This is a genomic window from Flavobacterium sp. GQ95, assembly GCF_059758655.1.
In genome coordinates this window covers 401,336-482,436 of record NZ_JCAXEB010000003.1, presented here as the reverse complement: position 1 = coordinate 482,436, position 81,101 = coordinate 401,336, and the positions used below count along the sequence as shown (strand labels likewise).

83 protein-coding genes, 1 tRNA gene and 1 pseudogene (1 of these 85 cut by a window edge) are annotated in these 81,101 nt (G+C 33.1%); 56 read left to right on the top strand and 29 right to left on the bottom strand.

Annotated features, from left to right (window positions below; genetic code table 11):
• Positions 1-1,013: 1,013 nt before the first annotated feature.
• Positions 1,014-1,349, bottom strand: coding sequence for a superinfection immunity protein (locus AC6CH4_RS09490; protein WP_498102336.1), 336 nt, complete (start codon positions 1,347-1,349; stop codon positions 1,014-1,016).
• Positions 1,350-1,364: 15 nt separating this feature from the next.
• Positions 1,365-1,472, bottom strand: a pseudogene (locus AC6CH4_RS09485) (superinfection immunity protein); the annotation flags it as partial.
• Positions 1,473-2,076: 604 nt separating this feature from the next.
• Here AC6CH4_RS09485 and AC6CH4_RS09480 point away from each other — a divergent pair.
• The 3 genes from AC6CH4_RS09480 (at position 2,077) to AC6CH4_RS09470 (ending at position 3,063) form a co-directional block, all read left to right on the top strand.
• Positions 2,077-2,331: a GIY-YIG nuclease family protein gene (locus AC6CH4_RS09480; protein WP_498102334.1), complete on the top strand. Its 255-nt coding sequence runs from the start codon at positions 2,077-2,079 to the stop codon at positions 2,329-2,331.
• Between the two features lie 110 nt (positions 2,332-2,441).
• The gene (locus AC6CH4_RS09475; protein ID WP_498102332.1) at positions 2,442-2,696 is read left to right on the top strand and encodes a GIY-YIG nuclease family protein; all 255 of its coding nucleotides are present in this window, start codon (positions 2,442-2,444) and stop codon (positions 2,694-2,696) included.
• Positions 2,697-2,808: 112 nt separating this feature from the next.
• The gene (locus AC6CH4_RS09470) at positions 2,809-3,063 is read left to right on the top strand and encodes a GIY-YIG nuclease family protein (protein ID WP_498102330.1); all 255 of its coding nucleotides are present in this window, start codon (positions 2,809-2,811) and stop codon (positions 3,061-3,063) included.
• A 123-nt stretch (positions 3,064-3,186) separates the two neighbouring features.
• On the opposite strand, the gene AC6CH4_RS09465 is transcribed toward AC6CH4_RS09470, so the two are convergent.
• The 3 genes from AC6CH4_RS09465 to AC6CH4_RS09455 are packed head-to-tail and all read right to left on the bottom strand — an operon-like array spanning position 3,187 to position 5,091.
• Positions 3,187-3,807, bottom strand: coding sequence for an alpha/beta hydrolase (locus tag AC6CH4_RS09465; RefSeq protein ID WP_498102328.1), 621 nt, complete (start codon positions 3,805-3,807; stop codon positions 3,187-3,189).
• Between the two features lie 16 nt (positions 3,808-3,823).
• Complete coding sequence (locus AC6CH4_RS09460) at positions 3,824-4,114, bottom strand: GNAT family N-acetyltransferase (protein ID WP_498102326.1); 291 nt, start codon at positions 4,112-4,114, stop codon at positions 3,824-3,826.
• A gap of 38 nt (positions 4,115-4,152) precedes the next feature.
• Positions 4,153-5,091 carry a ring-cleaving dioxygenase gene (locus AC6CH4_RS09455; protein ID WP_498102324.1) on the bottom strand — a complete coding sequence of 313 codons (939 nt, stop codon included), beginning with the start codon at positions 5,089-5,091 and terminating at the stop codon, positions 4,153-4,155.
• 316 nt (positions 5,092-5,407) lie between these two features.
• Here AC6CH4_RS09455 and AC6CH4_RS09450 point away from each other — a divergent pair, with 316 nt between their 5' ends.
• The 5 genes from AC6CH4_RS09450 (at position 5,408) to AC6CH4_RS09430 (ending at position 8,848) form a co-directional block, all read left to right on the top strand.
• The gene (locus AC6CH4_RS09450) at positions 5,408-5,665 is read left to right on the top strand and encodes a hypothetical protein (protein WP_192187260.1); all 258 of its coding nucleotides are present in this window, start codon (positions 5,408-5,410) and stop codon (positions 5,663-5,665) included.
• 85 nt (positions 5,666-5,750) lie between these two features.
• Complete coding sequence (locus AC6CH4_RS09445) at positions 5,751-6,971, top strand: DUF763 domain-containing protein (RefSeq protein ID WP_498102322.1); 1,221 nt, start codon at positions 5,751-5,753, stop codon at positions 6,969-6,971.
• A gap of 113 nt (positions 6,972-7,084) precedes the next feature.
• On the top strand, positions 7,085-7,447 hold the full coding sequence (locus AC6CH4_RS09440; RefSeq protein ID WP_498102320.1) for a nuclear transport factor 2 family protein: 363 nt from the start codon (positions 7,085-7,087) through the stop codon (positions 7,445-7,447).
• Positions 7,448-7,463: 16 nt separating this feature from the next.
• The gene (map, locus tag AC6CH4_RS09435) at positions 7,464-8,228 is read left to right on the top strand and encodes a type I methionyl aminopeptidase (RefSeq protein ID WP_498102318.1); all 765 of its coding nucleotides are present in this window, start codon (positions 7,464-7,466) and stop codon (positions 8,226-8,228) included.
• Between the two features lie 152 nt (positions 8,229-8,380).
• On the top strand, positions 8,381-8,848 hold the full coding sequence (locus AC6CH4_RS09430; protein WP_498102316.1) for a hypothetical protein: 468 nt from the start codon (positions 8,381-8,383) through the stop codon (positions 8,846-8,848).
• A 51-nt stretch (positions 8,849-8,899) separates the two neighbouring features.
• Here the strand turns inward: AC6CH4_RS09430 and AC6CH4_RS09425 are convergent, their stop codons facing one another.
• Positions 8,900-9,673, bottom strand: coding sequence for a TIGR03915 family putative DNA repair protein (locus AC6CH4_RS09425; protein ID WP_498102314.1), 774 nt, complete (start codon positions 9,671-9,673; stop codon positions 8,900-8,902).
• A gap of 5 nt (positions 9,674-9,678) precedes the next feature.
• On the bottom strand, positions 9,679-10,938 hold the full coding sequence (locus AC6CH4_RS09420) for a putative DNA modification/repair radical SAM protein (protein WP_498102312.1): 1,260 nt from the start codon (positions 10,936-10,938) through the stop codon (positions 9,679-9,681).
• A 297-nt stretch (positions 10,939-11,235) separates the two neighbouring features.
• Between AC6CH4_RS09420 and AC6CH4_RS09415 the strand changes: the two genes are divergently transcribed.
• The 5 genes from AC6CH4_RS09415 to AC6CH4_RS09395 all read left to right on the top strand — a co-directional run bounded on the left by AC6CH4_RS09415 (position 11,236) and on the right by AC6CH4_RS09395 (position 14,064).
• Positions 11,236-11,799: a DUF6642 family protein gene (locus AC6CH4_RS09415; RefSeq protein WP_074659533.1), complete on the top strand. Its 564-nt coding sequence runs from the start codon at positions 11,236-11,238 to the stop codon at positions 11,797-11,799.
• Positions 11,800-11,844: 45 nt separating this feature from the next.
• Positions 11,845-12,252, top strand: a complete 408-nt coding sequence (locus AC6CH4_RS09410) for a hypothetical protein (protein ID WP_498102310.1) — start codon at positions 11,845-11,847, stop codon at positions 12,250-12,252.
• A 9-nt stretch (positions 12,253-12,261) separates the two neighbouring features.
• Positions 12,262-13,182: a helix-turn-helix domain-containing protein gene (locus tag AC6CH4_RS09405; protein WP_498102308.1), complete on the top strand. Its 921-nt coding sequence runs from the start codon at positions 12,262-12,264 to the stop codon at positions 13,180-13,182.
• 70 nt (positions 13,183-13,252) lie between these two features.
• Positions 13,253-13,453 carry a hypothetical protein gene (locus tag AC6CH4_RS09400; RefSeq protein ID WP_498102306.1) on the top strand — a complete coding sequence of 67 codons (201 nt, stop codon included), beginning with the start codon at positions 13,253-13,255 and terminating at the stop codon, positions 13,451-13,453.
• Between the two features lie 38 nt (positions 13,454-13,491).
• Positions 13,492-14,064, top strand: coding sequence for a pentapeptide repeat-containing protein (locus tag AC6CH4_RS09395; RefSeq protein ID WP_498102304.1), 573 nt, complete (start codon positions 13,492-13,494; stop codon positions 14,062-14,064).
• Positions 14,065-14,200: 136 nt separating this feature from the next.
• On the opposite strand, the gene AC6CH4_RS09390 is transcribed toward AC6CH4_RS09395, so the two are convergent.
• From AC6CH4_RS09390 to AC6CH4_RS09375, 4 genes are all read right to left on the bottom strand, one after another.
• The gene (locus AC6CH4_RS09390) at positions 14,201-15,769 is read right to left on the bottom strand and encodes a DUF5123 domain-containing protein (protein ID WP_498102302.1); all 1,569 of its coding nucleotides are present in this window, start codon (positions 15,767-15,769) and stop codon (positions 14,201-14,203) included.
• A gap of 32 nt (positions 15,770-15,801) precedes the next feature.
• The gene (locus AC6CH4_RS09385) at positions 15,802-17,592 is read right to left on the bottom strand and encodes a RagB/SusD family nutrient uptake outer membrane protein (protein ID WP_498102300.1); all 1,791 of its coding nucleotides are present in this window, start codon (positions 17,590-17,592) and stop codon (positions 15,802-15,804) included.
• Positions 17,593-17,608: 16 nt separating this feature from the next.
• Positions 17,609-20,758, bottom strand: coding sequence for a SusC/RagA family TonB-linked outer membrane protein (locus AC6CH4_RS09380; protein ID WP_498102298.1), 3,150 nt, complete (start codon positions 20,756-20,758; stop codon positions 17,609-17,611).
• A gap of 654 nt (positions 20,759-21,412) precedes the next feature.
• Positions 21,413-22,579, bottom strand: a complete 1,167-nt coding sequence (locus AC6CH4_RS09375) for an MFS transporter (RefSeq protein ID WP_498102296.1) — start codon at positions 22,577-22,579, stop codon at positions 21,413-21,415.
• 102 nt (positions 22,580-22,681) lie between these two features.
• On the opposite strand from AC6CH4_RS09375, the gene AC6CH4_RS09370 reads away from it, so the two are divergent.
• From AC6CH4_RS09370 to AC6CH4_RS09335, 8 genes are all read left to right on the top strand, one after another.
• Positions 22,682-23,515 carry an AraC family transcriptional regulator gene (locus AC6CH4_RS09370; RefSeq protein WP_498102294.1) on the top strand — a complete coding sequence of 278 codons (834 nt, stop codon included), beginning with the start codon at positions 22,682-22,684 and terminating at the stop codon, positions 23,513-23,515.
• A 69-nt stretch (positions 23,516-23,584) separates the two neighbouring features.
• The gene (locus AC6CH4_RS09365) at positions 23,585-23,971 is read left to right on the top strand and encodes a hypothetical protein (protein WP_498102293.1); all 387 of its coding nucleotides are present in this window, start codon (positions 23,585-23,587) and stop codon (positions 23,969-23,971) included.
• A 115-nt stretch (positions 23,972-24,086) separates the two neighbouring features.
• Positions 24,087-24,614: a DUF3347 domain-containing protein gene (locus tag AC6CH4_RS09360; RefSeq protein WP_498102291.1), complete on the top strand. Its 528-nt coding sequence runs from the start codon at positions 24,087-24,089 to the stop codon at positions 24,612-24,614.
• Positions 24,615-24,616: 2 nt separating this feature from the next.
• Positions 24,617-25,177 (top strand): helix-turn-helix domain-containing protein, encoded by a 561-nt coding sequence (locus tag AC6CH4_RS09355; protein WP_498102289.1) that lies wholly within the window; start codon positions 24,617-24,619, stop codon positions 25,175-25,177.
• A gap of 218 nt (positions 25,178-25,395) precedes the next feature.
• A complete protein-coding gene (locus tag AC6CH4_RS09350; protein WP_498102287.1) occupies positions 25,396-26,109 on the top strand; it encodes a heavy-metal-associated domain-containing protein in 714 nt (237 codons plus the stop codon).
• Positions 26,109-28,358: a multicopper oxidase family protein gene (locus AC6CH4_RS09345; RefSeq protein WP_498102285.1), complete on the top strand. Its 2,250-nt coding sequence runs from the start codon at positions 26,109-26,111 to the stop codon at positions 28,356-28,358. Before AC6CH4_RS09350 ends, AC6CH4_RS09345 begins: the two co-directional genes overlap by 1 nt.
• Positions 28,359-28,491: 133 nt before the next feature.
• The gene (locus tag AC6CH4_RS09340) at positions 28,492-28,653 is read left to right on the top strand and encodes a hypothetical protein (RefSeq protein ID WP_157849298.1); all 162 of its coding nucleotides are present in this window, start codon (positions 28,492-28,494) and stop codon (positions 28,651-28,653) included.
• Positions 28,654-28,797: 144 nt separating this feature from the next.
• Positions 28,798-29,469, top strand: coding sequence for a hypothetical protein (locus AC6CH4_RS09335; protein ID WP_498102283.1), 672 nt, complete (start codon positions 28,798-28,800; stop codon positions 29,467-29,469).
• A 75-nt stretch (positions 29,470-29,544) separates the two neighbouring features.
• Here the strand turns inward: AC6CH4_RS09335 and AC6CH4_RS09330 are convergent, their stop codons facing one another.
• Complete coding sequence (locus AC6CH4_RS09330) at positions 29,545-29,997, bottom strand: DUF4442 domain-containing protein (RefSeq protein WP_498102281.1); 453 nt, start codon at positions 29,995-29,997, stop codon at positions 29,545-29,547.
• Positions 29,998-30,252: 255 nt separating this feature from the next.
• On the opposite strand from AC6CH4_RS09330, the gene AC6CH4_RS09325 reads away from it, so the two are divergent.
• The 5 genes from AC6CH4_RS09325 to AC6CH4_RS09305 all read left to right on the top strand — a co-directional run bounded on the left by AC6CH4_RS09325 (position 30,253) and on the right by AC6CH4_RS09305 (position 34,536).
• The gene (locus AC6CH4_RS09325) at positions 30,253-30,708 is read left to right on the top strand and encodes a DUF4870 domain-containing protein (RefSeq protein WP_498102279.1); all 456 of its coding nucleotides are present in this window, start codon (positions 30,253-30,255) and stop codon (positions 30,706-30,708) included.
• A 97-nt stretch (positions 30,709-30,805) separates the two neighbouring features.
• Complete coding sequence (locus tag AC6CH4_RS09320; protein WP_008464689.1) at positions 30,806-31,138, top strand: PadR family transcriptional regulator; 333 nt, start codon at positions 30,806-30,808, stop codon at positions 31,136-31,138.
• A 2-nt stretch (positions 31,139-31,140) separates the two neighbouring features.
• Positions 31,141-32,874 carry a PspC domain-containing protein gene (locus tag AC6CH4_RS09315; protein ID WP_498102277.1) on the top strand — a complete coding sequence of 578 codons (1,734 nt, stop codon included), beginning with the start codon at positions 31,141-31,143 and terminating at the stop codon, positions 32,872-32,874.
• A 4-nt stretch (positions 32,875-32,878) separates the two neighbouring features.
• The gene (locus AC6CH4_RS09310; protein WP_498102275.1) at positions 32,879-33,616 is read left to right on the top strand and encodes a head GIN domain-containing protein; all 738 of its coding nucleotides are present in this window, start codon (positions 32,879-32,881) and stop codon (positions 33,614-33,616) included.
• Positions 33,617-33,702: 86 nt separating this feature from the next.
• Entirely contained in the window at positions 33,703-34,536 is an 834-nt protein-coding gene (locus AC6CH4_RS09305; protein WP_498102273.1) for a GIN domain-containing protein, read from the top strand.
• Between the two features lie 125 nt (positions 34,537-34,661).
• Here the strand turns inward: AC6CH4_RS09305 and trxB are convergent, their stop codons facing one another.
• Entirely contained in the window at positions 34,662-35,609 is a 948-nt protein-coding gene (trxB, locus tag AC6CH4_RS09300; protein WP_498102271.1) for a thioredoxin-disulfide reductase, read from the bottom strand.
• Positions 35,610-35,784: 175 nt separating this feature from the next.
• Between trxB and AC6CH4_RS09295 the strand changes: the two genes are divergently transcribed.
• Positions 35,785-35,859 (top strand) — tRNA-Pro (locus AC6CH4_RS09295).
• 247 nt (positions 35,860-36,106) lie between these two features.
• On the opposite strand, the gene AC6CH4_RS09290 is transcribed toward AC6CH4_RS09295, so the two are convergent.
• Positions 36,107-38,275, bottom strand: coding sequence for a pectate lyase-like domain-containing protein (locus tag AC6CH4_RS09290; protein WP_498102269.1), 2,169 nt, complete (start codon positions 38,273-38,275; stop codon positions 36,107-36,109).
• 434 nt (positions 38,276-38,709) lie between these two features.
• Here AC6CH4_RS09290 and AC6CH4_RS09285 point away from each other — a divergent pair, with 434 nt between their 5' ends.
• From AC6CH4_RS09285 to AC6CH4_RS09260, 6 genes are all read left to right on the top strand, one after another.
• A complete protein-coding gene (locus AC6CH4_RS09285; RefSeq protein ID WP_026982801.1) occupies positions 38,710-39,477 on the top strand; it encodes a ParA family protein in 768 nt (255 codons plus the stop codon).
• Between the two features lie 5 nt (positions 39,478-39,482).
• The gene (locus AC6CH4_RS09280; RefSeq protein WP_194657099.1) at positions 39,483-40,391 is read left to right on the top strand and encodes a ParB/RepB/Spo0J family partition protein; all 909 of its coding nucleotides are present in this window, start codon (positions 39,483-39,485) and stop codon (positions 40,389-40,391) included.
• The gene (locus tag AC6CH4_RS09275) at positions 40,391-40,951 is read left to right on the top strand and encodes a DUF5683 domain-containing protein (RefSeq protein WP_192187232.1); all 561 of its coding nucleotides are present in this window, start codon (positions 40,391-40,393) and stop codon (positions 40,949-40,951) included. Before AC6CH4_RS09280 ends, AC6CH4_RS09275 begins: the two co-directional genes overlap by 1 nt.
• Before the next feature lie 41 nt (positions 40,952-40,992).
• Complete coding sequence (gene dapB / locus AC6CH4_RS09270; RefSeq protein ID WP_498102267.1) at positions 40,993-41,694, top strand: 4-hydroxy-tetrahydrodipicolinate reductase; 702 nt, start codon at positions 40,993-40,995, stop codon at positions 41,692-41,694.
• Between the two features lie 65 nt (positions 41,695-41,759).
• Positions 41,760-43,322 (top strand): signal peptidase I, encoded by a 1,563-nt coding sequence (gene lepB / locus AC6CH4_RS09265; protein WP_498102265.1) that lies wholly within the window; start codon positions 41,760-41,762, stop codon positions 43,320-43,322.
• Positions 43,323-43,410: 88 nt separating this feature from the next.
• Positions 43,411-44,025 (top strand): WbqC family protein, encoded by a 615-nt coding sequence (locus AC6CH4_RS09260; RefSeq protein WP_498102263.1) that lies wholly within the window; start codon positions 43,411-43,413, stop codon positions 44,023-44,025.
• An 80-nt stretch (positions 44,026-44,105) separates the two neighbouring features.
• Here the strand turns inward: AC6CH4_RS09260 and AC6CH4_RS09255 are convergent, their stop codons facing one another.
• The 7 genes from AC6CH4_RS09255 to AC6CH4_RS09225 form a co-directional block, all read right to left on the bottom strand.
• Positions 44,106-46,268 (bottom strand): S9 family peptidase, encoded by a 2,163-nt coding sequence (locus tag AC6CH4_RS09255; protein WP_498102261.1) that lies wholly within the window; start codon positions 46,266-46,268, stop codon positions 44,106-44,108.
• Positions 46,269-46,343: 75 nt separating this feature from the next.
• On the bottom strand, positions 46,344-47,390 hold the full coding sequence (locus AC6CH4_RS09250) for an endonuclease/exonuclease/phosphatase family protein (RefSeq protein ID WP_498102259.1): 1,047 nt from the start codon (positions 47,388-47,390) through the stop codon (positions 46,344-46,346).
• An 18-nt stretch (positions 47,391-47,408) separates the two neighbouring features.
• The gene (locus AC6CH4_RS09245) at positions 47,409-48,272 is read right to left on the bottom strand and encodes a rhomboid family intramembrane serine protease (protein WP_498102257.1); all 864 of its coding nucleotides are present in this window, start codon (positions 48,270-48,272) and stop codon (positions 47,409-47,411) included.
• Positions 48,273-48,316: 44 nt separating this feature from the next.
• Positions 48,317-49,129, bottom strand: a complete 813-nt coding sequence (locus AC6CH4_RS09240; protein ID WP_498102255.1) for a rhomboid family intramembrane serine protease — start codon at positions 49,127-49,129, stop codon at positions 48,317-48,319.
• Complete coding sequence (gene mutL, locus AC6CH4_RS09235) at positions 49,126-51,039, bottom strand: DNA mismatch repair endonuclease MutL (RefSeq protein ID WP_498102253.1); 1,914 nt, start codon at positions 51,037-51,039, stop codon at positions 49,126-49,128. Before mutL ends, AC6CH4_RS09240 begins: the two co-directional genes overlap by 4 nt.
• 218 nt (positions 51,040-51,257) lie before the next feature.
• A complete protein-coding gene (ribH, locus tag AC6CH4_RS09230) occupies positions 51,258-51,830 on the bottom strand; it encodes a 6,7-dimethyl-8-ribityllumazine synthase (RefSeq protein ID WP_498102251.1) in 573 nt (190 codons plus the stop codon).
• Between the two features lie 86 nt (positions 51,831-51,916).
• Entirely contained in the window at positions 51,917-52,696 is a 780-nt protein-coding gene (locus AC6CH4_RS09225; protein WP_498102249.1) for a tetratricopeptide repeat protein, read from the bottom strand.
• A 387-nt stretch (positions 52,697-53,083) separates the two neighbouring features.
• On the opposite strand from AC6CH4_RS09225, the gene recF reads away from it, so the two are divergent.
• The 4 genes from recF to AC6CH4_RS09205 all read left to right on the top strand — a co-directional run bounded on the left by recF (position 53,084) and on the right by AC6CH4_RS09205 (position 56,829).
• On the top strand, positions 53,084-54,163 hold the full coding sequence (gene recF / locus AC6CH4_RS09220) for a DNA replication/repair protein RecF (RefSeq protein WP_498102247.1): 1,080 nt from the start codon (positions 53,084-53,086) through the stop codon (positions 54,161-54,163).
• Positions 54,164-54,284: 121 nt separating this feature from the next.
• Positions 54,285-54,983 (top strand): thioredoxin, encoded by a 699-nt coding sequence (trxA, locus tag AC6CH4_RS09215; protein WP_498102245.1) that lies wholly within the window; start codon positions 54,285-54,287, stop codon positions 54,981-54,983.
• 9 nt (positions 54,984-54,992) lie between these two features.
• A complete protein-coding gene (locus AC6CH4_RS09210) occupies positions 54,993-55,670 on the top strand; it encodes a DUF2461 domain-containing protein (protein WP_498102243.1) in 678 nt (225 codons plus the stop codon).
• Between the two features lie 97 nt (positions 55,671-55,767).
• Positions 55,768-56,829 carry a glycosyltransferase gene (locus AC6CH4_RS09205; protein WP_498102241.1) on the top strand — a complete coding sequence of 354 codons (1,062 nt, stop codon included), beginning with the start codon at positions 55,768-55,770 and terminating at the stop codon, positions 56,827-56,829.
• A gap of 64 nt (positions 56,830-56,893) precedes the next feature.
• Here the strand turns inward: AC6CH4_RS09205 and AC6CH4_RS09200 are convergent, their stop codons facing one another.
• The gene (locus AC6CH4_RS09200; protein ID WP_498102239.1) at positions 56,894-57,604 is read right to left on the bottom strand and encodes a hypothetical protein; all 711 of its coding nucleotides are present in this window, start codon (positions 57,602-57,604) and stop codon (positions 56,894-56,896) included.
• A 170-nt stretch (positions 57,605-57,774) separates the two neighbouring features.
• Here AC6CH4_RS09200 and AC6CH4_RS09195 point away from each other — a divergent pair, with 170 nt between their 5' ends.
• The 10 genes from AC6CH4_RS09195 (at position 57,775) to AC6CH4_RS09150 (ending at position 65,391) form a co-directional block, all read left to right on the top strand.
• Positions 57,775-58,335 (top strand): DUF6934 family protein, encoded by a 561-nt coding sequence (locus AC6CH4_RS09195; protein WP_498102237.1) that lies wholly within the window; start codon positions 57,775-57,777, stop codon positions 58,333-58,335.
• Positions 58,336-58,371: 36 nt separating this feature from the next.
• Entirely contained in the window at positions 58,372-58,551 is a 180-nt protein-coding gene (locus AC6CH4_RS09190; RefSeq protein WP_056195700.1) for a hypothetical protein, read from the top strand.
• A gap of 138 nt (positions 58,552-58,689) precedes the next feature.
• The gene (hisC, locus tag AC6CH4_RS09185) at positions 58,690-59,790 is read left to right on the top strand and encodes a histidinol-phosphate transaminase (protein ID WP_498102235.1); all 1,101 of its coding nucleotides are present in this window, start codon (positions 58,690-58,692) and stop codon (positions 59,788-59,790) included.
• A 141-nt stretch (positions 59,791-59,931) separates the two neighbouring features.
• Positions 59,932-60,945 carry a UDP-N-acetylmuramate dehydrogenase gene (gene murB, locus AC6CH4_RS09180; protein WP_498102233.1) on the top strand — a complete coding sequence of 338 codons (1,014 nt, stop codon included), beginning with the start codon at positions 59,932-59,934 and terminating at the stop codon, positions 60,943-60,945.
• A gap of 108 nt (positions 60,946-61,053) precedes the next feature.
• Positions 61,054-61,512, top strand: a complete 459-nt coding sequence (locus AC6CH4_RS09175; protein ID WP_498102231.1) for a GNAT family N-acetyltransferase — start codon at positions 61,054-61,056, stop codon at positions 61,510-61,512.
• Between the two features lie 9 nt (positions 61,513-61,521).
• Complete coding sequence (locus AC6CH4_RS09170) at positions 61,522-62,136, top strand: FMN-binding negative transcriptional regulator (protein WP_498102229.1); 615 nt, start codon at positions 61,522-61,524, stop codon at positions 62,134-62,136.
• Positions 62,137-62,219: 83 nt separating this feature from the next.
• The gene (locus AC6CH4_RS09165) at positions 62,220-63,326 is read left to right on the top strand and encodes a glycosyltransferase (protein WP_498102227.1); all 1,107 of its coding nucleotides are present in this window, start codon (positions 62,220-62,222) and stop codon (positions 63,324-63,326) included.
• The gene (locus tag AC6CH4_RS09160) at positions 63,317-63,868 is read left to right on the top strand and encodes an RNA polymerase sigma factor (protein WP_056195682.1); all 552 of its coding nucleotides are present in this window, start codon (positions 63,317-63,319) and stop codon (positions 63,866-63,868) included. The genes AC6CH4_RS09165 and AC6CH4_RS09160 overlap by 10 nt, the downstream gene beginning before the upstream one ends.
• Before the next feature lie 154 nt (positions 63,869-64,022).
• Positions 64,023-64,850, top strand: a complete 828-nt coding sequence (locus tag AC6CH4_RS09155; protein ID WP_498102225.1) for an energy transducer TonB — start codon at positions 64,023-64,025, stop codon at positions 64,848-64,850.
• Between the two features lie 160 nt (positions 64,851-65,010).
• Positions 65,011-65,391 (top strand): PH domain-containing protein, encoded by a 381-nt coding sequence (locus AC6CH4_RS09150; protein ID WP_056195676.1) that lies wholly within the window; start codon positions 65,011-65,013, stop codon positions 65,389-65,391.
• A 67-nt stretch (positions 65,392-65,458) separates the two neighbouring features.
• Here AC6CH4_RS09150 and AC6CH4_RS09145 read toward each other — a convergent pair whose 3' ends face one another.
• Positions 65,459-66,322: a M48 family metalloprotease gene (locus AC6CH4_RS09145; RefSeq protein ID WP_498102223.1), complete on the bottom strand. Its 864-nt coding sequence runs from the start codon at positions 66,320-66,322 to the stop codon at positions 65,459-65,461.
• A 329-nt stretch (positions 66,323-66,651) separates the two neighbouring features.
• Between AC6CH4_RS09145 and lipA the strand changes: the two genes are divergently transcribed.
• The 3 genes from lipA to AC6CH4_RS09130 all read left to right on the top strand — a co-directional run bounded on the left by lipA (position 66,652) and on the right by AC6CH4_RS09130 (position 70,791).
• Complete coding sequence (gene lipA / locus AC6CH4_RS09140) at positions 66,652-67,518, top strand: lipoyl synthase (RefSeq protein ID WP_029272210.1); 867 nt, start codon at positions 66,652-66,654, stop codon at positions 67,516-67,518.
• Between the two features lie 74 nt (positions 67,519-67,592).
• Positions 67,593-68,591, top strand: a complete 999-nt coding sequence (gene gap, locus AC6CH4_RS09135) for a type I glyceraldehyde-3-phosphate dehydrogenase (protein ID WP_498102221.1) — start codon at positions 67,593-67,595, stop codon at positions 68,589-68,591.
• Positions 68,592-68,616: 25 nt separating this feature from the next.
• On the top strand, positions 68,617-70,791 hold the full coding sequence (locus AC6CH4_RS09130) for a tetratricopeptide repeat-containing hybrid sensor histidine kinase/response regulator (RefSeq protein ID WP_498102219.1): 2,175 nt from the start codon (positions 68,617-68,619) through the stop codon (positions 70,789-70,791).
• A 2-nt stretch (positions 70,792-70,793) separates the two neighbouring features.
• Here AC6CH4_RS09130 and AC6CH4_RS09125 read toward each other — a convergent pair whose 3' ends face one another.
• The 3 genes from AC6CH4_RS09125 to lpxK all read right to left on the bottom strand — a co-directional run bounded on the left by AC6CH4_RS09125 (position 70,794) and on the right by lpxK (position 73,819).
• Positions 70,794-71,714, bottom strand: coding sequence for a sugar kinase (locus AC6CH4_RS09125; protein ID WP_498102217.1), 921 nt, complete (start codon positions 71,712-71,714; stop codon positions 70,794-70,796).
• 3 nt (positions 71,715-71,717) lie between these two features.
• On the bottom strand, positions 71,718-72,731 hold the full coding sequence (locus AC6CH4_RS09120) for an SPFH domain-containing protein (RefSeq protein ID WP_498102215.1): 1,014 nt from the start codon (positions 72,729-72,731) through the stop codon (positions 71,718-71,720).
• 71 nt (positions 72,732-72,802) lie between these two features.
• A complete protein-coding gene (gene lpxK / locus AC6CH4_RS09115) occupies positions 72,803-73,819 on the bottom strand; it encodes a tetraacyldisaccharide 4'-kinase (protein ID WP_498102213.1) in 1,017 nt (338 codons plus the stop codon).
• A gap of 85 nt (positions 73,820-73,904) precedes the next feature.
• On the opposite strand from lpxK, the gene AC6CH4_RS09110 reads away from it, so the two are divergent.
• The 3 genes from AC6CH4_RS09110 (at position 73,905) to AC6CH4_RS09100 (ending at position 76,826) form a co-directional block, all read left to right on the top strand.
• Positions 73,905-74,999: a Nif3-like dinuclear metal center hexameric protein gene (locus AC6CH4_RS09110; RefSeq protein ID WP_498102211.1), complete on the top strand. Its 1,095-nt coding sequence runs from the start codon at positions 73,905-73,907 to the stop codon at positions 74,997-74,999.
• 3 nt (positions 75,000-75,002) lie between these two features.
• Positions 75,003-75,782: a zinc ribbon domain-containing protein gene (locus AC6CH4_RS09105; protein WP_026982834.1), complete on the top strand. Its 780-nt coding sequence runs from the start codon at positions 75,003-75,005 to the stop codon at positions 75,780-75,782.
• A 186-nt stretch (positions 75,783-75,968) separates the two neighbouring features.
• Positions 75,969-76,826 carry an alpha/beta fold hydrolase gene (locus tag AC6CH4_RS09100; RefSeq protein ID WP_498102209.1) on the top strand — a complete coding sequence of 286 codons (858 nt, stop codon included), beginning with the start codon at positions 75,969-75,971 and terminating at the stop codon, positions 76,824-76,826.
• A 30-nt stretch (positions 76,827-76,856) separates the two neighbouring features.
• On the opposite strand, the gene AC6CH4_RS09095 is transcribed toward AC6CH4_RS09100, so the two are convergent.
• Positions 76,857-77,537, bottom strand: coding sequence for an ArsR/SmtB family transcription factor (locus AC6CH4_RS09095; RefSeq protein WP_498102207.1), 681 nt, complete (start codon positions 77,535-77,537; stop codon positions 76,857-76,859).
• 74 nt (positions 77,538-77,611) lie between these two features.
• Between AC6CH4_RS09095 and AC6CH4_RS09090 the strand changes: the two genes are divergently transcribed.
• The 3 genes from AC6CH4_RS09090 (at position 77,612) to rluF (ending at position 80,212) form a co-directional block, all read left to right on the top strand.
• The gene (locus AC6CH4_RS09090; RefSeq protein WP_498102205.1) at positions 77,612-78,766 is read left to right on the top strand and encodes a cytochrome P450; all 1,155 of its coding nucleotides are present in this window, start codon (positions 77,612-77,614) and stop codon (positions 78,764-78,766) included.
• A gap of 10 nt (positions 78,767-78,776) precedes the next feature.
• On the top strand, positions 78,777-79,121 hold the full coding sequence (locus AC6CH4_RS09085; RefSeq protein ID WP_498102203.1) for an antibiotic biosynthesis monooxygenase family protein: 345 nt from the start codon (positions 78,777-78,779) through the stop codon (positions 79,119-79,121).
• A gap of 278 nt (positions 79,122-79,399) precedes the next feature.
• Positions 79,400-80,212, top strand: coding sequence for a 23S rRNA pseudouridine(2604) synthase RluF (gene rluF / locus AC6CH4_RS09080; protein WP_498102201.1), 813 nt, complete (start codon positions 79,400-79,402; stop codon positions 80,210-80,212).
• A 64-nt stretch (positions 80,213-80,276) separates the two neighbouring features.
• On the opposite strand, the gene AC6CH4_RS09075 is transcribed toward rluF, so the two are convergent.
• Positions 80,277-81,023: a LytR/AlgR family response regulator transcription factor gene (locus AC6CH4_RS09075; protein WP_498102199.1), complete on the bottom strand. Its 747-nt coding sequence runs from the start codon at positions 81,021-81,023 to the stop codon at positions 80,277-80,279.
• Positions 81,016-81,101, bottom strand: the 3' end of a protein-coding gene (locus AC6CH4_RS09070) for a tetratricopeptide repeat-containing sensor histidine kinase (protein WP_498102197.1). 1,666 nt of this gene lie beyond the right edge of the window; only the last 86 of its 1,752 coding nucleotides appear in the window; its start codon lies beyond the right edge, outside the window — the gene reads right to left on this strand; it ends in the stop codon at positions 81,016-81,018. The genes AC6CH4_RS09075 and AC6CH4_RS09070 overlap by 8 nt, the downstream gene beginning before the upstream one ends.

Genomic DNA, 81,101 nt, shown 5'->3' with positions numbered 1-81,101 from the left:
CTATCGGGGCTTTTTGCTTGAATTAATAATGGATCCCTTATCTTTATCCTGAAAATTGCTTAAAACCTTATAATTTACATTTGTGTTTGTTGCTTTTATAATCTCTAATCTCAATCCTTTGAAATCAATTATATCACCATCATTTAAGTCATATTGAAGCTCTTGAGTAAATGCTGATCTTGCTAAATCGCTTATGAATTCACGATAGATAAATTTTAAATTATTATCTACTTTTCCCTTAAAAATAAATTCCTGTTTACCACATTCATTGCAGTCTTTACGATAATACTGAAGGTTTTATAGATAACTCTTTTTTGTCTTTCATGACAATTGATTTGTCTTTTCTATGTACTGCAATTCCAAATGCAAAATGTATTGTGCCACTTTCTTGATCCTTCTTCTTATTTGAATATAAATCCCAGAATTGATGCATTCACGAGAGAGGTAAAATATCGCCAGATTTATAGGGATAATTAAAAAGTTACACCTACAGGACATTCAATGATTTCAACAGCATCCCTTTCTTCCTTTTTGAATTAAAACATCTCCAATATCATTATTTAAACTCTTGTTTAATTCTACGTTAGTAATTTCTCTTGATTTTAATGATACCCAAGTTATTTTCGGCGCACAAGAAACATACAAATAACAAGCATTTATCCTAATAAAATTTCCTTCATTTGTTTAATTTAAATTTTTAAGTACTTATGATCTTGACAAGAAATCCCAGAGAGAATCAGGCTTTTTTTGACTCATATTAAGGTTTGCTTTGCAAGGAGCTACTTATTATTCATACAGTTTCTAACAATTTCTGTACCTTTCGTATTAAAATGATCATCTACATTCTGCCAATCAATAGGATTATTTGTTTTTTTTGCTATTTCTGTTAATCGATTATGTTCTTTCGTGTATTTAGTATCTTCAAGCTCCACAATCATAACTATCATCATTAGAACAAGCAATAATAATAGTTCCTATAATTAATAACAAAATTTTCTTCATTTTTTTTATTCCTAATTATTTATCATTCTTTTTCTAATTTCAGAAACTTCATCAATATTTATAATACCTTCATTATAAAGCTTTTCTATAGTTTGAATTTCAGTTTTGTAATACGCTTTTTTTTCTTCGGACATTGCAATTTTATGTTCATCCGCATGGCTTTTACCATCATTCTTCACGGCCCAAATTAAACCTACTACCCAGCCTAAAAATGTCCACCCTAATAAAAGATTCAAAATAAATATTGCCAAAAAGTCTTTATGCTTTCTGGCCAAAAATGATGGTAGCAAGTATAATCCAACACCTACGATTGTAATTGCCATTGCACCTAAACCAAGTCTTTCCATTTTTTTTTAATTAAATTAATTATTTTTCGCGGTTCCGTCATCTGTTAATGCCCAAATAAGAGCAGCAATCCAACCTAAAACAGTCCAGCCCAATAAAATAATAAGTACTAAAATTGCACTAGAGTTTTTATGCTTTCACGTAGAGCAATACAATTAACGCTAGCATTATAAATACCCATTAGTTCTATTTTTAAGCTATTTAATACTTTTTATTACTTAGGAATTGGACATAAAAAAACGCCTAACGTTTCACACGTAGGCGCTTTTACCAAAATTCAAATTACTACTATCCTACAAGTATTTGGCAAATATCACAAAGTGATTTAGTTTTAAAGCATAAAGTAAGACATTAAAACAATACCATAAGACTATTTAAGTAGCTTCAAAGAAAAATTTTCTTCCATCTCTAACTCTTTTTCGATGACTACTAAACACTATTTTTTTGCTAAAGAATAGTCATTGTTATTTATCCATTTTACAATCGTGCTCTCTGCAAAAGAAAGCTAATTACAATATAAATTATACTAAATCAAACATAAAAGGCAACTACAAGATATATTTACAAAACCTTATAAATCTATATTAGAATTTTGCACAATTACCATTGAATAATATTTATTTTTTTCAAATCATCTATAAAAAGGTTCGAGAATTGTCCCGTTAGGGCTACAAAATAAAAAACACCACTGAAAAGTTGGTGTTTTTTTTTTGTTTATGAAAGGTGCATATGGAAGAATTTGTTGTCTATATTCTTTATTCTGAAAGATTTAATAAAAATTATACTGGTTTTACTTCTAATTTAATCGAAAGATTTAAGTCTCATAATTATCTTGGAACAAAAGGATTTACTTTAAAATTTAGACTCTGGACTGTAATTCATGTTGAATTTTTCAATTCCAAATCTGAAGCAATGAAAAGAGAGAAATTTTTTAAAACCGGAATTGGAAGAGAATTTATTCAAAATATTATTCATAATTTATAGCATGCAGGATTTATATCCGCCACGGCGGACACGGGTTCAACTTCCGTCCTCGCTACAAAATAAAAAACACCACTGAAAAGTTGGTGTTTTTTTGTTTTAAAAGTATCTAAATGGAAGAATTTGTTGTCTATATTCTTTATTCTGAAAGATTTAATAAAAACTATACTGGTTTTACTTCTAATTTAATCGAAAGATTTAAGTCTCATAATTATCTTGGTACAAAAGGATTTACTTTAAAATTTAGACCCTGGACTGTAATTCATGTTGAATTTTTCAATTCCAAATCTGAAGCAATGAAAAGAGAGAAATTTTTTAAAACCGGAATTGGAAGAGAATTTATTCAAAATATTATTCATAATTTATAGCATGCAGGATTTATATCCGCCACGGCGGACACGGGTTCAACTCCCGTCCTCGCTACAAAATAAAAAAACACCACTGAAAAGTTGGTGTTTTTTTCATTTATAACATACGCTAATGGAAGAATTTGTTGTCTATATTCTTTATTCTGAAAGATTTAATAAAAACTATACTGGTTTTACTTCTAATTTAATCGAAAGATTTAAGTCTCATAATTATCTTGGAACAAAAGGATTTACTTTAAAATTTAGACCTTGGACTGTAATTCATGTTGAATTTTTCAATTCCAAATCTATAGCAATGAAAAGAGAGAAATTTTTTAAAACCGGAATTGGAAGAGAATTTATTCAAAATATTATTCATAATTTATAGCATGCAGGATTTATATCCGCCACGGCGGACACGGGTTCAACTCCCGTCCTCGCTACAAAATAAAAACCCTTAAACATTTGATGTTTAAGGGTTTTTTATTTAAATTCATTAGAACTTAAAACCTTACTCCTTCATAAAAATAAGTTCGTTAACCAAATCTATCTCGTCCTGACTTATGGTATGTCCCATGTTTTCATAGATTTTTTTAGTAACAGCTGCTCCCATCTTTTTAAGAAGAGCTTCTGTTTCATTTACTCTTTCAACAGGAACATGAAAATCGGGATCGCTTGTGCCGATAAAAATTGGTGTACTGTCGAAGTTTCCTGAGTAATGATCTTCATAAACTTTATCACCAATAAGCCCACCGGTAAAAGCAACTATACCTCCATATTTAGCTGCATTTCTGGCTGTAAATTCTAAGGCCAGACAAGCACCCTGAGAAAATCCAAGAAAATAGATATTCTCTTTTTCAATTCCGTTTTGCTGAATTGCAATAACAACTTGATGAATAGCCTCTAATGATTTTGAAAATGAAGGCTCATTTTCATTAATAGGCACTAAAAAAGAATAAGGATACCAGGTTCTGTTTTCTGCCTGAGGGGCAACCAATGCAAAATCATCGACATTCAGATGTTTTGAAATCGAAAGAATATCATGAGCGCCTGCACCACGTCCGTGAATCATGATCAAAGCCTTTTTAGCATCATTTAATGGCACACCGTCTGTTGTAGTTTCTACATTCATAATAGTATGTTTAAAATTATTTTTTCCAGATATCCTGATACTCATCCGGATGTTTTTTGAATTGTGCATGTACATAAGGACAAAGTGGCAAAACCATCAAATTATTAGCACGTACATAAGATGTCATTTCTTCTAAAAGTTTTTTAGCATATCCTTTTCCCTCTCCTTCAGGTTCAACACCTGTGTGGTAGACAGTCAGTAAATCAGGTTTAATACTTACCGTCATTTCACCCAGCTTTTTATCATCAACATAAAGATTAAAAGCTCCGTGTTTTTTCTCGTCTAATTCCAGTTTTATTGTTTCCATATCTTTTTACTTAAGAATCTAATTTACTAAATTTTAAATTAATTAATTTTAACTAAATGATTTTCAATACTTGATCTTTGAGATTCGTACTGTGCAGGAAGTTTTAAGTTTTGACCTAATTCTTCTAAGCTTTCATCAATTGTAAATCCAGGGTTATCGGTTGCAATTTCAAACAAAACGCCACCTGGTTCCCTAAAGTATAGCGAATGAAAATATTGTCTGTCTATTTGTGGTGTAATTGACAATCCGTAAGCTTCTATTTTTTCACGAAAGTGCATTAAAATTTCATCATTCTGGACACGGAAAGCAACATGGTGAACAGATCCATTAGCAACATGACCGCGTTTTTCATCTGCCAGTTCTACTAAGTCAACAATTGCGGCATTTTCTACTGCATCAGTTGCATAACGGTAACGGTTTACATCCTGATCAATCAATTTGTAACCAAATATTTCTGTTAAGATTGCAGCAGTTGGTTTTATATCGTTTAAAGTCAAAGTAATATTATGAAAGCCTTTTGTTGCCACATCAGCTTTTACTTCATCGGTTTCCCAGCCTTTTCTGTTGTCTCCTGTTTTAGATTCGATTAATTCTAATTTCAAACCGTCCGGATCAAGGAAAGTAAGGTATTTTTCTCCGAATTTTTCAGCAGGTTTATTGTAGATTATATTATATTGTTCAAAACGTTTCTGCCAGAAATCAAGACTTCCTTTCGGAACAGAATATCCAATTTCGGTAGCCATCCCAGATCCTTTTCTTCCTTGCTGAATTCCTTCTCCCCAAGGAAAAAAGGTTAAGATAGTTCCTGCGCTTCCTGTTTCGTCTCCAAAGTAAAAATGATACGTTCCAGGGTCGTCAAAATTCACTGTTTTTTTAATGAATCTTAATCCTAATATTTTTGAGTAAAAATTGAAATTACGTTTAGCGTCACCTGCAATTGCAGTAATATGGTGTAAGCCTAAGATTTTATTTTCCATGGTATTTTATGTTTTAAGTTATTGTGATTTTCTTTTACAAATTTACTTCTGCTATCGTTATTTATCGATTAACCTAGATTAAGAAATAAAACTCAAAACGAATACAATACAGACTTTAATTTCAGATCTAAATTGTTCTTCATCTAATAGAATCGTTTTTATATCACAAGTAGAGTCTGCCACATTAAGCATAAAAAGAAGACTGTTGCAGATGCTTATTAATTAATTTTCTCTACACATTAAAAAAACATAAAAAATAGCAATGCTAATTGGCGTTAAAGTGCCATTTTTGTAAACTAATTAATGTGCAAACAACATGGATATAGTCAAATTTAAAATCACATCAAAAACGATAAAAGTAGAAGTACGCAATTCGAATAATTATGTCTTTAATTTTAATACCGCCTTGGAGATTGAAAAAGAAGACAGAGATGTTTTATTAAAACTATACAATGCATTAGATATTCTTTTTAAGAAAGAAACTCCAAGCGAAGTGAAAAATTACATTTCGCCTAATCAAACTAATATCTTGGATCAAATTTCAGCTGTTGACAATTTAGAACAGGAGCAATAAACTGTTATAATCTGGAACAACTTTTCAATCTTACCGGCATCTAAAAGTATTTTACTTAATTTTGTATAAATACAAATTCCACTAAATGAAGCGTTCCGGTACAGCAGATCTTCCATTACATTATGGACATGTTCCATTGTGGCTTGCTGAACGAATGTCTAAACTTGGTTTTGCAATTGTAGAAACGATTGCTATGGAATTTTCTACTTCAGAATTGATAAGCAAACTGAGCAATCCTTTTTGGTTTCAAAGTTTTGGCGCTGTTATGGGAATGGACTGGCATTCTTCGGGAATTACGACTTCCGTACTTGGCGCTTTAAAGAAGTCCGTTAATCCTCATTCAAAAGAACTCGGAATATACATCTGCGGAGGCAAAGGAAAACATTCCATGACAACACCACAGGAACTTTTATTTGTGGGCGAAAAAACAGGTCTTGACGGAAATAATCTGGCAAATTGCAGCAGACTTACTGCCAAAGTTGACAATACAGCTATTCAGGACGGATTTCAATTATACCAACATAATTTTATTGTTGATAATAAAGGGCAATGGGCCGTTATTCAACAAGGAATGAATCCCAACTCTAAAACGGCAAGAAGATACCATTGGCATTCGCAAGATTTAAAGTCTTTTATAAATGAACCGCATACTTTTATTTATGGCGAAAATCAGGGAAGTATTTTAAATCTCACTGCTGAAGCGGCCACAAAATCAAGAGAAGGTATTTTAGAATTATCGAAAGAATCTCCAACAAAAATCATGAAGGAAATGCAGTATCTTTCTATGCCAGCGCATCATGATGTCAGAATGGAAGATGTGAATATGAAAAGACTCGGCGCAATGCTATGGACAACCCATGAAAATAAGCCGGAAGATTTTGAAGAACTTTTGCTTTTAAAAGGAATGGGACCAAGAGCTTTACAATCATTAGCATTGGTTAGCGAAATAATTTACGGTACTCCCACCCGATTTGAAGATCCTGCACGCTTTTCTTTTGCTCATGGCGGAAAAGACGGGCATCCATTTCCTGTTCCTGTCAAAATCTATGACGAAACCATTGATACCTTGCAGAGAGCTATTAATAGAGCTAAAATTGGCAATAACGATAAGATAGAAGCTATTCGGAAATTATCTGAAATCTCCAGAAAAGCAGAAGAAAGCTTTACTCCTAATGCTAACTTTGACGCCTTGATTCAAAGAGAAAGAGATGAATCACACAAATATGGCGGACGAACTATTTTTGGAGATGCTAAACCTCCTAAAAACAAACCAGCAAATCCAAATAATCAATTGGAATTATTTTAAGTTCATTTCGTAGCCAGAGTTATTTTCATAGAGATATTCAGTAATTACCGAACAATTAACAATTCATTCTCGTAAATAAATTAGCTTTATATTAGCAATAACAAAATTCAAACATGGCAAATCAGTTCGAAAACATCATTAAAAAAGCTTATAACGCTTTCAACGAAAGAAATATCGATGATGCACTATCAACAATGCAATCAGATGTGCAATGGTCAAAAGCCTGGGAAGGTGGTTACATTTCCGGACATGATGAAATAAAACATTATTGGACCAGACAATGGACAGAAATAAATCCGAAAGTAGAACCTGTGGGCTTTAATGAAAGAGAAAATGGAAGTTTAGAAGTTAAAGTCCATCAAAATGTAAAAGATTTACAAGGCAATTTAATGTTTGACGGATTTGTAAAACATATCTACACATTTGAATATGGATTAATAAAAACAATGGACATCGAACTGGTTGAAAATAATTAATTAGAAAAATAAAAACATGTCAATAAAACAAGAGTCAGAATTAATCGGAATGAAAAAAGCCAGCGAAGCAGTTGCTTATGCCTTAAAAGAAATGAGAAATTTTACCAAACCTGGAATGACAACAAAGGAGCTGGACGAATATGGAGGAAAAATCCTTAATGATTTAGGTGCAAAATCAGCCCCCTATTTAACTTATGGTTTTCCAGGATGGACTTGCATCAGCGTAAATAATGAATTCTGCCATGGTATTCCATCAGATAAGAGAATACTTAAGGAAGGCGATTTAATTAATATTGATGTTTCTGCAGAATTAGATGGCTTTTGGTCAGACAACGGAGGTTCATTTGTTATTGGAGAAGATAAAAACGGACATCAAAAACTGGTCGATGCTTCAAAAGATATTTTAAGACAAGCGATAAACAATATAAAAGGCGGGGTAAAAATTTCTGAGATAGGATATCTTATAGAAACAGAAGCAAAAAAAAGAGGTTACAAAGTAATAAAAAATTTAGGTGGCCATGGTATTGGCAGAAGTCTGCATGAACAGCCAGATGAATTACTAAATTATAAAAATCGTTTTGACCAAAGACGTTTTAAGAAGAACTCAGTTGTAGCTATTGAAACATTCATCTCAACAGCTTCATCTCAGGCAGTAGAACTTAATGACGGCTGGACAATGGTTGGTAACAAAGGTGGTTTTATGGCACAACACGAACATACAATTGTGGTTACTGAGGGCAAACCAATCGTTCTGACCGAAATGAATGGAATCTGGAATTAAGAAAGCCAGATGTTCAACATAAATTTATTCAAAAACCACAATCATATCAAATTAATAATCAACACCTTAGAGATGTAAAAATAATAATTATGCTTTTAGGTATGCTTTTTGTTTAACTCTCTTTATTAATAATAATTTAAAAAATTGAAATCATGAAATCATTAAAATATTTATTTATAGGATTGTCGCTTTTGGCAATTAATTTTTCAAACGCTCAGGTGAATGTTAATGTTAACATTGGAACACCTCCAGCGTGGGGGCCGGTTGGATATAATGATGTACGTTATTATTATTTACCAGATCTGGAAACTTATTATGATGTAAGCACATCAAATTATATTTATATCAGTAACGGAAAATGGTTAAGAGCCAGAACATTGCCATCTGTTTATAGAAATTATGATCTTTACAATGAATATAAAGTAGTGTTAACAGATTACAGAGGAAACGCTCCTTATGACAATTTTAAAACGCATAAAGTAAAATACGGAAAAGGTTATAAAGGAAAACCTCAAAAAACAATTGGACAAAAACCGGGGAAGGGAAATAATAAAGAAGGAAAAGACAATGGAAACCATGGTCATGGAAATGGAAATGGCAAAGGAAACGGAAAACATTAAAATTAAGAGGCTTTAAAAGGCCTCTTTTTTATTGTCTTTTTATTTATTTATTTATTTAATATCTGGAATCTTTTCTATCATATGTTTCCAGTATCTTTTTGGCATATGCTGAATATGAAGTTTCATGTTTTTTCTGGATTCAATATTTACACTGCTAAAATAACATCTCCACAAATTCTGAAAAAATTCTTCATTCTCATCACATATTTCAGTTAAATGATTAGCTGAATTTGACTTAGAATTAAACTGCAGTTCTATTGTAGAAACATTTTCAAGGTTATAATAAATTCCATACTTCCGTTTTAGGTCATAAATTAACCATCGCTGATCTGCATATCGTTTTTTAAAATGACTTTCTATCAAAGGCAAAACATCACAATCAGGCTCAATAATAGCATAATACAATTGGTCTTTGGTGAGTTTAAAACGCACAAAGGCTTCCATGCGGTGCGCTTCTTTTCTGGTCAATCGGGTTGCTTTTCTCAGTTCCCAAACATCACTGTTTCCAAAATCTTCTTCGACATTTACAAAACTGGAGAATACATATTGAGTAAACCGAAACATAATCTCTTCAATCTGATTGACATCCGATAAAAATGCTTTATAAATCCCTTCAAATCCTTCTGATGAAAGACGTTGCTTTAAACCTTTCAAAACCCGATTTGCCTTTGATACATCTGTTACTACAAAATGGTTTTCTGCAAAAAGTAAAGATGCAGAAGCTTCATTTTTGGCAAAAACAATATCCTGAAATTTAAATTCATAAATCTCAAATACAGCCGTCAGCCAGCCTTCAAAAGTTCCATCATAAATTACTTGTGTCATTTCGATTAAAATAAAGCAAGCTGATTAGAGAAATCATTTTTGTACTTACTCTTTTGGAGATTTAAAATCTGATCCTTGATTTGAATGGAAGTTAAATCCTTCTGCAATTGAAACGGCGTAGCGAAAGCCAGAAAATATTTGGCCCGAGAATAGGCAATTCCCAGCTTTCTCAAATCTTCCGGAAAAAGTTTTTTAAATTGTCTGGCCGCCACAATTTTTTTTGCACTTAAATATCCAATTCCGGGGATACGCTTTATCAATTCCAAATCGGCAATATTGATGTCAACGGGAAATTGGTTGAGGTTACGTAAAGCCCATCCCAATTTAGGGTCAATGTCAAGATCGAGGTTGGGTTGGTTAAAACCTACTATTTCATTGACATTAAATCCGTAATAGCGAATGAGCCAATCGGCCTGATACAACCGGTTTTCGCGAATTATAGGAACCGGCGTGCCAATAGCAGGAAGCCGATTATCATGACTGATGGGCACATAACCCGAATAATAGACGCGTTTCATATTCATTTGTTGATAAAAATAATCGGCCATGCCCAAAATCTCAAGATCACTTTCTTTTGTTGCCCCAATAACCATTTGTGTGCTTTGTCCAGCCGGAGCAAAAAGTGGTGCTTTATAATTCAGTTTTTTTTCTTCTTTATAACCGACAATTTCATTTTTAAGATATACCATCGGCTTAATCACATCACGGTGATTTTTATCGGGTGCCAGTAATTTCAGACTTTGCTCTGTTGGCATTTCGACATTTACACTTAAGCGATCTGCATATATTCCGGCTTCTTTCAGCAATTCATCGCTGGCTCCCGGAATCGCTTTCAGATGAATGTAGCCATTAAAATTATGCTCCAATCGTAATTTCCTGGCGATTCTCACCAAACGTTCCATGGTATAATCGGCATTATCAAAAATACCCGAACTCAAAAACAATCCTTCAATATAATTTCTTCGGTAAAAACCTATAGTTAGATCTACTACTTCCTGCACCGTAAAAGCGGCACGTTTCACATCATTACTTTTTCGGCTGACACAATAGGCACAATCAAAAATACAATGGTTGGTAAGCAGGATTTTCAATAACGATACACAGCGTCCGTCTTCGGTAAAAGCATGACAAATACCATAACCTTTGGCATTGCCTAATCCTTTGTTTTTATTCTCCCTTTTACTTAATGCGGACGAACACGAAACATCGTATTTTGCCGCATCGGCTAGTATGCCCAGCTTCTCCATCACTCTCTCGTTCACCATTTTGATTTGTTTTTATTTGAATTTGGAAATAAAAATTCATTACTTCAAAATTAGTTGTTTGGTGGAAAAAAGGGCTGGAATTTGTTGTTCTAAATTGTATCTATTTAAAGCATTGCCTAAACTTCTATTCTCATTTTTGTCAGATTGCAGTGAATATGCAAAATACAAACAGGATCGTAAAAACACGTTAAAATTGACAAGGTGTAACAGTTTTTCGACATAAAAAAATACATTTGTTAAAACGAAAACAAAGAGAGTCTTTTCACTAATAATCGCCAAACCTGAAAGTGTACTGTTATGGAGCATGATAAATTTATTTTCTGTCTGGAAGGCGTTCCTGATGTAGATACTTATTTAGAGACTCAAGTGGTTAAAAACTTAGAAGAAATTGCCATTGATCAAGGTATTGCGAGTATTTATAAAACCTGTGATACTATTGAAGGCTTAGAAGAAAGCTTAAATGTTTTGCTTTATGAAGATCATAATTTTAAGGATTATGAAATCATCTATTTAGTAATGCCCGGCGAACCTAACAACATTTGCCTTCATGATTATTACTATAGTCTTGAAGAAATAGCTGAACTTTTTGAGGGAAAAATGAAAGGCAAAATCATTCATTTTGCTAATAAAAAAATATTAGATCTCAAGGAAGACGAAGCACAATATTTTCTGGACATAACCGGCGCAAGGGCAATCTCAGGTTACGGATCGACTTATAATAAAATAGCTAGCAGCAGTACTATCGATAAAGCTTTTTTTAGTTTGTATCAGGACAATGATGATCTTACGGAAGTGGTTGAAGAATTATACCAAAAACATTATGCACTTTGTCAATTGCTTGATTTTAGATTGTATTACTGATAAAAAATAAACCAATTAAATTAACCAACCCACAACTTAAATTAAATGAAACAACTTTACGCTCGCTCTTATCCATTTTGGGTCACTTCCAGAATTCTTTTAATTGTAGTTGGCCTTGTAGATATTTGGAGAATATGCACGGAATACAAGAGTTTTATCGGTACAGATTTACTTTCACTTGTGTTTTTAATCGTAATGTCGATTATTTTTTTTGGCGAAATCACAAAATCGAAACCCAAAATGTTTCTCAAGTATGTTGCCGGGCTCACCACATTGGGTTTGGGTCTTTTCATTGTTTATTATAAATTTTCAGAACCAGAAAGCACGTGGATTAATCCTGAAACCTACAATAAATTTGATTATAAAAAAGGACTGACTTATCTGTTTGCCATATGGCTGATCCTATTGGGATTATTTGATTTTTTCAAATTTGAATCTGATTCTGACAATTAGAAAAGCAACATGAAAGCAAAAACAGATGAAAAAATAAAAACTTACGGACCAAAAGGATTTCGGGAGCGGTTTCTTGGCGAAGAAAACCCTATGCACTTGCTTTTTAAATCAAATTCAGATCATTTTTTTTGCCTGAAAGTTGAAGAAATGATGCAACTTCGTTATACGGTTCCTCCTTCAAAGCACAATTGTTTTACACTGCTTTTTATTACATCTGGTACACACATCATGAAAATTGGTTATGAAGAATATCAAACTTATCCAAACGAATTTATTATCGTTCCGGCGGGCCAGATTTTTTCAATAGAACACATTAACAATAATCACTGCGGTTTTATTTGCCAGTTTCATCCTGATATTTTAATTGGAAAATATGGCAGTCGTGAAACGCTTAATGACTTCGATTTCTTGAAAATATCCGGAACTCCCAAAATTACGATTCCAGAAAAGGATGCTGTTTTTATTCTTAATCTATTAAATCGTTTACAAACAGAATATCTCGAGAATGAAATAGCCAATTTAAATATTGTACAGTCTTATTTGATGGCATTATTTTGCGAAATGAATAAAAATGCCCTAAAAACTCTTAAAATTGGCTCAGCTGCAACAGTTCTTTCTAATAAATTTAAAGAACTCATATATGCCAATATCAAAACCCAGCATCAGGTTAAATTTTATGCCTCGTTGCTTAATGTTACACCGAATCACCTAAACAAATCAGTTAAATCTTCAACAGGAAAATCAGCGACCAAATGGATTGAAGAAACCATTTTATTAGAAGCTAAATATTTACTGTTTCAAACTACGTTATCAGTAAGCGAAATTGCTATGCAAGTGGGTCATGAAGATCATTCTTACTTTAGTAGATTCTTTAAAAAACATGAAGGTTTAACTCCGGTTCAATACCGAAAAATGATTGATAAGTCCTAATTATTGATTACGATATCCTATTTAATTCTTTTGTTTTTATTGAAATTTGCACATTGAAAAAAAACAAATTATGATTTATGTTTTTAAAACAAATGTCGATTCAAAATCAAAATTAGAATTCGCCACTGCGTTACTTTCTGAATTACTACCTCATGCCTTATGGAATTTTGATCTTGAAGATTGTGATAACATTTTACGAATCGATAGTGAAACCGAACTTTCTGAAATAGTTCTCCAAAACGATATTTTTGATTGTATCGAATTGGAATAAAATCACACGCCCTTTTCTCTCAACCTCAGCTTATCATTATGGAAACTACCTTGCATCAAAACAAAACTTTTGACACTATTGATTATTCAGATCAAAAATTATCGGATAACGAATTTGTAAATTGTGAATTCATCAATTGCAATTTTTCTAAAAGTGATTTTAGTTCTGTTGATTTCTTAGACTGCACTTTTAAAAACTGTAATCTTTCATTGGCCATTCTTAAAAATACCGGACTTAAAAACATCAAATTTATTGGCTGCAAATTAATGGGATTAGACTTCAGTTCCAGCAATAGTTTTTTGTTTTCCATGCAGTTTCAGGATTGCCTTTTAGATTATTCTACTTTCATTTATAAAAAACTGAAGAAAACCAACTTCATAGATTGTTCTCTAAAAGATGTCGATTTCTCAAATACTAATTTGTCTTTCGCCACTTTTAAAAATTGCGATTTGGCAAACGCCACTTTCGTGGAATGTATCCTGGAGAAAACTGATTTTCGTTCTTCGAGAAATTATGCATTTGATCCTTCTGAAAACAAAATCAAAAGGACAAAAGTTTCACATGCTGCATTGGCGGGATTGTTGGAAAAATTTGATTTGGATATTGAATAATATTTTTTGAATCTGTTTAGATGGACCGCGGATAAACACAGATTTAAACGGATTTATTTTTACCTTGATATTTACAAAAACAAAAAAGGGATACAAAACTGCATCCCTTTCTTAGTTAAAATTTAATATGTAATTCTTATTGCCTCCAACGTGGATCTCCGACTTTATTATCTATCAATGTTTGATTTTGAATTTTAAAATTACCTGTTGCTGCATCAACAAATTGAGGATTTAATGTGGTTCCGGCCGTATCAGGTCTATTATTCGCAAGTGGAATAGGATTCGCATTTAAATTTGGCGAATTGAAATAATTATTACTTGTAAACGTTGGATTTGCAGTCGCAGTCTCTCTTGTATACGGTGCAGGCGTATTTGAAAACAATGTGTTTTTAACGGCAATTACATTAGTAACAAAACGTGTATACAAAATTGCATTAGCAGCAGTATTTAACATATTTGGATTATTGATCGTACAAGAATCAATTAATACATTGGTTGTTAAACCTGTAAGACCAGCATCCATACGAATGAAGTATCTTGCTGTTGCACAATTGTTAAAAGTGCTATTTTTTAGAGTGAGTTGTCCTACATGAGAACCTCTAACGTCTATAAATTCTCCACCAGTTGTTAGTACATTGGTAACAATACTATTATCTACTACTATGGAAGTAATTTTTGCAGCAGTTAAATTTGCACTAATTAATGATACACCATAATCATGTATAGTACAACCACTTATTAAAAGAGCACCATAAGTAACACTATTATCATTGTATTTAACAACTGAAACTGCAGCTCCAGCGGCTCCTTTATCTCCTTTTAAATCAAGATCTATCAAGCTAACATTAGCTGCCCCAGTAGTTAATACAAAGTTTAAATGAAGTTTTGGTGTGTTAAAACTGCGAAGCCCTCTTAATGTTATTGATTTGTTTAAGGTAATCGCTCCGGTTTGATTTGCAGCCGTATAATCACCAGGCTCCAAAACTAATATAGCTCCAGACGCTGCATCAGCAATTTTCTGTATTAAGTCATCCGTGCTTTTAACCAAAATACCAGTTCCAATATCAATTCCTGTTTTAAAAGTAACTACACCTCTTTTCTTAGTTCCATTTAACAAGGTAGCAGTGTAATCAGTTTCTCCTGTAAGTCCTGTCACCACAGCTACACCGGCTGCTTTTTCTGCTGGAGTAATAGTATGTGTAATACTTCCCGGCATTACCGAAATTTGAGTAACTGTACTATTAGGAACCCATCTTAAAGTAACTTGTTTTGCCTCAATATCTGCGGGTTGTACAGGTAAGAAAAGCTGTTCAGATAAAGTTGTTGCAGTTGTTACTGACCATTTTGAATCTGCTAATCCGGTTGTGATTGCTTTTACTCTTATTGAATAAGTAGTTTCCCCTTCAAGTTGTACTGTTAAAGGCAATTGACTTCCTGTAACTTGTAGCGTTTTATAAATCACTTTAAAATCGGGGTCATCGGCACTAAATTCAACTGTATAATGATCTGTAGCAGAATTTACAGTCCAATTAAGTTCAACGAAAGTTTGGTTTCTCACTTTTGCAGTTAGTTCAATCGGAGAAAATTCTCGTGTATTTCCTATACCGTCTAATAGCTCCTCAGTATAACTTTCGCAGCTTGAAACTGCAAACGCAACTAATAATGTGGCTATTAATCCTTTTACTATATATTTTGTTTTCATCATAATATCTTATAATTGATTATATTTCTTAAGATTTAATAATTGTAATCATTAACTAATTGCCCATTACTTCCATCAATAAACACTTGCCATATTGGCCAGAATTGTCTGTTATCAGGGTTAACACCTGGTTTGTACAATGAATTTATCTTAGCATCTGTCGCCGTTCCTGTCCATGTCCATGGGAAAGCAGTATAGGCTACACCCGGATTTGTAGTTTCTCCTCTGTTTAATCCGTAAATATCAAGAGATACGTTATCCGCTTTAAATTTATAATACAAAGTAGCTGGCACATCAGCGTATTCACCTGTGTGAGTGGCTAAACTTGTCATTTTTTGTTTTGCCTGATCTAATTTTGCTTTAAGCATATTCCAGCGAATAAGTGCTTGCTTACGCTCCATTTCTCCGGTAAACTCAAATTTATTTTCTTCAACAAGAGCATTAAACATAGCTTCTTTAGTAGTTTTAGAATTTACATAATCTTCAACTTTTACAGCCTGAGCTGCTGAAGGGAACGCTCTTCTGCGGATTTCTTTTAAGTAAGGAGCTGCGGCTCCTGGACCTTCTAATTCATTAGCCGCTTCAGCAGCAATAAGAAGAACCTCAGCATAACGCATATAAATTTTATTTACACCATCATCATTTGTTGAAGTAACAAAACGAGTCATCCATTCGTAACGGTATTTTCCGAAGTACCAGGTATTCAGTGCCCCTAATTCTTGCTTAGCAATGTTATTAACAGCCGTTCCATACTTATACGGAACACAAGTTACATCTCTACGGGTATCCTGTTGATCGTAATCATAAAAAACGAAAGGAAGTGGTCCCGCAGTACCTCCACGGTTAGCTCCATTAGCATGAAACTGATCATTAGTGGTGTGACGAACAGCAAAACTAAATAACATTCTACCTCTACCATCTGCGAAAGGAAGTTCCCAAAGAGATTCTCCTCCTGCTGTTGTAACTTCCTGATTGTATTTTTTCCAAAATGTTTCGAATGATGGCTCTAAACGAGCTTTTCCACTAGCAATTACAGAACGAGATTCGTCTAAAGCTAATCTATACATAGCTGCAACCGAAAGTGCAGGATCTGTACTTCTTCTGATTCCGTCAGGATATTGTTGAAAACCACTTGCAGCCAAAGCTAAACGAGCACGGAATCCTTTTACAAACGCCTTATTAATTCTTTCTACAGAATTTGTAGCAGCAGTTTCATTTGGCCAAGGCACTAAAGTCGAAGCTTCTCCTAAATCCTGAATAATTTGTTTGTAAACAACATCGCGACTTGATTTAGGTAAATAAATTGTTGCTGAATTAATTGGCTCAAAACGGGCAGGAACATCTCCCCATGCTTTGATTAAATCTGCATAATAAATTGCTCTTAATGTCAAAGCTTCTCCTAGTAGGTATCCAAGATCTGTCCCTGGTCTGGGATCACCATATTGGCGTAAACCACGGATACAAATATTAGCACGTTCGATTCCGGAATACATCATTGCCCAGGCATTGTTTGTAGTATTCATTTGCGAATTGATCGCTTTTGCATCGTACACACATAAATCAGCAGCATCACCAGCTGTTTGCGAACTATTATACCATTCAATATCTGTGTTCAATCCGTAAAAAGGAAGAAAACGACCTCGGTAAGAGTTAGTTTCAGCAAAAGGCACTTTTATTCCATCAACCGCACCTTCGGCCAATCCTGCTGTAGAAAAAATTATTGATTCGTCTAATGTTGATTGTGCAGGAGCCTCTAAAAAATCTTCCTGACAAGAAGTAAAAAGACTTGTTATAATTAAACCTGCTATTATTATTTTATGTTTCATCGTGATAATTATTAAATTAAAAACTTAGGTTTAAACCAAAAACCAATTGTCTGCTACGTGGGTATGCTGAATAATCAACACCTGGCGTAAGTGGAGTATTTCTTCTTGTAGAAACCTCTGGATCCGGACCTGAATAATTTGTAAGAACAAAAACATTTGTTGCAGTCAGATAACATCTCACTTTAGTAGCATGTATTGCACTAGTAAATGAATTTGGCGCAGTATAACCTAAAGTAAGTGTATTAAGTCTTAAGAATGAACCATCTTCTACAGCCCAGTCACTGAAAACAAAACGACTCATAAACGGAGACCACATTGTTGTATTAGCATTCAATGCTGCCAAAGCGGTTGGGTCTGTTACTAAAGTACCTGATTCAGCATCAAGGTTTGTCCATCTTTTTCCATCAGCCATTTCTGAACTTAAATTTCTGTATTGCCCATTTTGGTTTGATGTAGTAAACTCAATTTTGTTTGCATTATAAATATCATTTCCAATGCTATAGTTAAATGCTGCTGAGAAATCAAATCCGTAAGCATTAGCATTAATTGCAAAACCTCCGGTAGCTTTTGGATTTGCATCTCCAATAATGGTAAGATCACTATTATTCACAACACCATCCCCATTAATATCTTTCAATTTCATGTAACCCGGCTGAACAGTTCCAACAACAGTTGAAGCATTTGCAACGCCAGATTTCAAAGTATAAGCTGTTCCGTTATAATCGAAGTCTGATACTTCATAACGTCCATCACTTTGGTAACCGTACATTAAACCAATTGGAGAACCAACATTTACAGCATAATCGTTTCCGATTTGAGTAGATGCCCAGTTTGTATTCATTCCAAAGTTACTCATTACTCCAAGAGAGTTAATTCTGTTTTTGTTTACACCAATATTAAACGAAAAGTTTAATCCGTATTTTGGTTTATCAATTGCTACAACATTTGCAGTAGCCTCGAAACCTGTATTTTGAGTTTCCCCCATATTTCTGTACTGGTTATCATAACCAGTTCCAGCTACAGGAAAAAGGATTAAAAGATCTTTGGTTACATTTTTGTAAACCTCTAACGATCCTGTTAAACGACCTTTGAATAAATCGTAATCAAGACCTAAGTTTTGAGTTACTGTAGTCTCCCATTTCAAGTCAGGATTAGCCAATGTTTTAGACGGAGCCCAGAAGTTTTCGACACCATGAATCCATGTTGTAGTTGTAGATTCAAAACTTTGAACAGTTTGTCCTACCGGAATATTATTATTTCCAGCTTCTCCATAACTTAATCTAAGTTTAAGTAAATTGATCCAGGATGTATTTTTCAGGAAACTTTCTTCAGATAATTTCCATGCAACAGCTGCTGCCGGAAAAAAGCCCCAACGATTATCTTCAAGAAATCTGCTAGAACCATCTGCACGATAAGTAGCAGTAAGTAAATAACGTCCTTTGTAATCATAATTCGCACTACCAAAGAAAGATAGTAATTTATCATCCGGAAGATAGTAGTTATCTACAGAGTTTGGTTTACCCTGAGTAGTAAGCTTTTGTGCCTGTTCGAAATCAAAGAATTTTGGAAAACCATGAATAGTAGTCAGATTTTGAGTTGATTTAGTATCAATCATCTCTTCTCCAACAAGAAATTTAAGATTATGCTCTTCAGGCAATAATTTTTTAAAATCATAGCTAAGTGTATTCGCATTTCTAAATCTGTTATCTCTACGATCTCCGATAGTAAGCGCTGGCATACCCTGATTCTCTGAAGTTGGTACGTTATTTACATAATAAGTACTACGACCGTAGAAACGATAATCCTGATAGTAAAAATTATCTAATCCAAAATCTGATTTAAACTGAAGATTCTCAATTATTTTCCAGGAGAAACTTCCTAACATATTAAATACTTTCCTAAACTGCTGGCGATCTGCATCTGCATTAGCAACAAAAGGATTTACTAAATAACTAGAAACTGCTTCATCAGTATTATCTGTTGTTAAACCTGGTAATGGAATTGGAGAATATCCAACAGCATGACGCAAACGTGCATCTGCAGAGGAAACTTCTCTTTGTTCGTTAAGTCCACCGCCATTAATTTCTGTATCAGCATAACGCATTGTAAAAGAAAGATCAATTTTATCGCTTGCTTTGCTATTTAAAGCCAAAGACAAGTTGTTTCTGTCAAAATCTGAACCCACCATGATCGCTTTTTCATCATAATGTGCATAGTTAAAATTAAAATTGATTTTATCAGAACCACCACGTATTCCTAAATCACGGCTTTGTACTTCTCCAGTACGACCATAAATTTGCTTTTGCCAATTATCACCGTTTACACCATTATACAAATCTCTATCCTGCCAATTGCCAAAATATTTTGTGTAAGAAGTAACATCTCCAGGAGTTGGTGCATCTAGTAAAGCATACTCATATTGCCATTTAACGAAATCTTCCGTAGGAAGAACATCAATTTGTTTGGCTAAAGTTTTCATACCATAGAACATATTATAGTTCACTGATATCGCTCCGTCTTTACCTCTTTTGGTTGTAATAAGAATAACTCCATTTGCTCCTCTTGAACCATAGATTGCAGTCGAAGAAGCATCTTTTAATATAGTTTGAGATTCTACATCTGCAGCAGGAACATCATTCATACTGTTTACAGGAAATCCATCCACTAAAATAAGCGGTGCACTATCTTGCGTTAATGAACCTCCTCCACGAATTCTAATTTTAATCTCAGAATCCGGTGAACCCTCAGAAGAAGTAACCTGAACCCCGGCAACACGTCCCGTAAGAGCTTCTGCCAAATTAGCAACAGGATTCTTTCTTAAGTCATTTCCTGAAACAACAGAAACAGCTCCCGTCAAATCTGATTTTTTTACACTAGAGTATCCAACTACAACAACCTCATTCAGGTTGTTAGAATCTTCAACTAATGCAACATCAATTTTAGTTTTTCCGGCAACAGAAACTTCTTTTGTTTTAAAACCTATAAAAGAAAAAGTTACAACTGCCTTAGAGTTGCTAAGTTTTAATTTATACTTACCGTCAAAATCTGTAGAGGTACCATTTTTTGTACCCTTTTCTTGTACGTTAACCCCTGGAAGGCTCATTCCCGTGGCATCATTTACCGTACCCTCCAGTGTTACATTTTGCGCACTTACTTGGTTGCTCATGAATAAGCACAATAAGAAAACAACTGCAAAACAACAATTTGTTCTTTTATTAAATAAATCTTTAAAATTCATGGTTTAGTGTTTAAGTTATTAATTGTTTTTTGGTTTAGTGGTTTTTTGTTTTTATATACTCTCTTTTTTATGTGGTAAATTCTCATCAACTCAGAAATAGTCGACCTTTTTAAAGTGTAAAACTTAGTTTTTCTTGGGCGTGCAACATCATGTAATCGATTACACAAACATAAATATTTTTTTTATATAAAAAATTAAAATTCACAAAAATTTCCTAAAAAAAATTACATATGAAAAATAAAGTCTGTTTTTTATACGACATGTGTAATTTATACTATGAATAAATATTAAATATATTTTTATTAATCAGACAATTGTTTTCTATTTGCTAAAAAAACAATCGATTACATAAACAAAATTTAAAATTTTCTCACGTGTATAAATCACACTTAAAATTACTAATGGAGTAAAATTTATATTTAAAAATAAGTAAGAAAATAGCACTATTCCCGATTCCTCGTTATTAAGTACTCACGTCCAAACATGAACATAAGTTAAAAAGCAGTTAATAATGAGCATAAAAAAGCCCTTAAACTAAATTTAGTTTAAGGGCTTTTTTATGCCTTTATGTAAAATGTTTATTTACACACTCTGCAACTGTAATCTGATTCTATGTTTTTGCATTAAAATCAGGGTTATAACCATACCTATAGAAGCCATACCAACACCAATAAGATTTGGAGAAGCATAACTATAACCTGCTGCTAAAGGTAATCCGCCTAAAAAGGCACCTAAAGCATTCCCAATATTAAAACTTCCCTGAAGGGCCGCCGAAGCAATCATCTCAGCATCTTTGGCTGTTTTAATCATTAACATATTGATTGGTGCAATTACCGAAAATGAAATTGCTCCTGTTAAAAAAGTAAAGAATAAAGACAAATATTGATTAGAAGATAAAAAGTAAACCATAATCAAATCGATCACCATTACAAATAATAAGGCTAACACAGTAGGCGCCGGGGAGAATTTATCTGCTAGTTTCCCTCCGAGGAAATTTCCAACTACCATTCCAAACCCAGCTAATATTAAGATATACGAAACATCTTCTGGCGAAAATTTAGAAACTTTTATTAATAAGGGTGCGATATAACTTATCCAGGCAAACAATCCTCCGAAACCAATTGCTGTAATTCCGATAATTAACCACGCTTCTGTCTTTTTGAAAAATAACAACTGCGTTCTCATGTTTACATCACCATCTTTCTCTAGTTTTGGCATCCATAAAGAAATAAACAAAAAGGTCAGCATTCCCACAATTGCAATTAATACAAAAGTATAACGCCAAATAAAATGATGTCCTATATAAGTACCAATTGGAACACCTATTAAATTTGCTAAAGTTAAACCTGCAAACATGATTGAAATGGCCTGCGCTTCTTTTCCTTTATCAGCCAGACGGCTTGCGACTACCGCTCCTACTCCAAAAAAGGCACCATGTGGTAATCCGGAAAGGAATCTGGAAGCAAACAGAAAATTATAAGTGGGTGCAATGATCGAAAGGGCATTAAAAACCGTTAACATCAAAGCTAAGATTAAAAGCATTTTTTTTGGTGGAAAATTTCTTCCGATGATTACTAATAAAGGTGCACCAATAACAACACCTAATGCATAAGCCGAAATTAAATATCCGGCAACCGGAATCGAAACTTTCATATCTGAAGCAATATCAGGAAGTAACCCCATCATTACAAATTCGGTTATCCCAATAGTTAAACCTCCTAAAGATAAGGCAATAAGACTTTTTTTCATTTGTTTTATTAAGAAAGGAATAGATTTTCTATGACGCAAATTTACGTCAACAGTACAAGAAATAAATTGTACATTTGCGATATAAACTTGTAAATATAAGTTATGCCGAAATTAAATCAATTTAAAACCCTGATGATTGATGAGTTTGAAGATGAGAAATTTCATCTTCCACTGCATTCTCATACTTATTATGAAATCATTTACATAAAGAAGGGAAACGGAATTCATCACTTAAACAACAATTTATTACCTTATAAAGCAGGCGATTTATTTGTAATTTCACCAGAAGACGAGCATTATTTTGATATTAAAAAAAGTACCCGTTTCTTTTATATTAAGTTTACAGATAGCTATTTTAATTCGAAACAAAACCTTACTTGCGATGAATTTTTGATTCACACTCCTGAAAGTTTCATGCGAAATAAGACATTAAAAGAAACCGTTCTTAAATTAGATGATCCCTGCAAAACTATATTAAAGAACACTATCGAAAATATTGCTGCTTATAATTGCCATACAGATGTTTCCAATTCGCCAATTGTTTTTTATCAGATACTTTCTATTTTTGGATTAATAAAAGAAACAATGCGCGGTCAGAATCTTGTTGTAATGGGAAATTCTATTGATAACGAGCAAATAACATCGTATATCCATCAGAATATTTATCAGCCAAAATTGGTTCAGATTAAAGTAATTGCAGATCATTTTAATATTGCACAAACCTATTTCAGTGCTTATTTCAAAAGAACTTTTACTATTAGTTACCGCGATTACATTCATAATCTAAGGACTACTTTGATCGAGAAAAGATTCCACAACAATCAATTGCCGATTAAGCAAATTGCTCATGAATTTGGTTTTACGGATGAAAGTCATTTGTCGAATTATTTCAAAAAACGAAAAAACATGAAACCTACAGATTATAAAAAACTGTAGTTATCGAAATCTTAAATAATCTTGGCACTTGAAAAAAAAGCCTAAATTTGTATCACTAATACATTTTTTTTGTCGAAAAAAGTACACATATTATTTCTCGTTTTAACTCTTGGCTTCTTTCTGACGTCAGGCGCGAGTTATGCATGTGGAAAATCTCCTGAAAAAAATTCCTGCGAAAAGAAAGTAACTTCAACAAAAACAAATTCAGATTCTTGTCAAAAGGATTGTTGCAAAAAAGATTCTTCTTCTAAAAAAGACCAACATGGCTGCAACGGAAGATGCGATCATTCGAGTTGTACAACTTCTGGATTACAATTTAGTTTAATTTCAGAAAATGCTTTTAATTTCAATAACAATGCTTTTAATTTCTCTTTTGAGAAATCTATTGTATATTATACTGAAATCCCTGTTTCAGATGGATTTACTTCTATTTGGTTACCGCCAAAAATAAAATAATTGTATTTCGTATAGCCATAAATGGGTTTTGCCACAAAGGCACTAAGACCCAAAGAAATATTATTTAAATTATTCAACTTAGAGAAATTTACAATCTCTATAAAATCATATAAAAATGAAAAAGTCAATAGCAACTATAGTATCAGTAATTACATTATTTACTGCTAATATCATTCAGGCAAACTCCGTAAAAACAATAGCAACATCAATTAAAATTGTAGATTCAAATCAATTACAAGCTGTTTATGATGCTTATTTTACCGTAAAAGATGCCCTTATAAAAAGTGATAGTAAATTAACTTCGGCGAAAGCCAAAGATTTATTAACAGCAATTTCTGCTGTAAAAATGGACAAACTTAAAAGTGACGAACATACAGCCTGGATGAAAGTCATGAAAAAACTGACTGCAGACGCAAAAAGCATTTCGGCAACTACAGATCTTAAAAAACAACGAGAGACTTTTAAATCACTTTCAAAAAACACTTACGATTTAATCAAAGTTTCAAAATCTGAACAAGTGGTATACAAACAATATTGCCCAATGGTAGATGCTGATTGGTTAAGTAAAGAAAAAGCTGTTAAGAATCCGTATTACGGTTCTTCAATGCTAACTTGTGGTAATGTTGTAGAAACCATCAAATAATTATGACGCTCTACATCAAAAACATGGTGTGTGGTCGATGCAAAATGGTTGTGAAGTCTGAGTTTGAAAAACTCGGACTTCATACTATTTCTGTTGAATTGGGTGAAGTCGAACTCAAAGACAGCCTATCTGAAGATCAAAAAAAAGAACTTTTAACTCATCTTCATGCTTTAGGTTTTGATTTGATCGATGATAAAAAAAGTAAAACCATTGAGAAAATAAAGAATATCATTATTGATTTGGTTCATCACAAAAACAATGAACTTAAAATCAATTTGTCTGATTATCTGGCACAAAACCTCAATCAGGATTATAATACATTGAGTAATTTATTTTCAGAAGTCGAAAACACTACTATCGAAAAATATTTCATTAGTCAGAAAATAGAAAAAGTAAAAGAGCTTTTGATTTATAATGAGCTTTCGTTAAGCGAAATTGCAGACATTTTAAATTATAGTAATGTAGCACATTTGAGCAATCAGTTTAAGAAGATTACAGGCTTCACTCCTACTTATTTCAAACAATTGAAAGATAAAAAACGCATTCAGATAGAGAATTTGTAATTTTTTTTAACCGCAAAGTTCGCAAAGATTTACGCAAAGTTATTTAGAAAACACTTTGCGAACTTTGCGTTTATAAAAACTAGCATATCAAAAAAACCTTTGCGCACTTTGCGGTTAAATAACTTTTTGTAAATCTTACAAATCATTCTCAAAATTATACAAACCGATGTAATCGTTACTTCGGAAATTTGCATTGTAATACTTTAAAAGATAAAACAATGACACATACCTATCAACTTACCGGAATGACTTGTTCAAGTTGCGAAGACAAAGTAAAAAAAGCACTTGAATTAGTTGACAATATCACTAATGTAGAAGTTTCAAAAGAAAACAATACTGCAACTATTACAATGAATAAACATGTTGCAATTGCAGATTTACAAAATGCTTTAGATTCTAAATATCAAATTTCAGCTATTGAGCATAATGAAACTATAGAACAAACAAGATCCTGGTTTGAAACTTATAAACCTATTTTACTTATTTTCTTTTACATCAGTTTGATTACGGTACTGATACAAACTACCAATCATCATTTTGATTTCATGCAGGCTATGCAGCATTTTATGGCGGGATTCTTTTTGGTCTTCTCCTTTTTCAAAATGCTGAATTTAAAAGGTTTTGCCGAAAGTTATATGATGTATGATGTTTTGGCGCGAAAAATTCCGGTTTGGGGATACGTGTATGCCTTTTTAGAATTTGGTTTAGGAATTTCTTATCTATTGAATTTCAGTCCCATTTTCACCAATGCCGCTACTTTTATTGTAATGACTATTAGTATTATTGGGGTTTTGCAATCGGTTTTGAATAAAAAGAAAATTCAGTGTGCGTGTTTGGGCGCTGTTTTTAATTTACCAATGAGTACCGTTACGATTATTGAAGATGGCTTAATGATTATAATGAGTTTAATTATGCTAATAACAATGCTATAATGAATTATAAAAAATCTTTACGAACGATAATAATACTGTTATTCTTCACACAAATTATGCTTTCGCAAAAAGTAGTTCGTTACGATTTATACGTACGCGATACGATTGTAAATTTTTCCGGAAAAGAAAAACGTGCTCTGACTGTTAATGGTCAAATTCCCATGCCAACTTTGACATTTACTGAAGGCGATATTGCCGAAATTTATGTGCACAACGAACTGGACAAAGAAGATACAGCATTACATTGGCACGGATTATTTCTTCCAAATAAAGAAGATGGAGTTCCTTATTTAACGCAAATGCCAATTAAACCTGGAACAACCCATAAATATAGTTTTCCAATTATTCAAAATGGGACTTATTGGTATCACAGCCATTCTGGATTGCAAGAGCAAATAGGTTTGTACGGCCTTTTTATCATCAACAAAAAGAAAGACGACACTACTTTCAGAAAAGGAATTGACGATTTGCCAACCATTCCGGTCATCTTAAGCGAATGGACCGATTTGAAACCGGAGAATGTTCAGCGAATGCTGCACAATGCAAACGATTGGTTTGCAATAAAAAAAGGAACAACGCAAAGTTATGCCGAAGCAGTTAAACAAGGTCAGTTTTCGACAAAAGTGACGAATGAATGGAAACGCATGAACGCCATGGATGTGAGTGACGTTTATTATGAGAAGTTTTTAATTAACGGAAAAAATGAAGATCAGCTTTCACAATTCAAAGCTGGCGATAAAGTCCGATTGCGAATTGCCAACGGAGGCGCATCAAGCTACTTCTGGCTGACATATGGTGGCGGAAAAATAACCGTTGTGGCCAGTGACGGAAACGATGTTGAGCCTGTTGAAGTCGACCGATTGATTATTGCGGTTTCTGAGACTTATGATATTGTAGTTACAATTCCTGAAAACAATAAATCATTTGCATTTTTAGCTACAGCCGAAGACCGAACGGGATCTGCTTCTTTGTTTCTAGGAGGTGGATCTAAACAGCCTGTTGCTCATCTTCCCAAATTAAAATATTTTGAAGGGATGAAAATGATGAACGACATGATGAAAATGAATGGCGAAATGAACGATATGAACATGAATATGTCTTTGAATAAAATGGACATGAACGCCGTGATGTATCCGGAGATTTCTGGAGAAGATGAATCTGTAAAATCTGAAGATCATTCTCAACATAATATGGAAGAGATGAAAATGTCAACTGATACAACAGAAGTTGCAGAAATTACAACGTTGAATTATGGAATGTTAAAATCTCCAACGATAACAACATTGCCAAAAGATGCTCCGGTAAAAGAATTACGCTTTGAATTATCCGGAAACATGAACCGATATGTTTGGAGTATGGACAATAAAGTGATTTCTGAAACCGATAAAATCTTAATTAAAAAAGGAGAAAATGTTCGGATTGTATTATATAATGGTTCGATGATGCGCCACCCAATGCATTTGCACGGGCACGATTTCAGAATTTTGAATGAACACGGCGATTATTCTCCACTTAAAAATGTGATTGATATTATGCCGATGGAAACCGATACAATAGAATTTCAGGCTAATGCAGATGGCGATTGGTTTTTTCATTGTCACATCTTATATCATATGATGGCAGGAATGGGAAGAATTTTTAGTTATGAAAATTCAGCGCCAAATCCGTTAATTCATCATCCTGAAATGGCTTATAAAATGCTAAAAATGGATGATAGAATGTTTCATTTTATGGCAGAAAATGATTTTGCCACCAACGGAAATGATGGGGAAGCCATGTACAGCAACACGCGCTGGAGCATTGGAACCGAATGGCGTTTGGGTTATAATGACAAACATGGTTATGAAAGCGAAACTCATATTGGTCGCTATATTGGCAAAATGCAATGGCTGATGCCTTTTATAGGTTTTGACTGGCGCTACCGAAAAATGGGAATGGACGAACAGGAACAAAATCTTTTCGGGCAAACCAATACAAAAGACAATCGTTCTGTTTTTAGCGCCGGACTTGAATATACTTTACCAATGCTCATAAAAGCTCAGGTTGAAGTTTATACCGATGGAAATGTGAGAGTTCAGTTTGAACGAAAAGATATTCCGCTTTCGAGACGTCTGCGCATGAACTTAATGTGGAATACCGATAAGGAATATATGGCCGGTTTAAAATATGTAGCCGGAAGAAACTTCGGAATCACAACACATTATGATAGTGATATGGGAATTGGTTTTGGAGTTAACTTAAACTATTAAACCTCTGTTACCTATTTGCTTTTCAATGACATATTATTATAAAAACATTAACAAATTGTAAGAATCAACTCGATGAAATGTTGGTATATTTGATGGACCAAAAGCAATCTTTTAACACAATAAATTATATCAAATGACAAAAGTAATTACCTTCTTAACTGCCGCTGTATTTTCAATTGGAGTAACTGCACAAGAAACAAAACCGGTTCAAAAAGAAAAAGCAAAAAAAGAATCTTGTTGTAAAAAAACATCAACAGATAAAAAAGACAAAAAATCGTGTTGCGTTAAAAAATAAATGAAATTCTATTTCAATAAAAAAGACCTCAATTAATTGAGGTCTTTTTTTTGTATTTGAAGGAAAATTTAATTTAAAAATAAACAAAAAAGAATCTATATTTGATATAAACAATTACATATTCATTAATATTAAAATCAAAGTATGGGACTAGACATGAGACCTTTGGGAAAACCCAAACCAGGATTTGAAGAAAGATTCAAACAAATAATGCGAATCGTTCAGGAAAAAGAAAAACAAGAACTTAGTTTTTTTGACAAATTAAAAGGAAAAAGGATTCTGTCTAAAGAAGAGCTTATACAAGAATGGTTTGATAATCAAATTGAAAGCTATGTTACCATTAAAGCCCCACGGGTAGGATATGATGAAATTGCCAATAATTGGATAAAGGAAAAATATCAGGAAAGTGATAAAGAAGTTTCTGAAGAAGAATTTCTATCTCAATATAATGGTTTCTACGTAATTGAATTGTCTGAAGAAAAAGATGCTGTACCAATTTACAAAGCTATGGGGCAAGACGAAAATGTTTTTAGAGGGCAATTTCTGTCAGATTGCGAAGATTTAATAGGCGAAGAATTAGTTGCGGAAGCCTGGAATACAAAATTCGCAGATGAAGCTTTAGAATATGGAAATAACTTAATGGAAGCTGCCTTAAAAATTGCTAAGGAAAACAACTTAGAATACTTAAATGATGAACGATATCCTCCAGAAACAAACCCTGGAAGTTTGGAAAGTAAACTCCACATCGTTTTTTCATTAGCAAAATGGCTTATATATTATGGTAAAAATGGTCATGGCTATGAAGCTGATTTCTAATCAATATTGCTGAAACTAAAAAAGACCTCAATTGCTTGAGGTCTTTTTTTTATGGGTTATTATTTAATTATTAATTTACTTCAATCGAACACTCCACTCAAAGTCCATTTCTGAAACCTGAACACCTTCTTCATTTGTTCCAATCGATTTCATCCAGAAAGTTTGCCCCTCGCCTGTTTGAATTGTTCTTTTAATTGCATCGGCAATTAAATGTCCGTCGTTACATACGAAAGTAATTCTCCCAGTTGCTTTCTTGGTAAAGTTTCCTTTATTGTTTGCTACCAACATCGAGATCTTTCTTCCACTTTCCTGGATTTGAGAAATCACCAAAGCACCAGTTGTTAATTCGGCTGCCATAGCCTGAACTGCAAAATACATCGAGTTAAAAGGATTCTGGTTTATCCAACGATGTTTAACACTTACGACACATCTATCATTATCAATTGCTTTGACACGCACACCACAAAAGTATGCAGATGGTAATTTGAATAATACAAATTTATTGAGTTTGGAAACTGAAACCGCCATGAGATTTATTTTTTTATGTAAAAATACAAAAAAACTATGCACGCACAATAAATTAGGATTACTTTCCTATAACGTCAATAAAACAAGGCACTACGAATGATTTTCAGCACATTATAATCTCTTTTAAAATTTTAACTTTGTTAAAATTATGTTAATATTTGGTACTATGTAAAACAAGATACTGTCTTTTAGCCATATATTTGCATAAGAAATTACTATATACTTTTAATCATGGAAACATCAACACCACTCATCATGGAAAAAACATCAGAAAAGAACACTGCAACGTTCACACATTTGAGTACTTTAACTCAGTACTTCGTTCCGCTTGGAAATTATATTTTCCCGATTTTAATCTGGTCAAGTTATAAAGACAAGTCGGAGTTTGTAAACCATCATGGAAAACAAACCTTGAACTTTCAATTAAGTTTATTGCTTTACACTTTGGTTTTGGCTTTAATCGCTATTCCGGTTTTTGTAACGGTATTTCTTCAAAATCTTCCAATGGAAGCTGTTTTTAACGACGAAGATTTTGTTATCAGAAATTTCGATTTTCAAGGTAACATCGGATTACTTACTATAGGTGGAACGGCAGTCGTACTTTTTGGATTACTAAAAGTTGTTGAATTCTTTTTAGTGATTTATGCTTCGATAAAAGCTTCAAACGGAGAATATTATAAATATCCGCTAACGATTCCTTTTATAAAGTAATCTAAAGGGATTAAAGGTTATAGAAAACAATCAATCATCAATCATCATCATCAATCAAAAAACGAATTGTTCAATCTAAAAAAAACAAAATGAAATTATGAACATTGAAAACACAAAAGCACAGATGCGCAAAGGTGTTCTTGAGTTTTGCATCTTATCTGTATTAAAAGAAAAAGATGCATACACATCAGAAATATTAGACACTTTAAAAAACGCAAAATTACTAGTTGTAGAGGGAACAGTTTATCCACTTTTAACTAGGCTGAAAAACGACGGTTTGCTAAATTATCGTTGGGAAGAATCGACCTCAGGACCACCACGAAAATATTATGGATTAACCGAGATAGGACAAACTTTTTTAAACGAACTTAGCGGCACCTGGACAGAATTATCTGACGCCGTAAATCTAATCACCAATCAAAATCAATAGTCATGAACAAAACAGTAAATATTAACTTAGGAGGTATGTTTTTTCACATCGATGAGGATGCATACTTAAAATTAACTCGTTATTTTGACGCCATAAAGCGATCACTAAACAGCTCATCCGGACAAGACGAGATTATTAAAGATATCGAAATGCGTGTTTCTGAATTATTAACAGAAAAACAAAAAAGCGAGAAACATGTTGTGGGATTGAAAGATGTTGATGAAGTGATTGCAGTTATGGGACAGCCAGAAGATTACATCATCGAAGATGAAGAAAAATCAAATCAGTCTTTTAACGATTACGGACATAGAAAACATAAAAAATTATACCGTGACAAAGAAAAAGGTATGATTGGTGGTGTTGCAACAGGTTTAGGACATTATTTTGGAATTGACGCTGTCTGGATCAAAATTATATTCTTAGTATTTGTCTTTGCAGGTTTTGGAACTGGAATTTTAGCTTATTTCGTTCTTTGGATTGTTACTCCGGAAGCTGTTACAACTTCAGAAAAACTAGAAATGACTGGTGAGCCGGTAACTATTTCGAACATCGAAAAAAAAGTTCGTGAAGAAATTGAATCATTGTCTGACAGATTTAAAAATGCAGATTATGATGCAATGGGAAACCAGGTAAAGTCGGGAGCTGAGAGAATAAGTAGTTCATTTGGAGACTTTGTCATTACGGTTTTTAAAATCTTCGCTAAATTTTTAGGCGTAATTTTAATCATGGCCGGTATTAGTACTTTGATATTATTATTAATTGGAGTATTTACTTTAGGAACAAACATCTTTATCGATTTTCCTTGGCAAAATTTTGTTGAAGCCGGAAACTTTACAGAATATCCTATTTGGTCATTTGGTTTATTGATGTTCTTTGCAGTTGGAATTCCGTTTTTCTTTTTGACCCTTTTAGGTTTCAAATTGTTATCGCCAAACTTAAAGTCTATTGGTAATATTACAAAATATACTTTGTTGGCTATCTGGATTATCGCTATTGCAATTGCAATTAGCATTGGAATCAAACAAGCTACCGAAATTTCTTATGACGGTAAAACAGTAGAGAAAAAAGCAATCAATATCAATCCGAAAGATACTCTTTACGTAAAATTCAGATATAATGATTACTACGCAAAAGATTTGAATCATCACAGAGAGTTTGAGTTTGTACAGGATTCTGCTAACCATCAGTTAATTTATTCTAATGATGTTCGTTTGCATGTTTTGCACACTGATGAGGCTTCTCCTTATTTACAAATTGAAAGAACAGCAAGAGGAAATTCATTTTCAAGTGCAAAACAAAGAGCAGAAAAAATCAATTATAATATTCAGGTTAACGGAAATCATTTAATTTTGGATAATTATTTTCTTACAGACATAAAAAATAAATTTAGAGGTCAGGAAGTTGATGTATATTTGTACTTACCGGAAGGTCAATTGTTTAAACCAGATGCATCTGTACAAGATTATGATGATTCTGAAAATGAATTTTTCAACTTGCATTTTAGTGGTAATTACAATTATAAAGTTGAAGGTTCTAAAATTAAATGTTTGAATTGTCCGGCAGATGAGAATGATCATGAGGATGTAGACTACGACAGTAATGACACCACCAGGATTGACAACGATACGGTAAAAGAAGTATCAATTAAAATAAACGGAAAAGAAGTTTTAAACGGAAAAAAAACTAACGGAAAGCTAACCACTGATAAAAACGGAGTTATAATCAAAATAAACTAAAGCCATGATAAAAATAATCATTCATATTACGAAATTCATTATTGCCACTGTTACTGCATTATTGTTCGCTTCATGTAATTTTAATAACATGAAATCGATAGAAGGAAGTGGAAATGTTACGACTGAAAAAAGAATTGTTCAGGGAGATTTTAAAAAAGTGTCAGTAAGCAATGCTATTGATGTGGTAATCGAACAATCAGATAAAACAGAAATCATTGTTGAAGCTGATGACAATTTGCAAAAAGAAATTAAAACGACTGTTGAAAACGGAACACTTGTAATTCGTTGTGAATTTACTTCTTTCCATAATGTTACTAAGAAAAAAGTAATCGTAAAGATGCCGTTTATTGAAGAATTAGAAGCGTCAAGTGCTTCTACTATAACAAGTAACAATGTTATTCAGTCTACTAATATTAAATTAGATGCCTCAAGTGCGGCAACGATGAATGTTAATATCGAATCTGATGAAATTTCTTTGGACACAGACAGTGCAGGTTCTATTACAATTGAAGGAAAAGCATTAAAAGTAAAATCTTCAGCATCAAGTGCTGCAAGTATAGAAGCTGAAAAATTATTAGCCAATGAAATTGAAGCCGAAGCCGATAGCGGAGCAAGCATAAATATTCATCCAATCGTAAGTTTAAAAGCCAAAGCCAACAGCGGTGGAAGCATCAATTATGAGGGTTCTCCTAAAACAATCGAAAAAACTGAAAATTCAGGAGGAAGCATCAGTCAGGGATAAACCTAATTTATCTGTTAAATATAAAAGAAATCATTCATCAAAAGTGGATGATTTTTTTATATTTGTCAAAATCAAATCTAGAATTAATGAAAAAAAGTACAACCCTACTCCTATTATTATTAATCACTACAGTAACTTTTGCCCAAAAAAGAGAAAAAATAAAAGGAACTAAAGTCGTTACGACTTCAATAAAAGAATCAGGAAATTTTGATGCTCTTGAAGTTGATGACAATATTGAAGTTTATTTAGAACGTGGAGAAAAAAACGAAATTAAAATTGAAGCCGATGACAATTTGCATGATATTATCGGAATGGATTTAAGAGACAAAACCCTTCGTTTGTATACCGCAAAAGAAAGTACTATTTTCAAAAAACTTGCTGTACATGTTACGTACACAAATACTTTTAATAAAGTTATTACAAAAAATGAAGCTGTTGTTTATGCAATTCAGGAGCTTCAATTGGATGATATAACTTTTAATAGTTTCGATTATTCAAAATTGTACTTGAACGTAAATGCTAAAAAATTCAGTTTAATTGCTGATGACAAATCAAAATCAGAAATAAACCTGAAAGCTGACGAAGCTACTCTTCAATTGAGCAAAACTTCAACTATAAAATCATTAGTATCAGCAACTAAATTCAAATGTGATTTGTATCAAAAAGCCAATGCTACACTTGAGGGAATCGCTCAAAAAGCGACTATTCGTCTAGACAATAATTCAACTTTTACCGGAACTAAATTTACTCTGAAAGATGCCAATATTACTGCTGAAGGATATTCTGTAGGAAGTATTTTAGCCGAAACAACACTTACGTTAGCAGCAGGAGACAAAACAGAAGTTTCCCTTTTTGGAAGCCCTGCAATTACACTTAGTCGTTTTTCTGAAGAAGCAAAATTGATTAAAAAAATAAAATAGTCTCAGTTTTCGGTCCCAGTTTTCAGTTTTGAAAACTTTATAAATTTTATATAAAAAAGTCCCAATCGAAAATGATTGGGACTTTTTTTATACTCGCATTTCAGTAAACTGAAAACTGAGACTGTTTACTCTTTAGACGCCAAGTATCTCTCTGCATCAAGAGCCGCCATACAACCTGTACCTGCAGCAGTAATTGCCTGACGGTATACATGATCTGCAGCGTCTCCGGCTACAAAAACACCATCAACGTTAGTTTTAGATGTTCCCGGAGTATTGATAATATAACCAGTTTCATCAAGAGTAATGTAATCTTTAAAGATATCTGTGTTTGGTTTATGACCAATGGCTACGAAAAATCCGGTTGCAGGAATTTCGATAACTTCAGCAGTAGTTTTATTTAAAGCTTTTATAGCATGAACAACATTATTATCTCCCAAAACTTCAAGAGTATCGTGGTTCATTAAAATTTCGATATTTTCTGTTTTACGAACGCGTTCTTCCATAATTTTTGAAGCTCTGAATTTTTCGCTTCTTACCAACATCGTTACTTTTTTACAAAGTTTAGATAAGTAATGCGCTTCTTCACAAGCAGAATCTCCTGCTCCAACAATTACAACTTCCTGATTACGGTAGAAAAATCCATCGCAAACGGCACAGGCAGAAACTCCTCCACCCATATTTAAATAATGTTGTTCTGATGGTAATCCTAAATATTTAGCCGAAGCTCCCGTAGAAATAATAACTGTTTCGCAATGCAATTCGATGCTGTCGTTAATCCAAACTTTATGAATATCTCCTGAAAAATCAACCTTAGTAGCCCAGCCATCACGAATATCTGCGCCAAAACGTTTTGCCTGATCTTGTAACTGAATCATCATTTCTGGTCCTGTTACTCCATCAACATAACCTGGAAAGTTCTCTACTTCATTTGTAGTTGTTAACTGACCGCCTGGCTGCATTCCCTGATATAAAATTGGATACATATTTGCTCTGGCAGCATAAATTGCAGCAGTATAACCTGCAGGACCAGAACCTATAATAAGGCATTTAATTTTTTCGATTGTATCTGACATAATAAGTGTAGTTTTTTGTGATGCAAATGTAAACTTTATTATAAAAAATTACCACCAAATTAAATCCTAAATAACTATCTCAAAATAAGTTTTATTTATTTTGATATTTTCCTTTTGTAAACAGAATTTATTACTATATTTGCATCCGCTTACGGGCATCACAATAATACATCTTCGGGGTGTAGCGTAGCCCGGTTATCGCGCCTGCTTTGGGAGCAGGAGGCCGCAGGTTCGAATCCTGCCACCCCGACAAAAGTCTTTTCATTTATTTGGAAAGACTTTTTTTTTGGAATAAACTGAAACATAAAATCGATCAACATTATAGATTTCTAAGATTTATCTCATTCAAAACATAGCCCACGGTTTCAACCGTGAGGACGCATTATATTAATCACGATACGTTTCCCATGGTTGAAACCGCGGGCTATGTTAAAAAAACAAACCCTCTGAACACAATCGATCTTCAGAGGGTTTGTTTTAAAATATTTATAACTTATTTACTTCTCCATATCAATATACGCAGGATATGATTCACGGTTGGGCAAATCAAATTCTTCATCGTAAGGCTGTATACCTAAACTATTGCTGTATAATGCAACACGTTTTACACCAGTTGCTGTGCTGCCACCAATACCATTAATCACGTTTTGAATATTACCAGAACCAGCAAAACGATTGATGCACATTTTTTCAAATTTCACATTCGGGCTGTTAGGAATTTCAAATCCATTTTTTTTATTCACATTGCCATCAGTTCCTGTAAAAACTGCGTAAGAACCCATTCCTATACTATAATGTTCTTTTACGGTATTTGCTACCTTGAAAGCTGCATAACCATCAACTCTGCCTGCTTGACTGCTCCAACTTGCCTGATTTGGAGCATCATATGGTGGTTCGTTTTGGAAGAAATAGGTTCTGCCACGTTCTCCCAACCATAATACTTCATATTCTTGAAAGTGTTCTACAAAAAGAGCATAAAGTGTAACATCGTCGCCAGTAACGATAAGTCCGTTTTTGCATCTGTCCCTTATCCAACGTTCATGTCCACCTTTTGGAAAACCATGATCGGCTCGCCAAAGCCAGAAGTGATCGCCCACCACATTGTTACTGTTTATTTGCATAGAAGCATGAATCTGAATATTTTTTGATTGAACCCCACCTACTCTGCAAGTGATGTCTGAGAGCAGGATAGGATCTGCAGAATGGTCTGCATTTGCTCCTTCATCACCAATTCTAACTTGATAAGTTGTACTATTGAATGAATCCATAAGAAGTCCGGCAATAATAATTCCATCCTTGTCATCAGCATAGATACATCCCCAAGTATTTTTTTCAGTAGGTTCAAGCGTTACCGAAGCTATACCAGCACCCAGAAGGATGGCTTTCTTTCTATTCACCTGAATAGGAGCATTCAATGCGTAATGCCCTGGTGTGAAAAATATATTTTTCCCATTTTTTAACGCGTTATTGATTTCTACATCGGTGTCGCCTTCTTTGGTAACATACCAATCCGTAAGTAAATCTTGAATTTTCCCTTTGCCCATATCTGTTGATGACCAGGAAATTCCTAATCTATCCTTTTGCCATGCCGGAACAAATACTTTGTACTCTCCATCATTATCTATAAAAAGAAAAGGTTTTTCTCTTATAATAGGCGTAGTAGAAATTGGAGAGTTGGTATCATCTGCTTGTGGAGGATTGACGCAACCTTGCCAAACCATATTATACGAACCACCCATAGCTCCCGAACCTGACGGGAAAATAGCATTTCTGGTGTACCATTGTTGTTGCCCGGCCCAGTTTGGTCTGGATGATGTATAATGAGTATCAGCAATAAAACCACCGCTACCCCAAAAGTTGGTGTTACCAACATCTGAAATATATTTCGAAGTACTTTCAATTAGCATTCTTCTTGCGCTGGTTGATTGAGAAACTGTCCAGGCAAAATCTCGCATCACTTCCACATTTTCCACAGAACGCCAAAATGTACATGTAGCATTTGCTCCTCCAGAAAGATGAGGCCTGGTGAATATCGAACCCAATTTAACATCTGATGGTAACTTACCCAAACCTCCAATATGAGAGTAAAATCCTAATTCTATTGAGTTAGCTTCTGCCGATGATGCAGAACCTGAGCCACCCGAATCGTAAGTTTGACCATTAACATTTGCTTTGAAATAATAAGCCTGCCGTTTTATAGTCCATTCGCCATTTGATCCTCCCAGACCAATAGCGCTAAATTGCGAATTAATTTCGTTTCGGGCAGTTTCTGCTTTTTCATATTTCCTATCATAGAAATACATATTGTTACCAAAAATTTGATTCTCTAATGAAAGTACTATGGTTATAGCATTACGAGTGATTTTATAATAGTTTTCATATTTGTTAGTATTTGGCTTATTATCTGTGAATGTCAGTTTCGAAATCGAACCTACCAAAACAAAATCTGATGCCAAACGACTGCCGCCTCTTGTAATTATGTAATTTCCTGAAGAACCAAATGCTGGCCATGATAATGTTATACTATGTTTCTTCTTGTTATAAACAATCTTGCCCTCTATTTTATTCTCCTGTTTTATTTCATCACAAGGATTGGATCTTACAAAACTGCACAGCAGCAACATAAATGCAAATGCAGTAAATATTGAGATTAACTTTCTAATCATAATAATTCTTTTTGGTTTAATGGTAATTATAGTTTTAATGATTTGAAAAATAGTTATAATCTTTAACCTATAAGTTCACTTTTGGGGTCTATTTTCTTATCAAAAACTATACAAAGTATGCCTTTATCGTAATACAGATTGGTAATTGCAAAAATAAGGACGGAAAGCCCTTAGTGAGTACTTCAAGAAATTAAACTAAAATCAGATTTAACATTTGAATATTTTTCTCGAGTTAAACTTTTATTTATGTCTTTTATATAAAAAATATAAATAAAACAGAACCAAATTTTATTTAAATCCTATTTAAAGAGAATACTTAAATTCACAAAACACGCACAAAACAACGGCTTCCCAAAGTTTAGCAAATGTTAACAAAATAGATTTTCAAAAACCATAAATAATTGTATTTTTACGGTTCAAAATTTAGAAAATAAATGGGCAAAATCATTGCGATTGCTAATCAAAAAGGAGGCGTTGGAAAGACTACTACATCGGTAAATCTTGCAGCCTCATTAGGTGTTTTAGAAAAAAAAGTATTATTGATTGATGCTGATCCTCAAGCAAATGCCACATCTGGACTTGGGATTGATGTAGAATCAGTAGAGATTGGTACATACCAAATACTTGAACATAGCCACACCCCAAAAGAAACCATCGTGAAATGTTCAGCTCCAAATGTCGATGTGATCCCTGCTCATATTGACCTTGTAGCCATCGAAATCGAATTGGTTGACAAAGAAAACAGAGAATACATGCTTAAAAAAGCATTAGAAAGTGTAAAGGACGAATATGATTTTATTATTATTGACTGTGCACCTTCTTTAGGTTTATTAACCCTGAATGCTTTAACAGCTGCAGATTCAGTAGTTATTCCAATTCAATGTGAATATTTTGCACTTGAAGGATTAGGAAAATTATTGAACACTATAAAAAGTATTCAAAAAATACACAACCCGGATCTTGACATTGAAGGATTGCTTCTTACAATGTATGACTCAAGATTACGTTTATCTAATCAGGTGGTTGAAGAAGTTCAGAAACACTTTAACGATATGGTTTTTGACACGGTTATTCAGCGAAATGTAAAATTAAGCGAAGCACCAAGTTTTGGAGAAAGCATCATCAACTATGATGCAACCAGCAAGGGAGCTGTTAATTACATTAATTTAGCTCAGGAAATTATAAAGAAAAACAGCAAATAGTTTTTATGACAAAAGCAATTAAAAAACAAGCCTTAGGAAGAGGATTATCAGCATTATTAAAAGATCCGGAAAACGACATTACATCAGTAGAAGACAAAAATGCTGACAAAGTTGTTGGAAATATCATAGAGCTTGAAATAAGTGCTATCGAAATAAATCCGTTTCAGCCTAGAAGCAATTTTAATGAAGAATCTTTACGTGAATTAGCCACTTCTATTAAAGAACTTGGTGTGATTCAACCTATTACTGTTCGAAAATTAGAATTCAATAAATACCAGTTAATTTCTGGAGAACGTCGTTTACGTGCTTCAACTTTAGTGGGTCTAACACATGTTCCGGCGTATATCCGTATTGCAAATGACAATGAGTCATTGGTTATGGCTTTGGTTGAAAACATTCAGCGTCATGACTTAGATCCAATTGAGATTGCACTATCCTACCAACGTTTAATTGATGAAATTCAGTTGACTCAGGAACAAATGAGCGAGCGTGTTGGAAAAAAACGTTCTACAATTGCCAATTATTTACGTCTTTTAAAATTAGATCCGATTATCCAAACTGGTATTCGTGATGGTTTCATCAGCATGGGACACGGTAGAGCGATCATTAATATTGAAGACTTGGATGTCCAGACGGATATCTATCAAAAAATAGTAAGCCAAAACTTATCTGTTCGTGAAACGGAGGCGTTGGTAAAAAATTATCACGAAGGTGTAAAACCAAAACCAGAAGGAGAAGCAAAAGCAAAAGCAGAGTCTTCATTCCTTGTTAAAGAAACACAAAAAAATACTTTCAACGATTATTTTGGTGCAAAAGTTGATATAAAAGTCGCTGGCAACGGAAAAGGAAAAATCACAATTCCTTTTAATTCCCAGGCTGATTTTGACAGAATTATAAAATTAATAAACGGATAGTGAATAAAATTGTCCCCATAAGTCTATTGTTCTTTCTTATAGGAACCGTTTCTCTTTTTGCCCAGGCAAAAAAAGACACGGTTTTGGTTGTTAAAGACACTACTAAGTTACAAGAAATAGACCCGCTTACGCCAGCAAAAGCTGCCTTTTATTCGGCAATTTTACCAGGTTTAGGTCAGGCATACAACAAAAAATATTGGAAAATTCCTTTAGTTTACGGAGCAATTGGTACCAGTTTATATTTTTATATTGACAACAATAAAAAATACCATGATTATCGTGATGCCTACAAACGAAGACTTGAAGGCTACAACGATGACGATTATCAATTTTTAGATGAGAGCAGACTTATTGCCGGGCAAAAATTCTATCAACGAAACAGGGATTTATCTGCATTGTTTGTTGTAGGTTTTTATGTTTTAAACATTATCGATGCCAATGTTGATGCCGCTTTAATTCAATTTAACGTAAACGAAAGACTATCAGTACGTCCGGAAATTTATCCAGCTGATGTAACTTTTAAACCAAATGTTGGACTAACTTTTAATTACCACTTTTAAATAGGTTTTGTTACTATTTAAAATTCAAAAAAATACATAAAATGAAAATTGCACTTTTAGGATACGGAAAAATGGGTAAAGTAATTGAACGAATTGCTTTAGAAAGAGGTCATGAAATTGTTTTAAAGAAAGATGAAACTAATACTTTTGAAGGACTTTCGACTGCTGATGTCGCAATAGATTTCAGTGTTCCTACTGCCGCAGTAGATAATATATCCAATTGTTTCCATGCAAATGTTCCTGTAGTATCCGGAACAACTGGCTGGTTAGAACATTTTGATGAAATGGTTGCATTGTGCAACGAAAAACAAGGCGGATTCATTTCGAGCTCTAACTTTAGTTTAGGAGTTAATATTTTCTTCGAACTGAACGAATATTTAGCTAAAATTATGTCACAATTTGATTCGTACAAAGTGACAATGGAAGAGATTCATCATACGCATAAATTAGATGCCCCTAGTGGAACTGCAATTTCATTAGCAAAAGGTGTTATCGAAAATAGCAATTATGCAAATTGGACTTTAGACGAGGCTAAAACAAACGAAATTCATATTGAAGCGAAAAGAATTGGCGAGGTTCCGGGAACTCATACCGTAACTTACAATTCAATTGTAGACAGTATCGAATTAAAACATACTGCCCATAACCGTGAAGGTTTTGCTCTTGGTGCCGTAATTGCAGCTGAATGGCTGGCAGGTAAAAAGGGAATCTACAGTATGAAAGATGTTTTAAACTTAAAATAATAAATTTAAAGTTTAAGGTTAATTCAACAAATCAACTTTAAACTTGAAACTTTAAACAAAATATTATGACTTTATATCTTTGGTTTGTTTTTTTCTTAGCCGTTCAAATCATTCATTTTCTGGGAACCTGGAAATTGTATCAGGCTGCTGGCCGAAAAAGTTGGGAAGCTGCGATTCCTGTTTACAATTCTATAATCCTAATGAAAATTATTGGCCGACCAACCTGGTGGACAATACTACTTTTCATTCCGATTATAAACCTGATTATGTTTCCTGTTGTTTGGGTAGAGACACTAAGAACGTTTGGTAAAAAATCAACTTTAGATACTTTTTTAGGAATTTTCACCCTTGGCTTCTATATCTATTATGTAAACTATACTCAGAAATTAGAATACAACGCCAACAGATCATTAACTCCTGAAAACAAAACTGCTGATACGATAAGTTCTCTTCTTTTTGCTATAATCGTAGCAACATTAGTACATACTTATGTAGTGCAACCTTATACAATTCCGACCTCTTCATTAGAAAAATCTTTATTAATTGGAGACTTTTTATTTGTAAGTAAGCTAAACTACGGACCAAGGGTACCGATGACAACTGTTGCACTACCAATGGTTCATGACTCTATTCCGTTAACAAAAAGAAAATCATACTTAAGCTGGCCACAATTACCTTATTTTAGACTACCTGCTTTCGAAAAAATAAAGCGAACCGATATTGTCGTTTTTAACTGGCCAGTTGATACGGTACATTACTTTTACGAACCAAAAGGAAGGCCGGGTGTAATAAAACCAATTGACAAAAGATCAAATTATGTTAAAAGATGTGTTGGTATTCCAGGAGATAGCTTATCTATAAAAGATGGTTATGTTTATATCAACGGAAAAAAATTAATTTTACCAGAAAGAGCAAAACCGCAATATTCATACAAAATAGCATTAGACGAAAAAACTCCAATTGATTTAGAAGCTCTTTTAAAAGAATTGAATGTTAATCTTGTCGATGTAAGAGGATTTAGAGATCCGGCTAAAAGAGATACTCTGTATATTGGCGCCTTAACAGAAGCTAATGCAGAACGAATGAAAAGCATTCCAGGTATTACTGGTGTAGTACGCGAAATTGCAACAGGAAATGATGATAGGATCTTCCCTCATATCAATAAATGGAACGAGGATAATTACGGCCCAATCTATATTCCGGAAGCAGGAAAAACGGTTGCTCTAACAAACGAATCATTACCATTTTACAAAGAAATTATCACAAACTATGAAGGTAATACTTTGCAAATAGATGGCTCGCATTTTATTATCAACGGAAAACAAACTAACTCCTATACATTCAAGCAAAATTATTACTGGATGATGGGAGATAATCGCCATAACTCAGAAGATAGTCGTTACTGGGGATATGTGCCTGAAAATCACATTGTAGGAAAACCAGTTTTTATCTGGTTAAGCTGGGACACTAACGGAAAAGGAATCAACAAAATTCGTTGGGACAGAGTTTTTACCACAGTTGACGGTGAGGGACAGCCACAATCTTACTTCAAATATTTCTTAATGGTACTTGCTGCCTACTTTGTTGGAGAGTATTTCTGGAGAAAGAGAAAAGAAAATAAAGCATAAAAAAACGTTAATTCGTTGAACTGGTAAATCGTTTAATCGTTTCTCAAAAAGGGCGATTAAACGATTTACCGATTAAATCAAAATCACAATGAACTCTTTAATACTTCCTACTTATTTTCCATCGATTAGCCATTTTGCAGTTATGGCTCAGTCTGAAAATATTACTTTTGAAATGGAAGATAATTTTCAAAAACAAACTAACAGAAACCGTACTTATATTTACAGTCCAAACGGGCTTCAGTTATTAAATATTCCTGTTAAGCATTCTAAAACATTGCATCAAAAAACAAAAGATGTTTTGATTGAAAATGAATTTGACTGGCAAAAACAACATTTTAAATCTTTAGAAGCAGGCTATAGAAGCTCTCCTTTTTTTGAGTTTTTTGAAGATGACATCCGACCTGTTTTTGAAAAGAAACACACTTTTCTGATGGATTTAAATATGGAAGTTCTGGACATTGTTACTAAATGTTTGAGAATGAAATTAGAGTTCGGGCAAACAACTGAATATTTCATGGAGGCAGAAAACATTTCTGATTTCAGATATTTGGCGAATGGCAAAAAAGACCCCAATTCGTTCGAAAAATATCCACAGGTGTTTGATGATAAACATGGTTTCGTAAACAACCTAAGTGTTCTGGATTTGCTTTTTAACGAAGGTAAATTTGCAATAGATTATTTAAAAACGCAAAAGATATTGTAACGTTGACAATCGTTTTAAAACAAAAAAAGGGGAGAATTTCTATAATTGAAATTCTCCCCTTTTTACTTTTCTTATATTATTTATTTTGCACCGGGAGGGCATTTTTCTTCTACAAATTTGATAAAAGTATTTATTAAATGCTCTTGAGTACCATCACCTTCATAGATAGAATGTGAACGATTTGGATAGATCATTAAATTAAAAACTTTATCATATTTAATTAACTCATTTATCAAAACTTCAGCATTTTTATAATGTACATTATCATCGCCTGTCCCGTGAATATAAAGTAAATTCCCTTTTAAGTTTTTTGCATGAGTCACTGGTGAAGCCTGAATATAAGCACTTTCGTTTTCATTTGGCAACCCCATATAACGTTCTGTGTATATATTATCATAAAAATGCTGATCTGTCACCGCAGAAATTGCTACTCCTGTTTTGTATATTTCAGGATATTGAAACATCAAATTTAATGTAACAGCGCCACCACCACTCCATCCGTGAACAGCAACTCTTTCTTTATCAATAAAATTCCATTTCAAAATTTCTTTTGCAGCCATTGCCTGATCACGGGTATTGATAATCCCGATATTTTTATAAATAGATTTTCTCCATTTTGTTCCTTTCAGAGATGGAGTCCCTCTATTATCCAATGCAATTCCGATATATCCTCTTGGGATCAACATATCTATAAATCCATTAAAATAAGGCATATCATTCGCTACAGTAGCCATTGGCTCTCCATAAACATAAAAGAACAGTGGATATTTTTTTGCCGGATCAAAATCAAGAGGTTTTGCCATTATACCATCCATTTCGATACCATCACCAGTCGTAACTTTAAACTTTTCTAAAGAAAACTGACGCGCCGGAGCTGTAAAAACATCAGCCTCTATTGGTAGTATTTTTTTATGATCAGAAAGCGAAACCAATCTTGAATTTAGATTACGATTGATATTAGAATTAGTATGTTTTGCATATGATCCGTCTGTAGAGAATTCATATTCATTTGTTCCTTCAAATGCTTCCGGAGTAATTCTTTTTGTTTTTCCTGATTTTAAATTGGTTTCGTACAAATAACGCTGAGTCGCATCTGTCGGACTTGAAATATAATAAATTGATTTTGTCTTGTCATTGTACGCCTTAAAATAAGCATCAAATTTACCTGTCGTAACCAACTCTTTCTTTTTTCCATCTTTGCTGATTTTATAAATATGCATCCACCCATCAGCATCAGAACTCCATAAAAAGGCTTTTCCTTCGTCTACAAACTGACACGGAAAACCATCATATACTCCTGAAGAAATATCAAAAACATCAATCCACGCAGGTGATTTTTCCTGATAGATTAAATTTGCTTTTCCTGATTTTGCATTGCAATTATAAACAGAAGCCTGATTTTGATATCTATTAAGTTGAACCACCATCACCTCTTCTTTTGCAATCCATTCCATACGAACCAAATAATTATTATCAGGCTCACCTGGAATATCCAGCCAATTTGTTTTTAAAGAAGCAATATCAATAACTCCAATTTTTACAGAGGAAGGTTTTTCTCCCGCTTTAGGATATTCCACCGGAACTATAAACGGATATAAAGCATCCGTGTTATTGATCATTAAATGAAATTTTGTTTCAGAAGCATCAACACGCCAGTACGCGATACTTTTTCCGTCAGGACTCCAGCGAAAGCCATCCCTGGCAGCGAGTTCTTCTTCATACACCCAGTCAAACGTTCCATTGATAACTTTATCTGTTCCATCTGTTGTTAAAGGCGTTATTTTACCTGAAACCAGATTTTCAAGATAAATATTGTGTTTCGAAACATAAGCAACATTTTCATTATCATTAGAAAATTTAGCAAACATTAGGGACGAAGCCTCTAAATTGCCTCCCAACTTTCTTCCATTTCCTGTTACCAAATCAAAAAACCAGTAATCTCCTTTGGTATTGGCTCTCCAAACTTTTTTTGAATTGGTATAAACCAATACTTTTGTTTTATTTTGATTCCAGACCAAATCTTCTACTTCTCCATCAAAACCTGCATTTTTTAATTGTTTGTCTGTTAAAATGGTACTCCCCTGATCTAATTTATCGACATCATAAACTTTAATATTCGCTGCTGAATTTACCCAAAAGGAATGCGAATTTGGCAGCCATTTTAATTCATTAATGTCAATATCTTTTTGAGCAAATATACTAGAGCAAACAAAAAGAAGTAATAAAAAATGTTTTTTAATCATAGTTTGGTTGGTATTTAGGAATTTTTAAACTTTGCGAACTACGCGTATACCTTTTGCGCTCTTTGCGGTAAAAAACTATTCTATCGAGAGCCTGGCCATAATAGGGTAATGATCTGAATTTTCGAAATCAGAAAAACTTTCAAATTGTTTGACTTTCATTTTACTGTCTGCAAAAATATAATCAATTCGTGCCGGATAATAACGGAATTTATAAGTTGCGCCAAAACCTCCTCCGGCTTCTTCAAAAGTATCTTTAAGCTTTCCTTTTATATTTCGATATACGTATGAAAACGGACTATTATTCATATCCCCACAAATGATAATCGGGTTTTTACATTGCTTAATATTTTCTTTAAATATCTCGGCCTGCTCTTGTTGTTGTCTGAATCCTTTACTAATTCTCGTATAGATTAACTGCGATTTTTGCTGATTTACATTATCAATATCATTTGAAATCTTCGCAACGTCTGGTGAAATTTTGATAGACTGCAAGTGCATATTGTAAACACGAATAATATCTTTACCTCGTTTTATATCAGCATAAATGACATTATTATCTGAATTTGGAAAAACAATATTGCCTTCATACAATATTGGGAATTTAGAAAAAATAGCCTGGCCTGTTTTAATCTGATTTCCATCAATAAAAATATAACGGTGTGGATATACTTTTAAATCTATATGAGCTGAATTCGAATATTCCTGGATACACAAAATATCCGGATCTTTTTCGTCTATAAAAGTTTTGATATTAGACGGAATATCATCTCGATCCAGCCATTTAAAAACATTAAAAAGACGCACATTATAACTCATTACAGAGAAGTCTTTTTCGTCTTTAACATATTCCTTTGCTGAAAATTTGTAAAATTTACTGATAAATGTAATTCCTGTCAGCAGCACTAAACCAGACAAAATAAGGCGCTTTTTAAACTGAATCGCCCAATAAATAAAGAAGAGTGCATTCAGCACAAAAAAAGCCGGCATAAACAGCGTCAGCACCGATAAAAGCGGAAAGCTCTTAGGTGCTAGAAAAGGTAAAATATAGACACTAAATGTAAGGACAGTCAGTACTATATTCAAAAAGAACATTATCTTATTAAACCACGAAAGGTTTTTCATATTTTGTTGCTAAAAGGATTATTTTCCAGCTTTAAATAAAAACTCTTTTTCTTCTTTTGTCAGACAATCATAGCCTGACTGGCTGATCTTATCTAAAATTTCATCAATTTGCTGTTGCGTTTTGTCTTTCGTAACAATTCTTGACGTCACTTTTTCTGTAGGTTTTTGATAATTTTTATGAACTTTTTTGAATGGGGTCGAAGGGGATTTTTTAAATAGATTTACAAAGAAATCAATTGTTCTGGAAATTATAATACTCAAATCGGTTCCGTTTTGAAGCAATTTGATAAAAACAAAACCGAACAATGCGCCAGCTAAATGCGAAATATGGCCACCCATATTTTCCAAACGAAGCTGCATTAAGTCCAGAATTAAGATTACAGCTGTAATATGCCACAATTTTACATTTCCGATCAATAATAAACGCACATTCATTAAGGGCTGATACGTTGTTGCTGCCACTAAAATAGCCATAATTGCAGCGGAAGCCCCAACTATGGATGCTGAATAACTTAAAAAATAATAACTTAATGCAAAAACAACTCCTGCGAAAATGGCACTCAAAATATACAATCCTAAATATTGTTTTTGCGTAAAAAACGTCAGGAATAACTGGCTCGCAAAATTCAAAACCATCATATTAAACAACAAATGCAAAAATGACGAATGAAAAAAGGCATATGTTAAAAATGTCCAGGGTCTGATTACAAAACTATTTGGATCTGATGATAAAGCCAGCCAATCCGGATAAGCAAAACCTCCACCTGAATATTGATAGAAAAATACCAATGAAATCAGGAAACAGGCAATATTCCAGTAAATAACACGCAGCGCAATTCCTCCTATTTTATATTGTAGTTTTAAATCATCTAAAATATTCATAAAAGCTTTCTTTAGTTTTTATAATTAGAACTTAAAGTTAAAAATTAATTCCAACGATTACTATTAAACTGATTTTTTTTCCAATATAACATCATTAAAAAGCCCGCAACTGCTCCACCAACATGAGCAAAGTGAGCAATTCCAGTACCGCCACTTCCAAATAAAGAGCTACCTTTAAAACCTAGGAACAAATCAACTGCTAAAATTCCTGGAACAAAATATTTTGCTTTTATAGGAATAGGAATAAACATTAATCCTAATTGAGCATTTGGAAACATAAAAGCAAAAGCCGTTAACAAGCCATAAATTGCTCCAGATGCACCAATCACAGGTGACTGTACAATTGCACTAGCTTGCGCTAAAGAATTAAACTGTTCTTGAGTACAATGCGCTTTATTTAAAATAGTTGCTACCTCATTTTGCACCATCTTTCCACTTGAATCAAATAAAGATGAGTAATCTGCATTTAAAATTAAATGCAGATCAGTCTTTGATAAATTTAAACCAGAAACCGAATCTAAAAAAGAATTTAATTGAAGATAATTAACTCCTGTGTGAAGTAAAGCAGCACCTAATCCACATGAAATATAGAAAAACAAAAATTTCTTGCCACCCCAAAAGTGCTCCAATGCAGATCCAAAACTATATAATGCAAACATATTAAACAAAATATGTGCAAAATTTGGCAATCTTGCATGCATAAACATATGTGTAATAATCTGCCAAACCCTGAATTGATCACTTTCTGGATAAAATAATGAAAAATATTCATAAGAAACCGGCACAAGCTGGGAGCCAATAAAAAAGATAATATTGATTATCAATAGTTGTTTTACAACAGGAGTCATGTTCATCATATGGCAAACTTTTTATCTATATCTTCAACACGCATCGTGATGAAAGTAGGTTTTTGAAAAGGTGAAATATTGGGATCTTTACAGGCAAACAATCCGTTTACCAAATTATCTTGTTCTTTTTCGGTTAAATAAGATCCAGTTTTAACCGCTAAACTTTTAGCCATCGACTTGGCAATAGTATCATTCTGACTGTAACTGCTCGCCGGAATTCCGTCCTGCAAATCAGTTAATAATTGTTCGATTACTAAGGAGACTTCGCTTTCTGTAATATTCACGGGAATTCCTGAAATCACAATATGATCGGCCTGCGCGTCATCAAAAACAAAACCTGTTGTTTCTAGTGAAGGTTTCAATTCTTCGATCAAAGTCATTTCATCTGAAGAATAAAACAAATTCAACGGAAATAACAATTGTTGGCTTGAAGCCTGATTAACCGTCATATTTAGCAAAAATTGTTCATACAAAATACGTTGGTGAGCACGTTGCTGATCAACGATAACCATTCCGGATTTTATAGGCGAGACAATATATTTTTTATGTATTTGATACGTTTTCTGACTTGCTGTTTCTACCTCATCATCATTAAACAATGACGAAGTTACTTCTTCATTTTCAAAAGTAAAAGGAGAGCTTTCGATACTTTCGGTATCCAAACCTACATACAAACTTTCCCAACTTGCAGTTGGTTCTACTCTTTTAGAATATCCTGAATAAGAATTTGATCCGGAACTAAAACTGGAACCAGAAGAAGATCCAGATCCTGAAGAACCAGATTTTGTATAATGTTGATTGGTTTTATCATCCGTAAACGGATTAAAAGTACCATCAACCTGAATCGTTGGTGTTTCAGCTTCTAAATCTTTATAATGATAAGGCGTATCCAAATTAGCATCCCGATCAAAATCAAGAACCGGAGCCACATTAAATTGTCCTAAACTGTGTTTTATTGAAGCTCTTAAAATAGCATATAAGGCTTGTTCATCATCAAACTTAATTTCTGTTTTTGTTGGATGAATATTGATATCAATAGTATTTGGCGGAACTTGCAGATATAAAAAATAACTAGGCTGTGAACCATCTTTCAGAAGTCCGTCGTAAGCTGCCATTACCGCATGATGCAGATAACCGCTTTTAATGAAACGGTCGTTTACAAAAAAGAACTGTTCTCCTCTATTTTTCTTAGCGAATTCAGGTTTACAGACAAATCCCTGAACGTTTATGATCTCAGTATCCTCGTTAACCGGAACTAATTTTTCATTGGTTTTCCCCGAAAAAATTCCAACAACACGCTGACGATATCCTGCAGCAGGCAAATTATACATTTCGCTGCCGTTATGATAAAAAGTAAAATGAATATTTGGATGTGCCAAAGCTACACGCTGAAATTCATCCATAACATGACGAAATTCAACCGTATCGGATTTCAGAAAATTACGTCGTGCCGGAATATTAAAAAACAGATTTTTAACTGCAAATGAAGTCCCTTTAGGCAAAACTGCCGCTTCCTGAGAAACAAATTTACTGCCTTCGATTACAATATGCGTTCCAAGCTCTTCCTGATCTTGTTTGGTTTTCATCTCCATGTGCGCGATCGCTGCGATAGATGCCAAAGCTTCTCCACGGAAACCTTTTGTACATAAAGAAAATAAATCTTCTGCCTGACGGATTTTTGAAGTTGCATGGCGCTCAAAACACAAACGTGCGTCCGTCACACTCATTCCTTTCCCATTATCAATAACCTGAACTAATGATTTTCCAGCATCTTTAATAATCAATTTAATGTCGGTTGCATCAGCATCAACAGCATTTTCTAAAAGCTCTTTTACAACTGAAGCTGGTCTTTGAACCACTTCTCCAGCAGCAATTTGATTAGCAACGTGATCAGGAAGTAATTGAATTATACTCGACATTAAAAAATTTGGGTTAAGGTTGTCCTTCAATTTTAGCGGAATCAATCCGTAAAAATCTCAGGGTAATATTATTAATTGATTTATGGTTTTTCAAAACCAAGGTGTACAAATTTAATGAATTTCCGTTGGCTTTTTGAATAAGTGGTATCATAAAAAAAACAAAAAACCTATACTATTTTACACAGTATAGGTTTTAGTATTTTTAAAACAATTGTGTTTTATTCGTTCTCGATTTTTATTGGTGTTTCTTCAATCTGAATTGCACCTGAAGACAATAAAGGCTGGTTAAACGGATGTGACATTGAAGCCTGTTGACGAATATACGCCATCTTAATTGCTGCAATTGCCGCTTCGGTTCCTTTGTTTCCGTGAACCCCTCCGCTTCTATCGATTGACTGTTGCATGTTATTATCTGTCAAAACACAAAAAATAACCGGAATATCCGTTTGAACATTCAAATCTTTAATTCCTTGTGTAACACCTTCGCATACAAAATCAAAATGTTTTGTTTCTCCCTGAATTACACATCCAATAACAATCACGGCATCTACATTTTGTGTCTGCAGCATTTTTTTTGCACCATAAATCAGCTCAAAACTTCCTGGAACATTCCAACGAATAATTTGCTGTGCCGGTACATCACAATCAACTAAGGCATCAAAAGCGCCATTGTATAATCCTTCTGTTATGGTTTCGTTCCATTCAGAAACAACAATCCCAAATCGAAAGTCTTTCGCATTTGGGATTGTGTTTTTATCGTATTCTGATAAATTTTTATTTTCGGTAGCCATCTTTTATATTTAAGATTTTAGATTTTTTAATTTCAGATTGTAAAAATACAAATCTAAAATCTAAAATCTGAACTCAATAAATAATATTATTGCGCTAATCCAATCAATACATCAACAGAAGCTGCTTCTGGAGTTGCATCGAAGTTTTCTTTAATATCAGTTAAATATTTCAAAGCATCTTCTTTTTGACCTAAAGCCAAAGCCGTTTTACCAGCTTTCAATAAGAAACGAGGCGTTGTAAAATCATTTTTATTTGACTCAGCAGCTTTTACATAATACTCTAAAGCTTCTTTTTGTTGATTTTTTTGAGAATAAGCATCTCCGATAGCACCTTTTGCCAAAGCGCTTAAAATCATGTCTTCAGATTTAAAATCCCCTAAATATTTAATAGCGTCATCAAATTTACCTGTATTCAAATATGCCATACCAGCATAGTAATTTGCTAAGTTTCCAGCATCAGTTCCAGAATACTCATCAGCAATTTTCACGAATCCGAATTTACCTTCAGAACCATTCAATGCCAATTTATATAATGAATCACTTGCAACACCATCTGTAGCTTTTTGGAAGTTTTGTTGAGCAACAAACATTTCATTTGCAGCCTCATCCTGCTTAGGAGCTTCGATAAATTTTTGGTAAGCCAAATATCCAATAGTAGCAACCGCGATACCAGCAACTAAACCAATAATGATTTTTTGATTTTTAGCAACCCAATCCTCAGTTCTTGAAGCAGTTTCATCTAATTTTGAAAAAACACCAGCTGTTGTGCTGTCTTTTTCGTCAATGATTACCTGTGTTTCTTCATTTACTTCTTTAACTTCCTTTTCTTTTGGTGCTTTATATCCTCTTTTATTGTAAGTAGCCATTTAAAATTAATTTAGTGAACGGCAAAAATAAAATTTTTATTGAAACTGAGGCAAAAAAAATCAATTTTATCACTATTTTAAAAAAAATATTTTTTCAAACGCTAAGTCGTTTCTCCTCAGTACTAAAATAATTCATCCTGAAACACGCCAAAAGCCTTTTATATCAATAATTTTCGATAATTTGCACCCTCAAATTTTTGACGTTCAAAAGCGCAGATATTCTAGGCTAATGCTACAATTTTAGCCACAGATTTCACAGATTCTCACAGATTGGAAAAGGTTTTGACTGTAAGTGATAGAAAAAAATCTTTAAAATCTTTTAATCTGTGGCAAAAAACAAAGTCTCCGCTATAAAAAACTTCAAATTTTACCTTTAGAGTTCAAAAAATGCATTTAAACAAAATTTCTTTATTCAATTATAAAAATTTCTCCGAAGTCAGTTTCGATTTCGACCGCAAGATCAATTGTTTTGTCGGTAAAAACGGAATTGGCAAGACTAATGTGCTTGATGCAATCTATCATTTGGCATACGGAAAAAGCTATTTTAATCCGTTAGCGGTGCAAAATATCAAACACGGGGAAGAGTTTTTTGTGATTGATGCTGAATTAGAAAAAAATGACAGAACAGAGCAAATTGTCTGCAGTTTAAAAAAAGGACAAAAGAAGGTTTTAAAAAGAAATGGCAAAGCCTACGATAAATTCTCTGATCATATTGGGTTTGTTCCACTTGTAATTATTTCTCCCGCAGATCGTGATTTGATTGTAGAAGGAAGCGAAACGCGTCGCAAATTTATGGACAGCGTAATTTCGCAATTAGATTCAACTTACCTGCACCAGCTTATTCAATATCAAAAAATAATTGTGCAGCGAAATGCCTTGCTTAAATATTTTGCCCTGAATCATACTTTTGACAACGATACCTTATCTATATATAATGAGCAGTTAAATAGTTTTGGACAATCTATCTTTGAAAAACGAAAAGATTTCCTCGAACAATTTATACCTATATTTAATATACATCATCAGTCAATAACCGGTTCTGAAGAAACAGTTCAATTGGTTTATGAAAGTCATTTATATGAAAAAGACTTACTGACCCTTTTACAGGAAAACATTAATAAGGACCGAGCGTTACATTATACAAGTGTCGGAATCCATAAAGACGATTTGTCTTTTGAAATTGATTCTCATCCTATAAAAAAATTCGGCTCTCAGGGGCAGCAAAAATCCTTTCTGATTGCTTTGAAATTGGCTCAATTTGAATTTTTAAAAAAACAAAGTGGTGTAAAACCTTTATTGCTTTTTGATGATATTTTTGATAAACTAGATGAAACCCGCGTTTCAAAAATCATTGAAATGGTAAACAGCGAAACTTTTGGTCAGCTTTTTATTTCGGATACTCATCCGGAACGTACGGAAGCAATTGTGAAATCGACGCATCAAAGTTATAAGATATTCAATTTGTAAGTTTTTGTTTCAGGTTTCAAGTTTCAAGTTTCATTACTAAATTGATTTTACCATTCTGTTATGAATTAAAAAATGAAAAATCATTACTTTAGCAATACTTTTATTCTTAAAATTCAATATGATGAAATTTCCCAAAATTTTATTGCTTATAGTTTCAATTCTCCTATTCTCATGCAATGATCAAAAAGCAAAACCTTTTGAATCGATTGCACCGAAAGAATTTGCAGATAAAATCAAAACAACTGAAAACCCTCAAATTTTAGATGTTAGAACTCCGGAAGAATTCGGATCTGAACATATTGATAATGCAGTAAATGTGAATTGGAATAGTGATGATTTTGCAACGAAAGCCGAATCATACGACAAATCAAAACCTGTTTTTGTTTATTGTTTAAGTGGAGGAAGAAGCAAAAAAGCCGCGTCAAAACTGCAGGAATTAGGATTTACAACCATTTATGAATTAGATGGCGGTATCATGAACTGGAAAGAAGAAGGGCTTTCCAAAAACCAAACTGCTGAAACTGGAATGACAATGAATGATTTCAACGATTTATTAAATACAGACAAAAAAGTACTGGTTGATTTTTATGCCGAATGGTGCGGACCTTGTAAACAAATGGAACCGTACATTTTGAAAATACAAAAAGAAATGGCTGACAAAGTTGTTGTTGTCCGAATTGATGTTGATAAGAACAAAACTTTGGCAGAAACAATGAAAATCACTTCCCTCCCAACTATTTTGATATACGAAAATAAAGCTGTACAAAAAACCTTAATAGGCTTGACGACTGAACAAAACTTAAAAGAACAACTGCAATAACACAGAAATATGCTAACGAAAGAATCATTGCAATTTTTAGACGATTTAAAAAAGAACAACAATAGAGACTGGTTTCAGGACAATAAAAAACGATACGAGATTTTCAAAAAAGACTATCATCAATTGGTTAGTGATTTTCTGGATGCTATGAAACCACTTGATCCTTCTTTGGAATTATTAGAAGTGAAAAACTGTACTTTCCGAATCAATCGCGACATTCGATTTTCTAAAGACAAATCGCCTTATAAAGCGCATTTAGGCGTTTGGATGTCTACAGGAGCCAAAGGCGCAAATCGAGCTGGATATTATGTTCATATTGAAAAAGGTGCCAGTTTTATTGCGGGCGGATTTTATTCACCTGAATCTGAAGACTTGAAAAAAGTCCGAAAAGAAATTGCCTTTTTTCATGATGATTTAGAAGCGATTTTAGCTGACAAAAATTTCAAAAAAGAGTTTGGAAGTTTAGATATAAACGAAACCAATTCACTTAAAAGCATGCCTCGTGGTTACGAAAAAGACCATCCGGCAATTGCCTTTTTAAAATTGAAAAGTTTTACGGCAACTCAAAAATACGATATTACTGAAGTGACTCAAAAAGATTTCGTTGCCAAAATGAGCAAGAAATTAATTGCATTAAAACCATTAAACGAATTTATTAATCGTGCTTTAGACACCGATGAATTTTAGAAATAATAAAGTTTTGCCACAGATTTCACAGATTCCAACAGATTAAAAAATCCTTTAAAAATCTTTTAATCTGTGGCAAAAAATTTAAGTTTGCCGAATGAAAAAAAGAAAAATACTTTTTCTGGGAGAATCGTATCGTGCTGATGCTATTACATGGATGAAAGGTTTGAAAGAATTTGGCGATTTTGAAATCTGTACATGGGAACTTCAGACACCAAACAATTCAAAACTCAACCGATTCAAACGTATTTTAGAATATGCTTTCTCCCCTATTTCTATTCGAAAAACTATCCGACGTGAAAAACCGGATATGATTATTGCTGAAAGAACAACCAGTTATGGATTTCTTGCAGCGATTTCTGGAATGCATCCAATTGCGATTGCACAACAAGGCCGAACTGATTTATGGCCTGAAGGCTCTGTTTTATTGCCTTTCAAAAAGATCATCCAAAAACATGCCTTCAAAAAAGCAGACTTAATTCACGCCTGGGGCCCTGTAATGACGATTTCGATGAAGGAAATTGGTGTTGATATGACTAAAGTTTTGGTTATCCCGAAAGGTATTGATTTGACGCTTTTTTCTCCTTCTATAAACAATTCAAATAAAATTGAAGCGATTGTAACCCGTTCTTTACAACCAGAATATCGTCATGATTCTATTTTGAAAGCTTTTGCAGTTTTATATCAAAAAGGAATTGATTTCAAATTGACTATTGTGGGCGACGGAACCAGATTACAATTTTTGAAAGATTTAACAAAAGAACTACAGATCGAAAACAAAGTGATTTTTACAGGAAGAATTCCGAATACAGAACTTCCTAAATTATTACAACAATCGAATATTTATATCAGCATGCCCATTACTGAAGGTGTTTCAGCTTCTTTGTTCGAAGCTATGGGCTGCAATTGTTATCCGATAGTTTCTGATATTCCAGGAAATCAAAGCTGGATTAAACATCGCGAAAACGGGCAATTAATTGAAATCGATAATATCGAAATGTTGGCCGAAGAATTGATTTGGTCTTTTGAAAATAGTGAATCTCGAAACAATGCTATTTTACAGAACCGAAAGTTTGTAGAGGAGAATGCGAATTATGAGATTAATATGAAGATTATTTCGGACAAATATCATCAGCTGTTGGATTTGCGTAAAATTTAACCGCAATGAACGCAAGGGATTACGCCATGAACGCTAAGCTTTATGCTCTTCGCGGTAAAAATCATCACCGCGGATAAGCCAAAGAAACTTTTTGTTTAAATTCATCATAAAGAACATAATGAAAACTTTCCTTTTCCCGAACAAGAAATAATTCACCATAACCTTCTTTTTTTGAAAACAGAATTTTACAATTTGACAAATCAATCAGCTTTCTGTTATCAATGCAATTTTTCACAATATCTTCGGGCGTATTTGCTTTTGTAGTTTCCCATGAATAATCATAAGATTTCCAATTTTCATCAAAAGTATTAAGCATTTCAGTGTATAGCATTTTATCTTTATCATCCTGTAAAACACCATTACTTTTAATTAATCGAACTGAATTTCTTTCTTTATAAATATAAAAGATCCCTAGATCTATATTCGAATCTGCTTCTAAATTATCCTCTTTATTTAAACTACTATAAGAAGTTTTCATTAAAATAAAACGAATATGATAGTCATCAATTAATATAAAGTGTCCTAAAGCATTCCGGGAAGTATCGTTCCCACATTCAGGTATATTTCTGCTTAAAAATGTCCCATCATGATTTAAAACTAACATATAACCCCAACGGTTTTCTCCCATCCTAACCATAGAATATTCATTAAGATCACGAATTCCAATTATATTATTAATTCTCCACGTATCAAACATATTCGTTTGAGCATTCGAAAAAAATATATTCAGAAACAAAAAAAAGAAAAATGAGCCGTTTCTAATTGATTTCGACATAACTACATCTTTTATGATTAATTCAAACTTACAAAAAGAAAATCTAAAAAATCAAATCGCAACTTTTCCTGAATCTCAAAACAGGAATTGTAATTTCAAATAAAAACAAAACAACTTTAATAAGATATTACACTATTTATTTTAGATTTGCCTTCATTTAAAACCAATGAATGGAAGATTTAATAAATGAATCCTATGAATTCGAGCAGGTAGACGGTAATCCTTTGCATACTAAATATGATTTTGTAAGTAAAGGGGAAAGAGAAATTCCTAAAAGAATAGCCATAATCAAATATCCACAACCTGGTTTAGAGCGATATTATAATTTAGGATTCGGTAATATCTTTATTGATGAAAATGGCTTAGAATCTATTTCTGATATGTCAAGAGAAAATAATAAAGATGGCAAAAAAGTTTTAAAAACGGTTTTTACTTCTGCGTTGGATTTTTTATCAACCTCTCCTAATTCAATTTTAACCATTTTCGGAAATACCTCAGCCAAACATAGATTATACAAAATGGGATTGAATAATAATTTAGCTTCTATTGAAAGTTGTTTTATTATAAAAGGAGGAATAATTAGTGATTTAAAAATCATTGAAAATGCAGAAACCGGAAAGCAACCAAATTCAATTATTAATATTGATAAAATTGAATATCAGGCATATGACCCTAATAAAAGCAGAGCCTATAATTTCATAACATTTGAGATTAAAGACGAGTTCAAATAATTTTTTATACCTTTGTATTATTAAAATGATGTTGTTATGAAAAATATAATTAAAGATATTTTAGACAAATCTGAGAAAAAAACTGCTGTATCTTATAAAGACAAAGAAAGCAGAGTGTCTTTTGATGAAACTTTTGGAAAACAGAAAATGGAAATTGCCTCTAAAATTATTGCAGACAATTCAATATCTCTTTCTAAAAAACTAGCTACAAAATAAAATTCCACAAATATCTATACAAAGGCCTTCAAATTTGAAGGCTTTTTTATTTAGTATTAAGAAAAATCTCTTCGTAACTTTTATTCCATCTCAACGACATACTCTAAAAGGAGTTGTTTAATTTAATCTAAAACAGAGATGAATAATAGAAGAAACTGGTTAAAACAAATAAGTTTAGGCACTGTAGCATTGGGATTTTATAATTTTGAAGCATTTGCAAAACCTGCTGAAGAATATATTTTACCTGATTTAGACAATTCTCCCATAACACTTCGGTCAAATGAAAATCCTTATGGTCCTTCTCCGTTAGCTCGTGCTGCAATGGCAAAAAGCGTCAATAGCAGCAATCGATATGGATGGGATCTTTCTTCGGAATTAATAACGCAGATTGCCAAAAAGAATACAGTTTCAGACAATAATATTCTGCTAGGCGCAGGTTCAACAGAAATTTTAGATTTAGTACTCCAATATACCGCTTTAAAAAAAGGTAATTTTATATTGGCCGAAACCACATTCGACTACTGGACCGCCCCTTATGAAAAACTAGGTCTTAAGAAAATTACTATTCCTTTAACTAAAGACAAAAAGCACGACTTAACAGCTATGTTAAAGGCTATCGATTCAGATACCAAAATGATTTACATCTGCAATCCTAATAACCCAACAGGAACAATATGCAGCAGACAAGAATTAGAATCCTTTATAAAAGAAGCGACAAAAAAAGCCATTGTATTTGTTGATGAAGCCTATATTGATTTTACAAAAGAACAATCATTAAGCGATTTGGTTATCGAAAATAAAAATTTGATTATTACCAAAACTTTTTCGAAAATGTACGGTTTAGCTGGTGCCCGCGTTGGCTATGCTATTGCACATTCTGCTACTATTGAAGAACTTGATAGCGTAAGATCATCTCAAAATATGGCTGTTAGTGTGGTGTCGACGGCAGCAGCAATAGCCTCTTTAAATGATGAAAAGTTTGTTCAGCAAGTATATGCATCAAATCAGGAAGTAAAAAAATACACCATAGATCAACTTACTCTTCTCAACTTAGCCTGCATTCCATCGTATTCTAATTTTGTTTATTTTTCTTTAGACAATTATAAAAAAGATTATTTCAAACAACTGGAAGACCATAAAATACAAGGAACAAAAATTTATGAAGAAAACGGAAAATGGACCCGAATTACGATAGGAACAATGAAAGAAATGCAACGATTTATTACAGCTATAAAATAAAAAGCATGCTTAAATAGCCAATTTCCTTTTGATGAATTTCTAATCTGTTATTTTACAGAAATGGAGTTCAAATAAATTATAATCCTTACTTTTGAGCTCAGAATTATCCCGAAGTTTCGGGATCAAAAAAAGCCTCTATTTATGGAAATCCAATCCAATTTTTCTTTAAAAAACTATAATACTTTTGGTATTGAAGCCAAAGCCAAACAATTTGTTGCAGTACATTCGGTTGCTGAATTAAAAACAATTTTAGAAGAAAACAAAAACGAGAAAAAATTTGTTTTAGGCGGAGGAAGCAATATGCTTTTAACCAAAGATATTGACGCTTTGGTCATTCATATTGATTTAAAAGGCAAAGAAATCATTAAAGAAGATGAAGATTTTGTTTGGGTTGAAAGTCAGGCTGGCGAAACCTGGCACGACTTTGTACTTTGGACAATTGACAATAATTTTGGCGGTTTAGAAAATATGTCTCTGATTCCGGGAAATGTTGGTACAACTCCCGTTCAGAATATTGGTGCTTACGGAACCGAAATAAAAGACACTTTTGTTTCTTGCGAAGCGATAAATATTGAATCTCGGGAAATAAAAACATTCACCAATACTGAATGTAATTTTGGGTACCGGGAAAGTATTTTCAAAAATGAAATTAAGGATCAATACATTATTACATCTGTAATTTACAAATTGACGAAACACAATCATAAAATCAATACTTCTTACGGAGACATTACGGCTGAATTAGCTAAGAACAATGTTGTTACTCCAACTTTAAAAGATGTAAGCAATGCTGTAATCGCGATCAGACAAAGCAAATTACCAGATCCAAAAGAATTGGGAAATAGCGGAAGTTTCTTTAAAAATCCAATTTTATTGAAATCTGATTTCGAAAAGATTCATCAAAAGTTTCCTGAAATGAAATATTACGAAGTTTCTGAAACAGAAGTTAAAGTTCCGGCTGGTTGGTTAATTGAACAAGCAGGTTTTAAAGGAAAACGTTTTGGTGATGCCGGAGTTCATAAAAATCAGGCGTTGGTTTTAGTAAATTATGGAAATGCGACAGGACAGGAAATTTTAGCAGTGTCAAGAGATGTTCAAAAAACTGTTTTTGAGACTTTCGGAATTCATATTGAAGCGGAAGTTAATGTTATATAAAAATATCTTGCCACGACCCGACCGAAGGGAACGGACGAAGTAATTGCACTAATTAATTGGTGGAAATTATTGTAATTCGTGGCAAAAATATCAATCTTTTCTTTTAAAATGACAGAAAATATTTCCATAAAAACTGCAAATCCTAATGATGAAAAAGTTTTGGCAATTATCGAAGAATTGTCAACAAATCTTTATCTTCGTTTTGGAAGTGATGGGAAGAATTCTTTTACCGATTGGGAATACAATAATTCAAAGTATGTTTTTGCTGTTGCCGAAATTAACAATGAAATTGTAGGCTGCGGAGCGATCAGACCAATTTCTGAAAGTATTGGAGAAGTAAAACGAATGTATTCTAAATATCCACGAAAGAAAATCGGACAAACCATTTTAGCATATTTGGAAGATATAGCCTTAAAAAGTGGATACACAAAATTGATTTTAGAAACACGCATAAAAAACAGTGAAGCAACGCAGTTTTACGAAAGAAAAGGTTATAAAGTAATTCCGAATTACGGAAAATATATAGATCGCCCGGAAGCCATTTGTTTCGGAAAATCTTTAAAATAAACTCATAAAATGTATACACCTGAAATATACAAAAACGAAGACCCGGAATCGATCAGAGCTTTTTTAAAAGAAAATAGTTTTGGGATCCTGATCAATCAAACAAGCGGAAAATTATGTGCTACCCATATTCCGATAGAACTTGAAATCAATTCTGATGGAAAAGAAATTCTGCACGGACATATTTCAAAATTGAATCCACAAGCAGAAGGTTTTACAGAAAACGATCAGGTTTTGGCTATTTTTACAGGACCACACAGTTATATTTCTCCGTCTTGGTATGATCATGAAAATGTACCGACATGGAATTACATAGCTGTACATGTTTATGGGAGAATTAAAATTGTAGATGAAGCCGCTTCAATTGAACAACTAAAAAAATTGGTTGATAAGTACGAAGCTAATTCAGAAAATCCGATTCGTGTTGAGGATTTATCAGCAAAAACAATGCGTGAAGCCAGAGGAATCTTTGGTTTTGAGATAGAAATCGATGAAATTCAGGCGACCAAAAAACTATCTCAAAACCGTGACGACCACAATTACAAAAATATAATTTCAGAATTAGAAAAAACAGAAAACCCTCAGTCTATTGCTGTTGCAAAAGAAATGTCAAAATGCCGAAAGTAAATCGGTTTTAGGCATTGAAAATTAGGAATTCATAAGTACATTTGCACGCGCAAGATTCAAAAATTAAAAGACATTAAAATCAGATGCTTATAACTTTATTTTACTTCTTTATTGCTATTGTTTTTATTCAGGTTTTTTACTACTTAGGTATTTTTGGGAAATTTGCTTTTAGTAAACCACAAGAAATTGCACACAAAAAGCTTCCGGTTTCTGTAATTGTCTGTGCTAAAAATGAAGAAGAAAATGTAAAAAAGTTTATTCCTTTATTAGCAGAACAAGACTATCCTGATTTTGAAATTGTATTAATTGATGATGCTTCAAGTGACGAAACTTTAGAAGTTTTTGAAGAATTCGAAAAACAATATTCCAACATCCGCCTGGTAAAAGTGCAAAATAACGAGGCTTTTTGGGGAAATAAAAAATATGCGTTAACTTTAGGAATCAAAGCTTCAAAAAAAGAATATCTTTTATTTACTGATGCTGATTGTTATCCAAATTCAAAAGATTGGATTACCGCAATGACTTCGCAATTCACTATGAATAAAACGATTGTTTTAGGATATGGTGGCTATGAAAAAATCGAGCGTTCGTTATTAAATAAAATTATTCGTTTTGAAACTGTTTTAACAGCCGTACAATATTTTTCATGGGCTAAAATTGGGGCTCCATATATGGGAGTTGGAAGAAATTTGGCTTATAAAAAGGACGAGTTCTTTAATGTAAACGGCTTTATAGACCACATTCAGGTTCGTTCGGGCGATGATGATTTATTTATTAATCAGGCCGCGAACAAAAGCAACAGTACCATTTCATACAATCCTGAAAGTTTTACCTATTCTAAACCAAAGGAATCCTATAAAGAATGGTTTACACAAAAAAGAAGACATGTTTCTACTGCGGAATATTATAAGTTTTTTGATAAAATGCAATTAGGTCTTTTTTATACCTCACAATTATTCTTCTTTTTATTAGTTATACTCTTACTTGCTTTCCAATTTCAATGGATTGCTGTACTGGCAATATTAGCTACTCGTTACACAGTTGCATGGACCGTAATTGGATTTTCTGCTGGAAAATTAAAAGAAAATGATCTTAAAATATGGTTTCCCGTGGTAGAGATGGTGCTTATATTCACACAAATTAATATCTTTATAACTAATCTCTTTTCAAAACCTGTACATTGGAAATAAATTCTAAAATAGAAAAAGCAAAAAAAGGCGACCAGATTGCCTTTACTTTTTTATTAGATTTTTATTGGAATGAAGTGTATGGCTTTATGCTAAAACGCACTGAAAACGAAACCATTGCTGAAGATATTACAATTGAAACTTTCTCAAAAGCTTTCGACAAAATTGCTACTTACAACTCAGAATTTCAATTCAATACCTGGTTAATTGCGATCGCAAAAAATGTCTATATTGATTTATTGCGTAAAAAGAAAACCAATCTTTTTATCGAAATTACCGATTCTGAAGATCAACAGGCCTACAATATTGCCGACCCTACTCCATCTGCAGAAGATGCATTAATTAAAGAGCAAAATCTATCCCGATTGCTTTTATGCATCAAAGAATTAAAGCCCCATTATCAGGAAGTCATTCAATTGCGTTATTTTCAGGAAATGACGTATCAGGAAATTGCGCTAAAGATAAATGAGCCTTTAAGCAATGTAAAAGTAAAACTTCTTCGTGCTAAGAAATTATTAGCCGAAATCATCGAACGTAACAGATAATTTATTATCTTTAGATAAAGAATAAAATATTTTAGCATTTTTTCTTAAAACAATAAATTATTCACACACTAAAACAACAATACCTGCGTTGTTGCTAAAACCAAAACCTTACTGCTTATGATTTAATGTTACTTAACCTTAAAATCCATTAAACATGTCTAAATCAAACATCTACGAAACCAATTGGACCGACCTTGTTTTCGAAAACAAAAACAAAGAGTACGGCGCGTATCAATTACGCCAAGAGAATGCAAAAACCACAGTAACAGCGCTTTTTATGGGATTGCTATTATTGGCAAGTCTGGGAGCCGCGTCGATGTTGATTAGTAAATTAGGAACACAGGGCGTGATAGAAACGGAGCCTATTATTGAAGAACCGTTAGTTGTTACACAGTTTGACAATACTCCTGTAGTTCCAAAAACACCAGAAACAATTGCGCCTCCACAACAAAGTGCGCCAGCTGCTCCGGCAACAGATCTGTCTCAATTATCAAATCCGGTTATTGTGACTCCTGATCAGGCTGTAGACAACATTGCAACTAATAAGGAAAACACGGCAGTTGTTGACAATGCTTCAATAGGAACTGGTACAGTAGTAAACGCTTTGCCCACAACTGGTGGCAACGGTACCGGTACAGAGATTGCACCAGCAACTAATGAACCTGTAAATGCAGCAGTATTAGATAAAATGCCAGAATTTCCTGGAGGAATGGCTAAATTTTACACTTATGTTGGAAACAATTTTCAAAAACCAGAATTGGATGCTGAAAAAACACTTAGAGTATATGTTTCTTTTGTAATTGAAAGAGACGGTTCAATTACGGATATAACTGTATTAAAGGATCCGGGATATGGTTTAGGAAAAGAAGCTATCAGAGTTTTGAAATCAATAAAAGCAAAATGGACTCCTGGAATATTAAATGGAAAAACAGTGAGAACAGCATATAATCTTCCGATAACTATTAAAACGGAAGTAGAATAAAAAAATAGAAAAAGCAGAACTTAGGTTCTGCTTTTTTTTGTTCTCTTCTTACCATCATAAAGATTTCGCTTTACCTCAAAATAAATCTCACACTTTTTTAATTTTAATTACTTTTACATTCATAAAAGAAAAGCATTTTATTAAAATTAAAAACTAAAAAATGGGAATATTTTCAGCACTTCTTGGAAATGCAGGTTCTGTAAGTCAGGAAGATTTACTAAAAAACTACGGACAACTTTTAACGGATAATGAATCAATTGAAATGGGTTTCAAATTGATTCGTGATACTTTTATTTTCACTAATAAAAGATTAATTCTTGTTGATGTTCAGGGAATCACGGGAAGTAAAACAGAATATAAATCGATTGCTTACAAAAGCATTACGAGATTTAGCATAGAAACGGCAGGAACTTTTGATTTGGATGCCGAATTAAAAATTTGGGTTTCCAGCGAATTACAACCAAGCATTGTAAAACAATTTACGAAATCTGTAAATGTTTATGAGGTTCAAAAAGTATTAGCACATCACGTTTTAGGCTAATCATAAAAATAAAAAACCCGACAAATTTTAAAAAATCTGTCGGGTTTTGCTTTTGTAAAAGAAATTGTTATTTCTTTTTAGTTGTTGTTTTCTTTGTAACTGCTTTTTTAGCCGGAACCGGAACTGTATTCACAATTTTTTGCTGTACATATGGTTTATATAAACCATCTTTTTCTGCTCTCTTTTTAGCATCCTCGGCTCTTTGTTTTGAATCTGGATGTGAACTCATCATTTGATCAATAAAAGAAGCTTGTGATCCTTCGCTCATTTTAGCTAAGATTCTAAACGCAGATTCTTCGGCATTTACATTATAACCATTCTTTTTCATGAAATTATAGGCAAACAAATCAGCTTCTGCTTCTTGCTTACGGCTAAATTTACTATCAATAATAGCACTTCCTATTTTTCCTAACTGACTATCTGTAACTGTAGCAACAGTTGTTGATTGTGAAGCTGCGGCATCCATTAAAGCTTCTTTTTTGTAAGCCGCTTTTATAGCATCTTGTGAATCATGATTAGCAACGTGACCAATTTCATGACCAATCACAGCAAGTAGCTCATTATCATCCATAATATCCATTAATCCTGAATATACGCGAACACTTCCGTCAGCAGTAGCGAAAGCATTTACCTCTTTTAATTTATATACTTTATAATTCAATGTATAATCTTCGCCAGCGGTGTATTTTCCAAAAACTCTGTTCAATCTTAAAGTATACCCATCTGTTGCAGCTGCTATTTCGTTTTCCTTATCCAATTTCTCTACTGCTGCCTTAGATAATGCAGCAGCATCAGCATTACTAAATGTAAAACCGCTAACCCCTTTTTGAACAGCACCAATTGCTTTTTCTCCAAAATTAATTTGCGCATTGATTTTAGTAAAACCAAAAGTGGCAAATAAAACTCCTAATACAATAAATTTCTTTTTCATCTTTCTTTTTATTTCAATTTAACAACAAATATACTACACGGCTGGTATTATATTATTCTTTTCAGGACTGTTTTTTAACAAAGAAAGATATAAATTTTAAATAAGGGAAAGCCCATTCGATTATAAATAATTATTCTGCAAACCCCACTAAATAAACAAACCCTTAAATTTTAAAGTGTTACGGGATATAAAAAACAACTATTTAACATTTCTAATAAATAATCATCAAATTACTTTCAGAGAATCATAACAATACCCTTTCAAATTAACCCATAAACAAATCCACAAATAAACAACAATGCGTATCTTTGTGCTTTGAATTTTGATATATGGAAACAGTCATTGAAAATATACCAACTGGAAAACCTAAATGGTTAAAAGTCAAACTTCCAATTGGACAAAAATATACTGAACTTCGTGGTTTAGTTGACAAATACAGCTTAAACACAATTTGCACCTCGGGAAGTTGCCCAAATATGGGAGAATGTTGGGGTGAAGGGACGGCCACTTTTATGATCTTAGGAAATGTTTGTACTCGTTCTTGTGGATTTTGTGGAGTAAAAACAGGCAGACCAGAGACGGTAGATTGGGACGAACCTGAAAAAGTAGCCCGTTCTATTAAAATCATGAACATTAAACATGCGGTAATTACAAGTGTTGACAGGGATGATTTAAAAGATGGCGGATCAATTATCTGGATTGAAACTGTAAAGGCAATCCGCAGAATGAACCCAAACACTACGCTTGAAACTTTAATTCCGGATTTTCAGGGAATCGAAAGAAATCTTGACAGAATTGTAGAAGCAAATCCTGAAGTAGTTTCGCATAATGTTGAAACGGTACGTCGTTTAACTCGTGAAGTCCGTATTCAGGCAAAATACGACCGTAGTTTAGAAGTTTTGCGCTATTTAAAAGAAAAAGGAATAAACAGAACTAAATCCGGAATCATGCTTGGCCTTGGCGAAACTGAAGAAGAAGTGTTTCAAACCATGACTGATTTACGCAATGCAAATGTAGATGTTGTTACCATTGGTCAATACCTACAACCAAGTAAAAAACACTTACCTGTAAAAGAATTCATAACCCCGGATCAATTTGCCAAATATGAAAAATTTGGTCTTGAATTAGGTTTCCGTCACGTTGAAAGCGGACCTTTGGTTCGTTCTTCATATAAAGCACAAAAACATATTTTATAAAAAAGGTGAATCGTTTATTTGATTAATCGTCAACCGATTAATCAAATAAACGATTAAACAAATAAACAACTCGTTTGAAAACTAGAATTGCCATAAATGGTTTTGGAAGAATTGGAAGAAATTTATTCCGCCTTCTAATAAACCATCCAGAAATTGAAGTAGTTGCGATTAATGATATTGCTGATAATAAAACCATGTCGCATTTGATAAAATACGACAGTATACATGGAGTTTTACCTTTTAAAGTAAGTCACGACGAAGAAGGTATTATTGTTGACGGAAAACATTTTTTGTTTTTTCATGAAAAAAGTATTTCAAATTTAGACTGGAGAAGTCATTCTATTGATTTTGTAGTCGAATCAACTGGAAAATACAAAACGCATGAAGAATTAAACGCACATATCGAAGCTGGAGCAAAAAGAGTAATTCTTTCAGCACCATCAGAAGTTGATACAATAAAAACAGTAGTTTTAGGAGTAAATGAAAATATTTTAGACGGACAGGAACTAATCGTTTCGAATGCAAGTTGCACGACAAATAACGCTGCTCCGATGATAAAAATCATTGAAGAGTTGTGCGGAATCGAACAAGCATATATTACAACGATACATTCTTACACAACCGACCAAAGCCTTCATGACCAGCCACATAAGGACTTACGCAGGGCGAGAGGTGCAAGTCAGTCAATTGTTCCAACAACTACAGGTGCAGCTAAGGCATTAACAAAAATTTTCCCTAAATTGCATCAAAAAATCGGAGGTTGTGGTATTCGTGTACCAGTTCCAGATGGTTCATTGACAGACATTACGTTTAATGTAAAACGTGCTGTTACGATAGAAGAAATTAATAAAGCATTTGAAGAAGCCTCAAAAACAAATTTAAAAGGAATATTAGATTATACAGAAGATCCTATTGTTTCTGTTGATGTAATTGGTAATACGCATTCGTGTTTGTTTGATGCACAACTTACTTCCGTAATTGACAAAATGGTAAAAGTTGTGGGTTGGTACGATAACGAAATTGGGTATTCATCAAGATTAATAGATTTGATTTTACTGATAAGGAAAACATAAATTCATTGTAAAAGCATTGCCATACATGAAATACCACCTTCTTATTCTTGTTTGTTTTTTAAATTCATTTTTGTATTCTCAAACTCAAAAGAAGAATACAGATAGCATTTCCTATTATAATAAATTAGCAAACTCAAATCTGGATAAGAAAAAATACAATCAGGCTATTTTTTATACCAAAAAATCAATCGATTTCTGTCAAACAAGTGGTCAGGGCGAAGATTTAGCCAATCAAACTTTCAAGCTCGGGAAAATTTTCTATAATCAGCAGAAGTATAATGAAGCCCTAAAAAACTTTCATAAAAGCGTTTCTTTATTTGACAAAGTAAAACCAACCTGCACAAAGGTTTTGGCTTTAAATTACATTGGCGCCAGTAATTCTGCAAAGGGAAATTATGATGTTGCCAATGTTTACTATCAAAAAGCAGATAATTTACTGAAACAACTCAAACTTATTGACCATGCTGAGATTTTAAATTACCAAAAAGCAATGGCATTAAAAGCCGGCAAAAATTTATCTCTTGCCGCAAAAACTTTCCAAAAAATAGTAAAGAAACCAGACAATACGAAAATCCTTAAAACTAAAACGGATTCTTATTATCAACTCGGATTAATTGAAACACAACTTAAACGAAATGACTCGGCTCTCGTATATTTTGACAACGCCTTAGATTATAGTATCAAAAACAATAATCTGGTTCAAAAATCAAAGATCATTTTAGCCATAAGTCAATATTATAAAAAAAACAGAAACTTTGACCTTGCCTACTCATATCTTGACGAACATTACCAAATCGAGAATTACATTTTAAAATTAAAAAATGCCAAACTAGATTTTAATGAGTACGAAAAGTTCAAAAAAACACAATCAATAAACAACACGCTTAAACGTGAAAGCGAAGAAAAAATACAATTAAAAACCTATCGCTATTCTAAATTGGTTAGTATCCTGGCAATTGCTTTGATTTCAATTTTATCTCTCTTAAGTCTGGCTTTATATAAAAACAATATTATTCGAAATCAGAATAACTTACTTTTAAGAGAAAAAAACAAAGAACTTATTCTTGCTAAAAATAAAGCAGAAAAAGCATCAAAAGCCAGATCTGAATTTTTATCTACGGTAAGTCACGAACTGCGGACACCGCTGAACGCGATTAACGGAATAACACATTTACTACTCGAAGACAATCCTAAAAAAACTCAACTTAAATATTTAGAATCCTTAAAATTTTCAGGAAATTATCTTACTACTTTTATTAACGAAATTCTTGAAATTAATAAAATTGACTCTACTAAAGTGGAGATAGAAAACATAAGCTTTAACTTAAAAAAACTTTTATTCAATATTCAAGGCTCGCTAAAGGAACTGGCGACCGCCAATAAAAACTACTTTAATCTCGAAATCGACGAAACTATTCCGGACAATTTAATTGGAGACCCGACTAAATTATCTCAAATCATCCTAAACTTAATCGATAATGCTTTTAAGTTTACTCAAAACGGAAATGTAAATGTAATTGCAAAATTATTTGCTATTGAAGATGAAACTGCAACAGTTTATTTTGAAATTGTAGATACCGGCATTGGTATTCCTGAAGATAAATTGCAAACTGTTTTTGAAAGCTTCTCCCAAGGCTCTATTGAAGTAAATCGGAAATATGGCGGAACTGGTCTAGGTCTTACCATCGTAAAAAAATTAATCGAACTTTTAGGAGGTGAAATAAAACTAAAAAGTGAAGTTGGCAAAGGGTCTACATTTACTTTCAAATTAAACTTCAGCATTAACAGAGAACCTTTAGTAATGATTGCAGAAGCAAAACCATATAACGACAAACAATTAAAGCACAAATCAATTTTATTGATTGAAGACAACAAAATCAATCAGATGATTACGCGAAAAATGTTGGAAAACAAGGCTATTTGCTGCGAAATTCTCGACAATGGTGAAGAAGCTGTCGAGCTTTTAAAAGTCAAACATTTTGACATGGTTTTAATGGATGTTCATTTACCAGGCATTAACGGGACAACTGCAACAAAACTTATCAGGGAATTTGATAAAAACACTCCAATTATCGCTTTAACAGCTATTTCGCTTGACGAAAACAGAGATACGCTTTTATCTTTCGGAATGAATGATGTGATTACAAAACCTTTCGTCCCGGACGAATTCTATAGCATAATTGCTAAGTTTTTTGATTGAAACTAAATCACCAGATTTGCCTTTTCTGGCGCAATCCCTATTGTCGCAATAGAACCCGAATTAAACTTTAGGAAATCTGCTTCTACTCCATCAGAAAAAATAAGCCCATTGTTAGGCATAAATGATTCAATTATTAATTTTGAACGTTCTGTAATAATACCAATAGTTGTATCTGTTTGAGTTCTTTTACTTGCGAAAGGTTCTCTTACAGCAAACATTAACTGATTCTCTTTAAGCTTTGCATACTTTTTACCTGAATCTTTTTTTTCAATAAGTTTATTGATTCCGTGACTCATATTAAAAACAGAACTTAACCAACCTGTTGAGCCAGATTGAGTAGAAACTATAATTCCAGATGAAGAATGTTCTTCCGATGTATTGTTATAAGTTATTTTGTAACGAGCTGAAACGTGAGAAGTGGCTCCAATAAAAAGATCATTGAAAGCCAATAATCTTTGTCCATCATTTAGTTTAGCTTCTGCAAAAGAGGTCAATTTAGAATTATAATTATTACTCATAACTCCATCAATAGCTTTCAGAAAATTTTCATTGTTAAATGGCAACAAAACCCCGTCAAATCTTTCCTGATCGGGATTTACTGCAACAATTGGTATTTGTCGAACATATTTAGCTGTATTTGCAACTAATCCATCCTGTCCTACTGTAACAACTACTTGTTTTTCATTAAAAATAAAAGAAGGTAAGAAACTTCGTTCTACTATTTTATTTTTAACAATAGTTGATAAATTTCGTTGAACCTTCGAAAGAGAGTCGTGAAACATCTCATGTTCCCTTTCATAATCATTAAAATCTCCTCCTGAGCGTTCTATATAAAACTTAGCTTGTGCCTTTGTATTAAATCGTTCGATAAGAGATTCTAATCTGGTTTTATTTTTTATAATTATTGCATATTCAATGCTCATATCCTATCTTTTCTTATCATTCAATAAGCTATCCAATAATTCAGGACTTATATTTAAATTTCCAATTTTACCGGCATTTTCAGCTAATTCTCTAAAAGCAAGAGAAATATTAAATTTTGGATCAGAATTATTATTCAATGCTGTTAAAATTTTCCAATCTAAATTTTCATACGGCTTTAAAGTTGTTTCTAAGACATATCCTTGTGTTTCAGCTTCTTTTCTCTCATTTTCCGTTTTTTGCTCTAATAAAACTTTACGTTGGTTTTCGATTGCAATATCAGCCTGAACTTTCATTTCACGAAGTTTTAATTCATTTTCTGCTTTCTGTACCTCCGTTTCTGCCTGCTTTTCGGCAATTTGTTTGTTCTTTTCTTCAATTGCAATTTCGGTATTTAACTCACTTTCCTTAATCTTTCTCTCTTGTTCGACAGCAAAATTCCTACGTGCATAGATAGCGTGATCAGCTTCTTGCTGCAAACTTTCTCTGGTTTGAGTTTCTAGCGCACGTTCCATTTCAGGGCTAGCTTTGATTGCTAAAATATTGATACTTAAAACTTCAATACCAAGCATAATGATCGCATTAGAATTTAAAAGACCATCCGTAATATTAGTCTCAACTGATTTGGCAGAACGAATTGCTTCTTTCAAACCAAGTTGATGTATAAATGAAGAAGTTGCTGTTTGGGCTTCATTTACAATAGTTTGATTTAACTTTTCAGTATCATCTTTTTTATAAATACCGTTTCCATTTACTGTAAAATCTAAAACATCAGCTAATTGTTTTGGGTTACCAATTTTATAAGTAATTTGTCCCTGAATTGATACTGTTTGATAATCTTTTGTTGTTTCGTTAAAAATGAAGGGCAAATTATTACTTCCTATCGGCACAGCAGAAATCGAAGTGGTAGGAGAATAGTAAAAAAAGGAAAGTCCTCTTCCCTCTTTTGAAACTTGTCCATTTTTAAATTTAATAACATAAGTCATCGAATCAAACTTAATAAAATTTACTCCAAACATATTATTTTAGGGGCTTTAGTTAATATTTTACCAGAACACAATATCGTAATTTAATAAAACAATACACAAATTTATTTATGGCTTTTGACATACTCCAAAACAGTAGCATCAAAATTTTGTTGTTGATTAATAAAAGTGCTTTTTATAGGAAGATAATAAAGTTGTGAAACCAATTTAGAATCCTTTAAGCGAACATAATCTTTCTCTGTAGTAATTATTTTTTTATTCTTTGCTTTGCTTTGAATTTCATCCAAATCAGAATCAGAAAAATGATGGTGATCGGGATAAGTCAGGCATTCATCATTTTCATTTTTTAAGTATTCAAAAAACGGTCTTGGTTTTGCTATTCCGGCCAAAAGTATTTTTGTTTCTGATTTTATATCATTAACATTGATTTTTTCCTCTTTATTATAAATTGCATCATCATAATCTATAAAAGTAAAATAGATTTGTTGGGAACAATTTAGGTTCAATTTCAATCTGATTTCTTTCTGATTTTGATCCGATAAATCTTTTGGACATTTGGTTACCACAATAATACTGGCACGGTTTGCTCCACTTCTACTTTCACGTAAATTTCCGGTTGGCAGCATAAAATCATCTGCATACAAATCATCGTAAGAAGTCAGTAAAATATAAAATCCTGCTTTTACTTTTCGGTGCTGATAGGCGTCATCAAGTAAAATTATTTCTGGTTTTTCTTTTTGTGAAAGTAATTGTGTAATTCCGTTTGTTCGGTTTGCATCAACGGCCACCTGAATATTTGGGAATTTTTGATAGAACTGAAAAGGTTCATCACCAAGAATTTCAGCATTTGAAGTTGAATCAGCCAAAACAAAACCTTCAGATTTACGCTTATAACCACGGCTTAAAGTTGCTACATAATATTTGTCAGACAATAATCGAATAAGATATTCTATTTGAGGTGTTTTTCCGGTTCCGCCCACACTTAAATTTCCAACGGCAATTACCGGAATATCAAATGAAGTTGATTTTAAAATTCCTTTATCGAAAAGGAAATTTCTTATTGAAGTTATGAATCCGTATAAAACGGCAAATGGGAAAAGTATTTTTCGAAGTACATTCATTTTACGAAAGTATAATTTTTTTCGTTAATTTGTTTTAGGTTTTAAGTTACACGACAAGAAACCTGAAATCTGAAACAAAAAGAAGATGAAAATTAAAGAAATAATTGCAGTTCTCGAAGAAATGGCTCCTTTGGCTTACGCCGAAGATTTTGACAATGTCGGGCTTTTAGTTGGCGATTCAGAAACGGAAAGCACAGGAGTTTTGGTTTGTCACGATGCACTGGAGAATGTGATTGAAGAAGCCATTACTAAAAAATGTAATTTGGTAGTTTGCTTTCACCCTATTTTATTTTCCGGAATCAAAAAAATTACCGGCAAAAATTATGTCGAACGTGCGATTTTAAAAGCCATTAAAAATGACATAGCCATTTATGCTGTTCATACTGCTCTTGACAATCATTCGCAGGGTGTTAATAAAATATTCTGCGATATATTAGGATTGGAAAACACAATAGTTTTAATTCCGAAACAAAATTTCATACAAAAATTAGTGACTTATACCGTTCCTGATAATGCTCAAAAAGTGCGTCAGGCTCTATTTGATGCTGGCGCAGGAACAATTGGCAATTATGACAATTGCAGTTTTAATTCAAACGGAACCGGAACGTACAAAGGCAATTCTAAAAGCAATCCGGTCGTTGGAAAACGTCACCAATTAACCGAAACTGAAGAAATAAAAATTGAAGTTACTTTCGAGAAACATTTACAATCAAGAATATTAAAAGCACTTTTTGAAAATCACATATATGAAGAAGTAGCATATGAAATTTATGAACTTCAAAATTCACATCAAAATATTGGCCTGGGAATGATTGGAGAATTTGAAACTCCAATGAATGAAAAAGACTTTTTACTTTTTGTAAAAGATAAAATGATTGCCAAAGGAATTCGCCATTCTGCCTTTAACGGAAAAAAAATTAAGAAAGTGGCAGTATTGGGAGGTTCAGGAAGTTTTGCCATAAAAAATGCAATTCAGGCCGGAGTTGATGCTTTTTTGACTGCCGATTTAAAATACCATCAGTTTTATGAAGCAGAAAACAAGTTACTTTTAGCCGATATTGGTCATTTTGAGAGCGAACGCTATACAAAAAACTATATTGTTGATTATCTTCGAAAAAAAATCCTTAATTTTGCCATCATTTTATCAGAAGAAAATACAAATCCAGTTAAGTACTTATAGAATATGGCGAATACGAAAGAATTAAGTGTTGAGGACAAGTTAAGAGCAATATACGATTTACAGCTTATTGACTCTAGAATTGACGAAATCAGAAACGTAAGAGGAGAACTTCCTTTAGAAGTTGAAGATTTAGAAGATGAAGTTGCAGGTTTGAGCACTCGTTCAGAGAAACTGAAAAGTGAACTTGAAGTGATTGAGGATCTTATCAAAGCAAAGAAAAATGCTATTGATGAGCACAAAGAGGTTATCAAAAAATACACAAAACAACAAGAATCAGTTCGTAATAACAGAGAATTTAATTCTTTGACAAAAGAGGTTGAATTTCAGGAATTAGAAATTCAATTGGCTGAAAAGCAAATCAAAGAAATGAAAGCTTCTATCGAACATAAAAAAGAAGTTATTTCTAACTTAAAAGAAAAACTTGACGCAAAAAGTTCTCATTTAAAACATAAAAAATCTGAACTTGATGCAATTATGTCGGAGACTCAAAAAGAAGAAATCTTCTTATCTGAGAAATCTGCTGAGTTTTCAGGTCAAATTGAAGAAAGATTATTAGCTGCTTACAACAGAATCAGAAGCAGTGTTCGTAATGGTTTAGCTGTAGTATCTATCGAAAGAGGAGCATCTGCAGGATCATTCTTTACAATTCCACCTCAAACACAGGTTGAAATTGCTTCAAGAAAGAAAATCATCACTGATGAGCACTCTGGAAGAATTTTAGTTGACAGCGCATTAGCTGAAGAAGAAAAAGAAAAAATGGAACAATTGTTCTCTAAATTCTAATACTAGTCCCGATTTAATCGGGACTTTTTTTTGCTCATTATTTTTTGCCACAGATTAAAAAGATTAACACAGATTAAAAATCGCTCAAGTAGTGAGATAAAATCTTCAGGAATCTTTTTAATCTATGGCAAAACATTTTTCAGCAAGTTTAAAATGATATTTTTTACCTTTAGAAAAAATTAAGTTGTGGGAATTAAAAAAGGCATTCGTTTCATTACATTAAAATCGGTCGGACAATATATCAACTTCCTGAGTTACGTTCGTCCCCAAAAAGCGGTTGAACTTTCATACGCACTTTTTAGTCAGCCAAGAATTGGAAGACTTCAAAAAGACACTTTACCCAAAATTCTAAAAAATACAGAAACAGAAACGTTTCATCATAACGAGCATCATTTTCAAACGTATATCTGGAAAGGAAACGAAACCAGAATTCTTCTTGTTCACGGTTGGGAAAGCAACGCATCACGCTGGAAGAAAACCTTGCCACATCTTCAAAAATCCGGGAGCACTATAATTGCCATTGATGCGCCCGCGCACGGACAAAGCAGCGGAAAAGAGTTTAATGTTCCTCTTTATGCTGAATTTATCAATAAAGCGGTTGAGAAATATCAGCCTGAAATTATTATTGGCCACTCTATTGGCGGTGCGGCTTGTGTGTATCATCAGTATTTATTCCCAAATACCAGCATTAATAAAATGGTGATCCTGGGAGCTCCTTCAGAATTAAAAACTTTGATTGATAATTACATTTCAATGTTGAGTCTGAATACCAAAATGTTTTCGCTTTTAGAAAGCAAATTCATGAATCGATTCAATTTTAAACTTGAAGATTTCTCGGGCCAAAAATTTGCAGCTGAATTTAATGTTTCGGGTTTAATTGCACACGATACTTCAGACAAGATTGTTGCTTTTGAGGAAGGCAAAAAAATCGCCAGTAATTGGAAGAACAGTCAGTTTATAGAAACTAAAGGTTTGGGTCACGGAATGCATGACGATGAATTGTATGAGAAGGTTCTTGAATTTTTGTTTGCTGAAGGTTCTTAGCCACGAAGGCACTAAGACACTAAGGTTTTTCTAAATAACGATCTTAAAATTCTTAAGCAACTCCTTCTCTCCTTTTCCAGTAATTGTTATAGCTCGTGAATCTTTTGTTTTTCTGAGCCAGTCTTCGCTTATCATTTTATTTAATAATAATGAACCTATGGATCCTGCAATATGATTTCGTCTTTCACTCCAATCCAGGCATGGCTTTAAGAAGATTCTTTTTTGTTTTTGGACTTCTTCTAAATTAATTCCAAAATCTGAGAACCATTTTTCTCCTTCAGAAGAGATTTCAAAAATGCCGCTTTTTTCAATAATTATCTTTTGTTCCAATAAACTATCTGCCAGGGCCACACCTATTTTTCCTGCCAAATGGTCGTAGCAAGTTCGACAGTATTTTATTGGAGGATATTCTTCCGATTTCTTTTTTACAGAAACCTTAGATTTCGGAATAAGATTTGCCATCGCTTCAACGGCATAGGCAACTTCTTTATTCGAAAATCTGTAATATTTATGACGGCCTTGTTTTTCGACAGAAATCAAATCGGCCTCTAAAAGCTTTCCTAAATGCATGCTGATATTTTGTGCGGATGTTTCTACAGCAATCGCTAATTCGGTTGCGGTGAAGGCTCTTCCGTCTAATAAATTCCACAAAATTGAGGCACGGGTTGCATCCCCAATTAAGGTTGCTGTTTTTATAAATTGATCTTCCATTTTATTTTCATAGTTAAATACCGACTGAACTATTCAGTTGCAAAGTTAAATAACTTTGCTAAAAACAAAATGAAATGACCTCAAGTTTATTCCTTCAATCAGACATTCACGATCCATATTTCATATATAAATCAATGTTAGAAAAACATCCCATTTATTGGGATGAAACCAACAAAATATGGGCGATTTATTCTTACCAATATTGTGTTGAAATTCTGAAAAATACAAATACTCAAATTCCTGTTGTAAATCCAGATAACGAACAAAAGTTGAATGAATATGCTTTAAAAATTCTTGATAATTTAACCCGATTATCAAATGGAATTCAACATCAAGTCTCAAAAGAAATTGCGATTCAGCTATTTTCAAACATGAAATCAGTTGATATTAGCGAAATTGTTTCATCGTTAATCGAAAGAGATTTAATTCATACTAAAATCGACTGGGTTAATTCGGTTTGTAAAAAATTGCCGGTCCTTGTTCTTTTGAAAAGTTTTAGTTTTGAAGAAAATGATTGTGAATTTATTTCAAAGGAAATAGAATCTTTTGTCAAAATTATGCTTCCACGGAAAACGGAAGGTCAAGTAAAAGTGATTAATGAGAATTCAGCAAAATTCTATTTATTAGTTAAAAAATATCTTTCTTCATTATCATTTTACGATTCTTTATTAATCAAAATTTCAAATCAATATCATCTATCAGTAGAAGAAATTATTCCAATTATAGTCAGTAATTTTATCGGTTTGTGTATTCAGAGTTTTGATGCCGGCCGCGGAATTTTAAGCAATTCTTTATTACAAATTATTGAGCATAAAGCATTTTCGAATAGAACTGAAATAGAAAAGTTGGTTATTGAAACGCTGCGCTTTGACCCTCCCATTCATAATACAAGACGAATTGCAAATGAAGATTTCTACATCGGCGAAAGCCAAATTAAAAAAGGAAATTCGATATTAGTCGTTCTGGCTTCGGCTAATCGTGATTCTGAAAAGTTTGAAGATGCAATGAATTTTGACATTGAAAGAATAAACAACAATGAAAACCTCACTTTTGGAATTGGCGGTCATATGTGCCTGGCAAAATATTTTTCGATTCATTTGGCAACTGAAGCTTTATGGTTTCTTTTCCAAAGTCATAAAACCATTTTATTGTTAGAAAATCAAATTCAATACGAGCCACTTATAAATGCCAGATTACCAAAAGAGATCTGGATTCAATTCAATAATTAAAATAGAAATTATGATAGCTGTAATTTTTGAAGTTATTCCGAACGAAGGAAAAAAGGAAGAATATCTAGATATCGCTACAAGCTTGCGACCGGAACTGGATCATATCGAAGGATTTATATCGATAGAACGTTTTCAGAGTTTTAGCAATCCTGAAAAGGTTTTGTCTTTGTCTTTTTGGAAAGATGAGAAAAGTATTCAACAATGGAGAAATCTGGAAATGCATCGTCACGCACAATCAAAAGGACGAAATGAAATCTTTAAGGATTATCATTTGCGAATTGCGCATGTTGTTCGGGATTATGGAATGTTTGACAGGAAGGAGACGCCGCAAGACAGCGCAGGTTTTCATTCTTAAAAGGTTCAAAGATGCAGAGGTAAAAAGAGACAAAGGTTTTTTCTTTTGATACTTTTCTCCAGTTTTGTCATTCCGAGGAACGAGGAATCCCTGCAAGAAGCTCTACAAAGATTGGCGCTTTTCTGTGCGGAGTTTCTAGTGTGATCCTTCCTCCGTCAGGATGACAAGATTGTGGAGAATCTGAAATCTAAAGTCTGAAATCTAAAATTCTAAGAAGTACTGCAATCTAAAATCTAAAATCTGAAGTCTAAAATTTAAATTTTGCCTACTTTTGCAGTATGGAAGAGAATTTAAAACGTCTGAATAAATTTATTGGAGAAACTGGCTATTGTTCTCGTCGTGAGGCTGATAAATTAATTGAAGAAGGACGTGTAACGATAAATGGAGTTGTGCCTGAAATGGGGACCAAAGTTTCGCCAGATGATGAAATACGCATTGACGGAAAATTGATTGTGGAGAAACACGAAAAAATGGTTTATCTGGCTTTCAACAAACCGGTTGGAATTGAATGTACTACCAACTTAGAAGTTCGAAATAATATTGTTGATTATATTAATTACCCAAAACGTATTTTTCCGATTGGAAGATTGGATAAAGCCAGTGAGGGATTAATTTTTATGACCAATGATGGCGATATCGTAAACAAGATTTTGCGCGCCAGAAATAATCACGAAAAAGAATATACGGTGACGGTTAATAAACCAATCACGGATCGTTTTATACAAAGAATGGGAAATGGTGTTCCGATTTTGGATACCGTTACCAGAAAATGTAAAGTAGAACAAATCAGTAAATACACATTCAAAATTATTTTGACACAAGGTTTAAACCGTCAGATTCGTAGAATGACTGAATATCTGGGTTATGATGTAACGGCGTTGAAACGTATCCGAATTATAAATATTTCTTTGGATGTTCCTGTTGGACGTTATCGCGATTTGACGGATGATGAAATCAAAGAGTTAAATCATTTGATTGAACCATCAAGCAAAACCGAAGAAGCAAGTTTACCAAAAGCAGAAACTCCAAAACGAAGAACAGAATTTATATCAGAACACGATCCCCGATTTAAGAAAAAAGGAGATTATTAAATAAAAAACGGCCACTTAAAATTTTAAGTGGCCGTTTTTTATTTAATGCGGAAATTATAAAGTATTATTTTAATACCCGAAACTTACTCACGAAGTCTTTATACTTTTCGCTTAGAGTAACTTTAAAATTTCCTTTCAGGACAACCAGATTATCACTTAAAACAATTTCGATGATTTTATTTGAGTTCACAATATAATTGCGATGTGTCCTGATAAATTTTACCGGATCTAAAAGCTCCAGAATCTTGGTTAACGATATCAGAATTACAAATTTTTCAGTTTCTGTAATTATATTACAATATCTGTCTTCGACCTCGACATATGAAATATCTTCCGTTCTTACTTTTTTGAGCGCTTTATTTTTCTTTATAAAAAGATATTTATCACTCATTACCGCGTTTTGATTTTTGCCTGTAAAAACATTATTCTGTCCGTAGAATTTCTCAATCGCCATTTCCAGCGCGTACAAAAGTTCTAATTCGTTGTAAGGCTTTAATAAAAAACTAAAAGGACGAGTGAGTTTTGCCCTGTCGAAAATTTCGCGTTCTCTTGAGTTTGTTAAAAAAACAAAAGGCCGCAGCGCATCGGGAACCGTATTAAGCGTTTCTGCAAATGATATGCCGTCTGGTTTGCCATCTAAGTAAACATCTATAATAACAAGATCGACGACATTATTATAGAATAATAAAAGTGCCTCACTATAAGTAGTCGCAACGCCAACAACATTATAGTTATTCTCATTAAGCACTTTTAACAGCCTCTCACTTTCTGAGAGTGTATCTTCTATAACAAGTACATTAATATTATCCATGATTTTCAAACTTTGGTAATATTATAATAATCTTAGTTCCAACATTTTCTTCACTTTCTATTTCTAGTTTTCCACCAT

Bases quoted from the DNA above. Each gene is read 5' to 3' on its own strand.
- AC6CH4_RS09170 (WP_498102229.1), top strand. From the start codon at position 61,522: ATGTATACACCTGAAATATACAAAAACGAAGACCCGGAATCGATCAGA.
- AC6CH4_RS09335 (WP_498102283.1), top strand. From the start codon at position 28,798: ATGGGACTAGACATGAGACCTTTGGGAAAACCCAAACCAGGATTTGAA.
- AC6CH4_RS09120 (WP_498102215.1), bottom strand. From the start codon at position 72,731: ATGTTTGGAGTAAATTTTATTAAGTTTGATTCGATGACTTATGTTATT.
- AC6CH4_RS09130 (WP_498102219.1), top strand. From the start codon at position 68,617: ATGAAATACCACCTTCTTATTCTTGTTTGTTTTTTAAATTCATTTTTG.
- recF (WP_498102247.1), top strand. From the start codon at position 53,084: ATGCATTTAAACAAAATTTCTTTATTCAATTATAAAAATTTCTCCGAA.
- AC6CH4_RS09315 (WP_498102277.1), top strand. From the start codon at position 31,141: ATGAACAAAACAGTAAATATTAACTTAGGAGGTATGTTTTTTCACATC.
- AC6CH4_RS09420 (WP_498102312.1), bottom strand. From the start codon at position 10,938: ATGGTGAACGAGAGAGTGATGGAGAAGCTGGGCATACTAGCCGATGCG.
- AC6CH4_RS09150 (WP_056195676.1), top strand. From the start codon at position 65,011: ATGGGAATATTTTCAGCACTTCTTGGAAATGCAGGTTCTGTAAGTCAG.
- lipA (WP_029272210.1), top strand. From the start codon at position 66,652: ATGGAAACAGTCATTGAAAATATACCAACTGGAAAACCTAAATGGTTA.
- murB (WP_498102233.1), top strand. From the start codon at position 59,932: ATGGAAATCCAATCCAATTTTTCTTTAAAAAACTATAATACTTTTGGT.
- AC6CH4_RS09245 (WP_498102257.1), bottom strand. From the start codon at position 48,272: ATGAATATTTTAGATGATTTAAAACTACAATATAAAATAGGAGGAATT.
- AC6CH4_RS09445 (WP_498102322.1), top strand. From the start codon at position 5,751: ATGAAGCGTTCCGGTACAGCAGATCTTCCATTACATTATGGACATGTT.
- AC6CH4_RS09280 (WP_194657099.1), top strand. From the start codon at position 39,483: ATGACAAAAGCAATTAAAAAACAAGCCTTAGGAAGAGGATTATCAGCA.
- AC6CH4_RS09225 (WP_498102249.1), bottom strand. From the start codon at position 52,696: ATGGCTACTTACAATAAAAGAGGATATAAAGCACCAAAAGAAAAGGAA.
- AC6CH4_RS09145 (WP_498102223.1), bottom strand. From the start codon at position 66,322: ATGAAAAAGAAATTTATTGTATTAGGAGTTTTATTTGCCACTTTTGGT.
- AC6CH4_RS09155 (WP_498102225.1), top strand. From the start codon at position 64,023: ATGTCTAAATCAAACATCTACGAAACCAATTGGACCGACCTTGTTTTC.
- AC6CH4_RS09255 (WP_498102261.1), bottom strand. From the start codon at position 46,268: ATGATTAAAAAACATTTTTTATTACTTCTTTTTGTTTGCTCTAGTATA.
- AC6CH4_RS09440 (WP_498102320.1), top strand. From the start codon at position 7,085: ATGGCAAATCAGTTCGAAAACATCATTAAAAAAGCTTATAACGCTTTC.
- AC6CH4_RS09085 (WP_498102203.1), top strand. From the start codon at position 78,777: ATGATAGCTGTAATTTTTGAAGTTATTCCGAACGAAGGAAAAAAGGAA.
- AC6CH4_RS09175 (WP_498102231.1), top strand. From the start codon at position 61,054: ATGACAGAAAATATTTCCATAAAAACTGCAAATCCTAATGATGAAAAA.
- AC6CH4_RS09465 (WP_498102328.1), bottom strand. From the start codon at position 3,807: ATGAATGTAGAAACTACAACAGACGGTGTGCCATTAAATGATGCTAAA.
- AC6CH4_RS09370 (WP_498102294.1), top strand. From the start codon at position 22,682: ATGCCGAAATTAAATCAATTTAAAACCCTGATGATTGATGAGTTTGAA.
- mutL (WP_498102253.1), bottom strand. From the start codon at position 51,039: ATGTCGAGTATAATTCAATTACTTCCTGATCACGTTGCTAATCAAATT.
- AC6CH4_RS09310 (WP_498102275.1), top strand. From the start codon at position 32,879: ATGATAAAAATAATCATTCATATTACGAAATTCATTATTGCCACTGTT.
- trxB (WP_498102271.1), bottom strand. From the start codon at position 35,609: ATGTCAGATACAATCGAAAAAATTAAATGCCTTATTATAGGTTCTGGT.
- ribH (WP_498102251.1), bottom strand. From the start codon at position 51,830: ATGGCTACCGAAAATAAAAATTTATCAGAATACGATAAAAACACAATC.
- AC6CH4_RS09460 (WP_498102326.1), bottom strand. From the start codon at position 4,114: ATGGAAACAATAAAACTGGAATTAGACGAGAAAAAACACGGAGCTTTT.
- AC6CH4_RS09330 (WP_498102281.1), bottom strand. From the start codon at position 29,997: ATGGCGGTTTCAGTTTCCAAACTCAATAAATTTGTATTATTCAAATTA.
- AC6CH4_RS09480 (WP_498102334.1), top strand. From the start codon at position 2,077: ATGGAAGAATTTGTTGTCTATATTCTTTATTCTGAAAGATTTAATAAA.
- AC6CH4_RS09375 (WP_498102296.1), bottom strand. From the start codon at position 22,579: ATGAAAAAAAGTCTTATTGCCTTATCTTTAGGAGGTTTAACTATTGGG.
- AC6CH4_RS09290 (WP_498102269.1), bottom strand. From the start codon at position 38,275: ATGATTAGAAAGTTAATCTCAATATTTACTGCATTTGCATTTATGTTG.
- AC6CH4_RS09390 (WP_498102302.1), bottom strand. From the start codon at position 15,769: ATGATGAAAACAAAATATATAGTAAAAGGATTAATAGCCACATTATTA.
- AC6CH4_RS09320 (WP_008464689.1), top strand. From the start codon at position 30,806: ATGAACATTGAAAACACAAAAGCACAGATGCGCAAAGGTGTTCTTGAG.
- lpxK (WP_498102213.1), bottom strand. From the start codon at position 73,819: ATGAATGTACTTCGAAAAATACTTTTCCCATTTGCCGTTTTATACGGA.
- AC6CH4_RS09490 (WP_498102336.1), bottom strand. From the start codon at position 1,349: ATGGAAAGACTTGGTTTAGGTGCAATGGCAATTACAATCGTAGGTGTT.
- AC6CH4_RS09165 (WP_498102227.1), top strand. From the start codon at position 62,220: ATGCTTATAACTTTATTTTACTTCTTTATTGCTATTGTTTTTATTCAG.
- lepB (WP_498102265.1), top strand. From the start codon at position 41,760: ATGACTTTATATCTTTGGTTTGTTTTTTTCTTAGCCGTTCAAATCATT.
- AC6CH4_RS09410 (WP_498102310.1), top strand. From the start codon at position 11,845: ATGAAACAACTTTACGCTCGCTCTTATCCATTTTGGGTCACTTCCAGA.
- AC6CH4_RS09105 (WP_026982834.1), top strand. From the start codon at position 75,003: ATGGCGAATACGAAAGAATTAAGTGTTGAGGACAAGTTAAGAGCAATA.
- AC6CH4_RS09200 (WP_498102239.1), bottom strand. From the start codon at position 57,604: ATGTCGAAATCAATTAGAAACGGCTCATTTTTCTTTTTTTTGTTTCTG.
- AC6CH4_RS09360 (WP_498102291.1), top strand. From the start codon at position 24,087: ATGAAAAAGTCAATAGCAACTATAGTATCAGTAATTACATTATTTACT.
- AC6CH4_RS09345 (WP_498102285.1), top strand. From the start codon at position 26,109: ATGAATTATAAAAAATCTTTACGAACGATAATAATACTGTTATTCTTC.
- AC6CH4_RS09385 (WP_498102300.1), bottom strand. From the start codon at position 17,592: ATGAAACATAAAATAATAATAGCAGGTTTAATTATAACAAGTCTTTTT.
- AC6CH4_RS09415 (WP_074659533.1), top strand. From the start codon at position 11,236: ATGGAGCATGATAAATTTATTTTCTGTCTGGAAGGCGTTCCTGATGTA.
- AC6CH4_RS09430 (WP_498102316.1), top strand. From the start codon at position 8,381: ATGAAATCATTAAAATATTTATTTATAGGATTGTCGCTTTTGGCAATT.
- AC6CH4_RS09210 (WP_498102243.1), top strand. From the start codon at position 54,993: ATGCTAACGAAAGAATCATTGCAATTTTTAGACGATTTAAAAAAGAAC.
- AC6CH4_RS09075 (WP_498102199.1), bottom strand. From the start codon at position 81,023: ATGGATAATATTAATGTACTTGTTATAGAAGATACACTCTCAGAAAGT.
- AC6CH4_RS09455 (WP_498102324.1), bottom strand. From the start codon at position 5,091: ATGGAAAATAAAATCTTAGGCTTACACCATATTACTGCAATTGCAGGT.
- AC6CH4_RS09400 (WP_498102306.1), top strand. From the start codon at position 13,253: ATGATTTATGTTTTTAAAACAAATGTCGATTCAAAATCAAAATTAGAA.
- AC6CH4_RS09240 (WP_498102255.1), bottom strand. From the start codon at position 49,129: ATGATGAACATGACTCCTGTTGTAAAACAACTATTGATAATCAATATT.
- AC6CH4_RS09110 (WP_498102211.1), top strand. From the start codon at position 73,905: ATGAAAATTAAAGAAATAATTGCAGTTCTCGAAGAAATGGCTCCTTTG.
- AC6CH4_RS09355 (WP_498102289.1), top strand. From the start codon at position 24,617: ATGACGCTCTACATCAAAAACATGGTGTGTGGTCGATGCAAAATGGTT.
- map (WP_498102318.1), top strand. From the start codon at position 7,464: ATGTCAATAAAACAAGAGTCAGAATTAATCGGAATGAAAAAAGCCAGC.
- AC6CH4_RS09325 (WP_498102279.1), top strand. From the start codon at position 30,253: ATGGAAAAAACATCAGAAAAGAACACTGCAACGTTCACACATTTGAGT.
- AC6CH4_RS09395 (WP_498102304.1), top strand. From the start codon at position 13,492: ATGGAAACTACCTTGCATCAAAACAAAACTTTTGACACTATTGATTAT.
- AC6CH4_RS09095 (WP_498102207.1), bottom strand. From the start codon at position 77,537: ATGGAAGATCAATTTATAAAAACAGCAACCTTAATTGGGGATGCAACC.
- AC6CH4_RS09380 (WP_498102298.1), bottom strand. From the start codon at position 20,758: ATGAGCAACCAAGTAAGTGCGCAAAATGTAACACTGGAGGGTACGGTA.
- rluF (WP_498102201.1), top strand. From the start codon at position 79,400: ATGGAAGAGAATTTAAAACGTCTGAATAAATTTATTGGAGAAACTGGC.
- hisC (WP_498102235.1), top strand. From the start codon at position 58,690: ATGAATAATAGAAGAAACTGGTTAAAACAAATAAGTTTAGGCACTGTA.
- AC6CH4_RS09260 (WP_498102263.1), top strand. From the start codon at position 43,411: ATGAACTCTTTAATACTTCCTACTTATTTTCCATCGATTAGCCATTTT.
- AC6CH4_RS09195 (WP_498102237.1), top strand. From the start codon at position 57,775: ATGGAAGATTTAATAAATGAATCCTATGAATTCGAGCAGGTAGACGGT.
- AC6CH4_RS09475 (WP_498102332.1), top strand. From the start codon at position 2,442: ATGGAAGAATTTGTTGTCTATATTCTTTATTCTGAAAGATTTAATAAA.
- AC6CH4_RS09125 (WP_498102217.1), bottom strand. From the start codon at position 71,714: ATGAGCATTGAATATGCAATAATTATAAAAAATAAAACCAGATTAGAA.
- trxA (WP_498102245.1), top strand. From the start codon at position 54,285: ATGAAATTTCCCAAAATTTTATTGCTTATAGTTTCAATTCTCCTATTC.
- AC6CH4_RS09425 (WP_498102314.1), bottom strand. From the start codon at position 9,673: ATGACACAAGTAATTTATGATGGAACTTTTGAAGGCTGGCTGACGGCT.
- AC6CH4_RS09205 (WP_498102241.1), top strand. From the start codon at position 55,768: ATGAAAAAAAGAAAAATACTTTTTCTGGGAGAATCGTATCGTGCTGAT.
- AC6CH4_RS09470 (WP_498102330.1), top strand. From the start codon at position 2,809: ATGGAAGAATTTGTTGTCTATATTCTTTATTCTGAAAGATTTAATAAA.
- AC6CH4_RS09305 (WP_498102273.1), top strand. From the start codon at position 33,703: ATGAAAAAAAGTACAACCCTACTCCTATTATTATTAATCACTACAGTA.
- AC6CH4_RS09350 (WP_498102287.1), top strand. From the start codon at position 25,396: ATGACACATACCTATCAACTTACCGGAATGACTTGTTCAAGTTGCGAA.
- AC6CH4_RS09250 (WP_498102259.1), bottom strand. From the start codon at position 47,390: ATGAAAAACCTTTCGTGGTTTAATAAGATAATGTTCTTTTTGAATATA.
- AC6CH4_RS09405 (WP_498102308.1), top strand. From the start codon at position 12,262: ATGAAAGCAAAAACAGATGAAAAAATAAAAACTTACGGACCAAAAGGA.
- AC6CH4_RS09190 (WP_056195700.1), top strand. From the start codon at position 58,372: ATGAAAAATATAATTAAAGATATTTTAGACAAATCTGAGAAAAAAACT.
- AC6CH4_RS09450 (WP_192187260.1), top strand. From the start codon at position 5,408: ATGGATATAGTCAAATTTAAAATCACATCAAAAACGATAAAAGTAGAA.
- dapB (WP_498102267.1), top strand. From the start codon at position 40,993: ATGAAAATTGCACTTTTAGGATACGGAAAAATGGGTAAAGTAATTGAA.
- AC6CH4_RS09340 (WP_157849298.1), top strand. From the start codon at position 28,492: ATGACAAAAGTAATTACCTTCTTAACTGCCGCTGTATTTTCAATTGGA.
- AC6CH4_RS09285 (WP_026982801.1), top strand. From the start codon at position 38,710: ATGGGCAAAATCATTGCGATTGCTAATCAAAAAGGAGGCGTTGGAAAG.
- AC6CH4_RS09090 (WP_498102205.1), top strand. From the start codon at position 77,612: ATGACCTCAAGTTTATTCCTTCAATCAGACATTCACGATCCATATTTC.